Genomic DNA, 115,343 nt, shown 5'->3' with positions numbered 1-115,343 from the left:
CAGGCGCCATACTTTACACAGTGTGGGGGAAGAGGCGGTGCGCAGAACACGCACCGCAAATTAAGCAATAATTATGATTTTGGTTTCAGGTCAATCACTTGAAGCAAACGCTCTGGCACACCAGCCCAAACCATCGGACGACCGTTCGGGTGCTTCTCGTTCCACCAGCCAGTGAAGCGGCTTGTGTTGTACTGGAACATATCAGCACTGGACATCACAGGAATGGTCACCTGATTCTCGGCAATGATAGCCTGAATCTGATGTGCCATTTCTTTCTGCTTGTTTTTGTCAGCCGTCTTGTAGAAACCGTCCAGCAGCTTGTCTAGCTCGGCATTCTTGAAGAAGTGCATGGCAAAACGCGGGTTTCCTTCGCCCTGCAGGCGGGAGTTATAACCACTGTTCCAGTACAGATGCGGATCCGCACCGTGGAAGTAGTTGGTGTAGGCTACATCGTAAGTCCCTTTGATCATGCCTTCGTTATACACAGCGAAGTCAGGGGTACGTGCGTTGGCCTTGATACCGGCTTCCTGCAGCTGTTCAACCGCCAGTTGCACTGTGTTGTTGAAGTCGGTCCAGCCGTTCGGAGATTGCACATCCAGCTCAATCTTCTTACCGCTTGGCGTTTCAACGAAACCATCGCCATCGATGTCTTTAAAGCCGGCTTTTTTCAGCAGGGCTTTTGAGTTCTCAAGGTTGTAGGTGTTGAAATCTTTGTACTTGTTGTAGACCGCATTGTCAGACCAGGCTTTGAAACCGTCACCCAGACCAGACGCATAGTGGTTTGGAGTGCCGCTGCCATAGAAGGCAATATCGATAATGGTCTGACGGTCAATGGCCATTGAGAACGCGCGGCGGAAGTCTACATTGTTGATAGCTTCATTGTTACCGGCTTTCGGTGACTTGAAGTTCAGCATGAAGGCTTGGGTACCAGACGCCGGATACCAGTATTTGTGGTTCGGGTTAGAGGCCGCGTATGTGCTGTCGATGTCCGGAATGAACGAAGAGGTCCAGTCCAGCTCAGAGGCAATGACTTTGCTCAGCAGTTGGTCATTGTTGGCGATCTGAGGCATGCGGAGACAATCAATGTCCAGATTATCGTTATCCCAGTAGTGCGGGTTGCGGCACTGGATGTACAGCTGAGGAGTGAACGTGTCGATTTCAGTAAACGGACCTGTGCCGACCGGGTTCTCGTTGGCAAAGGTTTCTGGCTCTTTTACCTTGCTCCAGATGTGCTCAGGTACGATAGAAACGAAAGACATTTCATAAGGCACGTTGGAGTTGGCTTCAGTCAGATCGAAAGTGATCTTGTTGCCGTCAACATTTACTGCTTTTACCCACTTGATGATACCGCGCTGGTCGAGCGCCGGGTGCTCTTTCAGCAGCTCATAGGTGAATGCGACATCGTTGGCTGTAAAGGGAGTTCCGTCAGACCATTTCACGCCGTCACGAATCACAAAAGTGACTTGCAGCAGGTCGTCAGACATATAGAAATCTTTCGCCAGACGCATCACCGGCTCGTTACTGTGCATCTGGTTGAAAATCACCAGTTGTTCATAGACGAAATCAGTGGTGGTACGCAGGTTGGTTTGCAGATATGGATTGAAGTTACGTACCAGAGTCGGATAAAAATCGGGCACGATGGTCAGCTCACTGCGCTCAGCACTCATCGCAGGAGAAGCCATGGCTGCGGCAGCCGCAGTCAGGATGGCAAGTGTTACCTTTGTTTTCTTTATGTTGGCAAGCATAGCTGTTCCTTACTCTTTGCTTTGTAGGGTTTACATTTCACTTAGGTTCCCCTCCATCTGTGGTGGGGCTGGTAATCCACTCTGGACCGGTTGAGTAAAGCGACCTGGTTCAGATGGCCTGTGGACACTCAGTGCCCTAAGGAAACGACTTCAGGCGTGAATCGTCAATTACATTGCACGTTAAAAACGTCAAAAACGCCTGGCTTGCTGTCAAAAACGTAAAAATCACCCGCGATTCTACCGAAAAAGGCTAGCCGTCTCACCCTGAAAACGAATTGATAACTATCCTCATGTAAGTGCTTACTATCCTAATATTTCATTTTTATTAATGGTTTATATTTTATCTCCTGAATGAATATCACTGGCTTTGAACGTAAAAGCCCTTATTTTCAAACGGAAATTTTTTGTGAAGATTTTGTTGTGATTGGCATCTCATATCATGAAATTTATCATTAGGTGCCCCTGTTATGACGGGGTTCCGGTGATTTTTCCATCATCACCTGGTGGCTGTTTGCACGTTATGTTGGGGGGAAACCAAGCTTATTTTTCGTTACGAGAATTAACTGGCGGGGGGATTCCGGGGTCAGGACAGTGGCAGGAGCGCGCTCTGAAAAAACGCGCATTCCGTTATGAGTGGGTGAACGGCTAGTGGCGTGGCGTACTGATGGCGACAGGAAATGTCTTTCCATGCCTGCGTGCCGCAGAGTGACACAAACCCGGCTCCAGTCAGACACGGTTATTTGAGCCCGCAGATGGCTGTCATTCACCCACCAGCGGGACCCTGTGGGGCTAGCGGCTCATTGCTCGGGACAAAGCGGATATCAACTCACTGGCTGATCATACGCTGAAGGCGGTTGCGCAGTTCAAGGATTGCCTCCCTGTCCGGGCTTGCTTTGGTACAGCGTTCCAGCACAAAATCCAGCGTGTTGAGAACGGTGCGCCAGCGCGGTGTTTTCGGCAGGGTTTCCAGCTGTAAATATTTATCCAGGGTGCGTGTTTGCAGCGTGCTCCTGTCGAGGTATACGCGCCACAGGCCACTTTCTTCTGCCAGATCAAACTTGGTTTTTCCGGTGGAGGCTTCCCAGAACTGCAGGCAGTCTTTCATCACATCCACCAGCATCTGCCTCAACTGATCGGCTTTATCCGGCTGAGCGTGATCCAGCCGGTCTGCCAGCTGGCTGAACTCGCCGCCCATGTCGCGTAAACGCTGCAGGCTGTGCTTGTCGCCATCTGTCGCGAAACCGGACAGCACATCTACGGCATTTTCCAGTAACGCAATGCGTTGTACTGAGCTGGGCCCCTGGCTGTCAAAGATAAACATCTGGCTGAGCCCGGACTCGGCGGGCAACTGGATAAGATCGGTCGCCAGAGTCTGCTTGCCATCCTGAATCCGATAGCTCAGTTCACCGCTGTAATGGCGGTTCTGTTCAATATCCTCTGGCAGCTGGGTCAGCAGCAGATCCTGAATCGACAAGCGTTCCAGCTGCTCCGGCGCGCGCTGAAAGAGTTGGCCGGCGGCATTATTGGCATAACGGATGCGGCCGTCTTCGCGGGTGCACAATATGGCCTCGCTGGTGGATTCCAGCAGACCCAGCAGGCGGGTCTGGGTATCCAGCAGGGCCAGCTGCACTTGTTCGCGGTGGCGGATTTCCTGCTGCAGCCATTGGTTTTCAGTACGCTGCCTTTCAGTCTGGGCGGCTTGCAGGTGGGCCCGGATCCGGGCGGTCAGCTCGTCTTTATTAAAGGGTTTGCTCAGGTAGTCGTTGGCACCGAATTCGAAGCCTTTTACTCTGTCGCGCACTTGCCCTAATGCAGACAGCATGATGACCGGCAGTTCCGTCAAACTGTAGCGGGTACGCAATTGCTGGCACACTTCATAGCCGCTCATGCCCGGCATCATGACATCAAGCAGCACCAGTGACGGTTGATGCTCTTCCATCAGACGGAGGGCTTGCTGACCGTTTTCCGCGGTGATCACCCGATAGCCGGCAATGCGTAAAAAGCTGGTGACAACCTGCAAGTTAACCGGTTCATCGTCGACCACCAGCAAGAGCTCACCATCAGGATTATCGGGCAAGTCATCAATATTGACCGGATTGATATCCTGGCGAGGAGCCTGGAAATGGCCGTGCTGCGGTGTGCAGAACTGGCTGCGGTTAATGTCCTCTTTGGTGGCCAGCGGCAGGGTGAAGCTGAAGGTCGTCCCTATCATGGGCTGGCTGCTGACATACAGGCTGCCGCCCATCAGCTCAATCAGCTGCCGGCTGATGGACAGTCCCAGTCCGGCTCCTTGACGGTAGTTCGCCGAGCCGGTGTTGGCCTGCACCAGGGGTTCAAAAATGTGTTCAAGCTGTTCGGCGGGTATACCCTGGCCGGTATCGACCACCTGGATGCGGACCTGACTTTCCAGCACAGTGGCGGACAGAATAATTTTACCCTCTGAGGTGTACTTAATGGCGTTGCCCACCAGGTTGTACAGTATCTGTTCCAGACGTTGTTCGTCCGCAATCACCAGAGGTAAATCAGGCTGGATCTGATTGATGATCCGCACCGGCTTGCCATCGAGCAGGTGTGCCGACAGTTCAAGCACTAAACGGTTGGCCGCGGCAAGATCGACTGCATGGGGCTGGATATCGAGATCGCCATAGCGCATTTTGTGGTAGTCGAGCAAATCGTCGACCAGCCTGGTCAGGCGCTGACCACTGCTGATGATCATGTCCAGCTGACGTTGCTGATCCGGCTGGATCGGCCCGTTGGCACCGGCCAGCATGGCTTCGGCAATGCCGACCATACCGTGCAGCGGGGTGCGCAGTTCATGGGAGGTGGTGGCAAGAAATTCGTCTTTGAGCTTGTCTGCGGCCTGCAGCTCGTCGTTCTGTTGCTGGATCACGGCCAGGTTGTGTTCCAGCTCGGTATTCTGCTCGCGGATCAGGGTGATTTTTTCACGAATGGAGCGTTGCATTCGGGCAAAGCTGATCGCCAGACGACCAATTTCATCACGGCGATCGGTCGAGGTGATCTTTTGATCCAGATCGCCGGCTGAGACCTGCTCGGCGGCCCAGGTCAAGCGCAGCAGCGGGGCGGTGATGTAATTGGACAGCCAATGCGCCGTTATGGTCACCAGTATGACTGCCGCCAAAATGGCAAGGAGAAAAAATTCCTCCAGCTGGTGGATACGGGAGAAAGCCTCCTGCTCAGGCAGCTCAACCACCAGGGCCCACTTGTTGCCGAGCACATCAATCGGTGCGTACGCACTCAGCACCGGAATATTGTTGAAGTTCAGTAAGCTGCCGACCCCGGCTTTACCTGCCAGAGCGTGATCTATACCGGCACTGGCCAGCTCTGCCGGTAAGTCACCGTCGTTGGGCAGGCGCAGGTTATGATCCTGGCCGATGAGCAGCGTCTGGACGTACTGATTGGCCTCACTGCTGCTGGACATGACGTCGGCAATAGTGCGGTTGCTCAGTTTAAAGAAAGCGTAACTGTGCAGGTAGCCGTGCTGAATGATAGGGGCGGCGAACCAGGCGGTCGCTTCCCTGTTATCACCATCGGCGGCAAAATCGGTAAAGGCGATAGGCATCTGCTCTGGCTCGCGCTCACCGAGGTCTCTGTGGCTGTTACGGGATTGCCGCTCTCTGAACTGAGCCGTCAGGGTTTTGATATTGCTGTAAGTCTGGCTGAGTGCCGGGTATTGCGCGCTGCCGGCCCCTAAACGGGCTGCAAACAAATCCGGGCTGCGAGAGGTGTACACCACATTACCATCGAGATCCACCAGCAGAAGGTCACTGAAATCAGAGCGTTTCAGATATTCCTCGTAAGCCCAGTGGTAGCGCTTGTAGATCAGGCGATACCTTTCCTGAACGATGAAATCAGGAGAGGTGTTATCCACTTCACTGGATGGTGGCCGGGAGATCAGGGTATGGCTGAAGTACTCGCCGTTACTGGAGCCTTTACTGAGGCGGTTGATGTCTCCTAACTGACGGAAAGCGCCGACTATGCCGTAAAAGCGCCCGCCACTGGCGTTGGCCAGCTCAGAGCGAACAAAGCTCTGTATTTCCGATTCTTTCGCGGTAAAAAAGGCACTGAGCTGTTGGCGTTTGTTGTCGCGCAATGAAGCCAGGTGGCTGGTACTCTGTTCCGCCAGATCCCGGGTGTGTGAATGCAGGAAAAACAAAGAAGACAGGGTGAGCGGGATCAGGCTCAGCAGCAGGAAAGCCAGCATCAGAGTATGCTGGAGACGTTTAAAACGGGTGGTATTTTGCATGTCCGGCTGACCTTTGATCTGTTGATACAAATCTGTCTGTGATGCTATCAAAAGCGCTCACTGGCATTTTTGCCAAAACGAAACCCGCCGTTGTGACGGTGAACAGGCTGTTTACGCGGGCTTTTGCAGCTGAATAACCGTTTATACTGAGTTTTTTTACACAATCAAGGAAGTCATGGATGAAGCGTGTGCTACGACACAATTTTGACGGAACTGACGGGTTTTAGCGGCAAAGGCAAGGCGTTTATTGCCTGCCATCAGCAAAGACGGCAGGCAAAGTGGCTTATTTTTTCGCGTGATAAATGGAGAATTTATTGTTTTTGGCGCGAATCTCATAGCCGCCCAGGCAACGTTCCAGCAAAGGCGGATATTGGAGAAAATTATTGGCCACTATCACCAGCTCCCCGTTGGCTGTGAGGTGAGCCGGAGACTGCTCGATAAACTGCTCAGTAGCGGCATAGAAGGTTTTCAAACCGGCATGGAAGGGCGGATTGCTGATGAGAAAGTCGTATTGCTCCGGCAGCGAATGATAGACATCGGTGGCAATAAATCCCCCTTCCAGGTGGTTAACGCGGAAGGTCTCTCTGGCAGAGGCAATGGCCAGGGCGCTGATATCTGCCAGATCCAGTGTGATGTCCGGAAAACGGGTTTTCATCACCGCACCTATGACGCCGGCGCCGCAGCCAAAATCCAGCACGCGTCCGGACAGATCCGGCAGGTTGTCAACCAGAAGGCGGGAGCCCTGATCAAACTCGCCCAGGCTGAACACCCCCGGCAGTGAGCGGATAGTCAGCGTCTGCTCACCGATAGTCAGGGTGTAATTGCGGAACCAGTCATCAAGCTTGAATTCGGGTGCCTGATGCTGACAGCGCCCCCAGTAAAAGCTGCAGCGACGAGCCGTGTCATATTTGTTGAGCGGGCCGTACGGGGCAAACATTTTCTCGGCACTGCGCACACCACTGCGGTTTTCACCCACAATGCAGATTTCGGTTTCCGGTCCGCAATGCGCCAGCAGCATCGCCAGCAGGTAGTCGGCTTCGGCTTTGGCTTTCGGCCAGTAGAGCAGGATCATGTCGACACCCTGCACATCGCTGGCTGACAATTCCGCGCCAAAATGGCTGCTGATCTTGCCGGAACGGCTCAGGCTGAGATGCTGGCCGTAGTGGGTAGTGAAGACCTGAACACTGCTGGCGACGGCCGCCAGTTCTATCGGATAGAGGTCGTCCAGTTCTCCGGCTACCAGCACATGGCGATCGGTAAAAAAGTCGAGTTGACGGGCAACTACCTGGCTGGCAGCACTGTAGGTCGATGCATTGGAAGACATGAGAGCCTCTGTGGTGATTCTGATTCCGGGCGCGAATTGTTCCACAATTCCGGCCGTATGGAAAGGCAGCCGTTTGTTTGGCTGCCCGGCGTGGATCAGTGGGTGTCCTGATGGTCGAGAAAGTCTTTGAATTCGACTTCATAGAGTTTAAACAAGACTAAGGTGACTGCGAAAATGATCGGCCCGTAAATCAGGCCAATCAGACCAAACAGATGCAAGCCCCCCAGAATAGAGAAGAAGATCAGCAAGGTATTCATGCCTGAGTTGCCCTGCATCAGCAGCGGACGAAGGAAGTTGTCGATAGAGCCGACCACAATAATCCCCCAGGCGATCAGAAACACAGCCCACTGCCATTGATCGACAAGCAGCAGGTACAAAGAAGCCGGTAGCCAGATCAGTGCCGTACCGAACACAGGAATAAAAGAAGCAAACGCCATCATCGATCCCCAGAACAGTCCCGGGAAACCGGCTAACCACATCGCAAAGCCGCCGGCGATACCTTGTGCCAGCGCTGTCAGAAACGATCCCATGACGGCGGATTTCGCCACCTGTTCGACTTCCGTCAGTAAGGCATCTTCCTGACTGCGGGTTAAGGGCAGCACATGGCGCAGGGTGGCCACGATTTTGTCGTGGTCACGTAACAGAAAGAAGAGCACAAACAACATCAGCAGAAAGCTGAGCACAAAGTTAGTGGCATCGCCCAGCAATTTGGCACTGATATTAAGCAGTTGCGTTCCCAGCTTAGAGGCAGCAGAAGCCAGCTTCTGCACGATTGACTGTACGTCCAGGCTTTCAAAAGGAGACCATTTATTAATGGTATGCAGCACAGTTTGGGCATAAGGGTGCGACAGCACTTCCTTGGGACCGCCCGCTGTCAGCCAGGCGTAGCTGTCTTTGGAAAAGGCGGAGCCTTGCTGAACAATGGAGGCGAAGACGACCAGCACAGGGATCACCAGGATAAAGGTCAGTATAGTGCAGGATAAAATGGCAGAGCGGTTTGGCCGGCCAAAGCGTTTTTCAATTCTGGCATGCAGCGGATAGAACAGCAGGGAAATGATAAAGGCCATCACGATCGGGCCGAGGTATGGCTCAATCAAGCGGTAACTGGCATAGGTGGCCACTGCCAGCGCAGCCATGAGCATCCAGTGTCTTGACTGGGCTTGAAAAGGTTTTGGCACGGGATTGTCCTTCAGCAGTTTGCAATCTGTTTATCATTGCATCCGGTTGAGGCGCTGGCAATGCCATCAGTGAGTATTTCTGTGATATTACAGTGACATCTGTCCGGAACAAAAGGATGGCCATTCTGTAATAACGGGCAGGGCAAACAAAAGGGCAGGATGTCTCCTGCCCTTGCAAAATCAGATTAAGATGCGCGCCTTACTGGGCTTCTTGTGCCAGGGTTGCAAAAGCGTATTCTGCCGCTTCCAGCGTGGCGTCGATTTCTTTCTCGCCGTGTGCCAGCGAGGTAAAGCAGGCTTCGAATGCCGAAGGTGCCAGGTACACGCCCTTTTGCAGCATCAGATTGAAGAAACGCTTGAATCGCTCTACATCACAGCGGGCAACATCCTGGTAGCTGTGCACATTTTGCTGATCGGTAAAGAAGAAACCGAACATAGCACCGACCTGATTAGTCACCAGCGGGATGCCGTATTTGTCGGCCAGCGCCTGAAAACCTTCGGCCAGGCGCTGGGTGGTTTGCGCCAGACGTCTCTCATTGCCTTCCTGAGTCAGTACCGTCAGGCAGGCATAACCGGCAGCCATGGCAACCGGGTTACCCGACAGCGTACCGGCCTGATACACAGGGCCGGTCGGTGCAATATACTGCATGACCTCGCGGCGGCCGCCGAATGCGCCGACAGGCATACCGCCGCCAATGATTTTGCCCAGAGTCGTCAGATCCGGTTTGACGTCGTAGTAAGCCTGAGCACCGCCGTGAGCCACACGGAAACCTGTCATCACTTCGTCCAGGATCAGCAGGGCACCGAATTCGTCACAGATCTCACGCAGCCCTTGCAGGAAGCCCGGTACAGGGGGAATACAGTTCATGTTGCCAGCCACAGGTTCCACTATGATGCAGGCAATTTGCTCCGGATGTTCAGCAAAGGCTTCACGCACTGATTCCAGGCTGTTGAAGGTACAGGTCAGGGTATGTTTGGCAAAATCTGCCGGCACACCCGGTGAGCTTGGCTGGCCTAAGGTCAGGGCACCGGAACCGGCTTTGACCAGCAGGCAGTCAGCGTGGCCATGGTAACAGCCTTCGAATTTGATGATTTTGTCGCGGCCGGTGAAACCACGGGCCAGACGAATCGCGCTCATGGTAGCTTCGGTGCCAGAGCTGACCATACGTACCATTTCCATGGACGGCACCAGTTTGGACACCAGCTCTGCCATGGTGATTTCCATCTCGGTCGGTGCACCGAAGCTCAGCCCCTGACGGGCGGCATCGATCACGGCATCACGGATGGCAACATGGTTGTGGCCAAGGATCATCGGTCCCCAGGAGCCGACATAGTCGATGTAAGCTCTGCCATCGGCATCAAAAATATAGGCACCGTCGGCACGCTCAATAAACAGCGGATCGCCGCCCACGCCAGCAAATGCGCGGACCGGAGAGTTGACCCCGCCAGGAATGGTGTGTTGTGCTTTGGCAAATAATTCAGCCGATTTGCTCATGGTTATTTCCTGTAATCCTTTGGTGATAAGGGCGCTATTGTACGTAAATGCGAATTCAATGGCGAGAGGGCATTTTTATTGAGCCGCCCACTTATACGACGCGTTTGTGGTCAATACTTGAACGCAGCAGTCAGGTATTAGATAATCGTCGTAAAGGTCAGTTGACCAACATGAAGATGAATTGAGAGGTTGCTAATGAGCGATGCCAGTTTCCCGCTGAACTTTTCGGATGTTGCAGCGAATAAGGTGAAAGCGCTGATAGCGGAAGAGGAAAACCCTGAGCTGAAATTGCGTGTGTATATCACAGGTGGTGGCTGCAGTGGCTTCCAGTATGGTTTCACCTTTGACGAAAAAGTGAATGACGGCGACACCACCATAGAGAACAGCGGCGTCACCCTGGTGGTTGACCCTATGAGTCTGCAGTATCTCATTGGCGGTACGGTTGATTATACCGAAGGACTGGAAGGTTCCCGTTTCTTTGTGAGCAACCCGAATGCCACCACCACTTGTGGCTGCGGTGCCTCCTTCAGCGTGTAAAGAGCCGTTATATGCGATGCAAAAAAAAAAAGCCGTCACTCGGGGTGACGGCTTTTTTATGTGCCATTTTTAGCTGAACATCAGCTTCTGGACGGCATTAAGCTGGCATTGCTATTGGTGGCCAGCAACTGGCGCAGCTGAGTGAGCTGCGCCAAACGTTCACTGGCCTGCTGCTTGAAGGCGGCTTTGTCTTTACCTTTCAGCGAGTCTGACTGAGGCAGAGACACAGTTCTGGGGTTCTTGTGTACACCGTTGACCAGAAATTCATAGTGCAGGTGCGCCCCCGTAACCCGGCCGCTGCTGCCCAGTTTACCTATCGTTTGCCCCTGTTTAACCCGCTGGCCGGTTTTCACCAGGCGTTTGCTCAGGTGCAGGTATTTGGTGACATAGGTGGAACTGTGGCGGATAAAGACGTAATTACCGTTGAACTGGTTGTAGGCCGATTTCATCACCACACCGTCACCGGCCGACCAGATAGGTGTTCCCACCGGGGCCACGTAATCGGTGCCGCGGTGCGCTTTCACCTGGCCGGTCACCGGGTGCAGACGGCGGGGGTTAAAGTTGGAGCTGACGTAGCGGAAGTTCACCGGTGAGCGCAGGAAGGCTTTTTGCATCGCCCGGCCATCCGGATCGTAATATTTGCCATCCTGGCTGTTTCGGACCGCAGTGAAGGTCTGACCCAGGTTGGAGAAGGTGGCAGCAAGAATGTTGCCGCGGCCTATGGGTTCGCCTTCGACATAGCGTTCTTCAAACAAAACAGAAAAAGTATCGCCTTCGCGGATATCCAGAGCAAAGTCGATATCCCAGCCAAAAATACCGGCAATTTCCATGATCTGGTTCGGCGTCAGACCGGCATCCGCCGCGGCGTTCCAGAAGCTGGAGGTGATCACTGCCTGGGCAAAATTGAGCTGAGTATCGACCTTCTTCACTTCGGTTCTGGAGTGGAAGGTGTCGCCTTTGCGGGTGATATAGAGGGTTTCTGTGGCATTGATCGGCTGAATGAGCTGAATCAGATCTTTGTTGTCATCAAGCCCGAAGCGTAGCTTGTCGCCGGGACGCAATGTGATCAGGGATTGGGTACCCTCATCGGCATTGATCAGGCGATAGAGTGTGGCTGGGCTGAGGCCGACTTTATCAAATACCAGCGCCAGGCTTTCACCCGGTTTGATCACATGCTCTGTCCAGGTCAGCGGAGGCGGTAACAAGGGTGGAGCGACGCCGGTTGCCTGCAACTGAGGCCCGTCGACCTTGATGTCGAGCGGATAGAGTTTGCCGATTTCAAACTTTTGCTCAGGCTTCTCCATCTCCTCTGCGCCCGGCAGCAGGATCAGCAGTACAGTCACCGCACTGATAATGGTGATGAGAATCTGATGTATCCTTGGCAAACGGGAAAATTTTGATATTAGCATTTGATAATTATTTTGATGTTTTTTGCGCATAAGAGAAAAATAAGACAAGGCTAAGTCTAACTGGTTTCAAAAAACATCGCTATTCAAGTAATATTGCCCTTTATCATATTTATGCCAATTTTGTGGGAGTGAACAGGAATGGCCAGCATTGAGCATGCGTTAGCGGAAATTAAGCGCGGGGTCGACGAACTGATCCCGGAAGAAGAGTTGATTGCCAAACTGAAGGAAAATCGTCCTCTGCGAATTAAACTGGGGGCGGATCCGACAGCGCCGGACATTCATCTGGGCCACACTGTCATCCTCAATAAACTGCGTACCTTCCAGGAGCTGGGCCACGAGGTCACTTTCCTGATTGGCGATTTCACCGGAATGGTGGGTGATCCTACCGGTAAGAACACCACGCGTCCTCCCCTGACCCGCGAAGATGTACTGCGCAATGCCGAAACCTATAAAGAGCAGGTATTCAAGATCCTCGACCCGGCCAAAACGAAGATTGAGTTCAACTCCTCCTGGCTGTCGGAGCTGGGTGCTGAAGGCATGATCCGCCTGGCGGCCAGCCAGACGGTTGCCCGCATGCTGGAACGTGACGACTTCAAAAAGCGCTATAACGAAGGCCGTCCGATTGCCATTCATGAATTCATGTACCCCTTGCTGCAGGGCTACGACTCGGTGGCAATGAACACCGATGTTGAGCTGGGCGGAACGGATCAGAAGTTCAACCTGCTGATGGGCCGTGAGCTGCAAAAAGCGGAAGGTCAGAAGCCGCAGGTAGTGCTGACCATGCCACTGCTGGTGGGTCTGGACGGCGTGAAGAAGATGTCCAAATCGGCCCATAACTACATTGGTGTGGCTGAAGCCCCGACCGAAATGTTCGGTAAGATCATGTCGATTTCTGATGATCTGATGTGGAACTACTATGAACTGCTGTCCTTCCGTCCGCTGGAAGAGATTGAGCAGCTCAAGCAGGAAATTGCCGATGGCCGTAATCCGCGCGATGTGAAAATTCTGCTGGCGAAGGAGATCATTGCCCGCTTCCACTCTGAAGCGGACGCTGATGCCGCCGAGCAGGATTTCATCAACCGTTTCCAGAAAGGGGCGATGCCGGATGAAATGCCTGAGTTCGAATTTGCAGCCGGTGTGGCAATCGCCAACCTGCTGAAAGATGCCGATCTGGTCAATTCAACCTCTGACGCACTGCGGATGATCCGCCAGGGCGCGGTGAAAATCAACGGTGAAAAAGTGGACGATAGCAAGCTTGAGCTAAGTGCAGGTACGGCTGTGTATCAGGTCGGTAAGCGCAAGTTTGCCCGTATTACCCTGAAATAACAGCGTGTCATAGCATGAGAGAAGGCGCCATTACGGCGCCTTTTTTGTCTCTTCAGGCCAGAGACGGCACAGGCGCGCCGGTCACTACCGGCTGGGGGTGCAGGAGTGCCGCCACCCGCTGGCCCAGATGGGCCGCGGTTTTCAGGTCGGCGTCACTGAGCTGCCCGGTCGGGGTGTGACCACTGGCACCCAACTGGCGGCCCATCGGATTGATGCTTTTGTCGTCATAGCCATTGGGCATATCCATACCGACCCACAACATGCCATGCTGCATCGCCAGCACGAAGAGGTAGTTCAGGGTACTGTCCTGCTCGCCGCCCAGACTGCCGCCGACGGTAAACCCGGCGGCCAGCTTGTTGCGCCAGCCTTGCCCGCTCCAGCTGTCGCTGCTGGCATCGGCAAATGCTTTGAACTGAGCGGCGGGGCCGCCCATATAGGTCGGGCTGCCGAAGAAAATGGCATCGGCCTGCTGCAGGCTGGCAAACAGATCCGGATCGCTGAAGCGGCCGTTCTGAATATCTTCACCGGTAATGCGGTAGCGCATCACCTGAATGCCGGGCTGGGTTTTGGCACCCTGCGCGATCGCCTCGGCCATGAGATGGGTTGCGCCAGAGCCGGAATAGTAAACCAGTGCAATTGTTTTCATTCGGTGTTCCTTCATTGTTCTTGGTGGGCGGCCAAGCGCATTTGAATGGCCGCCAGATATTCGTTGAACTGAAAAGTCTGATACAGGCGGCTGCAGCTGTAGGTCAGTTTGATACTGTGATCGTCCGACAGGGTGGCGACTTTGCTGAACCAGCCCACCCAGTCCGGCACAATGTCGCTTGGCTGCGACTGGCCCGGGAACGGACGATCCCGCGCGGAGCAGAAAGCCGCGATATACGCCTGCCAGTAGCAGGCCAGTGCCAGCCGGCGATCCGGCAGGAAAGGCATGAGCTGCAGCAAGGCATCAAACCCGGTGACCCCGTGCAGCAGGGTAAAGTCCCCGCTTGCCAGATAAGCGCGAATAGTGAGGCGGGCAATATCCGATTCGGTGAGATCATCAGGCACAGCAGCGATGGACGGATAGGCTGCGTGATGAACCACTTCATTAACGCGATCAACAATGATGCCGGGCTGAAACACATAGTCTCTGAAAGCCTCGCATGCCTGCTCGAGTTGAGTCTCAGCCTGATACTGATCGGTGAAGTGCAGTTCACCTAAAGCCTGATATTCACTGGCCCAGTAGGCAAGTGAAAGGGCAATTTCATCGTGATTGTCAGCTTCCAGCGCGTAACTGAGGCGAATCAAGCCGTGAAAGGCGCTGGCAGCAAGGCCGGGCAGCAGGACAGGGAGCCATTCGCGCAGTACCGTATCTGTGTCCTGAAGAGCGATCTGCTGACGAAACTGCTGGTGAAAGGCCGGAAAACTGTCGCGATCCGCCAGTGCTGGTGTTGCGTGCCGGGGTGGGATCGTCTGACGGATCGGCCGTAAATTCGGCGTATATGCCTGATAAAAATGCTGCAGTTGTAGCGGGCTGGCACCGCAACGTGCCAGAGCGACCAATGCCATGGGTAAATGATTCGACAGCTCAGGTCCGTAGATGGGGTCAAATTGCAATCCCTTGTCAATCAAAGCCAGACATTCGGCGTGAATGGGCGCATGCATTGTCAGATCTCCTGTCCTGAGGGGTTATAGGGAATAATCATTGCGCAGTAATGGATCGTCACTCAGATACTGGGTGAATTCCCATTCAATACCGTCCCTGTCATAAAAGTAGATCCGCTGGCGCCAGGGGTGAGTGGTTTCCAGCTCATTTTCCCGGTATCCCGCGCTGAGCAGCCGCTCACGGACCTGCACAACATCATCAACTACCAGACCGATATGGTTGATCCCCAGATCCCGGTAGGGCGTGCGATCGATCTGATCGCGATCCACCACTTGCTGCAGGGCCAGATACGTGTCGTCTGTGCCAATATGACACCAGCGATGCGTGGGCTGTTGTCCCAGATGACGAACGGTAAATTCCGGGATCGCGGTTTGCAAAAAGCGGATCGTGTTGTCCAGATCACGGACTGTGACATTGGCGTGTTCAACGTAGGGCACCATATGACCTCCTGTCGGATGTTGTGTTTTTGTTAGTAAGGTATTTTGTTTACATATTAGTTTGAAATCCAATTAAGTAAAGTTTTTTGTTTACTTACATCGACGGAAACTTTCGTCCGACTGTGTTTGGGTATAGCATCAAAGTAAGCACATTCAGGAGAAGTTCATGCAGGAGCTGGTGCAGGAATTGTCGCCACTGATCGAGCAATACGGTTACATAGTGCTGGCGCTGGCGATTGCCATTGAAGGACTGGGGGTACCGGCTCCCGGCCAGTCCCTGCTGATTGTGGCCAGTTATCTTGCCGCGAGCGGTGCGCTTTCTTTGCCGTCGGTCTTGCTGGTGGCAGGAGCGGCCAGCTGGCTGGGAAACACGGCAGGCTATGTGCTGGGATCTATGCTGGCCCGGTTTGTTGAGCGGCGAGGATGGACAAAGCCGGCATCTTTAATCAAAGTGCATGCTTTTATTGATAAATATGGCGTGATTGGCTTGATCCTGAGCCGTTTTCTGGAAGGGATGAAACAAGTCATCTGTTTAGGCTGCGGCCTGGCACAGATGCCCTGGCCCCTTTTTCTGACAGGCAACACTCTGGCGGTGGGGATCTGGCTGCTGGTGTTCGGTTATGGCCCGGCCTATTTTTATGACGAGATCGGGCAGGCTGGATTGTTTTTCCAGCGTCATCAGTATGCTTTGTGGGTACTGGCGGTGATTGCAGGGCTGGCGTTGCTGCTGAAATTATTTCGCAAGCGCCGCCCGACAAGTTAATTTTACTGACTGCTTCGCAGTGAGAAGGTTGGCAGCGACAGGTGCCAGCGAATGGCCGCCAGCCGGATAGACAGGGTCGTGGCAATACCACACAGACTGGCGGCTGCTGTTTCCAGCCCAAAGTGCAGCCCTACTGTGTGGACTATACCGCCCAGAATACAGGCGGTGGCATACACTTCGGTTCTTAATACCATGGGGACTTCACGGGCCAGTACGTCACGGATCACCCCGCCGCCACAGCCGGTGATCACGCCCATGATCACGGCCACCATAGGGGAAGCGCCAAAACGCAGCGCTTTTTCGACACCGATGGCGACGAAGACCGCCAGACCAATGGCATCGGCCACCGGCAGGAAATACCAGGGCATTTTACGCGGGTTCTGGATCGCCAGCATCGCCAGCAGGCAGGTTGCAAAAATCACCCACAGGTAATTGGTGTCGGTGATCCAGAACACAGGTGTCGCGCCCAGGGCCATATCGCGGATAGTGCCGCCGCCGATGGCAGTGACACAGGCCAGCACCACAACACCGAAGGGGTCCATCCTTAACCGTCCGGCAAGTAAAATACCTGAGATGGCAAAAACAGCGGTGCCAAACATATCAAGAGAGTAAATCAGCATAGGATTCCTGCACACAACCAGTGATTAAAAACCGCGCCACCCTGATCAAGATGTCGCGGTAAAAAGCGGCTGAGATTGTACGGCGAAATGTAACGCGCACAACCGATAACTTTGTCTTTGTGAGCTTATTCACATCCTATTGCGGGTGAGATTCGCGCACTTCATCCAGTTGCTTACAAATTTCCTGGGCGGCCAGCAATGCTCTGGGGGTAGGCCGGTTGAGCCAGTCCGCCTGAGTCTGATACAGATGCTGATCCCGAACCGCAGATAACTGTTCGCGCCAGGGCAGCCAGAGATTGAAGGCGTTGGCATCGGGGCCTGCACTGCCGTGGGTGGTGAAAATGGCTTCCGGGCGGCGGATTATCACTTGCTCTTTCGACACCTGCGGGTACGCCACTGGACTGTCGGCGAAGATATTTTCGCCGCCGCAGAGCGCAAACACCTGGCTGGGCCAGTTATCGCCGGACATGCTCATGAGCGGCGAGATGCCCAGCTGGTAAAAATAGCGTACCGGCTTTTTATGCCCGTATTGCTGATTCAGCTGCGCCATGGTCTGACGGAAATCCGAGGCAGCCTGATTGGCTGTGGTTGGATCATCGGCAAAAGTGCCGAGCGTTTCCAGGCTGTCGGCAATCGCATCAAGTGTCGCAGGATGGGAGTAAAAGATCCGGATGCCCAGCTGTTCCAGTTTTGCCATTTCTCTGGGCGGATTGCCGCCTTGCCAGGCCAGCACCAGATCTGGCTTCAAGGCCAGAATGCGTTCCAGCTTGATACCCCGGTAATTCGCGACCCGCTCCAGCGCCAGAGCTTGCGGCGGGTAGTCGCTGTAATCACTGGCGGCGATAAGCTTGCTGCCCAGTCCCGCGGCATAGGCCAGCTCAGTGGTGTGCGGCGCAAGACTGATAATACGCTGAGGTTTGCTGTCAGTGGCCTGGGCTTTTTTGGTCTGCGCGTCTTCAGTCTGTGCTGCTTTGCCATCTACTGTCGTGACAACCAATGTCAAAGGCATCAGCAGGGTAATAACCAAGGGTCTGAACAGATTCACAACAGACTTCCCATCAGAAACATACACACACTTTGCAGCGCCACCCAGGCCCATAACCGCTGTTGCAGCAGACGATCTATTTGCGATAAATGCAGGGCGGCAGGGGCGATGCGGCCACCGAGTCGCGGGCGTTCCAGCTTGCTGCTATCGTAGATAGCCGGGCCCCCTAGGGCCAGCTGCAGCTTATGGCCGGTGGCGGTGAGCAGCCAGCCCGGTCCGGGCAATTGCCAGTTTTCACCTTGTTCACGCAAGCCGCGAAAAGCGTCACGGCTGTTCTTGCCGACGCTGATAGCCACGGCGAGCAGACGCAGGGGGACAATATCCAGTGTGGCCAGAATACGTACTGCAGGCAGGCCAAAATACTGATATTGCTTGCGGCTGGGAGACCAGCAACGGGCCAGACTGACGGCCAGGCGGTACAGAATGGCACCAAAACCGCCTGCCACCGCGTACCAGAACAGCACGGCAGCAACCTGGCGGCCATAACTGAGCAACTGGGTTTCGGCGCAGGCTTTGCCCAGGCCAAGCAGTGACAGAGTGTCAGTGTTTCGGTTGAGGGCGACAGAGAGCTGTGCTTTGCAGCTGGCCTTATCTTCCCGGCTGTAGGCCTGAATGAAATGCTGGCTGAAGCGGCGGCTGTCACGCCAGCCAAGCGCGATCCACAGCAGCACCAGATGAAACAGGCTGTCTATCCACACCAGCTGATAGAAGGCAATCAATAGGATCAGAATGGTCATCCACATCAGTGACCAGGCCAGGGCACCGGATAATATCCGCTGGCGCGGTGTATCTGTGGCTTTGTTCACCCGGGCCGCCAGCTGAATGGCAATCTGTTGCCAGATCAGCAAAGGATGGATACTGGCCGGAATGGGCAGCAGCCAGTGTAATGCCAGCGCTCCCCACATCGCCAGCAGGGTTGGATGTTGACTGAGGAGCACAAGCAAATCGTCCATCAGCGGTTAAGCAGCTCCGCCATTTTAACCACCATGGCGGAAGAGCTTTTCGCCGCCAGCGGCAGGAACTCTTCGAAACTCATCGGTGATTCTTTATCGGCCACGTCTGAGATAGCACGTACCACCACAAAAGGTACCTTGAACTGATGGCAGGCCTGGGCAATTGCCGCGGCTTCCATTTCAACCGCGACCACCTGAGGGAAATGGGTGCGGATGCGTTGCTGTTGTTCAGCGCTGCACACGAAGGCATCACCGGTACAAATCAAACCGCGGACCGCATGGGTGGTGTCATCAAGCTGAGTCAGCGCCTGCTCGGCGATCTGCATCAGTTTATCGTCCGACAGGAAAGCGGCAGGTTGCTGCGCCATCTGGCCCATCTGGTAACCAAAGGCGGTGACATCGGCATCGTGATAGCGCACTTCGGTAGAGATAACCACATCACCGACATTCAGGCTGCTGTCAAATCCACCGGCTGAACCTGTATTGACGACCAGGTCCGGTTCGAAAATTTCCAGTAAAATGGCAGTTCCCACGGCGGCCGCGACTTTACCGATACCGGATTGAAGTAAGACTACTTCTGCACCATTGAGGGTGCCGGTATAAAAGGTGCAGCCGCCTTTTTGCAGGGTGGTACAGTTGTCGAGCTGGTTTTTCAGGATCACGACTTCCTGTTCCATTGCCCCAATAATGCCGATTTTCATTGATGTTATCTCTTTCTTAAAGTGAACCTTACTGTGATTGGTTGCGATTGTAACAATGCCAGACAGCGTGGGAAAGCCTAAACAAAAGGCGACAGAAGCAAAGGAGAGCTGAAAGAAAAAAGCGAGCGGGGGAGAGCCGCTCGCTTGGCCAGGCCTGCTGGTTTTATTCATCAACAGACCGTTTGGCGTAACAGACCTGACTGGCCGGGATCACACACCGAGGAAGTCCAGGATACCATCGGCGGCGCGACGGCCTTCATCGATGGCGGTGACCACCAGATCCGAGCCGCGTACCGCGTCACCGCCGGCAAAGATTTTGCTGTTGGTGGTCTGGAAGGCGTGATCGCCGCTGGTTTGAATGCGGCCCCACTGATCCAGTGCGACATCAAAGGTGTCCAGCCAGGGCATGGCATGGGGCTGGAAACCAAAGGCCATGATCACTGCATCGGCTTCCAGCACATGCTCGCTGCCCGCGACAGGTTCAGGACGGCGGCGACCGGCTTCATCGGGCTCGCCCAGCGCGGTTTGCACCACTTTCACCCCGGTGACCTGGCCGTTGCCGTTGACGACCACACCCAAAGGCTGAAGGTTGAACATGAAGTTCACCCCTTCCTCGCGGGCATTTTTCACCTCACGGCGTGAACCCGGCATGTTGGCTTCATCACGGCGATAGGCACAGATAACATCGCTGGCCTGCTGACGGATAGAGGTACGGACGCAGTCCATCGCGGTGTCACCGCCGCCCAGCACCACTACACGTTTACCTGCCATGTCGATATACTCAGGGGCATTGTCTTCCAGATTCATCACCTTGTAAGTGTTGGAAATCAGGAAAGGCAGCGCATCGTAGACGCCTTCGGCATCTTCATTTTCCAGCCCGGCGCGCATGTTCTTATAGGTCCCGACGCCGAGGAAAACCGCGTCATACTCGTCGATCAGATCCTGAAGCTGGACATCCGTACCGACTTCAGTATTGAGGCGGAACTCAACCCCCATTTCGGTAAAGATCCGGCGACGGTTGATCATCACCTCTTTTTCCAGTTTGAACGACGGGATACCGAAGGTCAGCAGGCCGCCAATTTCCGGGTAACGGTCAAATACCACAGGTTTAACGCCGTTACGGACCAGAATGTCGGCGCAGGACAGGCCGGCAGGGCCGGCACCGATAATGGCGACTTTCTTGTCAGTCCATTCAACGCCGGACATGTCCGGTTTCCAGCCCATTTCAAAGGCTTTGTCGGTGATGTATTTCTCAACATTACCGATAGTCACTGCCCCGAAATCATCATTGAGCGTACAGGAGCCTTCACACAGCCGGTCCTGAGGACACACCCGGCCACAGACTTCCGGCAGGGTGTTGGTCTGGTGAGCGAGATCAGCCGCTTCGAGAATCCGGCCTTCATTGGCCAGGCTCAGCCATTGCGGGATGTAGTTGTGTACCGGACACTTCCATTCACAATAGGGGTTGCCGCAGTCCAGGCAGCGGTCAGCCTGAGCGCTGGCCTGCTGCTGAGTAAAAGGTTCGTAGATTTCGACGAACTCAATTTTACGGACTTCAATCGGCTTCTTCGGCGGATCGACACGTTCAACATCGATAAATTGGTAAATGTTCTGGCTCATTGGATTCCCTCCCTTATTGTGCCTGAACGCGGAGTTCAGCAGCTGAACGGCTTTGGTGACCCAGCAGAGTGTTCACGTCTGCCGACTTCGGTTTAGCCAGGAAGAATTTCGGGATCCACTGATCAAAGTTGGCCAGAATTTCCTGTGCACGGCTTGAGCCGGTTTCTTCCAGATGGCGGTCGATCAGACCGCGCAGGTGTTCCTGATGAATCGTTAGCTCCTGCAATGGCAGCGCCTCGATCAATTCAGGGTTCACCCGGCCGGCGAAATCGCCGACTTCATCCAGAATGTAGGCAAAGCCGCCTGTCATACCTGCGCCAAAGTTGACGCCTGTGTGGCCAAGAATCGCCACGATGCCGCCTGTCATGTACTCACAGGCATTGTCACCGGCGCCTTCGACCACGGCAATAGTGCCTGAGTTACGAACCGCAAAGCGCTCACCGGCACAACCGGCGGCAAACAGCTTGCCGCCAGTGGCGCCGTACAGGCAGGTGTTACCTATGATGGTGGATTCATGCGATTTGAACGCTGATCCGACAGGTGGCCGGATCGTAATCACACCGCCTGTCATGCCTTTGCCGACATAGTCGTTGGCATCACCGGTCAGGTACAGGTTCAGGCCACCGGCATTCCATACGCCGAATGACTGTCCTGCCGTACCCGACAGGTGCACATTAATGGGGTTAGCCGCCATGCCCTGATTGCCGTAGCGCAGCGCAATTTCACCCGACAGGCGGGCACCGAAGGAGCGGTCTGTGTTGCGGATATCCAGATAAATATCGGCGCCACTCTGTGCTTCCACGGCTGGCAGTGCTTCGTCGACCAGTTTCTGGTTCAGTACACCGGTATCGAACGGTGTGTTCGGCTCACTGCAGTACAGGGTTTTGCCTTCAGCGGGCGTTGGCGCATGCAGCAGACCACTGAGGTCCAGCTTGTTTTGCTTGGCCGTAAAGCCGTTGACCATTTCCAGCAGATCGGTGCGTCCGATCAGGTCGGTCAGCTTCTCAACGCCCAGTTTAGCCAGCAGGGTGCGCACTTCTTCACCCAGGCCGACAAAGTAGTTCATTACCTGCTCAGGCAAGCCTTTGAAGAAGTCGCGGCGCAGGGTGTCATCCTGAGTCGCCACACCGGTTGCACAGTTGTTGAGGTGGCAGATCCGCAGGTATTTACAACCCAGTGCCACCATAGGTGCGGTCCCGAAACCGAAGCTTTCTGCCCCCAGAATGGCGGCTTTGACCACGTCCAGTCCGGTTTTCAGACCGCCATCCACCTGCAGGCGGATCTTATGGCGCAGGCCATTGGCCACCAGTGCCTGCTGCGTTTCCGCCAGGCCCAGCTCCCAAGGGCTGCCGGCGTATTTCACCGAGGTCAGCGGGCTGGCACCTGTTCCGCCGTCATAGCCTGAGACGGTGATCAGATCGGCATAGGCTTTAGCCACACCGGTGGCGATAGTGCCGACGCCGGGTTCTGATACCAGCTTGACCGAGACCAGGGCTTTCGGGTTGACTTGTTTGAGATCGAAAATCAGCTGTGCCAGATCCTCAATCGAATAAATATCATGGTGCGGCGGCGGTGAAATCAGGGTGACGCCCGGCACGGCATAACGCAGTTTGGCGATTTCAGTGGTGACTTTATGGCCGGGCAACTGGCCCCCTTCACCGGGTTTTGCCCCTTGCGCCACTTTGATTTGCAGCACATCAGCATTGACCAGATAGTGAGGGGTAACCCCGAAGCGACCGGATGCGACCTGCTTGATCCGGGAGTTGCGCTCGGTGCCGAAGCGACGTGGATCCTCGCCCCCTTCACCTGAATTGGAGAAACCACCGAGACGGTTCATGGCAATCGCCAGGGCTTCATGGGCTTCCGGACTCAGGGCGCCGATAGACATGGCGGCTGAGTCGAAGCGCTTGTACAGTTCGGTGGCGGCTTCTACGTTGGCGACGTCAATCGGGTTGGCCGATTCTTTCAGTTTCAGCAAGTCACGCAGCGTCGCTGCCGGCCGTTCGTTCACCACTTTGGCAAAGGCGAGATAATCTGCGTACTCACCGGATTTAACGGCTTTTTGCAGCGTGGTGACCACATCCGGATTGTAAGCGTGGAACTCGCCACCGTGGACAAATTTCAGCAGGCCACCGTGATCGATTTGCTTGCGCTTCACAAACGCTTTACGCGACAGGTTGAACAAGTCTTGCTGGAAGTCATCAAAGTTAGCGCCTTCGATACGGCTCGAGACGCCCTTGAAGCACAATTCCACCACATCCGAATGCAGACCAACGGCTTCAAACAGCTGCGAGCAGCGGTAAGAGGCGACGGTGGAAATCCCCATTTTCGACATGATCTTATACAGACCTTTGTCGATACCGTTACGGAAGTTCAGCATCACCTCGCGGTAAGGCTTGTTGATGGCACCGCTGTCAATTTGCTGTGCCAGTGACTCGTAAGCCAGATACGGATAAACCGCTGTGGCGCCAAAGCCCAGCAATACAGCGAACTGGTGCGGGTCACGGGCGGTTGCGGTTTCCACTATGATGTTGGCATCGCAACGCAGGTTGGCGGTTACCAGACGTGCCTGCACTGCACCCACGGCCATCGCGGCCGGGATCGGCAGTTTGTCGGCACTGATACCACGGTCAGACAGCACGACAAGTACAGTTCCGCCACGGACCAGGCGTTCCACCTGATCGCAAAGATCAACCAGAGCCTGCTTGAGATCTTTCTCGTTCGGATCGAAGTTAATGTCGATAATGCTGTTACGGTAGTGCTGGTTGTCCAGACCCAACAGCTGCACCATGTCAGAGTACAGCAGAATCGGTGACTTGAACGCCACACGGTGAGCATGACCGTCGGTTTCGTTGAACACGTTCATTTCACGACCGATACAGGTGGCCAGCGACATCACGTGTTTTTCACGTAACGGATCGATAGGCGGGTTGGTGACCTGCGCGAACATCTGACGGAAATAGTCAGACACCAGACGTTCTTTGGAAGACAGCACAGCCATTGGGGCATCATCACCCATAGAGCCGGTGGCTTCCTGACCGTTTTCACCGATCACCCGCATGACCTGATCCAGCTCTTCACGGTTCACCGCAAAGAGTTTCTGGTAAGTGTTCAGCTCTTCCGGCGACATTTCCCGGCTGCCGACCTGATCATCACCCATCTCTTCAAAAGGCACCAGGCGGCGAACATGGGTATCCAGCCACTCTTTATAAGGGTGGCGTTCCATCAGGTCGTTATCAATGTCGGCGGAATGCCAGATTTTGCCCAGTTTGGTATCTATGACCAGCAGTTCGCCGGGACCGACCCGGCCTTTTTGCGCCACTTCGTCCGGCGCGTAATCCCAGATCCCCACTTCTGATGCCAGGGTGATCAGTTTGTCTTTAGTGATGACAAAACGCGCAGGGCGCAGACCGTTGCGGTCGAGGTTACAGGCGGCATAGCGGCCGTCTGACATCACGATCCCGGCCGGGCCGTCCCACGGCTCCATGTGCATGGAGTTAAAGTCGTAGAAGGCACGCAGTTTCGGATCCATATCCGGGTGGTTTTGCCATGCCGGCGGCACCAGCATGCGCATGGCACGGAACAAGTCCATGCCACCGGCCAGGAACAGTTCCAGCATATTGTCCAGGCTGGAGGAGTCAGAACCGGTTTCGTTAACAAAGGGCGCGGCTGTTGCCAGATCCGGCAGCAGCGGGGAGGCGAACTTATACGCCCGGGCCCGAGCCCACTGACGGTTACCGGCTATGGTGTTGATTTCACCATTATGGGCCAGGTAACGGAATGGCTGAGCCAGTGGCCAGCGGGGTTGTGTATTTGTCGAAAACCGCTGGTGGAACAAACAGATAGAGGATTCCAGACGTAAGTCACCCAAGTCTTTATAAAACTTAGGCAGATCGGCGGGCATACACAGGCCTTTGTAGACAGTGACCTGGGTCGACAGGCTACAGATGTAGAAATCAGGATCGTCCTGAATGCGTTGCTCGATACGGCGACGGGCAATATAAAGGCGGCGATCCACATCCCGTGGCTTCCAGCCAGCAGGTGCATTAATGAATACCTGAGCGATAGCCGGCAGGGAGGCCTTTGCGATTGGCCCCAGCACTTGCGGGTTGATCGGCACATCACGCCAGCCGGCAATAGACAGGGTTTCTTTGCTTAATTCTTCCTGGATGATCGTGCGGGCTTTTTCAGCCAGGACAGGATCCTGACTCAGAAACAGCATACCAACGGCGTACTCACGGGCCAGCGTCCAGCCAAGCTCTTTGGCAACCAGCTGATAAAAACCGTCCGGCTTTTTCATTAACAGGCCGCAGCCATCACCGGTTTTGCCATCAGCAGCGATGCCGCCTCGGTGTGTCATACGATCCAAGGCCGATATTGCGGTACGGACCAACTTGTGGCTGGCTTCGCCTTCTGTATGGGCGATCAGACCGAAACCACAGTTATCTTTTTCCAGCTTTGGGTCATACAGTGTCATTGCAACTCTCCCTTGCGCCTGCTCCATTGAGCAGGGTTACTGCATAATTATGACAATCTCCCTGATTGTCACTCTCGCGTCCAGCGGACTTTCAAACTAACGGCAAATTACAAAAAGGTCAAATTTTCTTTAATTCTGGTCATAAATTCTGGATTATTCAAAGTCAACTATTTATCTGTATGATTTATAGCGTCTTATTATTTTTTTGAAATATTTTGTTTACAATTGAAAGTGTCAGAAATGAGACTTTTTTGCGATAAAACGAAGTGATTTTTATTTGCAGGCAAAGTCAGTGTTAAAAAGGATAAAACACTGATTAATTTTAAATAAAAAAGCCAGCTCCTGGGAGCTGGCTTTAAATTTTAGTATAAAATCCAGATCAATCAGGATTCTGATAGCATAAGTGAATGGTCTTTCGCTTCTAACTTAGAATCACCCATCAGGTAAGCATCAATTTCACGGGCACATTCACGGCCTTCATTGATGCATCGCACCACAAGTGACTGCCCGGTCCGCATATCACCCGCAGCAAATACGCCTGGCTGGTTTGTTGCAAATCCCTGGGTTGCGACATTACCGCGATCATCGAGCCCGATATTGAGCTGGGCCAGTACACCCTGAGGTTCCGGATGCAGGAAACCCATGGCTAAAAAGGCCAGGTCACACGGAATGATGCGCTCAGATCCCGGGACTTCTTCAAAGCCAGGACGCTCGTCGGGCTTGGCTTCGTTCCAGCTGATGTCGGCAATACGCAGTGCCGTGACCTGACCGTCTTCATTGCCGATGAATTCTTTGGTCAGGATATTCCAGTGGCGCTCACACCCTTCTTCATGGGACGTGGAGGTGCGCATGATCATCGGATACGCCGGCCAAGGCTGGTTAACCGGACGTTTCTCAGGCGGCATCGGCATGATTTCGACCTGAGTGATGCTGGCAGCACCGTGACGGTTAGATGTACCGACACAGTCAGAGCCGGTATCACCGCCGCCGATAACCACCACATGCTTACCTGCAGCATGAATCTCTGCTGTTTTCAGATCCATATTGTTGGCGCGGCGGTTATTCTGGCTCAGAAACTCCATCGCAAAATGGACACCTTTCAGCTCCCGGCCTGGGATCGGCAGGTTACGAGGCACAGTAGAACCGCCGGTCAGCAGTACTACATCGTGCTGTTTACGCAGCTCACGGGCATCAATATCCACACCTATGTGGGCATTGACGACAAACTTGATACCTGCCTGTTCCATCAGGGCCAGTTTTCGGTCAATCACGCTCATGCTGAGTTTGAAATCCGGAATCCCAAAGCGCAGCAGGCCGCCTATTTTCTCGTCGCGCTCGTACACTGTGACTGTGTGGCCGGCACTGTTAAGCTGTTCGGCGGCTGCCAGTCCTGACGGGCCGGAGCCGATAATCGCCACGCTTTTGCCTGTGCGGCTGCGCGGGGTTTTCGGCTTGGCGTAGCCTTCACGGTATGCTGTTTCAACGATGGTTTTCTCTATGTTACAGATGGTGATCGGATCTTGGTTGATCCCCAGTACGCATGAGCTCTCACACGGAGCAGGGCACACCCGCCCTGTGAATTCCGGGAAATTATTGGTCGAGCTCAGGATATGCCAGGCTTCTTCCCAGCTGTCCCGGTACACCGCATCGTTAAACTCAGGAATGATATTGCCGATCGGGCAGCCGTTGTGACAGAAAGGCACGCCGCAATCCATGCAACGTGAAGCCTGTGTGCCAATTTTGCTGCCGAACTCGTCATTGAGGACGAATTCTTTGTTGTCCTGAATACGCACTTCAGGGGCAATTTTTGACGGCAGTTCACGGCCGTGCTCGAGAAATCCGGTTGCCTTACCCATGGCTCACCTCCAGTGCTTCCTTGTTCTGTGCTTCTGCCGCTGCTTTACGTTTTTGCAGCACGGCTTTGTAGTCGCGTGGCATGACTTTGACGATGTGCTTGAGGTTTTCCTCCAGATTGCTGAGGAAGGTTTCAGCCACCGAACTGCCGGTCAGTTGCTGGTGACGGCTCACCATGTCTTTCAGCAGGGCAATGTCTTCGCTGTCCAATGGATCCAGATCCACCAGCTCAGGGTTGAGTTTGCCTGCAAAATCGTTGAACTGATCCCAGACATAGGCGACACCGCCGCTCATACCTGCCGCGAAGTTACGACCGGTCTGACCGAGAATAATCGCCACGCCGCCTGTCATGTATTCGCAGCCGTGGTCACCCACACCTTCGACCACTACGCGGGCCCCTGAGTTACGGACACAGAAACGTTCGCCGGCTTTACCGCGGATGAAAGATTCACCCGATGTGGCGCCGTAGAAGCACACGTTGCCGACTATGATGTTGTCTTCGGCAATCAGATCAGACTTGGCATCCGGGTAGAGCACCAGCTGACCGCCTGACAGGCCTTTGCCCCAGTAGTCGTTGGCATCGCCTTCAACCTCAAAGGTTACACCTTTGGCCAGGAAAGCCCCCAGACTCTGGCCGGCAGAGCCTTTGAATTTCACCTGCATCGGCTGCGGCAGGCCCTGGTCTTTGTAGACTTTGGAGATCTCGTTCGACAGCATAGTGCCGACGCTGCGATCTATGTTGGTGATCGGGAATTCAGCACTGACCGCTTCACCGCGCTCCAGCGCAGGCTGGGCCGCAGCAATCAGCTGGCGATCCAGCACGGCTTCCAGATGGTGGTTCTGGCTGCACTGGTTGTAGACACCGTCGGCCTCACGGGCCGGTTCAATGTGCAGCACAGGGCTGAGATCCAGGTTTTTGTATTTCCAGTGACCTATGTTGTCGCGGATTTTCAGACGCTGTGACTGACCGACCATCTCATCGATGGTACGGAAGCCCAGCTCTGCCATAATTTCGCGCAGGCCTTCGGCCATGTACTGGAAGAAGGTCACCACGTCTTCGACGCGGCCGTCGAAACGTTCACGCAGGGTCTTGTTCTGAGTCGCAATCCCCACCGGACAGGTGTTTTTATGACACTTACGCATCATGATGCAACCTTCCACCACCAGAGCTGCGGTGGCCACGCCCCATTCTTCGGCACCCAGCAGGGTGGCGACAGCCAGGTCACGCGGGGTTTTCATCTGGCCGTCACTTTGCACCACGATACGGTTACGCAGGCCGTTTTTCAGCAGTGTCTGGTGTGTTTCTGCCAGACCCAGCTCCCACGGCAGGCCCGTATGGCGGATCGAGGAAATCGGAGAGGCACCTGTACCGCCGTCGAAACCGGCGATCAGTACCACGTCAGCTTTGGCTTTGGCGACACCTGACGCTATGGTGCCGACACCGGCTTCAGACACCAGTTTGACGTTGACGCGGCTCTTGCGGTTGGCGTTTTTCAGATCATAAATCAGCTGCGCCAGATCCTCGATAGAGTAAATATCGTGGTGCGGCGGCGGCGAGATCAGACCGACACCCGGGGTGGAGTGACGCGTCGCACCGATCCAGTCGTCCACTTTGTCACCCGGCAGCTGGCCCCCTTCGCCTGGCTTGGCACCCTGTGCCATCTTAATTTGCAGCTCATCGGCATTGGTCAGGTAATAGGAGGTCACCCCGAAGCGGCCTGACGCGACCTGCTTGATGGCAGAGCGTTCCCAGTCGCCGTTTTCTTTTTTCTCGAAACGGGCCGGGTCTTCACCGCCTTCACCCGAGTTCGACTTGGCGCCGATACGGTTCATGGCGACAGCCAGTGTGGAGTGTGCTTCATGCGAAATAGAACCGAAGCTCATTGCACCTGTGGCAAAGCGCTTGAGGATATTTTCGGCCGGTTCTACTTCATCCAGCGGGATGCTGCGGCTGGTATCAACAGCAAACTGAAGCTGACTGCGCAGAGTGGCGGCATGGTCGCCCTGACTGTCGACAGCATGGCAGTATTGCTTGAACTGACTGTAGTCTTTGCCGCGGGTGGACTGCTGCAGCAGAGAAATCGTGGTCGGGTTAAACAGGTGCTTTTCACCACGCTGTTTCCACTGATAAACACCGCCGACATCCAGCATCTGCAATGGGATATCACGCAGCGGGTAACCGATGCGGTGGCGGATCAACACTTCTTTGGCTATGTCGTCCAGGGTCAGTCCCTGAATACGCGAGACAGTCCCGGTGAAATATTTGTCGACCACGGCTTTGCTGATCCCCAGCGCCTCAAAGATTTGGGCACCGTGGTAGGACTGCAGGGTCGAGATCCCCATTTTGGAGAAGATCTTCAGCAGGCCGCCGTTAACGGCTTTGCGGAAATTGCTGAAGTATTTGTCAACACTGGTGGCTTTATCCAGCTTGTTACGTTGCTGCAGCGAAACAATGGTTTCAGTCACTATGTACGGGTTGACCGCATTGGCACCGTAGCCGATCAGGGTGGCGAAATGGTGTGTTTCGCGGGCGTCGGCCGTTTCAACCACCAGATCGCACTTGGCACGCAGCCCTTTGCGGATCAAATGATGGTGTACCGCACCGACAGCCAGCATGGCCGGAATATGGGCATGCTGTGAGTTCACTGCACGGTCACTGAGGATCAGGATGGAGTAGCTGTCATTGACCGCATCTTCGGCGTGCTGGCACAGATGGTTCAGTGCTTGTTCCAGCTTGCCTGCTTCATCACTGGCCTTAAAGACGATATCCAGGGTTTTGGCCTGCAGGTGGGGCTTGTCGATGGCGCGCAGTTTTTCCAGCTCGGCATCGCTCAGTACCGGAGAGTTGAGCTCCAGTTTCTGGCAGTGCGACGGGCCTTCACTCAGCAGGTTCTGATCTTCACCCAAATAGGTGTTCAGTGACATCACCATGCGTTCACGGATCGGGTCGATCGGTGGGTTGGTCACCTGAGCAAACAGCTGCTTGAAGTAATGAGACAGATGCTGCGACTGGTGTGACAGAATAGCCAGTGGCCAGTCCGCGCCCATGGATCCCAGCGGCTCTTTACCGTCGCCGGCCATTGGCAGGATGATCTCGTTGACTTCTTCATTGCTGATGCCAAAAGCCTGTTGCTGATGCAGCAGCTTCTCGGCTTCAGGCTGGCTATGGCTGTAATCGGCGTCAGGCAGATCGCTGAGGTGAAGCAGGTTGTTCTTCACCCAGTCTTCATAAGGTTTGGCTGAGGCAATGCTGTCTTTGACTTCGTCATCAGAGACGATACGGCCTTGCTCAAGATCCGCGACAAAGATACGGCCGGGCTGTAAACGGCCACGGAAATGGACATTTTCAGGGGCGATATCAACCACACCGGATTCAGAGGCCATGACCAGGAAATCATCTTTGGTCACTGTATAGCGAGACGGACGCAGGCCATTACGGTCCAGGGTGGCACCCACTTGCACGCCGTCAGTGAAACAGACAGATGCCGGGCCATCCCAGGGTTCCATCAGGTTGGCGTGATACTGGTAGAACGCACGACGTTTGGGATCCATCGCCGGATTTTCCTGCCAGGCTTCCGGGATCAGCATCATCAGCGCATGGGGCAGGCTGCGGCCAGACAGCACCAGTAACTCCAGGGCCATATCAAAGTTGGCCGAGTCAGATGCCCCTTCCTGACAGATAGGCAGCAGCATGTTCAGCTCTTCTGTACTGAACAGATCTGATTGCAGCAAAGCTTCGCGGGCTTTCATCCAGTTCAGGTTACCGCGCACCGTGTTGATTTCACCGTTATGGGCGATGTAACGGAAAGGCTGCGCCAGACGCCATCTCGGGAAGGTGTTGGTGGAAAACCGCGAGTGCACCAGTGCCAGCGCACTGACCATGGCCGGGTTTTGCAGATCGAGAAAATACTGCGGAACCTGCTCTGTCGTGAGCTGGCCTTTGTACACCAATGTCTTGCTGGAGAAGGCGTTAATGTAGAAATCGTCACCAATGTTGGTCACGCTTTCCAGACAGACACGAACCGTGTAGTTACGCAGGACATACAGCTTGCGCTCCAGTTCTTCCTGCGGCATGTCGCTGCCGCCGGTAACGAAGGCGTGTTCAAATTGCGGCTCGGTGCTGAGAGGATCGGCACCAATCATGCTGTTATCTGTGGGCAGCACACGGTATCCCAGTACGCTCAGACCCAGGCGCTGGGCGTTGCGGGCCAGAATGTCGCGGCACTGTTCACGTTTGTTTTCGTCTTTCGGAAACAGGATGACACCGACGCCATACTGCTCAAAGGCAGGCAGTGTCAGGCCAATTTTCTGACATTCCTGCAACAGGAATTCATGGGGTTTTTGCAGCAGGATACCGGCACCGTCACCACTGCAGGGATCGCAACCCTGACCGCCCCTGTGTTCCATACGGGCCAGCATGTCCAGTGCCTGAGTGATGACCTGGTGGGACTTACGGTTCTTGAGATGGGCAACAAAGCCGATACCACAGGCATCGTGCTCCATTTCAGGGACATAAAGCCCCTGACCATTCAACACTTGATCTGTCATAACTACATCCTTCCAGTGTAGAGCAGACGGTTCCTCCGTCTGCGGTTCCCTATTTATTTTTATATATACCTGCATGTCTTGGTCAGGCGGGCATCTTGCCCGTTACTGGCCGCAGGAGGGCTGCCTTATCTGAAGGGAGGCAGCCAGTCTCAGTGGTACGGGCCAAGCCAGCACGCTAAAGACATGAAAGCCATCCTGGCGGATGGCAATCTGGTTATATAATGCACACAATGAAAATATATTACAGATCTGTTGGCTGAATTACTATCACTAAATCCGACTTTAGTTGTAGTACCAGCTAAAACCCTGGCCTGATTAGTTAAAATTATGACTAAAAATTCACGAATGGCTAATGTTGATGAATTGTTACGCAAAGTGGCGGGGTGAGGAGATTTTTTGATGGGAAACTTTCAGTTGTATTTGTGGTTATTTTATTTCAGATTGTGTTCTTAGCATGATGGGACGTGATTTGGATTCCGCACTAGCAGATTGCTCTGCCCTGATGAATGTAATCAGTGTCGAATCCTTGACGCTCTGGAGTGTCAAACATCACTTTTTGGCATTTTAAAAATCCGCGACATGCAGCAGCTTCTTGCAACTGTGTTAAATTGGCGGTTGAGTATTGCAGAGCCAAGATGGCCTACACGGAACCGCCAGGGAAGACTGCGGGGAGAAGAAACAGCATGCAGAAAGTGAACATGATGGCGTTTGCTATCCTTGCCTGTACCGCTTTACCGGTATGGGGGATAGCTGAAGAAGGGCTGAATATGTCAGTCATAGGTATGACATTTCTGTTGGTGGCTGTTTTAACTTCACTGGCGGCCTGGATAGTGCATCATTTGGGCAGTCTGGCCTTTCGGCGTCTTCATGCCACCATTTCCCGGCTGCCCATCGCAGCGGCCATTGTCCGCAGTAAAGATGGCGAGCTGTTTTATGCCAATGCCAGCTGCCGGGAACTCTTGGGGGTCAGTAAAGTGGAGAACCGCTTCTACTACCCGGAAGGTATTGGCGCCCGGATGATGGCGGATGTGCTGCGCCCCTTACAGCCGGGGACCGGGTTCGAGAACGTAGAAGAAACACTGCAGCTTGGCAATTCGACCATCAGGGTGCTGATTTCCGGACAACTGCTCAGCTATCGCTGGCAATCAGCCTGGTTGCTGTTTTTTGTCGCGCCAACCAGCAGCCAGGCTAACCCTTATGTTCAGATTGAACAGCGCGTTTTCCAGCGCGTCCTGAACTCACTGTCAGAGCTGGTGTATTTTCAGGATAAGGCCGGCAATATCATAGGCACCAATACCGCCTTTGATCGTTTCTGGCGCGGCCGCCGGGAAGAGGGGCTGATACAGGGCGATCCGACCGGCATCGGCGAGACGCCTGTGATTCATACCTGGACCACGGCGCCGGATGGTGCCAGCCGGTTGCTGGAAACCAATAAAACCGTGATGACAGACGAAGACGGTCTGATCATTGGCACCCTCAGTATCAGCCATGACGTGACCGACTGGCACGAGATGCAGGAAAGCCTCAAGCAGGAAATAGAGAAACGGGAAGTCACGGAGCAGATCCTGGCTCAGCGTAACACCCTGCTCAACTCCATTCTCAATGCCAGTCAGGATCCTATCGGCCTGTACAATGAGCACGGCGTCTATGTTGGCTGTAATGAACCTTTTGCCAAAGTGCTGGGGTTCAGTGCCAAAGAGTTGATCGGCAAGACAGCCCGCAATGTGATTGATCCTGAGATGCTGCAGGAGTTTTATCAGACTGATATCAAAGTGCTGAGAGACGGCCTGACCGTGAAGACGGATGCCTATGTCATTCTCGAAACCGGTGAGCCGGTCTGGTATGAAATTGTGAAATCCCCGTATCGCGATCCGACCGACGGCTCAGCCGGCGTGTTGCTGATAGCCAGGGATGTGACAGAGCGTAAGCAGGCTGAGCAGCAGCTGGCCGACGCCATCATGGAACTGCAGGAGCTCAGTTTTGTCGACAGCCTGACCAAAGTGGCCAATCGCCGCAGCTTCGATGAACAACTGCGCAAGCTCTGGCACAGCCATATGCGTGAGCAACAGCCTCTGACATTAATTCTTTGTGATATCGACAGTTTTAAAGCTTACAACGATAATTACGGCCACCAGCAGGGCGATCACGCGTTGCAGGAAGTGGCCCAGGTGTTCGATAGCGTGATCCGCCGGGAAACCGATGAAGTCGCCCGTTATGGCGGCGAGGAGTTTGCCTTCCTGCTGCCGAATACGCCTTTGGCGGGGGGGCAAACCGTGGCAGGCAAAATCCACAATAAACTGGCTGAGAAAGCCATTCCTCACGGCTTTTCAGACATCAGCGAAATGCTGACTGTCAGCCTGGGTGTGGCCACCATGACTCCCATGCCGAATCAGGATTATGGCGAGTTGATTGCAATGGCAGACAAAGCGCTTTACAAAGCAAAAGCCGACGGGCGGAATACCACCCGCCTGATGGCTGAATCCGATGAGTTTTAATGCTGCCTGAGGGCAGCATTTTGTTGTAGCAGGAATCACAATGAAACAAATAAAAATGTTGGCGCAGTTCTATGTCGACCTGTTGGTGAAGCTTGGCATAGTACGCTTCAGCCTGCTGTTGGCGTTAGCTCTGGTGGCATTGGCTGTGGTGGTACAGGTGGGGGTCACTCTGGCACTGCAGGGCGAAGTACTGGATATTGATATCGTCCGCTCTGTTTTTTTTGGTCTGCTGATCACCCCCTGGGCGGTTTATTTTCTGTCTGTGGTGGTGGATCAGCTTGAAGATTCCCGCCAGCGGTTGTCCAAGCTGGTGACCAAGCTGGAAGAAATGCGCTCACGGGATCTGACCCTGAACAAGCAGCTGAAAGATAACATTACTGAGCTGAACCAGCAGATAGAAGTGCGGATCAAGGCTGAAGAAGAGCGCCGGATTGCGATGCAGGATCTGGAGAACGAGGTGGCACAGCGTGAAAGCGCCCAGCTTGAACTGGCAGAGCAAAGTGCCTTGCTGAAGTCCTTTCTCGATGCGTCGCCGGATCTCATTTATTACCGTAACGAAAAGAACGAATTTTCCGGCTGTAACCGGGCGATGGCCGAGTTGACCGGCAGAACGGAACAGGAGCTGGTCGGGCTGACTCCCTGGGATGTGTACAGTGAAGAGGTGGCGGTCAAGATAGTGGAAACCGATCAGCAGGTTTTCACCCAAAATATCTCGCTGACCTACGAGCAGTGGCTGGAATACCCCGATGGCCGCAAAGCCATTTTTGAGTTGCGTAAAGTGCCTTTTTACAGCCGCGATGGCCGCCGGCTTGGCCTGATGGGATTTGGCCGTGACATTACTGAACGCAAGCAATACCAGGAAGCCCAGGAGAAAGCCAGCCGCGATAAAACCGCGTTTATCTCGACCATCAGCCATGAATTACGGACGCCGCTGAACGGGATCGTCGGACTGAGCCGGATGCTGCTGGAAGGCCCGCTCAATGATCAGCAGCGCGGCTACATGCGTACTATCTATGTCAGCGCCATTACTCTGGGCAATATCTTCAATGACATTATCGACATGGACAAGTCGGATCGCCGTCGTCTGGAGTTGTTGCCAACGCCGCTGGATTTCGATGCCTTTATCGAGGAGATGGGCAACATTTCCGGCCTGATGGCCGAGCAGAAGGGCCTGCGATTCGACCTGGAGCAACTGACGGATTTACCGCCCTATATTCAGGTCGACGGGACGCGGCTGCGCCAGGTGCTGTGGAATCTGATCAGCAACGCGACCAAGTTCACCAAGGAAGGCGGGGTCATTCTGTCTGTGAGCAGCGAACTGCTGGACAACCAGCAGGCGGAAATCACCTTTGAGATCGAAGACAGCGGGATCGGCATTCCTGAGTCTGAGCTGGATAAAGTCTTCGCCATGTATTATCAGGTGAAACAGGGTCAGGATAATCTGCACGCCGTCGGCACCGGCATTGGCCTGGCAGTATCGCGCCAGCTGGTGAACATGATGGGCGGAGATATTGAGGTCAGCTCCGAAGTCGGGGAAGGCAGTACGTTCACCGTCACTATTTGTGTCCCTGTGCTTGAGCAGATTGTCGAGGATGAAGAGCTGCCCGAATTGGCACAGCGTTCACTGCGCATTTTCATGGTGGAAGACATCGAGCTGAATATCACGGTTGCCAAGGCCTTGCTGGAAGGCCTGGGGCATCAGGTTACCGTGGCAATGCGAGGGGATGAGGCGCTGGAGATGTTCACACCGGCTCAGTACGATTTGGTGCTGCTGGATATTCAGTTACCGGATATGACAGGTTTTGAAATCGCCAAAGTTCTGCGTGCGCGTTATCGCCAGCTGCCGCCCCTGGTAGCGCTGACGGCCAATGTCATTAAAGACAAGCACGAATATCTGGATCAGGGCATGGATGATGCCATCAGTAAGCCGCTCAGCGTCAAGGCGATTAACACTGTGATTCAGGCTTTGATACATCAGGGTGCCAGCCAGACGGAAGGCCAGGAGGTTGTGATAGCTGACGAGAGCAGTCTGAGCGAAGATACGCTGAGCAAACTGCTGGATTTGGAGATGCTGGACTCCTATGTCGATATTGTCGGTGCCCAGCCTGTGTATGATTCACTGGAGATGTTCGAAAAAATGATGCCTGAGTATCTGGCGATTCTGGATTCGAATATGACGGCGAAAGATAAGGACGGCATTAAGTTTGAAGCGCACAAGATCAAGGGAGCTGCGGGGTCTATCGGCCTGAAGCGTATTCAGCAGGTGGCCCAGAAAGCGCAGTCGCCTGAATTGCCGGCCTGGTGGGAAAATATCGAAGACTGGGTTGATGAAATCAAAACGAGTTATCAGGCCGATCTGAAGGTGCTGAAAACCTGGCTAGCCAGTAAAGAGGCCTGAACAGGCTGAGAGCAAACCATGAAAAAAGCGTCGCAACAGCGACGCTTTTTGGTATTGCGGACAAGCTAGTGTCTGGTCTTAGTTTTCTTCGATATCACCACAGAAACGGTAGCCTTCACCATGGATAGTGGCGATGATTTCCGGGGTGTCGGACACTGATTCAAAATGCTTACGAATACGGCGGATAGTGACGTCAACTGTGCGGTCATGCGGCTTCAGATCACGGCCGGTCATCTTTTTCAGCAGTTCGGCACGGGTCTGGATTTTGCCCGGGTTTTCGCAAAAATGCAGCAGGGCACGGAATTCAGAGCGCGGCAGCTTGAACTGATCACCGCTCGGGCTCACCAGAGAACGGCTGTTCAGCTCCAGAGACCAGCCATTGAACTCATAGCGTTCAACCAGGCGGCGATCTTCTGAAGCCAGCCCCTGGCTCATTGCGCGGGTTAACAGGTTACGGGCACGAATGGTCAGCTCTCTTGGATTGAAAGGTTTAGTGATGTAATCATCCGCACCAATTTCCAGACCAAGGATCTTATCCACTTCGTTGTCACGTCCGGTCAGGAACATCAACGCCATATCGCCTTGCTCACGCAATTCACGGGCAAGCAGCAGACCATTTTTACCTGGCAGATTAATATCCATGATCACAAGATGAACATGATGTTCAGACAGTATCTTGTGCATTTCTGCACCGTCGCTGGCTTCTAAAACCATATACCCTTCTGCTTCAAAGATGCTTTTCAGGGTGTTACGGGTTACGTGCTCGTCTTCTACAATCAGAATGTGAGGGGTTTGCATTGGCAGTACCTAATTACTCAAAACGGAATCTGGTCTAACAGAGAATATTTCAATTCTATAAAAATAATTCGCTTACAGGCAAAGTAACAGAACAGTTGCAGTTTGCACCCGTCTTTTCAACTACCTGCTGGTACGCCATCCTCATTTTTCAGCGGCCCAACGGACAACTTGCTGAAAAACCCGAACTTGCGGGACTGGCTACAATTTCCCTTGGATGCAGACGATTGTATGCATTTAACAGCGTACTAACAATATGATTTTATTGTATTGCGCTCAGTTTTTTCGATTTTACCGTGCCATACTAGCGTATTGGAAACACTATCTTATTGTTATAGCTCAAACAATTTGTTGTTTCATCAATGAAATAAGGCTGTTAAAGATAACAGTCTGATTGGCTGACCGGGCAGGGGGAACAGACACATGTCGCAAGATGACCGTCACTCTGATGATAATCAGCTGCAAGACGGGAATGCAGAACGGCAGGCAACATGGCTCAGCTATCAGCAGATCATTTTCCGTGCGTCTGAGACACCTGACTACTCAAACTTCGCTATTTTAACCGCTTTTAACCCTGAAAGTATTGTGCTCAGTTGTAAGGAAAATCGTCAGCGGCAGCAGCGTCTGGAAGCTGAACTGTCTGCTTTGGGATATGCTTACCTGAGGCTTGATTGCAGTGCGCCGGACGGGCGCTGGCATGAGCCGAGTCTGGCGGTGTGTACCGGGTTAAGTCAGGCTTGTGAGCTGGCGGCGAAGTGGCGGCAAAATGCAATTTACTGGGTATCACAGCAGCAGCTGTACCTGGTGCCCGTTATGCTTAAGCATCAGGGTTTTTCTCAGACTGCACTGGGGAAATGGCCCGCTTATCTTCATATTCAAGGATTAGAGTAAGGAGTTCTACGATGAAAGACCTACTGCCGGATTTGTGTGATCACTACGAGGATGAAGTACGTTGGTTGCCGCTGGCACATCGCGATTTTGGTGGGAAATCTGTGTTTTATGGCGAAGTGGTGACACTGCGCTGCTTTGAAGATAACAGCCTGGTGAGGGATATTCTCAACGAAGACGGCACCGGCAAGGTGCTGGTGATTGATGGTCACGGTTCGTTAAACAAAGCCTTGTTAGGTGATCAGCTGGCTCTGCTGGCGATTAAGAATAAGTGGGAAGGTATAGTGGTTAACGGCGCAGTGCGTGATGTCGTCGCGCTGAGTGAGATGGCGCTGGGGGTCAAAGCCATTGCGGTATGTCCGTTTAAAACCGAGAAACGCCAGACCGGGGACAGGAATGTCACCCTGACCGTCGCCCATACGCTGGTTTATCCCGGGGATATTCTGTACGCGGATCCCAATGGGATCTTGCTCAGTAAAGAGCCGCTGGATTTGTCTGTGCTCTGACTGTCTGCCTGCTGTTTGCTCAAAACCGAAAGCCAATACCGAGCTGATACACCTGCTCTAACGCTTCATAATCCATGGTGGCATGCAGGTTTACTTTCTCATTCAGCTCGTATTGACTGCTGAGTTCGACACCCAGCCGGGTGTTTTCTTCTACCCGTTCAGACGTCAGCGCACTGCGCAGGCTGATTTTGGGGCTGAAGTGGTACTTTACGCCCGATAATAAGCCGCGTGTTGCCGCCTGTTGCTGGTTGCCGCTTTTAAGGCGGGTACTGACATACACCTGGGTAGACCGGGTCAGGGCATAGGCATAACCGCTGTCTATCTGCCAGAGGTCAAATTGCTCGGCGCTGCGCGACTGAGAATTGAGAAACCACCCAGCCGGAGCTGAAACAGGCTCAGTTGCCAGCTCCGTCTCGGTGGCCAGCGCTGGCCACGCCAGACAGAATAAGAGCAACAAGCACCAGTGTTTCATCCTCAGCCATCCCTGTAAGAGCAATTTCCTTTTTCAGTGTCAATTAATCCTAGGCCAGAAATATTTCACAAAGTGCGTGTTTCGTCGCACATCACTGATTTACATCTCAGATTGCGGCAAAGATCAAACTACGAGTGCTTTTGCGCTCTTACCAGCCGGTGTTTTTCTTTGTACGGAAAGACATCTTCAAACCGCCCTTGCTCAATGTTTGACTGTAAGTGCTGCCAGTAGCCGGGATCAAACAGATCGCTGTGCAGCTCATCAAACAGTTTTCGCACTTTGGGATTGATCAGCAGGAAAGTACGAAATTCTTCAGGGAAAACATCATTGGTGCCCACGCTGTACCAGGGCTCGGCTGACAGTTCATCTTCCGGGTACCGGGGCGGCGGAATACGGCGGAAGTTAATTTCGGTCATGTAGCTGATTTCATCATAGTCATAGAAGACCACGCGTTTATGGCGTGTCACACCGAAGTTTTTGAACAGCATGTCACCCGGGAAAATATTGGCGGCTGCCAGTTGTTTGATGGCTTTGCCGTATTCATCCACAGCGTGGCGCAGATCGTCATCATTGGCTTGTTCAATATACAGGTTGAAAGGGATCATCCTGCGTTCTATATAGAGGTGCTTTATCATGATTTCCTTGTCAGTCACGATAAGGCTCGACGGTGCTTCACGCTGTAATTCTTCCAGTAACTCAGGACTGAATCGGCTGCGGTCAAAACTGAAGTTGCGGTACTCCTGGGTATCCGCCATCCGGCCGACCCTGTCATGCTCTTTAACCAGCTGGTATTTCTCTTTGACTGTGGCCCGGTTCATTTCTTTCTGAGGGGCGAACTTGTCTTTGATCACTTTAAAAACGAACCCGTAGGAAGGAAGGGTAAAGACGCTCATCACCATGCCTTTGATACCCGGCGCCAGGTCGAACTTGTCGTCGGAATGTTCAAGGTGATGGAGAAATTCCCGGTACAGCTCTGTTTTTCCGTGCTTCTGGCAACCTATGGCGGTGTAGAGTTCGGCATGGGTTTTGTTAGGCAGCAGCTCACTGAGGAAACGCACCAGTGCGGCAGGTGCCGGAGCGTACACCATGAAATAGGAACGCGCGAAGCCAAAGACGATACTGACATCATCAACATGACACAGGCAGGCGTCCACATGCAGCTGGCGGTTTTCTGTGGTCAGCACAGGTAATACCAGAGGGATCTGGGTGTTGTCTTCGAGCAACAGCCGGCCAATCAGATAAGCGGCTTTATTGCGGTAAAAAGGTTCTTTGATCAGCTCAAGCCGGGCTTTTTGCATCGCTGCGGTGCCAAACTCATTGTTGAGCCTGGCCACTATCAGGGCAATGTCCCGGTTTTTATCTTCCCAGCTCAGCGTGAAAGGGGTTTCATCCATCATGCGTTCAAACAGATAATGCGGCCCGTTCTCAGACTGGTACAAACGGGTTAACGCCGTTGGATAAGGCGCAATGCGCCCGGCCTGAGAACTGTGCACAAACAGTTTGTCGCGGTTGATATCGCGATGCTCGAAAATTCGGCAATAGACGGAATTAAAGAAGCTTTCTGCAATGTCATAGCGAGGGTAATCCAGCAGCAGATCTTCATAGGAGGATTTGACGGCGGTCAGAAACTCGCGGTTTGCGTATTGCCTGCCGAGCATAATCTGGATCTGGCGGCTGACCAGTTCCACATGATGGTCGTAAAAGCTGATCCTCTGTTTCAGGGCCTGGTGGACTGACATCCAATCCTGATTTTCAAATCTGTCCTGCGCACCGGCTGTGACATCCAGAAACCGGCCGTACATGGCATCAAAGCCTTGGAGTATGGTATGTGCAACAAGCTGTTCCATTGCTGCTGTCATGCCGGATCCCTCCGAAATATTATTGTAATCATTGTTATCCTCCAGGCGGTCTTCCAGCATGGCCTGTGAGTGATCTCTCTGGTTCTGAGGGTGCGTCGAGTGTCCTGAACCAGAACATTGTTGGGCTTGAACGGGTTAGTTGCTTCCGGTCTTGCTTGAGAAAGCAACGCATCCCTACGAGTTACTATGCTATGTCAATGAGTTAACTGCAATTGCAGAAATGCGATTTCCTCTAATTTTATGCGACTAATCTATTCTTGGCGGGAATAATGAATTGGCAGAGACAAAAACTGTATTCCGGGAAAGTAAGAAATAAATCACTAGTCAGTGTTGACTCATACCTGGGGATCAGGTAAACGTAACAACACGCACACAACATTAGCAATAATATAAAAACATGGCACTTAACCTTATCGGCACCACCACCATTATTATTACCGGCACAAACAGTGTTGGGGCGGGCTGATACGCGCAAGATTTCAAAAAAAAGCCCGCACCTTACAGTGCGGGCTTTTTTTTCACCATGATTTTTCAGATTCAATGGCAATATTCACTGGCCACAAACAATAACAGCCAGGAAGCGGTTGCCGACAAGTCAAAATTAACGGAAGTGGAGTAGGGAATGCGAGTGCTTAAGTTTGGCGGTTCATCTTTAGCGGATGCCGACCGGTTTCTCAGGGCGGCGGATATCATCGCCAGTAATGCCCATCAGGGTGAAGTCTCAGTGGTGCTGTCAGCACCGGGCAAAGTGACCAACAAACTGGTGTCAGTCATTGATACCACAGTCGCGACGGGCGATGCTGAACTGCAGCTCAGCGATCTGGAAAACACCTTTAACAGCCTGTTTGATGGCATTGAGCAGCATTTACCTGCGTTTGAGCGTTCAGCCGTGGATGCCAAACTCGCCAGCTCGCTGGGGCAACTGAAGCAACTGGTCCACGGGATGAAATTGCTGGGACAGTGCCCTGACAATATCTACGCCCGCGTCATCAGTAAAGGTGAGCGCCTGTCGATCGTGGCCATGAAAGCGGTGCTGGAAGCCAAGGGACACAAAGCCGATCTGATTGATCCTGTTGCTTCGTTAGTGGCGCATGGCGATTACCTGGAAGGGCATGTTGATATTGAGATCTCAACCGACAACTTCCGCCGTCATCCGCTGGCCGAGGGATATATCCATATCATGCCCGGGTTTACAGCCGGTAATGAGAAAGGTGAGCTGGTTATTTTAGGCCGTAACGGTTCGGATTACTCAGCCGCCGTACTGGCAGCCTGTCTGCGTGCTGAATGCTGTGAAATCTGGACCGATGTCGATGGCGTCTATAACTGTGATCCGCGTCTGGTGCCGGATGCCCGTTTGCTGAAATCGCTCAGTTATCAGGAAGCGATGGAGTTGTCCTACTTCGGTGCTTCGGTACTGCATCCCAAAACCATTGCCCCCATCGCGCAATTTCACATTCCCTGCCTGATCAAAAACAGTTTTAACCCGCAGGGTGCCGGCACACTGATCGGCCAGGATACAGGTGAAGACAAGCTGGCGATCAAAGGTATTACCACGCTCAAAAACCTGACCATGGTGAATGTGTCCGGTCCTGGTATGAAAGGCATGGTGGGTATGGCGGCCCGCGTGTTCGGGGCAATGTCAGCAGCAGGGGTGTCAATTGTTCTGATCACCCAGTCCTCGTCTGAATACAGCATCAGTTTTTGTATCGAAAGTGATGATCAGCAAGCGGCTGAGCAGGCGCTGCGTAATAATTTTGAGCTGGAGCTGAAAGAAGGCCTGCTAGAGCCGGTAGAGTTCATTGACGACTCAGCAATCGTGACCCTGGTCGGGGACGGTATGCGCACTTCCCGTGGTGTGGCGTCCCGCTTCTTTACCTCGCTGGCCGAAGTGAACGTCAATATTATCGCGATTGCGCAGGGCTCTTCTGAAAGGGCAATTTCCGCTGTGATTCCGGCCAACAAAGTGTCGGAAGCGGTGAAAGCCTGTCATGAGAACCTGTTCAACAGTAAACACTTCCTGGATGTGTTCGTGGTCGGTGTCGGTGGTGTCGGCGGTGAATTGGTGGATCAGATCCAGCGCCAGCAAGAGAAACTGGCTGAAAACGGGATTGTCATTCGTGTCTGTGGTTTGTCGAACAGCAAAGGCATGCTGCTGGACAATAATGGCCTGCCGCTGGAAAACTGGCGCGATGCGATTGGCCAGGCAAGCGGCGGTTTCAATCTGGCGAGCCTGATCCAGCTGGTGCAGCGCAATCACATCATCAACCCTGTGATTATTGATTGCACCTCAGACGAAGCCATTGCCGAGCAGTATGTGGACTTCCTGGCCGCCGGTTTCCACGTTATCACGCCCAACAAGAAAGCCAATACGGCCAGCATGGCTTATTATCACCAGCTGCGTCAGGCTGCGCGCGTGACCCGCCGTCGTTTCATGTATGACACCACTGTCGGTGCCGGTCTGCCAGTGATTGAAAACCTGCAGAACCTGATGGCTGCCGGTGATGAGCTGGAGCGTTTCGCCGGTATTTTGTCTGGCTCGCTGTCTTTTATCTTCGGTAAGCTGGACGAAGGCATGAGCCTGAGTGAAGCAACGACTGTGGCCCGCAATAACGGTTTTACTGAACCGGATCCCCGTGATGATCTGTCCGGGATGGATGTGGCGCGCAAACTCCTGATCCTGGCCCGTGAGGCCGGTTACGCCCTTGAGCTGAGCGATGTGGTGGTTGAGCCGGCCTTGCCGCCGGGCTTTGATCAAAGTGGCGATGTCGAGGCCTTCATGCAGCGTCTGCCGCAGGCCGATGCTTATTTCAGTGAATGGTCAGCCAAAGCGGCCGCAGAAGGCAAAGTACTGCGCTACATCGGTGAAATCGACAACGGTAAATGCAAAGTGAAAGTGGCTGCCGTTGATCAGGATGATCCTATGTTTAAAATCAAGGACGGCGAGAATGCCCTGGCCTTCTACAGCCGTTACTATCAACCCATTCCTCTGGTCCTGCGCGGATACGGTGCCGGTACCGAGGTCACAGCGGCAGGGGTTTTCGCGGATCTGATGCGTACCGTCGGCTGGAAACTGGGAGTGTAACAATGAGTGTGACTGTTTACGCACCGGCATCAATTGGTAATGTCAGTGTCGGTTTTGATGTTCTGGGGGCGGCAGTGTCGCCCGTTGATGGCACCCTGCTGGGGGATAAAGTGACAGTGGCCACTGGTACAGAGCCCTTTTCACTGCGATGTGAAGGTGACTTTGTCGCTAAGCTGCCGGCTGAGCCGCAAGAGAACATCGTTTATCACTGCTGGCAGGTGTTTGCCCGTGAGCTGGATAAGAAAAGCGTCAGCCTGAAACCTGTGTCGATGACACTGGCGAAGAATATGCCTATTGGTTCCGGCCTGGGTTCCAGTGCCTGCTCAATTGTGGCCGCTCTGGATGCCCTGAACCGCTTTCATGATAACCCGCTGACAGAGACAGAACTGCTGGCGCTGATGGGAGAAATGGAAGGCCAGATTTCAGGCAGTGTGCATTACGATAACGTGGCGCCCTGCTATCTTGGCGGGCTGCAATTTATGGTCGAGGAACTGGGGATCATCAGCCAGTCCGTGCCGAGCTTTGATAATTGGTACTGGGTTATGGCGTATCCCGGCATCAAAGTCTCGACCGCAGAAGCCCGGGCCATTTTGCCGGCTCAGTACCGCCGGCAGGATATGATTGCCCATGGCCGTTATCTGGGGGGCTTTATCCATGCCTGCCACAGTCAGCAGCCGCAACTGGCCGCCAAAATGATCAAAGACGTGGTGGCAGAACCCTACCGTGAAGGCTTGCTGCCGGGCTTTAAGGAAGCGCGCCAGTACGCGCTGGAAGCCGGCGCGTTAGCCAGTGGTATTTCAGGCTCAGGCCCGACCATGTTCAGTATCTGTGATGATCTGGAAGTCGCAGAGCGCATTGCCCGCTGGCTGCAGCAGCATTATGTCCAGAATGATGAAGGATTCGTCCATGTCTGTCGTCTCGACAGCCAGGGTTCAACAGAAATAGGAAGTGAGTATTAATCATGAAGTTGTATAACTTGAAAGATCATCAGGAAGAAGTATCTTTTGCCCAGGCAGTCCGCCAGGGGTTGGGCCGTAATCAGGGCCTGTTTTTTCCTGCCCGGCTGCCGGATTTAGGCGACATCGATGCGTTGCTGGAGCAGGATTTTGTTACCCGCAGCAGCCATATCCTGTCTGCTTTCATCGGTGATGAACTGGGCGCGGAAACCGTCCGGCAAATGGTCAGTAATGCCTTCCAGTTCCCGGCCCCGGTTGTACCGGTGAAAGATGCTGTTTATGCGCTGGAGTTGTTCCACGGCCCGACGCTGGCATTCAAAGACTTCGGTGGCCGCTTCATGGCCCAGTCGCTGGCGGCTGTGTCCGATGCCAATGGCAATATCACTATCCTTACCGCCACCTCAGGCGATACCGGTGCCGCTGTGGCCCATGCTTTCTACGGTATGGACAACATCAAGGTGGTGATCCTGTATCCGAAGGGCAAGATCAGTCCGCTGCAGGAAAAACTGTTCTGTACCCTGGGCGGTAATATCCACACTGTGGCGGTGAACGGTACTTTTGATGATTGCCAGTCGCTGGTCAAGCAAGCCTTTGATGATGCAGAGCTGCGTCAGGAAGTGGGCCTGAACTCAGCCAATTCCATCAACATCAGCCGTCTGATGGCGCAGATTTGCTACTACTTCGAAGCGGTAGCGCAACTGCCGAAAGCCGCTCGCGGCAATCTGGTGGTGTCTGTTCCCAGCGGTAACTTCGGCAACCTGACCGCCGGTCTGCTGGCCAAAGCGCTGGGCTTGCCGGTGAAGCGTTTCATCGCCGCCACCAATGTCAACGATACCGTGCCCCGCTATCTGCAGGATGGCAAGTGGGATCCTAAGGCCACAGTGCCGACCATTTCCAATGCCATGGATGTCAGCCAGCCAAACAACTGGCCGCGTATTGAAGAGCTGTGCCAGCAACAAGGCTGGGGCCTGAACGAGCTGGGCTACGGCGCGGTCAGCGACGAGCAGACCGCAGAGACACTGCGTAAGATGGATGCCGACGGCTACCTGTGTGAACCACACGGCGCCATTGCCTACCGTATACTCAATGAGCAGTTGCAAGCGGGCGAGACCGGCCTGTTCCTGTGTACTGCGCACCCTGCCAAGTTCAAGGAAGTGGTGGAAGATATCCTGCAAAAAGAGATAGATTTACCTGCACCACTTGCCAAACATGGCGCGATGGAGTTGCTGTCGGTTGAGCGAGATAATGATTTTGCTCAGTTAAAAGCCGTGCTGCAAGCCGTTCAGGACTGATACATTTCTGCGAGTCATACACTGATTGAGCCACCGTTATGGTGGCTCTTTTTGTCTGGTCCGTTTATTCGTCAACGGGATAAGATTATAATTTGATTATCATGTCCGACCGAGAGTAGCTGAGTGTGGAAAGCAAGACTGCCCGTTTTACCGTATTGATGGATCCCCGCAAAAAGCAGGCCTTTGAAAAGCTGTGTGCTTCCCAGGATCTGACACCGTCCCAGGTGGTCCGTCAGTTGATCCGTGAATATCTGGAAAAGCACGACATCAGTTATCTGGATGATGACGCCACGAAGAACCCCCAGGTGAAGTAGTCAGTAGGTGCTGTTGCTCTTTCATGTTCGATTGTGTTCAATTGTCAGCATGCAAGATCAACAGCGCCAGTTATTCATGGCTTTTTCTATTGAATTCTGTTGCCGATGAAACGTTAGGCTCATTATCGAGAGATATTACCATTTGTTGTCCGGGTAAATCTGTGTTGTCCATTTCACTGTGAAGTAATGCTGTTTTCAGCGCATCATTGAAAGTGTCGTAATGGTGCTGCTCTCCGATCTGAGCAATCAGTCCGGCTTTGCGTAATTTTGTTGATACCCGTTTATTAGTGTTGGCTAGCAGAACGGTGATTCCCCTTTTTTGCAGGTTTTGAATCACAGACTCCAATGTTTGTATGCCGGTAATGTCAATGAAAGGCACCCATTTCAAGCGGATGATCACTGTATCCGGGTCGGTATTGGTAATCGCAAGCGTCCGCTCAAATTGATCAACTGCACCAAAGAAAAATGGTCCCTCTACCGTAAAGACCAGTACACCTGGCGGGAGTTCGAGTACTCCTTGCTGCGACAATTCATTATGTAACTCCTTCCCTGTGACAGCTTTCACTTCAACACTGTTTGCCATCCTGCGCAGGAAATGAAAGGTTGCCAGCAATACACCTATGTTTACCGCCACCACTAAATCGGCAAAAACCGTTAACAGAAAGGTGATAAGCAAAATCGCAACATCCGCGGCTGGTGCACGGCGGATCATGTGAACGAAGTGATGAGCTTCACTCATGTTCCAGGCCACAACAAATAGGATGGCGGCCAATGCGGCCAGTGGAATGTAACTGGCCAGAGGGGCCAGTGCCAGCAGAATCAGGATCAGAGTCAGAGAGTGAATCATCCCCGCCATTGGGCCTGTGCCGCCATTGCGGATATTGGTGGCTGTACGGGCGATAGCACCGGTTGCTGCAAATCCACCGAGTAGTGGAGCGGCGATATTGGCGATTCCCTGTCCAACCAGCTCCTGATTGGAATCGTGGCGTGTATTCGTCATGCCGTCAGCCACCACAGCCGAGAGAAGTGATTCAATCGCACCCAGCATAGCAATAGTAAAAGCAGGGCCAATCAGCTCAATCACATGATCCCAGCTTATTAATGGAAAAGAGAATTGAGGCAGTCCTTGTGGGATCCCGCCGAATTGACTGCCAATGGTCGATATTCCATCGAACTGACAGACATATTGCAGGGCGGTGACTGCGAGTAATGATAAGAGTGGTCCTGGAATACGTTTTAAGCCCTGCACTTTGGGAGAAAAGAGTGTCACCAGAAGGGCTAATAAGGCCAACAGGGTGGTCATGACATGAAAATCTGGTAGCGCGACGACTAACTGGTAAAGCTTATCGTGGAAATGACGGGCGCTGACGTCGGGCAGGCCGAAAAAGTACTGCCATTGCCCTACCCAGATAACGACACCGATACCAGCCGTAAAACCTGTAATGACCGGAGCAGGAATAAACTTGATGATGCTCCCCAGCTTAGTTATTCCCAGAAAGAGCAGGATAATACCTGCCATCAGCGTGGCGACTTGAAGGCCGGCCACACCGTATTGTGCGGTGATTCCTGAAAGCACCACAATGAAAGCTCCGGTCGGGCCTGCAATCTGGACTCGGCTGCCACCAAAGGCTGAGACCAGAAAACCGGCGACGATTGCAGTGTAGATGCCTTGTTCTGGCTTTGCGCCGGATGCGATGGCAAAAGCCATTGCAAGAGGAAGAGCAACTATACCAACAATGACACCTGAAACGATGTTTCTTATCCAGTGCTGACGCTGGAATAATCCGGCTTGCAATGCCTCTTTGGCTGCGATCATATCCGATTCTGCCAGTAAAATAGCGTGATAATATAATGATAATTACATTATAATATGATGGCAATATCCTCCAGCATTGGCAAGACAGCGCTGGGCGAATATCTTTAAGTGATGACTTTTTTGAATGAGAGATAGCAGCGTATGAGCGATACCTTACCTCCTTGCCCGGAATGCAATTCGTCTTATGTCTATGAAGACAGCAACCTGTTGATCTGCCCTGAGTGTGGCCATGAGTGGATTCCGGGTGAAGTGACAGAAGATGTGGATGCACTGATAGTGAAAGACGCAAACGGCACTGTGTTGCAGGAAGGCGATTTCGTTACCCTGATCAAAGATCTCAAGGTAAAAGGGTCGTCGTCTGTTGCCAAAGTGGGGACGAAAGTGAAAATTAACCGTCTGGTGGATGGCGACCATAACATCGACTGTAAGATTGATGGCATCGGGGCCATGATGCTGAAATCTGAATTTGTGAAAAAAGCCTGATTCAGTCGGATCTGAAATGCAGTGACCACAACGCCGCAATCTGTGATTGCGGCGTTGTTCTATGGGCTTGTTACAAGCTGTCAGTGAAAGTACGGGCAATCACATCCCGCTGCTGCTCTGGTGTCAGCGAGTTGAAACGGACCGCGTAGCCAGACACCCGAATGGTCAGCTGCGGGTATTTTTCCGGATGCGCCACCGCATCTTCCAGGGTTTCACGTTTGAGTACATTCACGTTCAAATGCTGTCCGCCTTCAATGCGCGGCGCCTGTTCAACAGCTAATTCGCGGTACTCTAACGGGCCCAGTTCAGACAGGGCGATGTCCTGATCTTGCGCAAAGCCGTCAATGGCGCACAGGCAACGGGCTGTGCCACTGGCAGCGTCCAGCAGCCAGATGGAATTGAGCAGTTGAGGATTGGCCGCTTGGGTAATTTGAATGCCGGTGATCATGGCAGCTCCTTGGTTGTTTCTGAAATAGCAAAATGGTGTATCTGACAAAGTCGTCAGGGATAAGGTCATCCTACCGCGTCGGGCTTCCGGCCCTTTGATCTGCATCAATTAAGCCCTTTCAAGTCTATTGCGTGACGCTGCACAAATTGTGCGCAAAAATGCGCTCAACTGGCGCATCGGCGATAAAGCAGATTGCTGCTTTGGTCGCCTGAGGACTACAGATGCCGCTAAATCACTGTTAGAACAGGTCAGCGAACAAACTGACAAAGTTGGCATTGATCTTTCATTGTACAGACTGAACCTTCGATTATGAGGAAATACCCTATGAAAGCGAGTGCGATGCCAGCCCCCGGAATGAACTCAGTCAGCGGCTCACGCCTTCCTCAGGCCAACCGTCCTATTCAGGGGCGCGGCCACTGGCGCACCCCTGTTGGCCCGGTGTCCCGGCCCAAGTGATAGCTGTTGTCATTGCGATGCCCTGATCAGACAGGCAGAATGTCGGCTTACCTTGATTTCACCAGCAGGAGCCGACATGTCTGTTTCAGATTCCCCATCTTCATCTCTTTTTAACTGGAAACAGTTGCTGGAACAGGAACGGCAGCAAGCCTACTTTCAGCAGGCAGAGGCACAGGTTGCCGCAGAAAGGCAGGCGGGCAAAGTGATCTTCCCGGCGGAAGCCGATGTCTTTCGTGCTTTTGATGCCACTCCCTTTGACCAGGTCAAGGTGGTGATCCTGGGCCAGGATCCTTATCACGGCCCTGATCAGGCGCACGGGCTCAGCTTCTCGGTGCAACCCGGGGTCAAAGTCCCCCCGTCGCTTGCCAATATGTATAAAGAGCTGGCCACGGACATTGAAGGATTTACAGTGCCAGAGCATGGCTGCTTACAGCCCTGGGCAGAGCAGGGCGTACTCCTGCTCAATACTGTGCTGACGGTTGAGCAGGGCAAAGCGCATTCGCACAGTAAATATGGCTGGGAAATGTTTACCGACAGGGTCATTGCCAGTTTGAATCAGCACAGAGATGGCCTGGTGTTCCTGCTGTGGGGAGCGCATGCACAGAAGAAAGGAAAGCATATCGACAGAAATAAGCACTGCGTGCTGGAAGCGGCACATCCGTCACCTTTGTCGGCTTACCGGGGCTTTTTTGGCTGCCGCCATTTTTCTCAGGCAAACAAGTGGTTGCGACAAAGCCATAAAAGTGAGATTAACTGGCAACTTCCCGAACAAATGTAAGGCAACTTAGTCTGGATCAAACAGAATTCGCGATCCCGGTTTACACTTATAGCTGGGATGTTAATGTCCGGGAGGTCGAAATGCTATTGGACAGTATTCACACCGAACATGGTTATATCAACCGGTTGCTTAAGCTGTTAGGTACAAAATTAAAAGCTATCCAGGCGGGTCACGAAGTGAATTATCAGCTCATTCGTGACATAGTGACCTATCTGCAGAACCAGGCCGAGCACTGCCACCATCCTAAAGAAGATGTCATCTACCATTACTATCTCAGGCACTATGGTGAGGAGCAGGACATTTTGGATCTGGAGGCGGAACATATTGAACTGGCTAAACTGACCGCAGAGTTTGCCGAAACCGTCGATATGATTCTGATGGATGCCGTGATCCCGCTGGATGTCTTTGCGGAAAAACTGAATGCCTTTGTGGAGCGTCAGCGCCAGCATCTGGACACCGAAGAGAAGAAGGTGTTCCCGGTGATTTGTCAGCATTTTACCGATCAGGACTGGGCTGCCGTTGAAGAAGAATATCAGGACTGCCTGTGTGATCCCTTATTCGGCAAAGAGGTTTCTGCTCAGTACCGCGAGCTGGCAAACCGGCTGGAGCCAGAGCATTAACATCTGCGGCCACATAAAACAGCACCGGCCTTAGTGCCGGTGTTGGTCGTTTGTTACTAGCCTTAACCTAGTAATGGTAGTGCAAAACCCAGATTACAAATCTACCTCATCGGTAAACTCATGTAAGATATCAATATCCTGAAGTTCCTTTTTCAGTTTTTGCTTATCTTTGAGTGCTTCAATTTCCCGCCACTTGCGCTTAACAGGTTTACTGCGTGCATTGCGGCGAGGAAAATCGCTTTCAAGCATGTTGTCGAATCCAAAGCTATCCATATTGCACCTCTCTACCATCCTGAGTATTGCTCAGAGCAGGGGCATCTTGCCCTTTGATCATCAGTTAAATATCACAATACGGCACAGAATAAAATTGAACTATTTCGCATTTGTTATTTATTTGTGAAATTAGTTCAAACTGAGGCACTGGCAGCAATGGTTTGTCCAGTGGCTAAGAAAGTAATGCAGTGCTCAATTCTGCTTAGTGTGCGTTGATTTTTTACGACTAACTCCGCATCATCGCTCAGGTTTTGGGCCGCCGGGGGCAAAACGGGCTGAGACAGGCAAACAGTTCAGTATCCGGCAAGGCCAATTTGTATCAGCCTGTGCTGACAGATGCATTACAGTTGAATGAAGCGGTATTGCAAAGGCGTGCCGGGCAAATATACCTTTGAGCAAGCTAAGGGGTTGGTGTGACAAGTCAGATAAATTTCCTCAACGATCTGCTGTGGGGATCTGTATTGATTTACCTGCTGGTCGGGGTAGGGATCTATTTTACCTACTTGCTGGGTTTTATTCAGTTCCGGCATTTTGTCCATATGTTTAAAGTGATGAAAAACAGCCGCAAGTCGGATGCTGCCGGTATCTCTTCTTTTCAGGCATTGTGCACCAGTCTGGCCGCCCGGGTCGGGACGGGCAACATGGCCGGCGTCGCCGTGGCGCTTACCTTAGGCGGGCCGGGTGCCATTTTCTGGATGTGGCTGATTGCCATGTTAGGGATGGCGACAGCCTTTGCGGAAAGTGCGCTGGCCCAGCTTTACAAGACCCGGGATGATGACGGCAATTACCGGGGCGGTCCGGCGTACTACATGGAAAAAGGGCTGGGCATGCGCTGGATGGGGGTGGTGTTCTCCATCTTTCTGATCATTGCCTTCGGTCTGGTATTCAACGCGGTTCAGGCGAACTCCATTGCCAAAGCCATGAATGTGGCTTTTGGCTGGCAACCTGTGGTGGTCGGCATGGTGCTGGTGGCGCTGACCGGCTTTATCATATTCGGTGGCATGCGAACCATTGCCCGCACTGCAGAAATTCTGGTGCCCGTGATGGCGATTTGTTATCTGCTGCTGGCGCTGGTGGTGGTGGCGATGAATATCGAACAGGTCCCTTCGGTGATCGCCCTGATTTTCCGCAGTGCCTTTGGTCTGGAAGAGGCGGCCTCAGGTGCGCTGGGCTATACCATAGCTCAGGGTATGATCAATGGCCTCAAACGCGGGCTGTTTTCCAATGAAGCGGGCATGGGATCGGCGCCGAATGCGGCTGCCTCGGCCACGCCGTACCCGCCGCATCCGGCATCGCAAGGCTATGTGCAGATGTTGGGGGTCTTTACCGATACTATCGTTATCTGCTCGGCCACAGTGGCGATCATTCTGGTGTCTGGTGAGTATGTGCCTCATGGCGAAGTCACAGGCATAGAGCTGACGCAGCGGGCGCTGGCTTCTCAGGTGGGCGACTGGGGAGGGATCTTTATTGCCATCGCGATCTTCCTGTTTGCCTTTACCTCGCTGGTGGCCAATTACTCTTATGCCGAAACGAATCTGATTTTTCTCGAGCATAACCACAAAGCCGGACTGCTGATTTTTCGCGCTGTGGTTTTGGGCATGGTGATGTTCGGGGCGCTGGCCGAATTACCGACGGTATGGGCGATGGCGGATGTCTCTATGGGAATGATGGCCATTATCAACCTGATCGCCATTTTGCTGTTGTCGGGCACTGTGGTGAAACTGGCAAAAGACTATAACGCGCAATTGGCTCAGGGTAAGGTGCCAACGTTTGACAGCGCCCAGTACCCGGAATTGCATGCTCAGCTGGATGAAGATATCTGGACCAGCCGTCCAGATCGATAGGTGGTTCCTATGGCAAAGAAAGCGACAACCACGCGCGTTGTGCGTGGTTTTTTGATGGCGAAATGGTAATCTTGCCGACAGACACGCTTACAGGACATTAAAACATGCTGATAGTGGTTTCCCCTGCTAAAACCCTGGATTATGAATCTCCTCTGGCAACAAAGACTTATACTTTGCCTGAGCTGACCGATCACTCGATGGAGCTGATTGAGGTTTGCCGTCAGCTGACGCCTATGGACATTGCAAGCCTGATGAAGGTGAGCGATAAAATCGCCGGACTCAATGCGGCCCGTTTTGCCGACTGGCAGCCGGATTTTACGCCGGAAAACGCGCGTCAGGCGATTCTGGCCTTCAAAGGTGACGTGTATACCGGTCTGGAAGCCGAGAGCCTGAGCGAGGATGACTTCGCCTTTGCCCAGCAGCACCTGCGTATGCTGTCCGGTTTGTATGGTTTGTTGCGGCCGCTGGATCTGATGCAGCCGTACCGTCTTGAAATGGGTACTAAGCTGGCCAACGATCGCGGTAGCAACCTGTATCAGTTCTGGGGCAGTATCATCACCGACAAACTGAATGAGGCGCTTGCCGGGCAGGGGGATGACATCCTGATCAACCTGGCCTCCAATGAATACTTTAAAGCCGTGAAGCCGAAGTCTCTCAAAGGCAAAGTGATTACCCCGGTATTTAAAGACGGCAAAAATGGTCAGTACAAGGTGATCAGTTTCTACGCCAAAAAAGCCCGTGGCATGATGGCGCGTTATATCATTGATAACCGCCTGACGTCAGTGGAACAGCTGAAACAATTTGATGTGGCTGGCTATTACTTCGCACCGGAAGAATCGACGGCCGCCGAGCTGGTGTTTAAGCGCGAAGAGCAATAAAGCCTGAGCGTGATATCGGTGACAGAAAAAAGGCCGGATACTGTATCCGGCCCTTTTCTGTTTCAGTCTGCTGGTGCGGCTAAGATTACTTGGCTGCCGCCTTTTTCTTGACGGATTTCTTCTTGGCGTCTTTTTTCTTCGCGCCTTTCTTCTTGCCGTCTTTAACCTTTTTCTTCTTCACGGTCGCCGGCTTTTTGTGTTTCGGGCGCAGGCCTTCAATAAAGCGCTCCGGGATCTCTTCTTTCATATAGCGGCTGACACGCTCTATCATGCCCTGATCATGGGCTTCCACCAGCGAGATGGCGGTGCCTTTTTTACCGGCACGGGCAGTACGGCCGATACGGTGCAGATACACATCGGCCGTGCGCGGCATGTCGAAGTTGATGACATGGCTGACGTCCGGCAGGTCAATGCCCCGTGCCGCGACATCGGTGGCGATCAGGATATTGGTTTCACCTTCACGGAAACGACGAATGGCATTGTTACGGGTGGCTTGCGCCATTTCCCCCTGAATCCACACGCAGGCGATTTTCAGTGACGCCAGCTGATCGCGCAGCTCGGCCAGCCGCTCGCGGGTTTTGACAAAAATAATACTGCGCTCGGCCTGATCGCTGAGGATATTTTCCAGCAACGCCATCTTGTGCGCCATGTCGTCGCAGCGGTGGTATACCTGATGGATCTTTTTACGCTCACGGCGCGGCGGTTCCGCGTTCACTTCGACCGGCTCATTTAAGATCGTCTGGGAGAACTCACGCACCCCTTTGCCTTCCAGAGTGGCAGAGAACAGCAAGCTCTGACGGCGCCAGCGGCACTCTTCATGCAGGCGTTTTACAACGGCCCCGAAGCCCATGTCGAGCATGCGGTCTGCTTCGTCCAGGATCAGGCATTCGATGGCACGGCAATCGAATTTCTCGCCTTCGATGTATTCCATCAGACGGCCCGGTGTGGCGACCACTATGTCCTGGGTTTTACCCAGATACTCAGCGTGCTCGTCGTAAGAAATACCGCCTGTGATGGTGAAGATTTTCAGGTCAGTATGGGCCGCCAGGGCTTTGGCCTGATCAGCAACCTGAATGGCCAGCTCACGGGTTGGTGTCAGAATCAGCACGCGGGCCGGGCCGGGTTTACGGCGCGGAAAATCAAGCAGGTGCTGAATCATAGGCAATACAAATGCGGCTGTTTTTCCGGTACCCGTTGGTGCGGATGCCAGTACGTCACGGCCATCCAGGGCATGAGGGATAGCCTCAGACTGCACAACGGTTGGACGGGAATATCCCATATCTTCAATCGCTTGTAGCAGAGCGCCATCTAACTCTAATTCGGAAAAATCTCTCACCAGTCTTACTCCTAAGTAGCGGGCTGCCCGTATGGATCGCATCTCGGTGGGCAGTTTGCTGCTGTGATTCAGTTAAGGGGCGGCATTATAGTGTGATTTGATGCAAGTATCACCGATTAAAGCACAAAAACTTGGATTATCCCTGCCGCTCGCTGACCGGATCAGAGCTTGAGATAAAAGTCACGGGTCAGGGCCGCAAACTCAGCCGAGTACTGGCCTTGCTGATGGATGATCAGCGATGTTTCGTCACAGGCACCGTCCTGGGGCGAAAGCGCTATCAGCAGGCGGTGAACCGGTTTGGCGGCGGTGCTTTTCACCCGGCACAGCCGGCGGCAATGCAAATCATAGTCCGCCAGCATCGTCAGCAGTGCTTCCCCCTCGTAGACCGGCAGAATCAGGCTGGCCTGTCCTGCCGGCGCCAGCAGGTATTGCAGGCAGCTGAGCAGGTCTCGGTGGGAAAGGGTGTCTGTGTGCCGGGCGGTTGCCCGGCGCGGGCAGCTGGCCTGTTCACCGTGATTGAAGTAGGGCGGATTGCATAATATGGCCTGAAAGCGGCCTTTGGACTGAGAGCTGACCCATGCGCGGATGTCCTGATGCTCGGCCTGTAGTCGCGCGGACCAGGGTGAGGCCGAGAAATTTTTGCCGGCCGCCGCCACGGCAGCCGGGTCAATATCCAGCGCCAGAATATCGGCGCTGCCGGATGGTGTACGCTGCGCCGCCATTAAGGACAGCAAACCGCTGCCGCAGCCAATGTCGAGTATTGTCTGGCGACTGAGCTGGCTCTGACTGTCACGACAGCTTGACACCTGAGCCCATGCGCCTAACAACACCCCATCTGTGCTGACGGGCATGCCGCATCCGTGATCGTCAACGTGAAATTGTTTAAACGTAAAACCTTTATTCATCTAATGAATGTCCGAAAAGGCGGCCGAGAAAAATCAGTCCGCCATTATAGCGGTTATTCTTATCAAAGGTTGAATTGCGGCCCAACACTGTAAAGTTTGGCTGTATGGTGGTTTTATATTCTGTGTTGGATGTTTTGTGAGCAGTGTTTGTTTTAGTCTTTGCTTCTGATTTTTAATTTAAATTTGGCGTTTTATTGTGGTTTTTCGGTAAGTAATCCGAAGAAAGTGGTGTTTTTGGCTGCAAGGTTGTCACTGACATGCTTTTGCTTCATTATGCTGCCTCTTTTACTGGGTGTAGTGATATATCTCAGTAATGAGCCATTAATGCTAACACAACATAACAATAGACGAGTGGGAAGGTGCAGTTTGAATAACACACTCAAGGTTTCAGATATTTTTGCGATAGGTTTCATGACCTTTGCGTTTTTCCTGGGTGCCGGAAACATTATTTTCCCGCCACAGGCCGGCTTAAGTGCAGGTGATAACCTGCTGCCAGCAATGTTTGGCTTCCTGTCGACGGCAGTCGGCTTGCCGCTGATCGGTATCATAGCCGTGGCTGTTGCCGGTGGCGGCTGGAAAGGGCTGACCCGGGATCTGCCGCCTCAGCTGGCAACCCTGATGGCCGTTCTTATCTTCATTATCATCGGCCCTGCTTTTGCTGCGCCTCGTACCGGTCTTGTGGCCTACGAAATGGCAGTCAAACCTTTTATGGCTGATGGGGGACAAACCAGTCTGACCATTTTTTCTGTTGTCTTTTTTGGACTGGCGCTGTTCTTTGCATGGTCACGCGGCAGACTGATCGATTCCATCGGTAAGCTGCTCACCCCGGCGCTCTTTGCCGTGCTGGCTGTTCTGGCGGTGGCGGTATTCCTCAACCCGCAAAGCGAGATTCAGGCTGCTCAGGGTGATTACGTGAACATGGCGTTCACCAAAGGATTCCTGGAAGGTTACAACACCATGGATACCTTTGCGGCGCTGATGTTCGGCATGCTGATTGTTGATGTGATCCGCAACAAAGGCATCAAAGATGACAAAGCTACCTGCAAATATCTGATGATGGCCGGTGTGATTGCCGCCGCAGGCCTGGCGTTTGTGTATATTTCCCTGTTTTATCTCGGTGCCACCAGTGCGGCGGTTGCCGAAGGTGCGGCTAATGGCGGTGCGATTCTGGCGGGTTATGTCCTGGCGCTGTTTGGTCCTGTCGGTCAGTACATACTGTCGGCGATCGTGATGCTGGCCTGTCTGACCACGGCGATCGGCCTGATCAGTGCCTGCTCGGACTATTTCAGTTCGCTGACCCGCCTGTCCTATGAGACATGGGCGGTGATCCTGGCGGTGATTTGCGGCGTGGTGGCCAATGTCGGCCTGAACCAGCTGATCAGCCTGTCGGTGCCTGTGCTGTTTGCCCTGTACCCTGTGGCAGTGGCGCTGGTGATCCTGACCTTTGTCCGCCGCTGGCTGCCAAATCCGCGTCTGGCCTACCGTGTGGTGCTGCTGGTCTCGCTGATCTTCAGCCTGATTGATGCGGCCAAAGTGATCGGCCTGGATATGTCATTCCTGAGCTTCCTGCCGATGTTTGATTACGGTATGGCCTGGACAACCCCTACCTTGCTGGCACTGGTTGTGACCCGTTTCTTCCGGGCAGACATCCGCGAGCCGAAAGCGCAAACCGCTTAACCTGCCGATAATACTTTGTCTGACCTTAACGCCCCGGTTGTTACCGGGGCGTTTGTTTTTGCAGCCCACAACCTCATGCGGCGGATCAGGCACTGCGACTGAGCAGCGCTTTGATGGCTTTTCTGGCCTGGCTGGCCAGCCGGTGCGGGTCTAGCTGAGGAGCACCGTTTTTCACTACGGGCCGCCCATGCACAAAGGTATACCTGATATCAACAGGCTCGCCGCACAGTATCGGTGCCAGCAGCGGGCTGTGACAGCCGGAAAACCGTGGCGCCCGCAGATCGTAGATCACCAGATCCGCCGCGTAGCCGACCGCCAGTTTGCCGACCTTATCCAGCCCGAGCAGTCTGGCGCCGTCTTCCGTGCCCCATTTCAGCACGGTTTCCAGGCTCGTTGCTTCCGCACCCTGCTGGGCTCTGTGCAGTAACCAGGTCAGGTTGAGCTCCTGGATCATCGAACCGGACTCTGAAGACGCTGAACCGTCTACCCCTATGCTGACTGGCATCCCGGCCTGCGCCATGCGGATAACAGGGGCAATGCCGCTGCCGAGACGGCAATTGGAGGTCGGGCAGTGGGCAATCCCTGTCCTGCTGCCGGCCAGTGTCGCGATATCTCGCTCATTTGCCTGTACCAGGTGGGCAAACCAGACATCCTCGCCCAGCCAGTGGCAGCTTTCGGCATAGTCCACCGCACTCATCTGGTATGTCTGCTGTGCCTGAATCTCATCAAAGCTGACTTCCAGCAAGTGCGAGTGCATTTTCAGGCCATGACTGCGGGCAAACTCTGCCAGCAGCCGTAAATCGGCCGGTGAGGAAGAGTGCACCAGGCTGGTCGGCGCGACGACCAGCTTGCGCATCGCATCCCCGCCGGACTGGTGATAGCGCGAGCGGGACAGATCTAACCGGGCGAGGCACTGGGCGATGGATTCCGGTTCGACCGGGTTGCTGCGCATGCCCTTGTGGCTGCCCTGGCGGGTTGCGCCTCCCCGGCAGAGTACCAGCCGGATGCCGACATCGTCTGCGGCTTGCCATACCGCGGCTTCCAGCTCCGGGCTGGTCGTTGCATGGTAGAGATAATGGTGATCGGCGCAGGTCGTGGTGCCGGAACGCAGCAGTTCACTGAAGCCCAGACAGGCGGCGGCGTACATGATATCCGGCGTGATATGCGGCCAGAATCGGTATGGCACACTGGCCAGCCATTCGCCAAGCGGCTGATTCAGCCCGGCCGGGATCCCTTTGAGGATCGACTGCGCGATGTGGTGATGGGTGTTGACCAGCCCGGGATAAATCACACAGTCGCGGGCCTGGATGCAGGTCTCTCCCGGTAACTGGGCTAGTTGGCGGCCGATTTCAATGATGTAGCCCTGCTGGATACGAATATCGCTGGCCGCCGCATCATGGCAGAAAATGGCGGAAGCCCCTTTTATCAGATAGTTCATCGGTTCACTTTCCTCGTTTGAGCAATGTCCCGGGTAACCTCCCTGACCGCTTCTACTCTTTATTTCGTGAGTTGTTGCTTGGTTAGTTGCTGTTTGGTTAGTGGCTGATTGACAGAGGTTAGTTTAGTTGCCGTCAGCCTGTGCGCTGTCAGTATCGTAAAGCAATTCCTGCGCCAGTCTGCCGGGTGCGTGACCGCCTCGCCCTGATGGCGGGCGGCAGAGCAGAGCTGGGCGTTTTATGCACAGCAACAACGCATTGAATGCGGGATCTGCACCAGTGCAGTGCGCGGGCCAGGAGGAGAGCTGTGCGCTGCTGGCAGGGGGCTGGCTGGTGTCATCAGCGTTAACTCTTTGTAAATACAACGGTGTCTGCATTATTGCCTTGGTTTGTATACAGGCTGGCATGGTGTTTGCGTTAACCCTGCTGGTTGATTGTCAGCACCGGCTGACAGCAGCAAGGTTCAGTGTTGAGTAGAAGCGGTTAGGGAAAGATCCCGGGACATTGCTCAATGAGTGCGATGCACAGGGCGGCTCCACACTCTGTGTCATCGCTACTTTTCCCAGGTGCAATGGATGACACGGAGAAAGCAATGAAAACCACTTCACACACAGTAAGCCGTTTGAGTCTGGCTGCCGTTATGCTGGTATCGGCCCAGGCCGGCTATGCAATGGGTCAGGCTAAGGATCAGGCCATGGATAAGGTGACCTTTCAGCTCGACTGGCTGCCCGGGGGCGATAAAGCGCCGGTGTATGTCGGAGTCGAGCAGGGCTTTTTTGCCGAAGCCGGACTGGATGTCGCCATCCGTCAGGGGAAAGGCTCGACCGACGCCATCACCAAGCTGGCCACAGGTGCCGCCGATGTCGGCCTGTCTGATCTGGTGTCCCTGCTGGTCGCCAAAGCCAACGATGACGTGCCGGTGAAAGCGATTTATTCGGTATTCAGCAAAGCCCCTTATGCCTTTTATGTCCTGAGCGACAGCAAGGTCAAGTCGGTCCGGGATGTGGCCAATACCACGATTGCGACTTCACCTTTTACCTCGGCCAATGTGTTTCTGCCCTTGTTGCTGCGTAAAAACGGGATTGCCGAAGACAGTGTGACTGTACTGAAAGCGGATCCGGGCGCGCTCAACCCTATGCTGATCACCGGCAAGGCCGAAGTGATGATCTCCTGGATCACTGATACCGTGAAAAATCAGGCCCAGGCGGCGCAAGTGGGTAAACAGCTCACGGTTTTACCCTGGCATGACGCCGGCCTGGAGTTTTATTCTACCGCCGTGATTGCCAGCGATCGCTTTCTCAAAGCGCGTCCTGAGGTCGCCAAACGCTTTGTCGCCGCCTATGCCAAATCGGTGGCCTATACCTGGTCACACCCCGAGCAGAGTGCAGAGGATGTGCATGCCAGCGTGCCGGATGTCGATCCGCAACAGGCGGCAGATACCATCAAATCCATCAAGGGACTGGTTTACAACGAGATCAGCGCCCGGGACGGTATTGGCCATTTCACCCCCGCACGTCTGGCATCCACCTGGCAGTGGACGGCTCAGGCGCAGCAGCTGGAGCAAGCCGGCTTTGATCCTGAGTCCGCCATCAGCCGTGATTTTTTGCCGGAGGAATAAGCATGAACCCCTTTGTTTCATTCCGTCAGATCAGCCATGTTTATCGCTCAGGACGGCAATCTACCCAGGTGCTGGATAACGTCAGCTTTGATATTAACCGCCACGAATTTGTGGCGATAGTCGGGCCGTCGGGGTGCGGCAAGTCGACCTTGCTGCGTTTGCTGTCCGGTTTGCTGAGCCCGACCGAGGGCCAGGTGGAGGTTTTCGGCCGGGCAGTGCGTGAGCCCAGAGAAGACATCGGCATCGTCTTCCAGAAGCCCACCTTGCTGCCGTGGAAAAATGTGCTGGATAACACCCTGTTTCCGATTTACCACAAGTACGGTGGGGTCTCGAATAAAGACAGAAAATTTGCCCGCAGCCTGCTCAGGAAAGTCGGCCTGGCCGATTTTGCCGACAGCCGGCCGGATCAGTTGTCGGGCGGCATGCAGCAGCGGGTAGGCATCGCCAGGGCATTGCTGCTCGATCCCGATATCCTGATCATGGACGAACCTTTCTCGGCACTGGATGCCCTGACCCGGGAAGAAATGGGCTTTGAGCTGCTGAGGTTATGGGCGGAAAAGCCGAAAACTGTGCTGTTCATCACCCACTCGATTTCCGAGGCGGTGCTGCTGGCAGACAAGGTGCTGGTGATGGGGCCGAGACCGAGCACAGTGCTGGAAGAAATCCCCATCGAATTGCCCCGGCCCCGGACTCTGGATTCCATCAAGCACCCGCTTTTTGGTCTCTATACCGGCAAGATCCGCGAACACTTTTACCGTCCGGCTGAGTTACCGGAGACAGACAAAGATGTCGCGCCCGAACCTGCCCCCCGTATCCGGCCTGTGGCCTGAGGAGAGATGATGAAACGAGCCGTATCTGAGTGGCTGAAAGACAGCCTGCCTGTACTGGCGATGCTGGCTGTTTTGCCTGTGTGGGAGGGAGTGTGCCGCGTGTTTGCGATCCCCTCATTCATATTGCCGGCCCCTTCGGCCATAGTGACCGCATTTCTTGAGGTGCCGCTGGATCGCTGGCTGGATAACCTTTATGCCACGCTCAGGGTTGCGCTGCTGGGCTTTGCCATCTCGCTGCTGATCAGCATCCCGCTGGCAATTGTGATGGTGCGGTCGCCCTTTCTGACCAAAGCACTGTTTCCCTTATTGGTGGTGATCCAATCGACACCTGTGGTGGCCATTGCGCCGTTACTGATCGTGATTCTAGGCACCGGGGATGCGCCGCGACTGGCAATTACCTGTCTGATCACTTTCTTTCCGCTGGTGGTGTCAGCGACCACCGGGATGCTGGCTACTCCGCCTGAGCTGGTGGAACTGTCGAAATCGCTCAATGTTCCGACCCGCAAAACCATCTGGCAGATCCGCCTGCCCTATGCCATTCCGCATTTGTTCAGCGGTATCAAGGTTGCCATTACTCTGGCGGTGATAGGGGCAGTGATCGCCGAGTTTGTCGCCGCGGAAAAAGGGCTGGGGTACTTTGTCCAGTTCTCCACCTCTTACTTTAAGATCCCGCAGGCCTTCGCGGCTCTGGTGTTCCTGTCACTGGTCAGCATGGTGCTGTTCAAAGCCGTTCACTGGGTGCAGAAATACTGGTTTGCCTGGAGCTTACCCGCTGAAAAAGGAGTGTGATCCTGAACTTTATTCACGGAGTAGAAGCGGCGGACAGGGCACCCGCACCTGTCAGGCATTGCTCCAATAACGGGCGAAAGCCGACTATTGGAGAACAAGATGAAACAATCAGTTTATGTGCTGGATGAGCTTAATCTGGAATCGACTCTGGGCCAGCGTGGGCTGGAATCAGATCACGCCAGTATTCCTGTCATTGATCTCAGCGATTTTGATAACAGACGTCAAGTCATCACTGAGGCCCTGTGGCTGGCGGCCAGTGAGGTCGGTTTTTTCCAGATCAAAAATCATGGGATAGCGCTGCGCGACATTCAGCGCGCTTTTGCGATCAGTGAGCAGTTTTTCGCGCTCAGCACCGAAAAAAAGCAGGCTTACCCGCTGAAAGACGGCCTCAATGCCGGCTGGGAATTCAAAGCTCAGGTGCGGCCGTCAACAGGGACGGCCGATCAGAAAGAGTCGTACCAGATCACCTTACCGCACATGGCGGGCCTATGGCCTGAACCGGATGACGTGGCCGATTTTCAGTCCATTATGCTCGATTTTGAACGCCAGACCTGGCGGCTGGGGATGGATATCCTGTCCTGCTTTGCGGATAAGTTAGGGTTTGAGCGGGATTTCTTTGAACGGGTGCATCAGCCTGACTCTGAGCATTATCAGAGTACATTGCGGCTGCTGCATTACTTGCCGATGGCGGTATTACCGCAAGGTGACAACCACTGGCGTGCCGGCGCCCACACGGATTTCGACTGCCTGACGATGGTCTTTCAGCAGGCCAGTCAGGGCGGGTTGCAAGTCGCAGCCGGCAAAGATGCCCGGCATCAGCCCCTCTGGTGCAATGTGGTGCCGCAGGCGGATATTATCACCTGCAACATCGGTGACATGCTGATGCGCTGGAGTGATGATCAGCTCAAGTCGACCCTGCACCGGGTCAGAATGCCTTATCCGCAAGAGAATCAGCACTCCCGCTACAGCCTGGCTTTCTTCTGCCAGGCCAACAAGGATGTGGTGATTCAGGGGCCGCTCGGTAAGTATCCGCCCATTACGGCCGCTGACTACCTTAAGCTGAGGATTAACGCGAATTTTTCGGCAAAAACAGCAGAGTAAGCCAGACAACACTGCCGCCCGTATTATTGCGGGCGGCAGAGATCGGACTAGAGTGAATCGCCGTATTCGGTCAGTACCTGCTCGCACCATTGCTGGATGCGCTCATCACTGAGCTCGTACTGGCTGTCTTCATCCAGTGCCAGCCCGACAAACAGGCTCTTGTCTTCGGTCAGGGCTTTTGAGGCTTCAAAGTTGTAGCCTTGATTTGGCCAGTAGCCAACGAACTGGGCACCGGTCGGCAGCAGCTGATCGTGCAGCATGCCCATGGCGTCCAGGTACCATTCTGTGTAGCCTTCCTGATCGCCCAAGCCGAACAGGGCGACGGTTTTTCCTGTCAGTGTCAGGCCATCCAGTTGATTCCAGACCGCTTCCCAGTCTTCCTGCAGTTCACCAAAGTCCCAGGTCGAGATGCCCAGGATCAGCAGGTCATACTGGTTCATCTCGCTGAGCGAAGCTTCTTTGATGTTGTGCAGCTCAACCAGCTCGCCGCCGATGCAATCGCGGATTTTCTCCGCGGCCATTTCGGTATAGCAGGTGGTCGAGCCGTAAAACAGGCCGATTTTCATACTGATATTTCCTGGGGTGGCAACTAATTTGCGCTGATTTTACCCTGTCAGGCGTCCGGGTGCATCCCTCAAGCGAGCGCACCTAGTTACATTGCAGGAGAAATTCAGTACTATGCTGCAATATACTGTGTTTATATCCAGATGTTTTTGGGAGTGGCGCGACGTGGAAACCAATAACGATATTGCCCTGATCGAGCGCTTTTTAGATGCGATGTGGATGGAGCGGGGGCTGTCGGCCAACACCCTGTCTTCATACCGTAATGATTTAATGAAACTGCAGCAATGGCTGGAGTCTCGCCGTCAGTCGCTGTTGTCACTGCACTCCGGCGATCTGCAGGATTACCAGCAATGGTTGTTTGAGCAAGACTTCAAGCAGAGTTCCCGGGCCAGGATGACCTCGGCGCTGCGGCGGCTGTTTCAGTATTTTCACCGGGAAAAGCTCAGGGAAGACGATCCCAGTGCCATTTTGCACAGCCCCAGATTGCCGCAGCGGTTACCGAAGGACATTAGCGAAGAGCAGGTCAGTGCCCTGTTGGGCGCACCGGATGTTAATGATCCGCTCGAGCTGCGCGATAAAGCCATGCTCGAGCTGCTGTATGCAACGGGCCTGCGGGTCACTGAGCTGGTGAGCCTGCGGATGGATAACGTCAGTCTGCGCCAGGGCGTGGTCCGGGTCACGGGTAAAGGGGACAAAGAACGCCTGGTGCCTATGGGGGAAGAGGCGATGGAATGGATTGAAACCTTTCTGGTTCAGGGACGCCCGTACCTGTTGGGCGAGGTCAGTTCAGATGTTCTGTTTCCCAGCAAGCGTGCCCGTCAGATGACGCGTCAGACCTTCTGGCATCGCATTAAGCACTATGCGGTGCTGGCCGGGATTGATGCCGATACCTTGTCGCCGCACGTCATGCGCCATGCGTTTGCCACCCACCTGCTCAATTACGGCGCGGACCTCAGGGTCGTGCAAATGCTGTTAGGTCACAGTGATTTATCTACCACACAGATCTATACTCATGTGGCAACCGAGCGTCTGAAGCAGCTGCATCAGGAGCACCATCCGCGAGCCTGAAACCAGCAGTGATCTTTTGTGACACTCAGACCCGTGTTTACTGGGGCAGAGATCCCAATCATAACCCTGCAGAGCCACCGGATTATGAAATCACTTGCCTTTTGAGATTGAACTTTGAAAGATGGCCATACTCAAAGGGTCTGTATAGTATTCACAGGGACTAACCCTGAATTGCCAACGATTTGTTAAGGATGTTTTCATGCCATTTTCCCGCCGTCCCCTGCTTGTGGCACTGGCTGCGCTCACGGCTTTTTCTGCCAGTGCAGAACCTGATGCCCGTGCCATTGAAGCCACGTTGAATCCGCTGGGCCTGACTGCAGCGTCAGTGACGCCATCACCGCTCAAGGGTATGAACGAGGTGGTGACCGAGCGCGGTATTATTTATATGTCTGATGACGGTCAGTATTTTGTTGCCGGTCACCTGTATCAGTCAGTGGACGGTGAGCCTGTCAATCTGACTGAACAGAAAATGGCCTCGATCAACAAAGACAAGCTCAAAGGCATGGAAGGCGAAATGATCGTCTATCCGGCCAAAGAGGAAAAATACGTGGTGACTGTCTTTACCGATACCAGCTGTGGCTACTGCCGTAAACTGCACAGTGAAATGCAGGCCTACAACGATGCCGGTATCACTATCCGTTATCTGGCTTTCCCGCGCGGTGGCGAGCGCTCGCAGAATTTCGGCGAGATGAGTGCTATCTGGGCATCGAAAAACCGGGCGCAGGCCATGGATGACGCCAAGAAAGGCAAGCTGAATATTGAGCAAAGTCCGCATAATGACTCGCTGGTGATGAAGCATTATCAGCTGGGTGTGGCCATGGGCGTGACAGGTACGCCTGCGCTGGTACTGGAAGACGGGACTATGCTGCCTGGCTATCAACCGGCTAGCCGGCTGCTGCAATTTCTCAACAGCCGCAGTTAATTATTGCCTCTGCTGACCAACAGCCCGCAGTCCTGCGGGCTGTTGCGTTTTCAGCATCCGGCTGAGCCGTTTGAGTGATGTGGCGTGTGAGCCCGGTGCTGGATTGGCCTGTTCGGGTACCCGCCGCTGCGGTTTTTTGATATAACACCTTCTCATTTTCCCCATCTGCCAATCGCCATTAAGTAGTCTAATGAAAATCGAAATCAAGCGTCGTCCTGAAGCGGATACCTCAGGTTTTTCCTCTGAGATCCACCCTCTGCTGAAGCGTATTTATGCCAGCCGGGGGCTGCGCTCTGACACAGATCTGGAGCGGGGCGCCAAGGGGCTGCACAGTTATGACAAACTTAATGGTATTGATGCTGCCGTCAATTTGCTGATTGATGCATTGCGAGAACACAAGCGCATTATTGTGGTGGGCGACTTCGATGCCGATGGCGCCACCAGCTCAGCGCTCTCGGTTCTGGCGCTGCGCCAGTTAGGTTGCCGCAATGTCGATTATCTGGTGCCGAACCGTTTTGATGATGGCTATGGCCTGAGCCCGGAAGTAGCTGAACAGGCTGCTGCCCGTGGTGCGGAAATCATCATGACGGTGGATAACGGCGTCTCGTCGGTGGCCGGGGTTGCCGCGGCGAAAGAAAAAGGCATCCGGGTGCTGGTGACCGATCACCACTTGCCGGGGGATGTCCTGCCAGCCGCCGATGCTATCGTCAATCCGAATCTGCACAGCTGTGACTTTCCGTCCAAAGCCCTGTGCGGGGTGGGGGTGGCTTTTTATCTGATGCTGGCACTGCGGGCGGCGCTGCGTCAGCAGAACTGGTTTACCGAGCAGGGGATCCCGGAACCCAACTTAGCCGGGTTATTAGATTTGGTGGCCCTGGGCACAGTGGCTGACGTGGTCGCACTGGATGGTAATAACCGGATTCTGGTGCATCAGGGCCTGCAGCGCATTCGCGCCGGGCAATGCCGGCCGGGGATTCAGGCGCTGATCGAAGTAGCCAACCGTGACCCGTCCCGGCTGGTGGCCAGCGATCTGGGTTTCGCGCTGGGCCCGCGCATCAATGCTGCCGGCCGTCTGGATGATATGTCTTTTGGCGTTGAGCTGCTGTTGTGCGAGGACATTCAGTCGGCGCGGCGAATGGCGGTCGAGCTGGACGGCCTCAATCAGACACGCAAAGAAATTGAACAGGGCATGAAAGAAGAGGCGCTGGCGATTTGCGAGCGTTTAAAATTCAGCCAGAAAGACATGCCTTACGGGCTGGCGCTCTATCAGGCGGACTGGCACCAGGGGGTGATCGGCATTCTGGCGTCGCGGATCAAAGAGTTGTACCACCGCCCTGTGATTGCCTTTGCCGCGGCGGGCGAGGGCGAAATCAAAGGGTCCTGCCGATCGATACCCGGCCTGCATATGCGTGATGTGCTGGATCGGATCGATACCCGCAACCCGGGGATGATCCTCAAATTTGGCGGTCACGCCATGGCTGCGGGATTGACGCTCGCCGCCGATCAGTTTGCGGCATTCAGCAAAGCCTTCGATCAGGCGGTGCGGGATGAGCTGGACGAGTCTGCCCTGCGCGGTATCTTGCTGACCGACGGTGAGCTTGCAGCGCAGGAGATGACGATGGACACGGCCGAGCTGATACGCGGGGCCGGTCCCTGGGGGCAGCAGTTCCCGGAACCGAGCTTTGATGGCCGCTTCCGCTTGCTGCAGCAGCGTCTGGTCGGCAGCAAGCACCTGAAAATGATGCTGGAGCCTGTCGGTGGCGGCAGCATGATAGATGCCATTGCATTCAATATTGATGTCCGGCGCTGGCCGGATGCCTCGGTACAACAGGTCAACCTGGTGTATCGTCTCGATATCAATGAGTTTCGGGGTAATCGTAGCGTTCAGCTGATGGTTGAGTACCTCGAGGCGGTATAATCTGTGTATCGGTGAAGCGCCTGCTTCACCGTTTTTCTTTTGTCCGAAAATCCATGCTGTCAATATTGCGAGCGATATTTTGGATAAGTTTTGTGATCCTCTGTTTATTCCTGCCGCAATTCGCTAGAATCCTCCGGTTATGTCCGTTTCGGCGAAAAGGCTAAGAAGAGTGGCAATGTTCGAAGTTAATCCTATTAAAAACCGTCTTGAGGATGTGTCTGCACGGACCGACATCCTTAGGGGGTACCTTTGACTACGATGCTAAAAAAGAGCGTCTTGAAGAAGTCAACGCAGAATTAGAGCAACCTGATGTCTGGAATGAGCCAGAGCGTGCTCAGGCATTAGGTAAAGAGCGTGCAGCGCTGGAAGCTGTGGTGGAAACCATCGACCAGCTGGATCAGGGCGTCGAAGACGTCGAAGGTCTGCTTGAGCTGGCGATCGAAGAAAGCGATCAGGAAACCTTTGACGAGATCGGTCCTGAACTGGACGAGCTGGTCAACAAGCTGGAACAGCTGGAGTTCCGTCGTATGTTTGCCGGCGATCACGATAGCGCAGATTGCTATGTCGACCTGCAGGCCGGTTCCGGTGGCACAGAAGCCCAGGACTGGACGTCCATGATGCTGCGCATGTACCTGCGCTGGGCTGAGGCCAAGGGCTTCAAAACAGAAGTGATTGAAGTCTCTGAAGGTGATGTGGCCGGGCTGAAATCCGCCACGGTGAAGATCAGCGGTGAGTACGCTTACGGCTGGCTGCGCACTGAAACCGGTGTTCACCGTCTGGTGCGCAAGTCGCCGTTCGATTCAGGCGGCCGTCGTCATACGTCTTTTGCCTCGGCTTTCGTGTATCCGGAAGTGGATGACAATATTGCTGTAGATATTAATCCGTCTGATTTGCGGATTGATGTATACCGTGCCTCAGGCGCGGGTGGTCAGCACGTTAACACCACGGAATCTGCGGTACGTATTACCCACGTACCAACCAACACTGTGGTGCAGTGTCAGAATGACCGTTCTCAGCATAAGAACAAAGATCAGGCGATGAAACAGCTGAAAGCTAAGCTGTTTGAACTGGAAATGCAGAAGCAGAACGCTGAGAAACAGGCGAATGAAGATGCGAAGTCTGATATTGGCTGGGGTAGTCAAATCCGCTCTTACGTGCTGGATGATTCCCGAATCAAAGATCTGCGTACCGGTGTCGAGAACCGCAATACCCAGGCGGTGCTGGACGGAGACCTGGACCGCTTCATCGAAGCTAGTCTGAAATCCGGTCTTTAATACCGGCCCCGAACTGTTGTTAAGGTTAACCATGACTGAACAAGTACAAGACGAAAACAAACTGATTGCAGAGCGCCGCGCGAAACTGGAACACATTCGTCAGGATTGCAAAGCAAACGGCCACCCGAACGATTTCCGCCGCGATAGTCTGGCTGCTGATCTGCAGGCCACCTTTGGTGATAAAACCAAAGAAGAGCTGGAAGAAGCCAACAACATTGTGGCGATTGCCGGTCGTATCATGGCCAAGCGTGGCCCATTCCTGGCGATCCAGGATGTCTCCGGCCGTATTCAGGCTTATGCGTCCAAAGATGTACAGAAAGAGCTGAAGGAAAAATATTCAGGTCTCGACATTGGCGACATCATAGGTGTGAAAGGGGCTTTGCATAAGTCCGGCAAGGGCGATCTGTACGTCAACTTTGACGAATACCAGTTGCTGACGAAAGCGCTGCGTCCTTTGCCTGAAAAATTCCATGGTCTGACGGATCAGGAACAGCGTTACCGCCAGCGTTATGTGGATCTGATCGTTAACGAAGATTCACGCAATACTATGCTGATGCGATCCAAAGTGGTGAATGCAATTCGCCAGTTCATGACCACGAAAGGGTTCATGGAAGTGGAAACCCCTATGATGCACGTGATTCCTGGCGGTGCGACTGCGCGTCCGTTTATCACCCATCACAACGCGCTCGACATTGATATGTACCTGCGTGTTGCCCCTGAGCTGTACCTCAAGCGTCTGGTGGTCGGTGGTTTTGAGCGTGTATTCGAAATCAACCGTAACTTCCGTAACGAAGGTCTGTCGCCGCGCCATAACCCAGAATTCACTATGATGGAATTCTATATGGCGTATGCGGATTACCGTGATCTGATGGATCTGACCGAAGACATGCTGAGCTCTATTGCGCAGGACCTGTGCGGTACTACCGCCCTGCCTTATGGCGATGAAGTGATTGAATTCAAAGGTCCGTATCCGCGTCTGAGCATGCTGGACGCCATTAAACAATACAACCCGAATCATGACACCATTCAGACCCTGACCTATGAGCAGGTGCAGGATCGTGATCTGATGGTGGGTATCGCGAAATCGCTGCACATCCAGGTTGAACCTTTCTGGACCTGCGGTCAGTTGCTGGAAGAAATCTTTGGTGAAACGGCCGAGCCTAAACTGCTGCAGCCAACCTTCATCACTGAATATCCTGCTGATATTTCACCGCTGGCGCGCCGTAATGATGACAATCCGTTCATTACCGACCGTTTTGAGTTCTTCATTGGTGGCCGTGAAGTGGCCAACGGCTTCTCGGAGCTCAACGATGCAGAAGATCAGGACCAGCGCTTCAAAGCCCAGGTGGATGCCAAAGATGCCGGTGATGATGAAGCCATGTTCTACGACGCTGATTACATTACAGCGCTGGAACACGGTCTGCCACCGACGGCGGGTCAGGGGATTGGTATCGACCGTCTGGTGATGCTGTTTACCAACAGCCATACCATTCGTGACGTGATTCTGTTTCCGGCCATGCGGCCGCAAAACTGATGCGCTGAGACACAGCATCTCTCTAAGCCACTTCCGCAGAAGTGGCTTTTTTATGCCCGCAAAGCGACACCGGCGCGCGAAGTCGCGCAGCGGACTGAAAGGTAAATGCTATTTCAGCGATCTGGTAACATTTTTTGTTATCCGGTATGGATGAATTTATGAGTAAAGTGTCATAATTCAGGCTTTGTGGTGATGTGAACAACGTTAGGCTGATAAATGAAAAAAACGATCATTCCTGCTTTTGGCGCTTTGGTGCTCAGTGGTTGTGCAGCAATGGCACTGACTCAACCGCCGACCGACTTTGTCGGTTCGTTACCGGAAGAATGGAAACAAGAATTCACTAAGTTTAATGATTTACCTCCTGAGGGAGATCGGGGCGAAGTGCGTCAGTACCACTTTGACAGTGAGCGTTCACTGTTGACTATTATTCGCCAGTTACGCAGCACACAGTGGAACTGGCAGCTGGATGCGTCCAAAGTGAAGCCTGCCCTGGTGGACGTCGCCTGTGAGAATTTTGGTGATGCCATTGCCATGGGGCTGGGAGTGCGTTTTTGGTACACAGGTGCTGGCGGCTTTGTCAGCGAGCCTGTGACGCATGAAGCCTGTATGGCAAAGAAATCCTGATCTCCGGTTTTTAAACCTTATCCTCTTGAAGCCCTTCTGAAAATATCACCTGTTTGGCTTATTACAGGTGATATTTTTGTTATCTGGCGATCCTGTCTCTTATACTTGTTGAATACTGTTTTGCATTTTTATGATCAGAACCACTGCAGCAGTCTGGCTCTGAATGGCTCTGCTATCGGTGAAATGGGTGGGCGAATGGGAATGGATGCGCGCAAGGATATCTGGCACGGTGAACTGGTGTTGCTCGGGGGACACACTATCCCCTGGCTGAATGCGTTGAAGCAGGCCGGATGGATTTGTCATCATTGTCACGATCTGCGGGCAGCCGAAACCTTATTATTCGAGATCGGTCCTTGCCTGGGTGTCGTTGATCTGAGCCATGATGATTTTAGTCTGCAGGCGATTGCCAGTCTGGTAAACCGCCATAAGCAGGTACGATGGCTGGCACTGGTCAGAGACGAACAGCTCAGCATTGAATCTGTCTGCCAGTTTATCGTCAGTTTTTGTATCGATTATTTTACCTCGCCGATTCCTGAATCCCAGTTGCTGAAAACCTTAGGCCATCAGCGCGGTATGCTGACACTGGAACGAAAAGTCTGGCCAAAGCTCGGTCATTTCGGCCAGCAGGGACTGCAGGGCAATACCGCTGTCATGAAAAAGCTGCTGCAGCATGTCAAACGGCTGGCAGCGGCGGACATGCCGGTATTGATCCAGGGGGAGATAGGCACAGGCAAGGAAATGGTGGCTGAGGCCATTTTTCAGGCTTCGACCCGCGCCAAAGGGCGTTTTGTTACCATAAATTGCTCAAGTATCGGTCATAACTGGACAGTGAACGGTGCTGAGTCTGAGTGCTGCTTTGAGGCGACCAGAGACGGTGTGCTGTTTCTCAATGAAGTCACTTCATTACCGCACAATCGCCAGCAAGAGCTGGTTCAGTGGCTGCAGGACGGGCGATTTACCAAGGAAAATGGTGCTGAGGTCTGTGCAGAGCCCAGGCTGATCGCTGCCACACATTATCCGCTTGACACTTTAGTCAGTGAAGGGCGGCTGAGCAAAGCGCTTTTCTACCGGCTGAATGTACTGAGCCTGACGGTACCACCGCTGCGTGAGCGCGGAGACGACTTACTGATGCTGGCCGATGCCTTGTTACTCAAGTATGCCCGCCAGTATAACTGTGGGGTGAAAGCATTTTCTGACAATGCCAGACAGGCCATAGCCACTTACAGCTGGCCGGGCAATGTACAGGAACTGATTGGGCGCATAAAACGGGCAGTGCTGCTGACCGAGCAGAAGAATATTGAGGCCGATCATCTCGAACTGCCAAGGCAGGCCGATGATAAACAGAGCCTGAAAAAAATCCGGGAAGAGTCGGAACGCAGCGCCTTGTTAAGTGTGCTGGAGAATAACCGGGGGCAGATTTCAGCGGCGGCCCGTGAGCTTGGCGTATCCCGCGCCACTATGTACCGGCTGCTTAACAAACATGACTTGATCCCGCCACCGCGGGATCTGAGCCAGAATTCTTAACCATGTCAGGCCGTCTGTGTTGCCGGCAATGGAAACACTTTGTCGTAGGTCAGGTTATAGACGTAAGCGTAAATCAGATAGAAGATCACCAGGCCAATATCCATCACCAGCGCCTGCCATAAACCGATCTCCAGCCACCAGGCCATAATGGGCAGCGTCAGCCACAACAGACAGAGCTCAAAGCCCAGCGCATGCACAATTCGGTGCTTGGTGCTTTTGTGCACGCTGCCGGCGTACTTCAGCATGGCTTTATCAAACCACAGGTTATAGACATAGTTCCAGACGGTGGCAATAACTGAGAACACTATGCCCAACAGGCCAATTTTGGCCATGTCGAAGCCAAATCCCTGACTCAGTACCAGGGTGATGAGCACCAGCGCGATCAGTTCAAAGCCGACGGCGTGGCGAACCCTGTCCCAATGTGTACGCATACTCTTAACCTCTTAGTGGAAAACGTAACCGGGAGATATACTAAGTTAAATACAGATAGATAAAAGTTAGTTACCATCGTAATAACAGATGGGTTAAAGGGGTTAAGATGGACTTCTCTCTTGAACAGCTCAGGGCATTTGTCACTGCGGCAGAAACGGGATCGTTTTCGGCCGCAGCCCGTAAGCTGGGTAAAGCGCAGTCGGTTATCAGCACCGCCATCGCTAATCTGGAAACGGATTTCGATCTGGCACTGTTTGATCGCAGCGGTAAATGGCCGGTGCTGACGCCTAATGGTGAAGCCTTACTGATCAAAGCCAGACGGGTGCTGGCACAGTGCGGGGAGCTGCAAGTGGCTGCTGACAGTTTTCAGCAGGGGGTGGAACCCAAGTTGACCCTGGTGGTGGAATCCATGGCGATGATCCCGGCACTGGCCGATACCTTGCAGCAGTTTGAATCCGGCTTTCCGTTCGTTGAGGTGGAAATTCTGACTGTGGGTATGGGGGATGTGGTGAAACTGCTCAATGAAGGCCGGGCACAGCTGGCGCTGATGGTGCAGTTGTCTTTCCTGCATCCGGATATTGCGGTCCATGGCCTGGGACAGGTTGATGTCTGGTGTGTCGCGGCCAGCAATCATCCGCTGGCGGCACTGAAAACAGTGGACTGGCCGGATCTCAGACAATACCGGCAGGTACTACTGACTGGCCGCTATGGCCAGGACAGCGAAGAATGGCGGGTTTCCGATGCTATCTGGCGAACCGAGCATATTCTGTCTGCGCTGGAACTGGTTCAGCGGGGGATCGGCTGGACTGTATTGCCCGCCGACATGGTCAGAGACAGAGTGCAGGCCGGATATGTTGCCAGACTGGAGCCTGCGTTTGAGGCACAGGCGTGGAAGCAACCGATCGATCTGGCATGGAGCAGCCAGCATGCTTTGGGCCCGGCGGGCAGAGCGCTGCTGACGATGATGAAAACCATGAAGCTGTCCTGACCGAAACCGGAAAACTGAATGGCATCTGTACGGCGAAAGAGGAATACGCTGGTATTTCAGACTAAAGACAGGGATCTGTCTGGCTTGAGCTATTGCCTTGTGCATTCGGTGGAGTATTTCCCTTTTTATCGTCTGATGCAAAATAACTGCTTGTTTTTGATGCACTATCAGGCAAGAATAACACTCATATCACATCTTTCTATCTTATAACCAGGAGGAACACATAATGAGCACATTCAATACTAAATGTCTGCGTCCTGCTGGTGTTAAGGATCACACTTCCCATCAGCACTAAGATCATCGATCTTAGATACTTTTTACAGTAATACACTCTGTAAATGGGCCGCGGATACGTCTGTCGCGGCTAGTATGTTGTCAGCCTGAAAACGGTCGTATTTGCGTCCCTCCATTTTATCAACCTGGAGAGCACACTCATGCGCCAATCAGTCTATTTACGTTTTGCTGTTTTACTTATCCGTCTTGATTTACACCGTGAAGAAGAAGCATGGCGTCGCAAGCACCGACGGATGCAGGTTCATCTGCCGCATTTATCGCCACATATTCTCAAAGATATGGGTATCGACAAAGACCTGCGAGTGGATTCTGCCTTAGTCGGCCAGCGAGCCAGCCGTAAGACACGTCATCTGAGGCGAGCGTTTCGATGGCGAAGTCTGACGTAATCTCAGGCCTTACTCTGCGGAGTAAGGTCTGAAGAATACCGACAGCCCCCACTAAGGTGGGGGCTTTTTTTCAGCCTGGAAAAATAAAATAGTATTAAGGGCAAGGGTTCGAGTAGGTGATACCGACTTGTTCTAAGTCTGCCAGCACGTCAGCACTGAGTTCTACCGACAGGCTGTCGATGTTGGCTTCAAGCTGAGACAGGCTGGTTGCACCAATCAGGGTTGAGGCATTAAAAGGCTGCTGATTAACAAAGGCCAGGGCCATTTGCGCCGGATCCAGACCGTGTTTTCTTGCCACTTTGACATAGGCTTCCGTGGCGGCCACACCTTGCGGCGTGAAATAACGGACAAAGCGGTCAAACAGCGAACAGCGGGCACCGTCGGGTTTTTTACCATTGAGGTATTTGCCGCTCAGGGTACCGAAGGCCATCGGAGAGTAAGCCAGTAATTTGACCCCTTCGTAATGGCTGATTTCAGCCAGGCCCACTTCAAAGCTGCGGTTGAGCAGGTTATAGGGATTCTGAATAGTCACCACCCGCGGCAGATCATGTTTCTCTGCCAGGCGCAGGAAAGACATCACCCCCCATGGGGTCTCGTTAGACAAGCCGATGTAGCGAATTTTGCCTGCCCGCACCAGTTCGGCCAGCGCCTCAAGCGAGTCGGTCAGGGTGACACCTGTGTTGGTATCGGGATACGGGTAGTTGAGCTTGCCAAAGCAGTTGGTTTCTCGCTGAGGCCAGTGCAACTGATACAGATCGATATAGTCGGTTTGCAATCTTTCCAGACTGTTTTCAACCGCTTCGTGAATATTCCGCCAGTCGAGTGCCATGTTGTCACGGATATGGGGGACATTACGGGGACCGGCGACTTTGGTCGCCAGAATCACTTGGTCGCGTTTACCTGATTTTTTCAGCCAACTGCCGATATAGGCTTCGGTCAGTCCTTGTGTTTCAGCTTTCGGCGGTACCGGGTACATCTCAGCAGTATCAATCAGATTGATACCGCGCTCCAGAGCAAAATCGAGCTGGCTGTGTGCCTCGGCTTCAGTATTTTGCTCACCAAAGGTCATGGTGCCCAGGCCAATCTGGCTCACTTCAAGGTTTGAATGGGGGATCTTATGGTATTTCATTTGCCCTCCTTGGACCGCAAATTCTCTCTGACTATAACCTAGGAAAGGGTTACTGAGAAGCCGCAGTAAAATGAAGCAGTTATCTCATAGGCCGCACAGTCAAACCTTGCCGACAGGCGAATGTTCGCACATAGTTAATACAGTTCCCTTGAAAAGGTGTGATCATGAAACTGTCCCAATTCAAGCACTGGGTTAAGTCGCCCGGCGAAGAGGCCCCTAAATGCGTACTGACCAGCTATGCAGGTCGTGCAGACTATCTGATGGAAGTTGAGTATAAACATCACCTTGAACCATTAAAGGATGAAGATGACAACATGCTGCATTTTCAGACCATGGAGCAGGTGCGGGATTTTCTGCGGCCGCTTGGGATCAAGTCGATCACTTTAAGGACGATAGATCCTCATGATGAATTCTCACTGGATGGTAAACCTGAGTGTTGTCAGGATGACATGATCATTAATGTCTGATCGTCGGGTTGTCAGAGCATAAAGTGGCGTTTGAGCAGCTCGGCGGTGAACTGGGTTTTGAGATAAAAGCCCCGGGGCAAGGTTTTGATCGGATGGCCGTCTGCGCCGTAAGCATCGGTCTGCGCTCTGCTGTTGGCGGCTTTGGGCCTTAACTGCAGGACTTCGCCGTGGCGTGCCGTAATCTGCTCCACTTTTCCCAGTACTATCAGTTCCATCAGCTCTTCCCAGTCCTGGCGTAACCGGGCTTCTTCGTCGGCAGACGGGCTCCACAACAAAGGGGAGCCGACATGGCGTTCAGCAAGCGGAATTTCACGCTCCCCTTCAACGGGGATCCACAGGACCCGGGCGAGCTTGTGCCGGATATGGCTGTTTTCCCAGTTTACACCCTGCAAGCCAATCAGAGGGGCAACACAAACAAAGGTGGTTTCCAGTGGTTTTCCCTGATGACTGATGGGGATGGTTTTGAGTTCAATGCCCAAATTGGCGAAATCAGGAACGGGCTGGCTGCCTGCCGTTGCCCCCAGATGCCATTCCAGCAACTGGCCCACCCAGCCTTTATCCCGGCGTAAATCCGGTGGGGTGATTTGTCCTGCCTGCTCAGCCAGCTCGCCCAGCGTCAGGCCGGCCAGTGCCTGTGCCCGGTTGAAGAGTTCAGATTCTGAGGTAGGAGCGGGTTGTCTGGAGATCGTCATTGGGATGAATTACTTCTCGAAAACTTGGCCATGTATTTTAACACATTTGGCGCTTTGTGCAGGTGAATGACTGTCCGCTTGATCTGGCGGTTTGTGTTGGATCCTGGGATGAAGATATCCACAGGTAATTTTTTGAACAATGTGAATACTGTGTGAGCTGGACGAATCCACAGGGTTTTGTGCAGTATTTAGACGGCTTTGCGCTGGTTATTTAACCGTTAATTATTAAAGGGTGTGGATAAAGCCAAGGGTGGTTGATCTTTAACCAGTCGTAATGATCCTCAGACAAGGGGGTGAAGTTTACACTCTGTCTCAAACTGAATGGTTATATAAGCTTATGATTTTAAGGTGTTTGTAATTATTGCTGTGCTCGGGTGGCAATTGTTTGGATCCTGCTTTATTGTTGATTAAATGGACAATAAAAGAGCTTCTACACACAACTATCCACAGAAAGCGTGAATAAATGTGGGAGAGGTCTCATTTCTTTGTTTATAACCTCTGAATTCCTCTTAAGTTATCCATAAAGTGAGTGCTAGGTAGGAAAAAACAGTGATTGATGACAATGAATGTTTACCCTGAGGCTAATTCTGTGAAAAAATCACTGTTAATTGATATTTTTACTTGAGGTCGTCCAGTGATTGATGGCGATGGATATCGCCCTAATGTGGGGATAGTTATCTGTAACAGCCATGGCCAGGTATTTTGGGCTCGACGATATGGACAACACTCTTGGCAGTTTCCACAAGGCGGTATTGATGAAGGGGAAACCCCGGAACAGGCCATGTACCGTGAACTGTATGAGGAAGTGGGTCTCACCAGAAAAGACGTCAGGATTCTGGCATCCAGCCGCCATTGGCTGCGATACAAATTGCCTAAACGTCTGGTAAGGTGGGATTCCAAACCAGTTTGTATCGGACAAAAGCAAAAATGGTTTTTGCTGAGTCTGGAATGCGATGAGTCTAAGGTGAACATGCAGCGTGGCAGTACACCGGAGTTCGATGGCTGGCGTTGGGTCAGCTACTGGTATCCGGTTCGTCAGGTTGTGTCCTTTAAACGGGACGTTTATCGCCGGGCGCTGAAAGAGTTCGCGGCGATGGCGATGCCTTTCAAGGAGCGCAAGGAACGCAAGTTAAAACGTAAACACAAGCGGAGTTAACCTAGGGAAAGTAACGCTTATGCTGACCCAGCTAAGAGAAATTGTAGAGAAAGTGGCCAGTGCTCCGACATTAATCGAGGCGCTGGATCTGCTGGTCGTCAGTATTTGCCAGGCAATGAAGACTGAGTGCTGCTCAGTCTACATTGTTCATGAACACCGCAAGCAATATATGCTGATGGCGACCCAGGGCCTGACTAAGCCTTCTTACCAGGTCGGGCTTGGCTTTGATGAAGGGCTGGTCGGTCTGGTTGGCCGTCAGGCTGAACCTGTCAATGTGGCCGATGCGCGCCAGCACCCTAACTTCAAACATATCCCGGGCACCAACGAAGAAACCTTCCGCTCCTTTTTCGGCACCCCCATTATCCATCAGCGCAAAGTCCTTGGCGTATTGGTGATCCAGCAACGCGATATGCGTGAATTCACGGAAAGCGAAGAATCTTTTATGGTCACGCTGGCCGCACAGCTGGCGGTGATCCTGGCGCATGCCAAAGCACAGGGGATGTGGCCCGGTCATCGGGACGGACTGCATCTGACAGGTTCGGCGGCATCGACCGGGGTGGCCATAGCGAAAGCCTGGTGGGATGACAATCAGCCCCGGCTGGAAGCCGTATCACCGGCCTCCTGTCTGGACAGAGAGTTCGAACAGGAACGCCTGAGCATTGCTATTGAGATGGCGAGTAATGAGTTTCGCCGGTTGCGAAAACGCTTTGACAGCGAGCTGCACAAAGACACTCTGGCGATTTTTGATCTTTTCAGTCATTTGCTCAATGATCCCATGCTGCGTAAGGATCTGTTTGCCAAAGTTGCTGGTGGTGATCAGGCCGAATGGGCCGTCAGGCAGACAGTGGAGGCCTACTCGGTCCGCTTTGCCAATATGAAGGATGACTACCTGCGCGAACGGTCGCACGATATTCGCGAACTTGGCCAGCGGCTGCTGTTTTTCCTTCATAACGAAGAGGGGGTCGAGCACCAGTGGGATGCTCCGATCGTCCTGCTGACCCGCGAGCTGACGGCCGCCATGCTGGCCAGTATTCCGCGAGATAAACTGGCTGCTGTGGTGGCTCAGGAAGGTGCCGCCAACTCCCATGCGGCCATTCTTTCCCGGGCGCTGGGTATTCCTGCCATCATGGGCGTCGATTTTGTCCCGGAGAAAGTGCACAACGCTCTGGTGGTGGTCGACGGTTACCGCGGCGATCTGCTCATTGAACCCAACCGGCAGATTCTGGCCGAATACAAGCGGTTACTGAGAGAAGAAAATGAGCTGACGGCTCTGGTAGAACAAGATCTGGATAAAGCGGCGGAAACGGAAGATCAGGAAAGGATCTATCTGTATCTGAATGCCGGATTAAGTGCCGACACCAATATCGCGGTCAACAAAGGGGTTGATGGTGTCGGCCTGTACCGGACCGAAGTGCCATTTTTACTGCAGCGCAGTTTTCCGTCGGAAGAGGAACAGGCGGCTCAGTACCGCTCGATACTGGCCTCTTACCCGGGCAAATCTGTGGTAATGCGGACCCTGGACATAGGCGGCGATAAACCTTTGCCATACCTTACCATTGAAGAAGATAATCCTTTCCTTGGCTGGCGTGGTATCCGTTTTACCCTGGATCATCCTGAAATTTTCCTCATCCAGGTCAGGGCCATGCTCAAGGCCAGTATCGGCCTGGATAATATGGACATACTCTTGCCCATGATTTCCGGCATACCTGAGCTGGATGAATCCAAGGCATTGATTGAACGTGCTTTTAATGAAGTGTCTGTGTACGCTGCCAGCAAAGGACAAGTGCTCAAGCGACCCAGACTGGGCATCATGATCGAAGTCCCTTCGATTTTATATCAGCTGCCGGCCCTGAAAGGGCGGGTTGATTTTATTTCGGTAGGCAGCAACGACTTAACGCAATATTTATTAGCTGTCGACAGGAACAATTCTCGTGTGGCCAGTGTCTATGATACTTTCCATCCGGCAGTCATTCAGGCACTGAAGCACATTCAGGATACCAGCCACGCATTATCAATACCGGTCAGTGTGTGTGGCGAACTGGCCGGTGATCCTCTCGGCGCCTTACTCTTAGTTGGAATGGGATACCGCTCTTTAAGTATGAATACCCGCAACGTTGCCAAAATTAAATATGTCCTTCGTCATGCCAGTCTGGCCGATATGACGCAACTCGCCGATAAGGCGTTACAGGCGACCTTCGGTCATGATGTCAGGCAAATGGCAACAGAGTTTGTCGAACAACGCGGTATGGGTGGCTTTATCCGGGCGGGTAAATAAGCGATGCCGGATATCTTATGGCTGCTCCTGATGTGTATGGGGCTGGGAGCTGTAGTCGGTTTGATGGCGGGCTTACTGGGAATTGGCGGGGGATTATTAATTGTTCCCGCGTTAGTCTGGATGCTACCCCGGACCGGTATCGACCCCGCGTTAGTGATGCATATTGCGCTGGCGACATCGCTGGCCTGTATTGTGCTGACGTCCGGCTCTTCGGCGCGCAGCCATTTGCGGCTGGGGAATGTCGATGCCTCTTTGGTCAGGTTGCTCGCACCGGGTATGGTGCTGGGGGGCATTGCCGGGAGCGCTGTGGCTGAGTGGGTACCTGCGGATTGGCTGCCCAGGATATTTGCTGGTATTGTGCTTTTACTGGCGCTGCAAATGCTGCTGTCATTGAAAATCACCGGGCGTCATCCTATTCCGGGCCGGGTGGCAATTGCAACCAGTGGCAGTGTGATTGGCCTGGTGGCCAGTTTGGCGGGAATAGGTGGCGGCTCGCTGACCGTGCCTTATCTGAGCTGGTATGGCGTCGAAATGCGCCGCTCTATCGGGACCGCCGCTTTCTGCGGGTCTATTATTGCCCTGGCGGGTATGGCCGGATTTATTGTGGCGGGCAGTGGCGATGACAGCCTGCCGCCTTACAGTCTGGGTTATGTGTATCTGCCGGCACTGTTGGGGGTGGTTTGCACCTCTGTGCTGACCACCCGATATGGCGCGCGGATGGTCAGTCACTTACCGACCCCGACACTGAAAAAGATCTTTGCCATCTTTTTGTTATTTGTGGGTGGTAAAATGTTGTTTTAACTCGGGCCAGTCACGGGGACTGGCATGAGACTTTTCATTGTGGGCACATGCTGTACCGCCGTGAACTTCTTTATTGATTAACCACGAGTATGTTGAATGAGCCAAGGTTATCTGACTTTTCCAAACTTTGACCCAATCCTGTTTCAAATCGGCCCGCTGGCGATTCGCTGGTACGGCTTGATGTACCTGCTGGGTTTCGTCTTTGCGCTCTGGCTGGCAAATCGCCGTGCAGATAAGCCAAACAGCGGCTGGACTCGAGATCAAGTCAGCGACCTGCTGTTTGTGGGTTTCCTGGGGGTGGTCATCGGCGGCCGTGTGGGTTATGTCCTGTTTTACAACTTCGAAGTGTTCCTGGCCGATCCGCTTTACTTATTTAAAGTCTGGACCGGCGGCATGTCTTTCCACGGCGGCTTATTAGGTGTCATGACCGCAATGGTCTGGTATGCCCGCCGCAATAACCGGCGCTTCTTTGACGTGGCTGATTTTGTGGCTCCGTTAGTGCCATTTGGTCTGGGGGCTGGCCGGCTTGGGAATTTCATCAACGGCGAACTTTGGGGCCGGGTGACAGATGTTCCTTGGGGAATAGTCTTCCCGACAGGCGGGCCACTGCCTCGCCATCCTTCTCAGTTATATGAGTTTTTCCTGGAAGGCCTGGTATTGCTGATCATCCTGAATGTCTTTATCCGTAAACCTCGTCCGGCGGGGGCCGTATCCGGGCTTTTCCTGCTGGGTTACGGCTCGTTCAGGTTCCTGGTTGAATATTGTCGTGAACCCGACGCTCAGCTTGGCCTGTTTGCCGGCTGGATCAGCATGGGGCAGATTCTGTCTCTGCCTATGGTAATAGGCGGGGCACTGCTGATGGTATGGGCCTATAAGCGGGCCGGTCATCACCGTACCGCTTAACCGTCGTTTCAGGCAGCCCGTTGGCTGCCTGTTTTGCGATTATGGTATGCTTACCGGCAGATTTTCTCCCGCCATTTTGGGTTAACAGAGACAATGAAACAGTATTTAGATTTATGCCAGCGGATTATCGATGAAGGTGAGTGGGTTGCCAATGAACGGACAGGCAAGCGTTGCCTGACGCTGATTAACGCTGATCTGACTTATGATGTTGCCAACAATCAGTTTCCGCTGATCACCACGCGCAAAAGTTACTGGAAAGCGGCGATTGCCGAACTGCTCGGCTATCTGCGTGGCTATGACAGTGCAGCACAGTTTCGTGCGATCGGTTGTAACACATGGAATGCCAATGCTAATGACAATCCGGCATGGCTGAGTAACCCTCACCGCAAAGGTACCGACGACATGGGCCGTGTGTATGGCGTGCAGGGCAGAAGCTGGCGTAAGCCTGATGGCAGCACTCTGGACCAACTCCGGAAGATTGTCGATGATCTGAGCCGAGGCCTCGACGATCGCGGCGAGATACTGACGTTTTACAACCCGGGTGAATTTGAGATGGGCTGCCTGCGTCCGTGTATGCATACTCATACTTTTTCGCTGTTGGGGGACAGCCTGTATCTGACCAGCTACCAGCGTTCCTGTGATGTGCCGCTCGGGCTCAATTTTAATCAGATTCAGGTCTACACCTTGTTAGCACTGATGGCGCAAATTACAGGCCATAAAGCCGGTAAGGCTTACCACAAGATTGTCAACGCGCATATCTATGAAGATCAACTGGCGCTGATGCGCGATGTCCAGCTCAAGCGAGAGCCGTACCCATCGCCGCGGCTGGTGATTAACCCAGAGATTAAATCACTGGACGATCTGGAAACCTGGGTCACTATGGACGATTTCAGAGTTGAAGGTTATCAGCACCATGAGCCGATACAGTATCCGTTTTCAGTCTGATAAAAGATAAACCCAGAGCCTCACGAATGTGGGGCTTTTTTGTGTCCAGTCAATGGTGACACAGAGGTTAACAGCCAGGCTTATCGCCAGATAAAAAAATCCCTGCTCACTGTGAGCAGGGATTGTTAGCGTTCATCAGGTTGTTTATGCGGTTAAGGCCAGAATACCGCCCGGGATAATGATAAAGACCAGTCCCAGATAGGCTGCGGCTGTCGATTTGCTCTTCACGGCCAGCTCGCCCAGGTAAATGGCGCCTTTCAGCGGCAGTTCACGCAGGAACGGCAAGCCGAAGATCAGCAGGGTTGCCAGCACATTAAAGCACAGGTGCACCAGCGCAATTTGCAGGGCAAACACGGCATGGTCGCCGGAAATGGCGGTTGCAGCCAGCAGTGCGGTAATACAGGTGCCTATGTTGGCTCCCAGCGTAAACGGATACACATCGCGTACTTTCAGCACGCCGGTACCGACCAGGGGCACCATCAAACTGGTTGTCGTAGAGGACGACTGCACAAGTATGGTCACAATGGAGCCTGACACGATACCGTGTATTGGGCCACGGCCAATGGCACTTTTCAGGATGTCACGGGCGCGGCCGACCATCAGGCTGCGCATCAGCTTACCCATGACAGTAATCGCCAGGAAGATGAGCGCGATACCCAGTGCAATCATAATCACACCGCCCATGGTTCCCATTGATTCCAGCGGCGCTTTTACTGCATTCACTGCCGGTTTAGTCAGAGGCTTAATGAAGTCCAGTCCCTTCATACTCATGTCACCGGTCGACATCAGGGGGGAAACCAGCCAGGCCGAAATTTTTTGCAGCAGGCCAAACATCATTTCCAGTGGCAGGAAGATCAGCACGGCCAGCAGATTGAAGAAATCATGCACTGTGGCGGCAGAAAATGCGCGGCGGAATTCATCTTTACAGCGGGCATGGCCCAGGCTGACCAGTGTATTGGTCATAGTCGTGCCTATATTGGCACCCATTACCATAGGAATCGCAGTTTCAACCGGCAGCCCCCCGGCAACAAGACCCACTATGATAGAGGTAACCGTACTGGAGGATTGGATGAGAGAGGTGGCTACCAGACCGATCATCAGGCCTGCAATAGGGTGAGAGGCAAATTCAAACAGGGTTTTGGCTTGTTCTCCTACCGACCACTTAAAACCGCCGCTCACCAGTGAGACTGCGACCAGCAGCAGATAAAGCATGAAAACCAGGTTTGCCCAACGAACCCATCGCATGGAGCTTTGCATTGGCTCAGCTGTGGTGGCTTGGGTAGTCATATTCTGTTCTCCGTGACATTGTGATGTCATTTTGGTGTCAGTTTTTTGAATGTTGGCGCGATAGTAGAGAACGAATATTTCAGAAATATGACACAGAGAATCCTTTCTGACATACCTGCGTGTTTTGTGGTCAGGAGCAAAGAATGGGATCAGGATCTATCTTTTTATCTGTGGACTTAACGCTGTGATTTTTTTGATAAAACTTTTATTAGTATTGAAGAGAAGGATGTCGAAAAAAAACAGATAAAAAATTTGTCGGATGGGTTTTCAGTGTCATAGTGGTAGTGGCTTACTCTGGAAAGTGTGCTGTCACTGACCTGGGGTGATAGTTAGATACTGCGGGTATTACGGTGTATTACAGTCAATAGATCGGAATTTCCGAGCTATTGGCTCTAAACAAACGATTTCACAGAGATGTCAGTAGGCGTCTACACTGTTTCAACCGCACATCAATAAAAAAGTGTGATTTTACAGTGACTAGTAAGGAGCTGCGGTCAATGACCGATGTAATTCTGAAATTCTTTAAATTAGAATCTGCCGGTGGCATCTTGCTGATCGTCGCGGCGGCCCTGGCCATGATCATTGCCAATTCGCCTCTGCAATCAGTGTATGAGGGCGCATTACATACTTATATTGCAGGTTTATCGATAGAGCATTGGATCAACGATGGCCTGATGGCGATTTTCTTTCTGGTGATTGGCCTGGAAGTGAAACGTGAACTGATCGAAGGGGCACTGAATACCAAAGAGAAAGCGATTTTCCCTGCTATCGCGGCTTTGGGTGGTATGGTCGCACCGGCTTTAGTGTATGTGCTGTTCAACTATAGCGACCCTGTAGCGATTGGTGGCTGGGCTATTCCTGCTGCGACAGATATCGCGTTTGCGTTGGGTATTATGGCTCTGCTGGGTAATCGGGTGCCGGTTAGCCTGAAAGTCTTTTTGCTGGCATTAGCGATTATTGATGACCTGGGTGTCATTGTTATCATCGCCTTGTTCTACAGCAGTGATTTGTCTGCCATTGCGCTGGCCGTGGCGTTCGCAGCGACCGCTGTGCTCTTTATTATGCACGCACGCAATGTCACCAATCTGGTCTGGTATATCCTGGTCGGGCTGGTGCTCTGGTTCAGCGTACTTCAGTCCGGTGTGCATGCCACGCTGGCAGGTGTGGTGTTGGGCTTTGCCATCCCGCTTCAGGGCAAGGATAAGCAGGGCAAAGAAATCTCGCCGCTCAAGACGCTGGAGCATGGGTTACACCCGTATGTCGCGTATCTGATATTGCCGTTGTTCGCCTTTGCGAATGCGGGGATTTCGTTGGCAGGAGTGTCGGTTGAAGGTCTGACTGCGATGCTGCCGCTGGGGATTGCGCTGGGCCTGTTTGTTGGTAAGCCGCTGGGTATTTTTACCGCGAGTTATCTGGCAGTGAAAATGGGGATAGCGCGTTTGCCGGAAGGGACGGGTTTTGGTCAGATATTTGCGGTGTCTGTGCTGTGCGGTATCGGTTTTACTATGTCGATATTTATTTCAATGCTGGCATTCAGCGGTGCTGATCTCGAGCTGATTACTTACTCCAAGCTGGGTATCCTGATAGGTTCGACCACCGCAGCGGTTGTCGGCTATATACTGCTGCACCGTTCGCTTCCGGCCGCCAAGGCCGTTAAGGACAGTCAGACATCATCGTAATCCGGGACAGGGAGATGTTTATGAAAGCATTAATTGTACTGGTATTGGGCCTGAGTTCGGCCGGTGCCTCAGCGGCTGCGGCTGACTACAGTCACTGCCAGCAGCAGCTTGATAATGAGCTGTGCCAAGCCTATCTTACCGGCTTTGAGCAGGGGGTGAATCAGAGCCAGGAACGGCAGGAAGAGACCCCTGCCGGTTTTCTGGCCCGGGCACTGGAGCAGCGTGCGGGTGAGCGCTCCCGCCATTTGGTATCAGCGGAAACAGTGGCTGAAATACAGGCGCAATAATCTTTCCCGTCCCCGGACTCAGTGTCTTTTCGGATAAAAAACACATAGGATAGCCCCAGGCCGATAAGGTCTGGGGTTTTTTATTTGTTGAGTATTGAGGCCTACGACAGTGTCGCACCTGAATTACAATCACCTGTATTATTTCTGGATGGTCTGCAAGCAAGGGTCAGTGACCAAAGCGGCCGATGCGTTATTCCTTGCGCCGCAGACAGTGACGGGCCAGATAAGGGCGCTTGAGGAAAGACTGAACGGTAAGCTGACAAAAAGGGTCGGCCGTAACATTGAACCCACAGAGCTGGGACAGCTGGTCTTTAAGTACGCCGATAAAATGTTTGATCTCAGTTATGAGTTACTGGATATCGTGAATTATACCCAGCGCGAGAATCAGTTGCTGGAAGTCGGGGTCGCGGATGCGTTGTCAAAACGCCTGGTCAGTAAGATTTTGATGGCGGGTATCCCGGAAGATGAGCGTATTCATTTACGCTGCTACGAGTCGACGCATGAAATGCTGCTGGAGCAATTGTCTCAGCATAAGCTGGATATGATTTTGTCTGATTGTCCGGTGGATTCGACACAGAGCCCAGGGTTATTCAGTAAGAAACTGGGTGAGTCAGGCATGAGTTTTTTCTGTTCGGATACAGATAAATCACTCAGTTTTCCTGCCTGCCTCGAAGAGTATAAGTTGCTGGTACCGGGGCGCCGTACGGCAATGGGGCGCAAACTGCACCATTGGTTTGATCAGCAGGGCATCACGCCCAATATCTTGGGCGAGTTTGATGATGCGGCATTGATGAAAGCGTTCGGCGCGTTTCGTAAATCTATGTTTGTGGCGCCCTCGATTTATGCCGAAGAGATTGAACAGTCCCATACTGTACGCGAAGTGAAGCGAGTAAGAGCGATTCGGGAGGAATATTACGTTATTTTTGCCGAACGTATGATCATGCACCCTGCTGTAAAGAAAATTTGCGAAGCCGACTTCAGAAAATTGTTCAAATGACCGCCTTTTTCAGTGATAGAAGTCAATAGATAAATCACTGAAGTTCAAGCGGTGGAAAGATGGAAACCATAACGTTACATCACAGTGCTCCTCAGGCAGTGTCTTTGCTTAAGGCCATGGCTAATGAGCGGCGGCTGCTGATTTTATGCTACTTGCTGGAAGGAGAGTTGTCGGTTGGAACGATGAGTGACCGTCTGGAATTAAGCCAGTCGGCCTTGTCACAGCATCTTGCCTGGCTAAGGCGCGATGGCCTGGTGGCGACACGTAAAGAGTCGCAGACTGTGTTCTACAGGCTGAGAAGCCAGGAAGTGAAGTCGATGATCCAGCTGCTGCAGCAAATGTACTGTTAAGCACTTATTGCCTGTCTGAGACGAGGCGTTACAGTAAACAGCGGACATAAAAAAACCGGCCATAGCCGGTTTTTTTATTGCTGTAGCATCAATGCACTGAATTACAGAGCGTTGATTTTTGCAGACAGGCGCGCTTTATGACGAGCAGCCTTGTTTTTATGAACCAGGCCTTTAGTAGCCATACGGTCCATAACAGGTTGCATGTCAGCGAAGGCCTTAACGGCGGCTTCTTTATCGCCTGCTTCAATAGCAGCAACAACTTTTTTGAAGAAAGTGCGCATCATAGAACGACGGCTAGCGTTGTGCTGACGACGTTTTTCAGAAGTGATTGCACGTTTCTTAGCAGATTTGATATTTGCCAAGGGTGTAACTCCCAAATTCTTGGTATGGTGACAATTTAAGGCCGAGGAATATGCCTCTAAAACCGAACAATGTCAAATGATTTGTGCAAATAACAGCCGTGCCATTGAAATTGGCACTTGTGCATTAACACGGTTAATATGGCGGCAGATTCTACCAGCATTTGGCTCCGCAAGTCACCTTTCTGGGCCATCTTTTATGAGGTTTTTTTGTGAGTAAGCGTCTTTTGCGCTCCGGGCTGATTGTCAGCAGTATGACTTTTGTATCTCGTGTCATGGGTTTAGTGCGGGATGTCGTGGTAGCAAACCTGATGGGAGCCGGTGCGGCTGCCGATGTTTTTTTCTTTGCCAATAAGATCCCTAACTTCCTTCGCCGCCTGTTTGCCGAAGGGGCTTTCTCTCAAGCTTTCGTTCCCGTGCTGACAGAAGCCCATGCGGCGGGTGACAAAGACAAAACCCGTGAACTGATCGCCAGGGTATCCGGTACGCTGGGAGGCATAGTTACCCTGGTGACTCTTGCGGGCGTTTTGGGATCCGGGGCGATTACTGCCCTGTTTGGTGCCGGTTGGTTTCTTGACTGGCTCAATGACGGGCCGGCCGCGCCGAAATTTGAACTGGCGAGCCTGTTGCTGAAAATCACTTTTCCTTACCTGTGGTTTATCACCCTGGTCGCTTTGTCGGGTGCCATCCTCAATACCTTAGGGAAATTTGCCGTTTCTTCGTTTACCCCGGTATTTCTCAATATCTCCATTATTTTGTGTGCCTGGTGGGTCTCACCGAATCTGGAGCAGCCTGAAATCGGCCTGGCACTGGGCGTTTTTCTGGGCGGTTTAGTACAGTTTCTGTTTCAGTTGCCCTTTCTTTACCGGGAAGGGGTGCTGGTTCGTCCGCGCTGGGGATGGCACGATCCCGGCGTGGTGAAAATCCGCACCCTGATGATACCGGCCTTGTTCGGTGTGTCAGTGAGCCAGATTAACCTGCTGTTTGATACCTTCATCGCCAGCTTTCTGATGACGGGATCCATCAGCTGGCTGTATTACTCAGACCGGCTGCTTGAATTTCCTTTGGGTCTGTTTGGGATAGCCATTGCGACCGTTATCCTGCCGGCCTTGTCGCGTAAGCATGTGGATCAGAACCGGGAGCATTTTGCCCACACCATGGATTGGGGAGTCAGAATGGTACTTCTGCTCGGTTTGCCTGCTATGCTGGGGCTGATGGTGCTGGCGAAGCCTATGCTGATGGTGCTTTTCATGCGGGGGGAGTTTACGCCTAATGATGTCGAGCAGGCGGGCATGTCGCTGCTGGCTTACGCGTCAGGCCTGCTGAATTTTATGTTAATCAAAGTGCTGGCACCTGGTTACTATGCAAGACAAGACACCCGCACCCCGGTACGCTATGGCGTGATTGCTATGGTCACCAACATGGTCTTCAATGCGATTTTTGCCTATTTCTTAGGCTATGTTGGCCTGGCGCTGGCAACGGCCTTGTCGGCACTGGTCAACGCCGCACTCTTGTACCGCGGCCTGCACCGTGCCGGGGTGTACCGTATTTCACGTACTACGTTTGGATTTGTGCTCCGTTTGGTGATTGCCGGTGTGGCTATGGTGGGCGTGTTGCTATGGCTGTCGCCGGATATGGCGCACTGGCTGTCATTGAGCCTGGTTCAGCGCGTGTACTGGCTGACTGGCCTGATAGGTCTGGGGGCCGTGACTTACCTGTTATCACTGGCGGTGACTGGTGTCCGCTTGCACCACCTGCGCAGCGAAGGCTAAGGTGCGCGATACGGATTAGGGCCGGTACGGTATTGAGGCAAAAAAGTACATCTTACGGCGCACATGGTTTTAACCCTGTTGCGCTCTGGTATATAATCCGTCAGTTTTTGACTTTGGTAATGATTAGCTGCAGATGGAATTGATCCGAGGAATTCATAATATCCGGCCCGGTCACCACGGCTGTGTTCTGACAATTGGCAACTTTGACGGGGTCCATCAGGGCCATCTGGCCGTGCTGCGTCAGGTACTGGAGCAAGCCCGGCGGTTAGGGGTTCCTTCGACTGTGATGAGCTTTGAGCCTCAGCCCATGGAGCTCTTTGCCAAAGACAAGGCGCCGGCAAGGCTGACCCGCTTTCGCGACAAGTATCAGCAACTCAGCCATGCAGGCATTGAGCGCCTGTTGTGTGTCAATTTCAACGCCCGCTTTGCCGATATGGCACCGGAAGATTTCGTCCGTCGCTTGTTGGTGGAACAATTGGGTGTTAAGTTTCTGGTTGTTGGTGACGACTTTCGCTTCGGTAAAGGCCGCAGCGGCGATTTTGCCATGCTGGAAGCCGCCGGGCGTGAATTCGGCTTTGAGGTTGTCAGTACCCAGAGTTACTGTGTGGATACTCAGCGCGTGAGCAGTACGGCAATCCGCGAAGCACTGGCCAGTGATGATCTGGCCTCAGCAGAAGCCATGCTGGGCCGTCCATACAGTATTACCGGCCGGGTGTCACATGGTCAGAAGCTGGGCCGGACCATAGGCTTCCCGACGGCCAATGTGCCGCTGAAACGCCGGGTGTCACCGGTTTCCGGTGTGTACGCCGTTGAAGTGCTGGGGGTGGCGCAACAGCCATTGCCCGGGGTGGCGAATATCGGCCGCCGGCCGACAGTGAACGGCGAGCGCCAGCAACTGGAAGTCCATTTATTTGATTATCAGTCTGATATTTATGGTTGTCAGATTGAAGTGGTGCTACACCACAAATTACGAGATGAAATTAAATTCGCCTCCTTTGATGCGCTGAAAGCGCAAATCGAGCGTGATGCCCAGACTGCGCGGGTGTGGCTGTCTGAGCATCGTCAACATGTCCAACTTCGCCCAAGTAACGGAATTGAGAATCAATGAGCGACTATAAAGATACCCTGAACCTGCCTGAAACAGGGTTTCCGATGCGAGGCAACCTGGCGCAACGCGAGCCTGCAATGCTTAAGCGTTGGTATGACGAGGATCTCTACGGTGAAATCCGTAAAGCCAAGAAAGGTAAAAAATCTTTCGTACTGCATGACGGCCCTCCATATGCCAATGGTGATATTCATATTGGTCACGCACTGAACAAGATTCTCAAAGACATTATTATCAAGTCAAAGTCGATGTCCGGCTTTGACGCGCCTTACGTACCGGGCTGGGATTGCCACGGTCTGCCGATCGAGCTGATGGTAGAGAAAAAAGTCGGTAAACCCGGTCACAAAGTCTCGGCTGCCGAGTTCCGCGAAAAATGCCGGGCGTATGCAGCCGGTCAGGTTGAAGGCCAGAAAGAAAGTTTTATCCGCCTCGGGGTACTGGGTGAGTGGGACAAGCCGTACCGCACTATGGATTTTGCTACCGAAGCCAACATCATTCGTGCCTTGGGCAAAATTGCCGATAACGGCCACCTGCTGAAAGGTTTCAAACCTGTTCACTGGTGTACCGACTGCGGTTCAGCGCTGGCTGAAGCCGAAGTGGAATACAAAAACAAGGTCTCGCCGTCCATCGACGTTAAATTCAAAGCCGTTGATGAAGCTGAAGTTTTAAGCAAGTTTAATCTGGCCAGTGATCATCAGGGGCAGGGGGATGTGTCCATTGTGATCTGGACCACCACGCCCTGGACACTGCCGGCCAACCGTGCGGTAGCAGTCCGTGACGATCTGGAATATGTCCTGATCCAGGTGGAAGGCGAGCAGCCTCAACGTCTGATCGTGGCCGCTGAGCTGGCAAAAGATGTGATGGATCGTGCCGGTATCGAGCATTTCCACAATCTGGGCTTCTGTAAAGGTATCGAGCTGGATCTGCTGCGCTTTAACCATCCGTTCTACAGCTTTGACGTGCCTGTGATTCTGGGTGATCACGTGACCACCGAATCCGGTACCGGTTGCGTACACACAGCGCCAGGTCACGGTCAGGAAGACTTTGTGGTCGGTCAGAAGTACGGTCTGGAAGTGGCAAACCCGGTCGGCAGTAATGGTGTATACCTGCCGGATACCGAGCTGTTTGCCGGTCAGCACGTCTTCAAAGCCAACGATGCAGTTGTCGAGACGCTGAAAGAACACGGTGCCTTGCTGCATCATCACTCTTATGAGCACAGCTATCCGCATTGCTGGCGTCACAAGACCCCAATCATCTTCCGTGCCACCCCGCAGTGGTTTATTTCCATGGATCAGAACGGTCTGCGTGCCAAAGCGCTGGAAGAAATCAAAGGTGTTCAGTGGATGCCTGAGTGGGGCCAGAGTCGTATCGAGAGCATGGTCGAAGGTCGCCCTGAGTGGTGTATCTCACGTCAGCGCACCTGGGGCGTACCGATTGCACTGTTCGTCCATAAAGAAACGCAGGAACTGCATCCGGACAGCCTGGCACTGATTGAAAAAGTGGCTCAGCTGGTGGAAGAAAAAGGCATCCAGGCGTGGTGGGATCTCAATCCTGCCGAGATCATGGGTGAAGCCGATGCTGAGCAATACGAAAAAGTGCTCGATACCCTGGATGTCTGGTTCGACTCCGGTGTCACCCACTATGCCGTGGTTGATAACCGCGAAGAGTTCAATGGCAATGCGGCCGATCTTTATCTGGAAGGTTCTGACCAGCATCGTGGCTGGTTCCAGTCTTCGCTGATTTCATCGGTGGCGATGAAAAACAAGGCCCCTTACCGCCAGGTGCTGACCCACGGTTTCGTGGTTGATGGCCAGGGCCGTAAGATGTCGAAATCTATCGGTAACGTGGTAGCGCCAAAAGATGTTACCAACAAGCTGGGCGCTGATATCCTGCGTCTGTGGGTCGCATCGACTGACTACACAGGTGAAGTGGCGGTGTCAGATGAAATCCTCAAGCGCAGCGCTGATGCTTACCGTCGTATCCGTAACACGGCGCGTTTCCTGCTGGCTAACCTGAGCGGTTTCAACCCGGCCACCGACTGTGTGCCGGCCGAAGAGATGGTCGCGCTGGATCGCTGGGCGGTCGCGCAAGCGAAAGCGGCACAGGATGAAATCATCAAAGCGTACGATGAATACAACCTGCACACAGTGACCCAACGCCTGATGCACTTCTGTTCGATCGAAATGGGCTCTTTCTATCTCGATGTGATCAAAGATCGCCAGTATACGGCCAAACGCGGCGGCCATGCCCAGCGCAGCTGCCAGACGGCTTTGTACTACATTGTTGAGGCTCTGGTTCGCTGGATGGCGCCAATCATGTCTTTCACTGCCGATGAAATCTGGAATGAGATGCCGGGCGAGCGTGACACCTTTGTCTTTACCGGCGAGTGGTTTGACGGCCTGTTTGCGCTGTCTGACAATGAGGCATTCAGCAATGAATTCTGGACTGAGATCCAGGCAGTTCGCGGCGCTGTAAACAAACTGCTGGAAGAAGCGCGTAACGAAAAACGCCTTGGCGGTGCGCTGCAGGCCGAGGTGACGCTGTATGCCGAACCTGAGCTGGCAGCCAAGCTCAGCCGCCTGGAAAATGAGCTGCGTTTTGTGCTGCTGACCTCCAAAGCCCAGGTGGCTTTGGCCGACAATAAGCCGGCAGAAGCGAAACCGACTGAGGTGGCTGGCCTGTCGGTGCTGGTGACAGCATCGGAAGCGGCCAAGTGTGACCGCTGCTGGCACCATGTGGCCGATGTCGGCACCATTGCCGGCCATGAAGAAATTTGTGGCCGCTGTGTGACCAACATCGACGGTCAGGGTGAAGAGCGCAAGTTTGCCTGATGAGTAATTTACCTGCTTTGAAGCAATCCGGAATTCGCTGGCTGTGGCTGGCGGTTCTGGTCTTTGCCATCGATATCGGTACTAAGCTGCTGGTGATGGACACCATGGGTTACGGTTGGCCTAACCGCATTGAAGTCTTGCCCTTCTTTAATCTGCTGTATGTGCACAACTACGGTGCGGCCTTCAGTTTTCTCAGTGATGCCAGCGGCTGGCAGCGATGGCTGTTTACCGCCATCGCCTTAGGGGTGACTGCGTTACTCATGGTCTGGATGCGGCGCACGCCAGCCAGCCACACTATGGTCAACTCTGCCTATGCGCTGATCATAGGTGGCGCACTCGGCAACCTGTTTGACCGCCTGTACCATGGTTTCGTGGTGGATTTTCTCGATTTCTATATCGGGCAGCACCACTGGCCGGCGTTTAATATTGCCGACTCGGCAATCTGCGTTGGCGCGGGTCTTATTATTCTGGAAGGCTTACTGACCGGAAAGACAAAGACCAAAACCAGCCAGTAAGGCGTTCAGGCTCACGGACCAGGCGCTGCTCGTTGCGATGGGCGGCGCTTTATTGTAAAAAGCGGTGGATTTATCCGGTAAGCCTGGTACCCAGGCCTGCCGTACCACTCAGTAATTCGTAATCAGGATGTATGTATGTCGGTCATCACGCACAACAGTGAAGTTTTAATGCACTTTTCCATCAAGCTGGAAGACGGCTCGGTCGCTGAGTCTACTCAGTCGATGGGGAAACCGGCTAAGTTTCGTATGGGCGATGGCAGTCTGACGGACAATTTTGAACGCTGCCTGCTTGGCCTGGCGCAGGGCGAGAAAAACCAGTTTGTGCTTGAGCCGGAAGATGCGTTCGGTATGCCGAATCCTGACAATATCCATCATGTTGATTTAACCCGCTTTGGCTCTGATGCTCCGGCAGAAGTTGGCGCTATCATTGCATTCAGCGGCCCGGACGGGCAGGATATCCCTGGTGTGATTACCGCTGTGGTCGGTGATTCTGTCACTGTTGATTTCAATCATCCGCTGGCCGGCCAGCGGGTGACCTTTGATGTTGAAGTGGTCAGCATCGAAGGGTAAACCCATTTTCGCTCCCGGCCCTATTGAGATCAGGAGTGGAAGGATCAAGGTAAAGAGTCCTCAGATATGAAAATCTTACTTGCTAACCCTCGTGGTTTCTGTGCCGGTGTTGATCGGGCAATCAGTATCGTTGAGCGTGCGCTGGAGCTGTATCAGCCGCCTATTTACGTGCGCCATGAGGTGGTTCACAACCGGTTTGTGGTTGAGGGACTGAAACAGCGTGGGGCAGTCTTTGTCGAAGAGCTGAGCGAAGTGCCGGATGACAATATTGTTATTTTCTCTGCTCACGGGGTGTCTCAGGCCGTTCGCAATGAAGCCAAAGCGCGTAAGTTAACCGTGTTTGATGCGACATGTCCTCTGGTCACCAAAGTCCATATGGAAGTGGCCCGCGCCAGTCGCCGTGATATGGAAGTGGTGCTGATCGGCCATGCCGGTCACCCTGAAGTCGAAGGGACTATGGGCCAGTATGCCAGCGACACAGGCGGTATGTACCTGGTTGAAACCCCGGCCGATGTTGACAAACTGAAAGCTGTGGTGAGAGATCCGGGCAACCTGCACTACGTCAGCCAGACGACTTTGTCGGTGGACGAAACCGCAGAGGTCATTGATCGCTTGCGTCAGGTCTTCCCGGATATTCAGGGGCCACGTAAAGATGACATCTGTTATGCAACCCAGAATCGCCAGGATGCCGTGCGTGAAATGGCCGCCAGCGTCGATGTGATGATAGTGGTGGGGTCAAAAAATTCCTCAAACTCCAATCGCCTGCGTGAATTAGCAGAAAAGTTGGGTACCCCAAGCTATCTGACTGACTGTGCCGAAGATGTCGATGCCAACTGGCTGACCGGCAAAGCGAGTGTGGGCGTGACAGCGGGTGCCTCTGCGCCGGAAGCGCTGGTCAACCAGATTATCGCCCGAATTCAGGCACTGGCCGGTGGCGAAGTGGAAGAGCTGAGCGGCCGCGAAGAAAATATGTTTTTTGAAGTGCCGCGGGAATTGCAGGTCAAAAATGTAGGCTAAGCAGTCCGTTGCAGGATTATTTCTGGAACCCCGGTCATACCGGGGTTTTTTTTCACCGTTATACAGGCTAGATTAATGGGCTGTTTATCTTTCATGGTCTTGGTGTGTTGGCCGGTTAATCTGACCCTGAAAGATAAACAGACCTTCATCTGCTGAATGTTTTAAGGAGAAACAGCTATGGTCAGAATCGCGATTGCCGGTGCGGCAGGGCGAATGGGACGCCAGTTACTGAAAGCGACAGCACAGTCTGAACAGGCACAAGTGGGTGCAGCGACTGAGCGTCCTCAGAGCAGCCTGATCGGCGTTGATGCCGGCGAACTGGCGGGTATTGGCAAGCTGGAAGTGGCTGTGGTCGATGATATTGAAAAAGCGGTCAATGATTTTGATGTGCTGATTGATTTCACTGCGCCAGTTGCAACACTGGCGAATCTGGCGCTGTGTCAGCGCCATAATAAGAAAATTGTTATTGGGACAACCGGCTTTAGTGAGGAAGAAAAAGCCCGGATCGATGCCGCCGCCAGCCAGATCGCTGTTGTCATGGCCCCCAACTACAGCGTAGGCGTCAACCTGACGTTCAAGCTGCTGGAGAAAGCGGCCAAGATCATGGGGGATTACTGTGATATCGAAATCATAGAAGCCCACCACAGACATAAAGTCGATGCGCCATCCGGCACGGCGCTGGGCATGGGCGAGGCGATTGCCGGCGCGATGGGGAAAAAACTGAGCGATGTTGCTGTCTACGCCCGTGAAGGGATCACCGGTGAGCGCAGCCGCGATGAAATCGGCTTCGCGACAATTCGCGCCGGTGACATCATTGGTGAACACACGGCTATGTTTGCTGATATTGGCGAGCGGGTCGAAATCACTCACAAAGCAACAGACCGTATGACATTTGCCAACGGTGCCGTCCGTGCGGCGGTCTGGCTGGATAAGCAACCGGCGGGTTTTTATACCATGCAGGATGTGCTTGGCCTGAACGATCTGTAAACCTCTTCTGTTACACTGCAGCCGGTTCCGGCTGCAGTGTTCTGCTCAGTTCTCTGTTTTTAGTCTCCTCCGTTTTGCATAAATCATCAAATTGAACGAGAAAGCATTCTTGTTGCTCTCTTCGGTGTAAATCCAAGGGTTTACTTGCTGTTTTGTGTGCTTATTGCATCTGATGCCTTCCTGTGCGGTAAAAAAAGGTGTTATGTCACCTGGTTTCTGTGGTTTAGCTGCCTGATAATTTGTGGTGCGCGTTTGGTTGGCTTAGCAAACGGTTGCCTGAACATGCAGCCCGCAAGGCCGATGGAAAAAGGCAGGAAAAGATATGCTTTCTCTGGTTTGGCAGCTTAATGGGCTGGAGTGGTCGATATTTAAAATTTAATTTCCCCCCGTTGTTGACAGTTTGGGCATGGATCACTAGAATGCGCGCAATTTGTCAAAATTCGGCTTGACTGGGGTTTTGACTTTCTATGGAATGGGTAAATGCAATTTTATCTGTTTTATTTGCGTTTTTATGAAGATTGGAGGTTGTCTTGAACAAATCGGCGCTGTTAGTCCTTGAAGACGGGACTGTGTTCCACGGCGTATCCATCGGTGCAGATGGTTCGGCCGTTGGTGAAGTTGTTTTCAATACCTCGATGACGGGGTACCAGGAAATTCTCACTGACCCCTCTTACTCTCAACAGATTGTCACTCTTACTTATCCCCACATTGGCAATACCGGAACCAATTCCGAAGACGAAGAATCTACTGCAATCCACGCGCAAGGCCTGGTAATTCGTGACCTCCCTCTTATCGCTTCAAATTTCCGCTCCCAGCAGACACTGTCTGATTATCTGAAATCTCAAAACATTGTTGGTATCGCTGATATTGACACCCGTAAGCTGACCCGTCTGCTGCGTGAGAAAGGCGCGCAGAATGGTTGCATCATGGCGGGTGACAATCTCGATGCGGCGCTGGCGCTGGAAAAAGCCCAAGCATTCCCGGGTCTGAAAGGGATGGATCTGGCGAAGGTCGTGTCGACCAAAGAAAGCTACAGCTGGGCGCAGGGTTCCTGGACGCTGGAAGGCGGGCTGCCGGAAGCCAAAGAGGCCGGCGAGTTACCTTACCATGTGGTGGCGTATGACTTCGGTGCCAAGCGTAATATCCTGCGCATGCTGGTTGACCGTGGTTGCCGCCTGACTGTCGTTCCGGCAGAAACCTCAGCGGAAGAAGTGCTGGCAATGAATCCGGATGGCGTTTTCCTGTCAAATGGCCCCGGCGACCCGGAGCCTTGTACTTACGCGATTGAAGCGACGAAAACATTTCTGGACAAAGGCCTGCCGGTGTTTGGCATCTGCCTGGGGCACCAGATCCTGGCGCTGGCAAGCGGTGCCAAGACAGTGAAAATGAAATTTGGTCACCACGGTGCCAACCACCCGGTCAAAGATCTGGACCGCAATGTTGTGATGATCACCAGCCAGAACCACGGTTTTGCGGCTGATGAAGACACACTGCCAGATAACCTGCGTGCCACCCACAAGTCGCTGTTCGATGGCTCCCTGCAGGGTATCCACCGTACCGACAAGCCGGCTTTCAGCTTCCAGGGTCACCCTGAAGCCAGCCCGGGTCCGCACGATGCGGCACCACTTTTTGACCACTTTATCGACCTGATTAAACAGCACAGCGCCTAAGCCGGAGTAGTAAACGATGCCAAAACGTACTGACATACAAAGTGTTCTGATTCTGGGTGCCGGTCCTATCGTGATTGGCCAGGCGTGTGAGTTCGACTATTCGGGTGCTCAAGCGTGTAAAGCGCTGCGTGAGGAAGGTTACCGCGTTATCCTGGTGAACTCGAACCCGGCCACTATCATGACCGATCCGGAAATGGCGGATGCGACTTATATCGAGCCTATCCACTGGGAAGTTGTACGCAAGATCATTGAAAAAGAGCGTCCTGATGCCGTCCTGCCGACTATGGGCGGCCAGACTGCACTGAACTGTGCGCTGGATCTGGAGCGCTACGGCGTTCTGGCCGAATTCGGCGTAGAAATGATTGGTGCAACGGCTGATGCGATCGACAAAGCCGAAGACCGCTCGCGCTTTGATAAAGCCATGAAATCGATTGGCCTGGAGTGCCCGCGCGCCGATACCGCCAAAACCATGGAAGAAGCCTACAAAGTTCTCGATATGGTCGGCTTCCCCTGTATCATCCGTCCGTCTTTCACCATGGGTGGGACAGGCGGCGGTATCGCCTATAACAAAGAAGAATTTGAAGAAATCTGTCGTCGTGGTCTGGACTTATCACCGACCAATGAACTGCTGATTGACGAGTCACTGATTGGCTGGAAAGAGTACGAGATGGAAGTGGTTCGTGATAAGAACGACAACTGCATCATCGTCTGTGCCATTGAAAACTTCGACCCAATGGGTATTCACACCGGTGACTCCATCACAGTCGCGCCTGCCCAGACGCTGACGGACAAAGAATATCAGCTGATGCGTAATGCGTCGCTGGCGGTACTGCGCGAAATCGGTGTGGAAACCGGTGGTTCAAACGTCCAGTTCGGTATCAACCCGAAAGATGGCCGCATGGTTATCATTGAGATGAACCCGCGTGTTTCCCGCTCGTCGGCCCTGGCTTCGAAAGCGACCGGCTTCCCGATTGCCAAAGTGGCCGCCAAGCTGGCGATAGGTTTCACGCTGGATGAGCTGATGAACGACATCACGGGTGGTGCAACACCGGCCTCGTTCGAGCCAACCATAGACTACGTTGTTACTAAGATCCCACGCTTCAACTTTGAAAAGTTCGCCGGTGCCAACGATCGTCTGACGACTCAGATGAAGTCTGTCGGTGAAGTGATGGCCATCGGCCGTAACCAGCAGGAATCACTGCAAAAAGCCCTGCGTGGCCTGGAAGTGGGTGCCAACGGCTTTGATGAAATGGTGGATCTGGACGATCCTGAAGCGCTGACTAAGATTCGCCACGAGCTGAAAGAAGCCGGTGCTGAGCGTATCTGGTACATTGCCGATGCCTTCCGTGCCGGACTGTCTGTGGATGGTGTCTTTAACCTGACCAATGTCGACCGCTGGTTCCTGGTGCAGATCGAAGAGATCGTCCAAATGGAAGCCAAGGTCAAAGAAGACGGCTTCGCGGGTCTGACCGGCGATTTCCTGCGTAAGCTGAAGCGCAAAGGTTTCTCGGATGCCCGACTGGCTAAGCTGCTGGGTGTGGCTGAGCTGGAAATCCGCAAAGAACGTGACCGTCACGATATCCACCCTGTTTACAAGCGTGTTGATACCTGTGCGGCTGAGTTCTCTTCAGACACCGCTTACATGTACTCGTCTTATGACGAAGAGTGTGAAGCCAACCCGACCGATCGTGACAAGATCATGGTGCTGGGTGGCGGCCCGAACCGTATCGGTCAGGGTATCGAATTCGATTACTGCTGTGTACATGCATCTCTGGCGCTGCGCGAAGACGGTTACGAAACCATTATGGTGAACTGTAACCCTGAGACAGTCTCCACCGACTATGACACCTCGGATCGTCTGTATTTCGAACCGGTTACACTGGAAGACGTGCTGGCCATTGTGCGCGTCGAGAAGCCTAAAGGTGTTATCGTTCAGTACGGTGGCCAGACGCCGCTGAAACTGGCGCGTGCACTGGAAGCGGCCGGTGTGCCGATTATTGGTACCAGCCCTGATGCAATTGACCGCGCTGAAGACCGTGAACGTTTCCAGGCCGCTGTTGAGCGCCTGGGCCTGAAGCAGCCGGAAAATGCGACAGTCACAGCAATGGAACAGGCTGTTGAAAAATCGAAAGAAATCGGTTTCCCGCTGGTGGTACGTCCTTCGTATGTACTGGGCGGTCGTGCGATGGAAATCGTGTATGACGAAAATGACCTGCGCCGTTATTTCAACGAAGCGGTCAGCGTATCGAACGAGTCGCCTGTGCTGCTGGATCGCTTCCTGGACGATGCCACGGAAGTGGATGTGGATGCCATCTGCGACGGCGAGCGTGTGGTGATTGGCGGTATCATGGAGCATATCGAGCAAGCGGGTGTTCACTCAGGTGACTCAGCCTGTTCGCTGCCAGCTTATACTCTGAGCCAGGAAATTCAGGATGAAATGCGCCGTCAGGTTGAGAAGCTGGCGTTTGAGCTCGGTGTTCGCGGTCTGATGAATACCCAGTTTGCGGTCAAAGACAACGAAGTGTACCTGATTGAAGTTAACCCGCGTGCCGCGCGGACAGTTCCTTTTGTCTCCAAAGCAACGGGTGCCCCACTGGCGAAAATCGCCGCACGTGTGATGGCCGGTCAGACACTGGAACAGCAAGGTTTCACCAAGGAAATCATTCCTCCTTACTACTCAGTGAAGGAAGTGGTGCTGCCTTTCAACAAGTTCCCGGGTGTTGACCCGCTGCTTGGCCCTGAAATGCGCTCAACCGGCGAAGTGATGGGTGTGGGTGATACGTTCGCTGAAGCCTTCGCCAAAGCTGAGCTGGGCTGCGGCAAAGAGCACAGCCGTGAAAATGCCGGCCGCGCACTGCTGTCTGTCCGTAATAACGACAAACGCCGTGTGGTCGACCTGGCCGCTAAGCTGGTGAAGCTGGGTTACGAGCTGGATGCGACCCACGGTACTGCGGTGATTCTGGGCGAAGCGGGTATTAACCCACGTCTGGTGAACAAGGTGCATGAAGGCCGTCCTCATATTCTTGACCGTATCAAGAACAACGAGTACAGCTATATCATCAACACCGCAGAAGGCCGCCAGGCGATTGAAGATTCTAAAGTGTTGCGCCGCGGTGCTTTGCTGGAGAAGGTGAATTACACCACGACCCTGAACGCAGCCTTTGCCACCTGTATGGCGCTGACTGCGGATGACCGCAATAAGGTGACCTCAGTACAAGAGCTTCACGCAAGAATGAACAAGGCCTAACAGCCCGCTGACAAAGCAACAAAAAGCCCGTCGTTGTGGAACGACGGGCTTTTTTTCGTGCTATTTTTTTGCGCGCGATGATGACGCCAGTTCGCGGCTCAAGCCTGAATCCGGTTAAAACGACTCATACAGATCTGTATATAACTGACGTTCGAACCTGAAAATCTCCGGCGTGACAGCCGGGGCGTCCTCGGTTTTTTCTGGTGGCAGATAGTTAGTGACAAACTGAACAAATAATAAGGGTTTGCCGGATTTGGCTGTCATCACGCCGGCTAAATTGAACGTGCCGTAGAGCGAGCCTGATTTCGCGGCCAGCTGATTTTTCAGCGGCTCATGCCGGATACTCTGGCGGTAACGCAGGGTGCCCGTTGCGCCAGAAACGGGCAAATCAGCCAGCAGGTTCAGGCTGTCATTATGCTGGTAGATGTAAGTCATCACTTTCATCATGTCGCTGGCCATGATGCGGTTGTCCCGGGATAAGCCAGAACCGTCGGCCAGCACCGCCCGGCTCAGATCGATACCGGTATGCTCAGCGATGATCTGCTTGATTGCTTCGGTACCATTGTGAAAACTGCCCGGTTGATTGTAGAAGCGCTGCCCCAGCGTTTTGGCAAGGTTATCGGCAATCAGGTTGTCAGAATCTTCCAGCATAACTTTTAGTAATACCGGCAAAGGTGCTGAGCTGTGGCTGGTGATCAGCTGGCCTGTCTGAGTGTCATCGCGCAGGATTTCGCCATCAAAAGCTATGCCTCTTCTGTCGAGCTCTTGCAATAGCACCTCGCGGACATAGGCCTCGGTATCCACGACTGCAAAATTCAGCGGCAAGGGCTTATCCCGCTGCGGCAGGCAGCCGCTGAGCTGGTAATGGTTGCCGGGCCGGGTTTGCAGCTCCAAAGCGCAGAAGGTGGATTTTTGCTGTGCTTTGCTGACGACTTTGGCAAGACTGGTGGCACTGATGGGCTGATGGGCCGGGATATGAAGCCGGGTGGACTGGCCCAGTGGCAGGTCACTGTATAAGGCCGCCTGAACACAGTTGTGTTCCAGTGTGATACTGCTGGACGGGGCACTGTAACAGACGCCAAGGCTATCCCAGGGCCAGCCGGATGCCTGCTCGTAGCCGGTAAACTGGCTGCCGTTGAGGTAGATATTCCCTTTGATGCGATGGACACCTTTTTGTTTCAAAGTGTGCAGCATGGCAGCAAGATCGCCACGAGATAGCGTCGGATCGCCACTGAAACGGATAATATAGTGCTCTTTGTTCTGCTCCAGCCGAGTGCTGAAACGAAAGTTCTGCTCCAGGTACAGCCTGGCTGCTAAGGCTGTCAGCAGTTTCTGAGTGCTGGCGGGAGCCTGCAATTGTTCAGCGCGCTGGCTGAAAATGGTGTTGCCTGTTGCCGGGTCAGTAATAATGAGAGCCAGATCATGCCCTGAGGGCAGTGATGCCATCGCGGGATCAGGAGAAAATTCGGCAAATGCCGAATGCGATAACACGAGTGCAGCGAAAAATAAGCCAACTTTGTTTTTCATAATGGTGACGAGCCGTTGTAAACCTGACTGGCAATCATAGGGGGTAAGCGAGCGGGGTGGCAACGAAAGTTCGTTAATATCCTGTCAGATATATTTTCCTGTCCCTAAGACCAGCACACTTGTGCATCAGGGAGCTCAGGTAAGACGATTTCTGGCGGCCGCACGCAGCACGCAGATGCAGTTGGTGCAGGGCAGAAAGCGACGGAATATGAGGGATAGACAGCGGCTGAAACGCAAGCCGTAGACAGAGGTTGCATCCGGGGCCGTGTATTAGGTATCTTGTTAGGCAGAAAAGCCGTTTCTTCTATTCATGCGTTAGCCCAGACTTGTGCTGGGCTGGCTTTTTTTTTGTCCGAAAAGCAATCCTGCTTTTCTGGCGTTTCGAGGTAGATTACTTTATGGAAAAGATCCCAATGACAGTCCGCGGCGAAAAGCAGCTGCGTCAAGAGCTGGACGCCTTGATGAAACGTCGTCCACAGATTACAGAGGCCATTGCTGAAGCTCGTGAGCTGGGTGACCTGAAAGAGAATGCGGAGTATCACGCGGCCCGAGAGGAGCAGGGGATCTGTGAAGCACAGATTCGCGATATTGAGTATAAGTTATCTGTGGCGCAGGTTATTGATGTCACCAAGATGACAAATCACGGAAAAGTGATTTTTGGTTCAACAGTGACTTTGCTGGATGTGAATACTGACGGTGAAGTGACCTACTGCATCGTAGGGGATGATGAAGCTGACATTAAGAAAGGTCTGATTTCGGTTAACTCGCCAATTGCACGCGGTTTGATTGGTAAACAGGAAGGCGATGAAGTCAGTATTGCCACTCCTGGTGGCCGGAAAGAGTTTGAGATCGAAAAAGTCGAGTACGTTTAATGGTCAGGGCCGGGTGCTTTATTGTTAAGAAATGTAACAGCAACCGGGCCTTGATAAAGTAAAAAAGGCCGCGTTGGCGGCCTTTTTTATTTGCGGGGAAGCTCGATTTTCCGGTCTTCCGACTGACGGTACAGCACCAGGATATTACCGATAACCTGTACCTTTTCTGCCTGAGTTTCACGAACGATGGCATCGACAATCAATAGCTTGGTTTCGCGTTCTTCAGCCGCAACCTTCACCTTGATCAGTTCATGGTGGTTCAGGGCCAGCTCGATTTCTGACAGCACGGCTTCAGTCAGGCCGTTGGCGCCCATCAGGACGACAGGCTTGAGGCTGTGAGCAAGGCCTTTCAGGTATTGCTTCTGTTTGGTGCTTAGATTCATGGTGACTCAATATCTATAACAAGGGTTGAAAACAGGGTATTCTAACGCCATCTAGTCAATATGACTAACGTTGTTTCGTTACGCTGGTGTTCCTGCCAACTCTGGGCCACAGTAAAAGTAGTACTGCTGAACCAGAACGGGAACCATCGGCTGTTGGGTTGATTCGCATTGGGTAATGCATGAGTAAAAAGAAACATTCTGCCAGTTCTGGACGCTGGCTGAAGGAACATTTTGATGATAAGTATGTCATGGAAGCCCAGAAAAAGGGTTACCGTTCCCGAGCCATTTTCAAACTGGAGGAAATCCAGAGCAAAGATAAGTTATTAAAACCAGGGATGACAGTTGTCGATCTGGGTGCTGCACCCGGGGGCTGGTCTCAGTATGCGGCCAGTGTTGTTGGCGATTCAGGGCAAGTGATTGCCTGTGATATTCTGCCAATGGATTCCCTGCCAGGTGTGAGCTTTTTACAGGGCGACTTCCGTGAAGAAGCTGTGCTGGATGCATTACTTGAGCGAATTCAGCCAGATATGGTTGATGTTGTTTTGTCTGACATGGCGCCGAACATGAGCGGTAATCTGGCGTCAGATCAGCCTAGAGCAATGTATCTTGTTGAACTAGCATTAGATATGTGCAGGCAGGTGCTTGCGCCCAATGGAAGTTTTGCGGTAAAAGTTTTCCAGGGCGAAGGCTTCGATCAGTATCTGGCCGAGGTGCGCAGCATGTTCAAGGCAGTTAAAATCCGTAAACCAGACTCCTCCAGGGATCGCTCCCGTGAAGTCTATATTGTGGCTACAGGTTATAAACTGTAGTACCCTACATTCATCTTTAAAGTTATCGCGAGGTTAACACCTTGAGTGACATGGCAAAAAACTTGATTTTGTGGTTAGTCATCGCCGTGGTGCTGATGTCTGTTTTTCAGAGCTTCGGTCCGGGAGATAGTGCTGGCCGTCAAGTCGACTATACGACTTTTGTCCGGGAAATCGGTCAGGATCAGATTAGGGAAGTACGGTTCAGTGATCGTGAAATTACGGTATTTAAGCGTGATAACACCCGTTATGTGACTTACTTGCCTGTCCTGAATGATCAGAAACTGCTGGACGATCTGATTAATGCCAACGTAAAAGTAGTTGGGACACCACCGGAAGAGCCGAGCTTACTGGCTTCTATCTTCATATCCTGGTTCCCGATGCTGTTACTGATCGGGGTCTGGATTTTCTTTATGCGCCAGATGCAGGGCGGAGGTGGCAAAGGTGCCATGTCGTTCGGCAAGTCTAAAGCACGCATGATGAGTGAAGATCAGATTAAAACAACGTTCAACGACGTTGCCGGCTGTGATGAAGCCAAAGAAGACGTGAAAGAGCTGGTGGATTACCTGCGTGATCCCAGCCGCTTCCAGAAACTGGGTGGTAAAATCCCAACCGGTGTGCTGATGGTAGGTCCTCCTGGTACGGGTAAAACCTTACTGGCCAAAGCCATCGCCGGTGAAGCGAAAGTCCCATTCTTTACGATCTCTGGTTCTGACTTCGTCGAAATGTTTGTCGGTGTGGGTGCATCCCGTGTCCGTGACATGTTTGAGCAGGCTAAGAAAGCGGCGCCTTGTATTATTTTCATCGATGAAATTGATGCTGTAGGTCGTCAGCGTGGTGCGGGCGTTGGTGGTGGTCACGATGAACGTGAGCAGACACTTAACCAGATGCTGGTGGAAATGGATGGTTTCGAAGGTCACGAAGGTATTATCGTGATTGCAGCGACCAACCGACCAGATGTTCTGGACCCGGCTCTGTTGCGTCCGGGTCGTTTTGACCGTCAGGTTGTTGTCGGTCTGCCCGATGTGCGTGGCCGTGAGCAAATCCTGAAAGTGCACATGCGCAAGGTACCACTGGATGGGGATGTTGAACCATCACTGATTGCCCGTGGTACGCCAGGCTTCTCTGGTGCTGATTTGGCCAACCTGGTGAATGAAGCGGCGCTGTTTGCTGCCCGTGGCAACAAACGTACCGTGTCTATGGTGGAATTCGAACTGGCGAAAGACAAGATCATGATGGGCGCTGAGCGTAAATCTATGGTGATGTCTGAAGAGCAGAAAGAATCGACGGCTTATCACGAAGCGGGCCACGCCATTATTGGCCGACTGGTTCCGGATCATGACCCGGTTTATAAAGTGTCCATTATCCCTCGGGGTCGTGCACTGGGTGTGACCATGTACCTGCCGGAGCAGGATCGTGTCAGCCACTCCAAAGAGTATCTGGAGTCGATGATTTCCAGCCTGTACGGCGGCCGACTGGCAGAAGAGCTGATCTACGGGGTAGAAAAAGTCTCTACCGGTGCGTCAAACGATATTGAGCGTGCTACTGATATTGCCCGTAAAATGGTCACTCAGTGGGGCTTCTCGGATAAACTGGGTCCTCTGCTGTACGCAGAAGACGAAGGTGAAGTATTCCTGGGGCGTTCAGTAACTAAGACAAAACACATGTCTGATGATACTGCACGTACTATTGATACTGAAGTCCGTGCCATTATCGACCGTAACTATGAGCGCGCTCGTGAAATTCTGGCAAATAACATGGACATTCTTCACTCAATGAAAGATGCGTTGATGAAGTATGAAACCATAGATGCGGGTCAGCTTGACGACCTGATGGAGCGTAAACCTGAGATTCGCGCACCAAAAGGCTGGGGTGACAAAGACGACACCCTGAAAGCGGAAGCGCCTGAGTCACAAGATAAAGCCAGTGATGCGGCAAGCGACAAGCCGGCTGAGAAGCCAGAGCAGGTGCAGCCACACCACAGCGAAGAAAATGATAAACCGCAGGCCTGATTGCCTGGCGGTGAATATAAAACCCCGGGGAAACTCGGGGTTTTTTGTTTCTGCTGTGTCAGCTATTCTCAGTTGTTAAGAAACAAGTGAGCCTCGGTATAGTACGAGCGCTCCCCCCAGTCAGGAGTAATGGGCCTTGTTACTGAAAAGCAAAGAAAAAATCTTAGATCTTTCTTACCCTCATGCCATGGGAATCCTCAACTTCACCCCGGATTCATTTTCAGATGGCGGTAAATTCAATCAGTTGGACGACGCCTTAAGGCATGTTGAAGACATGCTGGCCGTCGGCACCAGTATCATTGATATTGGCGGTGAATCGACGCGACCCGGTGCGGCCGATGTGTCAGTCGCGGAAGAACTCGACCGGGTTGTGCCTGTTGTGGAAGCCATTGCCCGGCGATTTGATTGCTGGATCTCAGTGGATACCAGCAAAGCGCAAGTGATGACTGAAACCGTCAAGGCCGGGGCCGATTTAATTAATGATATTCGCGCACTGCTTGAACCGGGCGCGATGGAAGCCGCTGCGACTGCCGGCGTCCCTATTTGTTTAATGCATATGCAGGGCCAACCGCGTACAATGCAGCATCAGCCGCATTATGATGACCTGCTGTCAGATGTGAATACGTTTCTCTCGGAGCGCATTCGAGCCTGTGAAAAAGCCGGTATTCGTCGTGATCAACTGTTGCTGGATCCTGGGTACGGTTTTGGTAAAACCCTGGAACACAATTATCAGTTGCTGGCACATCTGGACCAATTCCATCAGTTTGGCTTACCGCTGCTGGTCGGCATGTCCAGAAAATCGATGATTTGTAAATTACTGAATAAAACACCTGCGGAAGCACTGGCAGGGAGCCTGGCCTGCGCTGCTATTGCAGCGATGAAAGGCGCTCAGATTATCCGTGTTCATGACACCCGTGAAACACAGGATGTACTGGCTGTCTGCCGTATGACGCTTGAACAGGAAAATAAAGCGCTAGGAGCGAAGATTAATGGCTGAACGTAAATATTTCGGCACCGATGGTGTCCGTGGCCGTGTTGGCCAGTCACCCATCACCCCTGAGTTTGTCTTGAAACTGGGCTGGGCGGCGGGCCGCGTGCTGTCACAGCAGGGCACCAAAAAAGTCATTATTGGTAAAGACACGCGTATTTCCGGTTATATGCTGGAATCTGCCCTGGAAGCCGGACTGGCCGCCGCAGGTTTGCAGGCCGCCTTTACCGGGCCAATGCCGACCCCTGCCGTGGCCTATCTGACTCGGACATTTCGCGCTGAAGCAGGCATTGTGATTTCGGCTTCTCATAACCCTTATTATGACAACGGTATCAAGTTCTTCTCCTCTGAGGGGACCAAACTGCCTGACGCTGTAGAAGCGGCGATCGAAGCAGAAATGGATAAAGAACTGGTGTGTGTCGAATCTGCCAGTCTCGGCAAAGCCTATCGGATTAACGATGCGGCCGGCCGTTACATCGAATTTTGCAAGGGAACGTTTCCATCTCATTTGAGCCTGGAAGGCTACAAGGTTGTTGTCGACTGCGCCCACGGTGCCACTTACCACATAGCACCGAACGTGTTTCGCGAGTTGGGTGCGGAAGTGATCACTCTGGGCTGCGAACCAAACGGTATCAATATCAATGCCGAGGTCGGGGCGACGGATGTGCGCGCCTTGCAGGCTAAAGTCCTGCAGGAAAAAGCGGATTTCGGTATTGCGCTGGACGGTGATGGTGACAGGGTGATCATGGTTGATGAAGACGGTAACAAGGTCGACGGTGACCAGATTGCGTATATCATTGCCCGTGATGCATTGCGTCGCGGTGAACTGAAAGGGGGCGTCGTAGGGACATTAATGACAAACCTGGGGATGGAACTGGCGTTGAAAAACCTGGGGATCCCGTTTGTTCGTGCTCAGGTCGGCGATCGCTATGTAATGGAAGAGCTGGTTAAAAACCAGTGGACTATAGGCGCGGAAAACTCTGGCCATGTCATCGTGCTGGACAAAGTGACCACAGGTGATGGCATAGTGGCGGGCCTGCAGGTCATGGCCTCGATTGTCAGCAGTAAACTGTCACTCAAAGCCTTGTGTGAGGGACTGACAATGTTCCCGCAAGTGCTCGAGAATGTCCGTTTCTCTGGTGATTCCAACCCATTGGAATCCGAGGCGGTACTGACAGCAAAAGCAGCCGCAGAAGCGAAACTCGGTGAGCGTGGCCGCGTATTATTGCGTAAATCTGGTACTGAGCCGCTCATTCGTGTCATGGTTGAGGGTGAAGACGGTGCGCTGGTGAGTGATTCGGCCTTGTCGATTGCTGCAGCTGTGAAAGAGTGCTGTTAACAGCTTGCCTTGAAAGGGATTCCGGTTTGCCAGTCTGTAACCGGAATCCTTATCTGAAAACTGTCTATTTATTACCCAAGCGATTCATCAATCACTACATTCTGAGAAAAATCGCTTGTCACTCCTGTCGGCATTCGCTAGTATTCCCTCGCTCCTGACAAAGGGGTGCGCTGGCACTGCTGTTGCAAAGCCGGCACAACACTATGGAACATAGGTGGAACCCATGTACGAAATTCTACTTGTGATTTATCTGTTGGCTGCGCTTGGTGTAATTGGCCTGGTTCTGGTTCAACAGGGTAAAGGCGCAGATATGGGAGCCTCATTCGGGGCTGGTGCATCAGGAACGTTGTTCGGTGCCAGCGGCTCTAGTAACTTTTTGACCCGAATGACTGCAATTTTTGCAACTGTATTTTTTGTGATCAGCTTGGTTCTGGGCAATTTAAGCGCAAAACAAGCGGATGCAACAAGTGGCTGGGAAAACTTAAGTGCCCCAGCACAGCAAGAACAAGCTGTTGATACCACTGAGCAAGCGCCTGTAAATAGCGATATTCCTCAGTAATCAACAGATTTGCCGAGATGGTGAAATTGGTAGACACGCTAGCATGAGGTGCTAGTGCCGTAAGGTGTAGGGGTTCAAGTCCCCTTCTCGGCACCATTGTTTCCGTTACTTGAAAGAGTAACCTCTGAGGGATATAATCGCTCTCAGAATTACGGACGCGGGGTGGAGCAGCTTGGTAGCTCGTCGGGCTCATAACCCGAAGGTCGTCGGTTCAAATCCGGCCCCCGCAACCAACTTGGACGAAGGTTTGAGTTATTTTCTCAGGCCATCGATGGATTGCCGCCCAGATTAAACCGGCACCATAACCGAGTTTTGAAAGACGACGATTCCCGGAACAGAATCGATTTCGTTTTTCTGCTATAACCTTTAGAGGTTGTAGCTATCAGGGTCCAGAGATAATAAACCCCGTAATTCGGGGTTTTTTATTATCTGAAACATGACCATTCAGGTATCTACTGGGCTTTAATGCCCTTTTTTTGTTTCCAGGGGGTTGTCTTGACCGCTTTAGAGATGCAACTAACTGAACTACTGGAAGCACCAGTTACTGCCTTGGGCTATGAACTGGTGGGTCTGGAGTTTATTCGTGCGGGTGAACATTCCACATTGCGTGTGTTCATTGACCACGAAAACGGTATCACAGTCGATGATTGTGCCGATGTGAGCCGTCAGATCAGTGCAGTAATGGATGTTGAAGATCCTATTACTGTTGCTTATAACCTGGAGGTTTCTTCCCCGGGTCTGGATCGTCCGCTGTTCAGAGCGGCACATTATGAGCAGTTTATTGGCCACGAGGTCAGCCTGGTCCTGAAAATGGCGATGAACAATCGTCGTAAGTGGAAAGGTGACATAGTTGCCGTTGACGGTGAGCTGGTCACGTTGAACGTGAAAGGCGATGAAGAAACCTTTGCGCTTAGCAATATTGCCAAAGCCAACCTGGTTCCAAAATTCTAACCGCTAAATTGGGGCATTAGAAATGAACAAAGAAATCTTGGCTGTCGTTGAAGCGGTATCCAACGAGAAAGCTGTTCCTCGTGAGCGTATCTTCGAAGCATTGGAGATCGCACTGGCAACAGCTACAAAGAAAAAGTACGAAGCTGAAATTGACGTGCGTGTTGCGATTGATCGTAAAACGGGCGACTTCGATACTTACCGTCGCTGGAAAGCCGTGGACGAAGTAACGGCGCCAACTCTGGAAATTACTCTGGAAGCCGCGCAGTATGACGATGAAACTGTTGAGCTGGGTGACTATGTTGAAGAGCAGATCGATTCTGTGACTTTTGACCGCATCACTACGCAAACGGCCAAACAGGTTATCGTACAGAAAGTGCGTGAAGCTGAGCGTGCGCAGATCGTTGAACAGTTTATCGATAATGAAGGTGAGCTGATCACTGGCGTGGTGAAGAAAGTAAACCGCGATGCCATTATTGTTGATCTGGGTAACAATGCTGAAGCTGTGATTCTGCGTGAAGATCAGCTGCCACGTGAAAACTTCCGTCCGGGTGACCGCGTACGTGGTCTGCTGTATGCTGTGCGCCCGGAAGCGCGTGGTTTCCAGTTGTTCATGACTCGTTCTAAGCCTGAAATGCTGTCTGAATTGTTCCGCATCGAAGTGCCGGAAATCGGTGAAGAGATGATCGAACTGATGGGCGCTGCCCGTGATCCTGGCTCACGTGCCAAGATTGCAGTGAAAACCAATGACAAACGTATCGACCCTGTCGGCGCTTGTGTTGGTATGCGTGGTGCGCGTGTTCAGGCGGTATCCGGTGAGCTGGGTGGTGAACGTATCGATATCGTACTGTGGGACGAAAACGCCGCTCAGTACGTTATCAATGCCATGGCACCGGCTGAGGTGAGCTCTATCATCGTTGATGAAGACAACCACACCATGGATATCGCGGTTGAGAAAGACAATCTGGCGCAGGCCATCGGTCGTAGCGGTCAGAACGTTCGACTGGCATCTGTCCTGACAGGCTGGGAACTGAATGTGATGACTGTGGAAGATCTGCAGAAAAAACACCAGGCCGAAGCGCAGGCGTCGATTGATCTGTTTGTTAAATACCTGGAAATCGATGAAGAGTTCTCGATTGTTCTGGTTGAAGAAGGCTTTACCAGCCTGGAAGAAGTAGCCTATGTACCTGTTCAGGAATTAATGTCAATTGACGGCCTGGACGAAGATACGGTTAACGAATTGCGTAACCGTGCGAAAGAAGCACTGACCACTATTGCCCTTGCGCAGGAAGAGTCTTTGGATGGGGTTGAGCCTGCCGAAGACCTGCTGAGCCTGGATGGTATGGAACGCGAACTGGCGTTCAAACTGGCCGCTAAAGGTATCTGTACGCTGGAAGATCTGGCTGACCAAGGTACTGATGACCTACTGGACATCGAAGGCCTGAATGAAACCAGCGCGGGTGAATTGATCATGGCTGCCCGTAATATCTGCTGGTTCAGCGACGAAGCATAATTAATTAGCAAGGGAGGAGCAGCATGTCAGAGGTTTCAATTAAGGCACTTGCCGAAGAAATCGGTACCCCGATTGATCGTTTGCTTCAACAGTTTGCCGATGCTGGTATCAGCAAAAAAGCTGAAGACAGTGTCAACCAACAGGAAAAAGAGTCTCTGTTGAGCCACCTGAAGAAAGAACACGGTGGCAACACTGACGAGGCACCGACCCGCCTGACTCTGCAACGCAAGACCCGCAGCACGCTGAGTGTATCGGGTACAGGCGGAAAGAGTAAAAACATTCAAGTAGAGGTGCGTAAAAAGCGCACCTATGTCAAGCGTTCAGCCCTTGAAGAAGAGCAGCGTGCTGAAGAAGCGCGCAAGGCTGAAGAGGAAGCCAAGCGTGCTGCAGAAGAAGCAGCAAAACGCGAAGCGGAAGAGCGGGCTAAACGTGAAGCTGAAGAAAAAGCTCAGCGTGAAGCGGAAGCAAAACGCTTAGCAGAAGAGAAAGCCCAGCAGTCAGAGAAACAAGCCAATCGTGATGCGGTGGATGCCAATCCACGTCAGGCAGAAGAGAAAGCGAAACGCGCTGCTGAGCAACAGGCTAAAAAAGAAGCTGAAGAACTGCAACGCCGCCGGGAAGAGGAAGCCAAGCGTAAAGCCGAGGAAGACAGTCAGCGTCAGCTAGAAGAGGCACGCAAAATGGCAGAAATCAATGAAAAGAACTGGTCGAAAAAGGACCAGGAAACAGGTGCTATGGAACAATCAGACTACCACACGACTACCTCCACCTATGCCCGTGCGGCGGAAGATGAACAAGACCGCCGCGAGGAAGAATCTCGCCGCCGTGCTAAGAAGAAAAAAGCCGCCAGCGGTCCTAAGGGTGATGAGCCGCGTGAGCGTGCAATGCCCCAACGTGGCGGCCGTAACCAGCGTGGCCGCGGCAAACAGCAAATGAGCAAGCCTACGTCAATGCGTCATGGCTTCGATAAAACAGCCACTGTTGCTAAAGCCGATGTTGTTATCGGTGAAACCATTGTGGTTGCTGAACTGGCTAACAAGATGGCGGTGAAAGCGGCTGAAGTTATCAAAGTGATGATGAAGCTTGGCGCTATGGCCACGATCAACCAGGTTATCGATCAGGAAACCGCACAGCTGGTTGCTGAAGAAATGGGCCACAAGGTTATCCTGCGTAAAGAGAACGAGCTGGAAGAGGCCGTACTGTCTGATCGCGACGAGAATCTGGCTGTTGTCCCTCGTGCTCCGGTTGTGACTATCATGGGTCACGTTGACCACGGTAAAACATCTACCCTGGATTACATCCGTAAAGCGCACGTTGCGGCAGGCGAAGCCGGTGGTATTACCCAGCACATTGGTGCATACCACGTTGAAACCGATAACGGTATGATCACCTTCCTGGATACCCCTGGACACGCCGCGTTTACCGCTATGCGTGCCCGTGGTGCACAGGCGACGGATATTGTTGTCCTGGTGGTTGCCGCAGACGATGGCGTGATGCCACAGACGATTGAAGCTATCCAGCACGCGAAAGCGGCAGGT

92 protein-coding genes, 2 tRNA genes, 1 pseudogene and 1 other annotated feature (1 of these 96 only partly in view) are annotated in these 115,343 nt (G+C 53.1%); of the genes and pseudogenes, 61 read left to right on the top strand and 34 right to left on the bottom strand.

Features of this window, described 5'->3' with window-relative positions; all coding sequences use genetic code 11:
- Nucleotides 1-71: 71 nt before the first annotated feature.
- From H511_RS0115670 to hemL, 5 genes are all read right to left on the bottom strand, one after another.
- On the bottom strand, nt 72-1,745 hold the full coding sequence (locus H511_RS0115670) for an ABC transporter substrate-binding protein (RefSeq protein ID WP_027253155.1): 1,674 nt from the start codon (nt 1,743-1,745) through the stop codon (nt 72-74).
- An 826-nt stretch (nt 1,746-2,571) separates the two neighbouring features.
- Complete coding sequence (locus H511_RS0115660; RefSeq protein WP_027253154.1) at nt 2,572-6,009, bottom strand: hybrid sensor histidine kinase/response regulator; 3,438 nt, start codon at nt 6,007-6,009, stop codon at nt 2,572-2,574.
- Nucleotides 6,010-6,292: 283 nt separating this feature from the next.
- Nucleotides 6,293-7,333, bottom strand: coding sequence for a 16S rRNA (guanine(1207)-N(2))-methyltransferase RsmC (gene rsmC, locus H511_RS0115655; protein WP_027253153.1), 1,041 nt, complete (start codon nt 7,331-7,333; stop codon nt 6,293-6,295).
- Nucleotides 7,334-7,428: 95 nt separating this feature from the next.
- Nucleotides 7,429-8,511, bottom strand: a complete 1,083-nt coding sequence (locus H511_RS0115650) for an AI-2E family transporter (protein ID WP_027253152.1) — start codon at nt 8,509-8,511, stop codon at nt 7,429-7,431.
- Between the two features lie 199 nt (nt 8,512-8,710).
- Complete coding sequence (gene hemL, locus H511_RS0115645) at nt 8,711-10,006, bottom strand: glutamate-1-semialdehyde 2,1-aminomutase (protein WP_027253151.1); 1,296 nt, start codon at nt 10,004-10,006, stop codon at nt 8,711-8,713.
- Nucleotides 10,007-10,201: 195 nt separating this feature from the next.
- Between hemL and erpA the strand changes: the two genes are divergently transcribed.
- A complete protein-coding gene (gene erpA / locus H511_RS0115640) occupies nt 10,202-10,543 on the top strand; it encodes an iron-sulfur cluster insertion protein ErpA (protein ID WP_027253150.1) in 342 nt (113 codons plus the stop codon).
- Between the two features lie 80 nt (nt 10,544-10,623).
- Here the strand turns inward: erpA and H511_RS0115635 are convergent, their stop codons facing one another.
- Nucleotides 10,624-11,952, bottom strand: coding sequence for a peptidoglycan DD-metalloendopeptidase family protein (locus H511_RS0115635; RefSeq protein WP_027253149.1), 1,329 nt, complete (start codon nt 11,950-11,952; stop codon nt 10,624-10,626).
- A gap of 138 nt (nt 11,953-12,090) precedes the next feature.
- On the opposite strand from H511_RS0115635, the gene tyrS reads away from it, so the two are divergent.
- Nucleotides 12,091-13,278, top strand: coding sequence for a tyrosine--tRNA ligase (tyrS, locus tag H511_RS0115630; RefSeq protein WP_027253148.1), 1,188 nt, complete (start codon nt 12,091-12,093; stop codon nt 13,276-13,278).
- A 52-nt stretch (nt 13,279-13,330) separates the two neighbouring features.
- Here tyrS and H511_RS23615 read toward each other — a convergent pair whose 3' ends face one another.
- The 3 genes from H511_RS23615 to H511_RS0115615 are packed head-to-tail and all read right to left on the bottom strand — an operon-like array spanning nt 13,331 to nt 15,366.
- The gene (locus H511_RS23615) at nt 13,331-13,924 is read right to left on the bottom strand and encodes a flavodoxin family protein (protein ID WP_051288249.1); all 594 of its coding nucleotides are present in this window, start codon (nt 13,922-13,924) and stop codon (nt 13,331-13,333) included.
- Nucleotides 13,925-13,935: 11 nt separating this feature from the next.
- Nucleotides 13,936-14,925, bottom strand: coding sequence for a questin oxidase family protein (locus H511_RS0115620; RefSeq protein ID WP_027253147.1), 990 nt, complete (start codon nt 14,923-14,925; stop codon nt 13,936-13,938).
- A gap of 24 nt (nt 14,926-14,949) precedes the next feature.
- Nucleotides 14,950-15,366, bottom strand: a complete 417-nt coding sequence (locus tag H511_RS0115615) for a VOC family protein (protein WP_027253146.1) — start codon at nt 15,364-15,366, stop codon at nt 14,950-14,952.
- Nucleotides 15,367-15,529: 163 nt separating this feature from the next.
- Here H511_RS0115615 and H511_RS0115610 point away from each other — a divergent pair, with 163 nt between their 5' ends.
- Nucleotides 15,530-16,126, top strand: coding sequence for a DedA family protein (locus H511_RS0115610; RefSeq protein WP_036759734.1), 597 nt, complete (start codon nt 15,530-15,532; stop codon nt 16,124-16,126).
- 2 nt (nt 16,127-16,128) lie between these two features.
- On the opposite strand, the gene H511_RS0115605 is transcribed toward H511_RS0115610, so the two are convergent.
- The 8 genes from H511_RS0115605 to gltB (H511_RS0115570) form a co-directional block, all read right to left on the bottom strand.
- Nucleotides 16,129-16,746, bottom strand: coding sequence for a TRIC cation channel family protein (locus H511_RS0115605; protein ID WP_027253144.1), 618 nt, complete (start codon nt 16,744-16,746; stop codon nt 16,129-16,131).
- Between the two features lie 136 nt (nt 16,747-16,882).
- Nucleotides 16,883-17,791, bottom strand: coding sequence for a vitamin B12 ABC transporter substrate-binding protein BtuF (gene btuF, locus H511_RS23610; RefSeq protein ID WP_248616608.1), 909 nt, complete (start codon nt 17,789-17,791; stop codon nt 16,883-16,885).
- Nucleotides 17,788-18,744 carry a cobalamin biosynthesis family protein gene (locus tag H511_RS0115595; protein WP_027253143.1) on the bottom strand — a complete coding sequence of 319 codons (957 nt, stop codon included), beginning with the start codon at nt 18,742-18,744 and terminating at the stop codon, nt 17,788-17,790. The genes btuF and H511_RS0115595 overlap by 4 nt, the downstream gene beginning before the upstream one ends.
- A complete protein-coding gene (gene mtnN, locus H511_RS0115590; protein ID WP_027253142.1) occupies nt 18,744-19,445 on the bottom strand; it encodes a 5'-methylthioadenosine/S-adenosylhomocysteine nucleosidase in 702 nt (233 codons plus the stop codon). The genes H511_RS0115595 and mtnN overlap by 1 nt, the downstream gene beginning before the upstream one ends.
- Before the next feature lie 210 nt (nt 19,446-19,655).
- The gene (locus H511_RS0115585; RefSeq protein WP_027253141.1) at nt 19,656-21,065 is read right to left on the bottom strand and encodes an FAD-dependent oxidoreductase; all 1,410 of its coding nucleotides are present in this window, start codon (nt 21,063-21,065) and stop codon (nt 19,656-19,658) included.
- Nucleotides 21,066-21,078: 13 nt separating this feature from the next.
- Nucleotides 21,079-25,542, bottom strand: coding sequence for a glutamate synthase large subunit (gene gltB / locus H511_RS0115580; protein ID WP_027253140.1), 4,464 nt, complete (start codon nt 25,540-25,542; stop codon nt 21,079-21,081).
- Nucleotides 25,543-25,925: 383 nt separating this feature from the next.
- Nucleotides 25,926-27,398 carry a glutamate synthase subunit beta gene (locus tag H511_RS0115575; protein WP_027253139.1) on the bottom strand — a complete coding sequence of 491 codons (1,473 nt, stop codon included), beginning with the start codon at nt 27,396-27,398 and terminating at the stop codon, nt 25,926-25,928.
- On the bottom strand, nt 27,391-31,944 hold the full coding sequence (gene gltB / locus H511_RS0115570; protein ID WP_027253138.1) for a glutamate synthase large subunit: 4,554 nt from the start codon (nt 31,942-31,944) through the stop codon (nt 27,391-27,393). The genes H511_RS0115575 and gltB (H511_RS0115570) overlap by 8 nt, the downstream gene beginning before the upstream one ends.
- Before the next feature lie 683 nt (nt 31,945-32,627).
- On the opposite strand from gltB (H511_RS0115570), the gene H511_RS0115565 reads away from it, so the two are divergent.
- Both H511_RS0115565 and arcB read left to right on the top strand, forming a co-directional pair.
- Entirely contained in the window at nt 32,628-34,439 is a 1,812-nt protein-coding gene (locus tag H511_RS0115565; RefSeq protein WP_051288247.1) for a GGDEF domain-containing protein, read from the top strand.
- A 40-nt stretch (nt 34,440-34,479) separates the two neighbouring features.
- A complete protein-coding gene (arcB, locus tag H511_RS0115560; RefSeq protein WP_027253136.1) occupies nt 34,480-36,837 on the top strand; it encodes an aerobic respiration two-component sensor histidine kinase ArcB in 2,358 nt (785 codons plus the stop codon).
- 78 nt (nt 36,838-36,915) lie between these two features.
- Here arcB and arcA read toward each other — a convergent pair whose 3' ends face one another.
- Complete coding sequence (arcA, locus tag H511_RS0115555; RefSeq protein ID WP_027253135.1) at nt 36,916-37,635, bottom strand: two-component system response regulator ArcA; 720 nt, start codon at nt 37,633-37,635, stop codon at nt 36,916-36,918.
- A gap of 420 nt (nt 37,636-38,055) precedes the next feature.
- Here arcA and H511_RS23605 point away from each other — a divergent pair, with 420 nt between their 5' ends.
- Together H511_RS23605 and H511_RS0115545 are read left to right on the top strand one after the other, a co-directional pair.
- Nucleotides 38,056-38,523 (top strand): DUF3293 domain-containing protein, encoded by a 468-nt coding sequence (locus tag H511_RS23605; RefSeq protein ID WP_051288245.1) that lies wholly within the window; start codon nt 38,056-38,058, stop codon nt 38,521-38,523.
- 11 nt (nt 38,524-38,534) lie between these two features.
- Nucleotides 38,535-39,026, top strand: a complete 492-nt coding sequence (locus tag H511_RS0115545) for a putative 4-hydroxy-4-methyl-2-oxoglutarate aldolase (protein WP_027253134.1) — start codon at nt 38,535-38,537, stop codon at nt 39,024-39,026.
- Between the two features lie 19 nt (nt 39,027-39,045).
- On the opposite strand, the gene H511_RS0115540 is transcribed toward H511_RS0115545, so the two are convergent.
- On the bottom strand, nt 39,046-39,498 hold the full coding sequence (locus H511_RS0115540; protein ID WP_027253133.1) for a hypothetical protein: 453 nt from the start codon (nt 39,496-39,498) through the stop codon (nt 39,046-39,048).
- 128 nt (nt 39,499-39,626) lie between these two features.
- Nucleotides 39,627-41,357, bottom strand: coding sequence for a bifunctional isocitrate dehydrogenase kinase/phosphatase (gene aceK, locus H511_RS0115535; protein ID WP_027253132.1), 1,731 nt, complete (start codon nt 41,355-41,357; stop codon nt 39,627-39,629).
- A gap of 404 nt (nt 41,358-41,761) precedes the next feature.
- Nucleotides 41,762-41,877, top strand: a sequence feature (Thr leader region).
- Between the two features lie 102 nt (nt 41,878-41,979).
- Between aceK and thrA the strand changes: the two genes are divergently transcribed.
- The 4 genes from thrA to H511_RS0115515 all read left to right on the top strand — a co-directional run bounded on the left by thrA (nt 41,980) and on the right by H511_RS0115515 (nt 47,001).
- Complete coding sequence (gene thrA, locus H511_RS0115530; RefSeq protein WP_027253131.1) at nt 41,980-44,439, top strand: bifunctional aspartate kinase/homoserine dehydrogenase I; 2,460 nt, start codon at nt 41,980-41,982, stop codon at nt 44,437-44,439.
- A gap of 2 nt (nt 44,440-44,441) precedes the next feature.
- Nucleotides 44,442-45,398 (top strand): homoserine kinase, encoded by a 957-nt coding sequence (gene thrB / locus H511_RS0115525; RefSeq protein ID WP_027253130.1) that lies wholly within the window; start codon nt 44,442-44,444, stop codon nt 45,396-45,398.
- Nucleotides 45,399-45,400: 2 nt separating this feature from the next.
- Nucleotides 45,401-46,687 (top strand): threonine synthase, encoded by a 1,287-nt coding sequence (gene thrC, locus H511_RS0115520; RefSeq protein WP_027253129.1) that lies wholly within the window; start codon nt 45,401-45,403, stop codon nt 46,685-46,687.
- Between the two features lie 125 nt (nt 46,688-46,812).
- Entirely contained in the window at nt 46,813-47,001 is a 189-nt protein-coding gene (locus H511_RS0115515) for a CopG family transcriptional regulator (RefSeq protein ID WP_027253128.1), read from the top strand.
- Nucleotides 47,002-47,158: 157 nt separating this feature from the next.
- Here the strand turns inward: H511_RS0115515 and H511_RS23600 are convergent.
- Nucleotides 47,159-48,817 (bottom strand): annotated as a pseudogene (locus H511_RS23600) (SulP family inorganic anion transporter); the annotation flags it as partial.
- Between the two features lie 141 nt (nt 48,818-48,958).
- Here H511_RS23600 and H511_RS0115505 point away from each other — a divergent pair.
- The gene (locus H511_RS0115505; protein WP_027253127.1) at nt 48,959-49,300 is read left to right on the top strand and encodes a zinc ribbon domain-containing protein YjdM; all 342 of its coding nucleotides are present in this window, start codon (nt 48,959-48,961) and stop codon (nt 49,298-49,300) included.
- A 70-nt stretch (nt 49,301-49,370) separates the two neighbouring features.
- Here the strand turns inward: H511_RS0115505 and grcA are convergent, their stop codons facing one another.
- A complete protein-coding gene (gene grcA, locus H511_RS0115500; RefSeq protein ID WP_027253126.1) occupies nt 49,371-49,748 on the bottom strand; it encodes an autonomous glycyl radical cofactor GrcA in 378 nt (125 codons plus the stop codon).
- A gap of 324 nt (nt 49,749-50,072) precedes the next feature.
- Here grcA and H511_RS25125 point away from each other — a divergent pair, with 324 nt between their 5' ends.
- From H511_RS25125 to H511_RS0115490, 3 genes are all read left to right on the top strand, one after another.
- Nucleotides 50,073-50,204, top strand: coding sequence for a hypothetical protein (locus H511_RS25125; protein ID WP_255557852.1), 132 nt, complete (start codon nt 50,073-50,075; stop codon nt 50,202-50,204).
- Nucleotides 50,205-50,280: 76 nt separating this feature from the next.
- The gene (gene ung / locus H511_RS0115495) at nt 50,281-50,982 is read left to right on the top strand and encodes a uracil-DNA glycosylase (RefSeq protein WP_051288243.1); all 702 of its coding nucleotides are present in this window, start codon (nt 50,281-50,283) and stop codon (nt 50,980-50,982) included.
- A gap of 80 nt (nt 50,983-51,062) precedes the next feature.
- Nucleotides 51,063-51,602 (top strand): hemerythrin domain-containing protein, encoded by a 540-nt coding sequence (locus H511_RS0115490; RefSeq protein WP_027253124.1) that lies wholly within the window; start codon nt 51,063-51,065, stop codon nt 51,600-51,602.
- A 93-nt stretch (nt 51,603-51,695) separates the two neighbouring features.
- Here H511_RS0115490 and H511_RS0115485 read toward each other — a convergent pair whose 3' ends face one another.
- On the bottom strand, nt 51,696-51,875 hold the full coding sequence (locus H511_RS0115485; protein ID WP_027253123.1) for a DUF3545 family protein: 180 nt from the start codon (nt 51,873-51,875) through the stop codon (nt 51,696-51,698).
- A 413-nt stretch (nt 51,876-52,288) separates the two neighbouring features.
- Here H511_RS0115485 and H511_RS0115480 point away from each other — a divergent pair, with 413 nt between their 5' ends.
- Nucleotides 52,289-53,719, top strand: coding sequence for an alanine/glycine:cation symporter family protein (locus H511_RS0115480; protein ID WP_027253122.1), 1,431 nt, complete (start codon nt 52,289-52,291; stop codon nt 53,717-53,719).
- Between the two features lie 104 nt (nt 53,720-53,823).
- Nucleotides 53,824-54,597, top strand: coding sequence for a peroxide stress protein YaaA (gene yaaA / locus H511_RS0115475; RefSeq protein WP_027253121.1), 774 nt, complete (start codon nt 53,824-53,826; stop codon nt 54,595-54,597).
- A gap of 85 nt (nt 54,598-54,682) precedes the next feature.
- On the opposite strand, the gene srmB is transcribed toward yaaA, so the two are convergent.
- Nucleotides 54,683-55,933 carry an ATP-dependent RNA helicase SrmB gene (srmB, locus tag H511_RS0115470; RefSeq protein ID WP_027253120.1) on the bottom strand — a complete coding sequence of 417 codons (1,251 nt, stop codon included), beginning with the start codon at nt 55,931-55,933 and terminating at the stop codon, nt 54,683-54,685.
- Between the two features lie 161 nt (nt 55,934-56,094).
- Nucleotides 56,095-56,838 carry a tRNA1(Val) (adenine(37)-N6)-methyltransferase gene (locus H511_RS0115465; RefSeq protein WP_027253119.1) on the bottom strand — a complete coding sequence of 248 codons (744 nt, stop codon included), beginning with the start codon at nt 56,836-56,838 and terminating at the stop codon, nt 56,095-56,097.
- 366 nt (nt 56,839-57,204) lie between these two features.
- Between H511_RS0115465 and brnQ the strand changes: the two genes are divergently transcribed.
- The gene (gene brnQ / locus H511_RS0115460) at nt 57,205-58,515 is read left to right on the top strand and encodes a branched-chain amino acid transport system II carrier protein (RefSeq protein WP_027253118.1); all 1,311 of its coding nucleotides are present in this window, start codon (nt 57,205-57,207) and stop codon (nt 58,513-58,515) included.
- An 85-nt stretch (nt 58,516-58,600) separates the two neighbouring features.
- Here brnQ and H511_RS0115455 read toward each other — a convergent pair whose 3' ends face one another.
- Nucleotides 58,601-59,953 carry an amidohydrolase family protein gene (locus H511_RS0115455; protein ID WP_027253117.1) on the bottom strand — a complete coding sequence of 451 codons (1,353 nt, stop codon included), beginning with the start codon at nt 59,951-59,953 and terminating at the stop codon, nt 58,601-58,603.
- Between the two features lie 590 nt (nt 59,954-60,543).
- Here H511_RS0115455 and H511_RS0115445 point away from each other — a divergent pair.
- The 4 genes from H511_RS0115445 (at nt 60,544) to H511_RS0115430 (ending at nt 64,289) form a co-directional block, all read left to right on the top strand.
- A complete protein-coding gene (locus H511_RS0115445; protein WP_027253115.1) occupies nt 60,544-61,569 on the top strand; it encodes an ABC transporter substrate-binding protein in 1,026 nt (341 codons plus the stop codon).
- A gap of 2 nt (nt 61,570-61,571) precedes the next feature.
- Nucleotides 61,572-62,399, top strand: a complete 828-nt coding sequence (locus tag H511_RS23595) for an ABC transporter ATP-binding protein (RefSeq protein WP_051288242.1) — start codon at nt 61,572-61,574, stop codon at nt 62,397-62,399.
- 9 nt (nt 62,400-62,408) lie between these two features.
- The gene (locus H511_RS0115435; protein WP_027253114.1) at nt 62,409-63,188 is read left to right on the top strand and encodes an ABC transporter permease; all 780 of its coding nucleotides are present in this window, start codon (nt 62,409-62,411) and stop codon (nt 63,186-63,188) included.
- Between the two features lie 99 nt (nt 63,189-63,287).
- Nucleotides 63,288-64,289 carry an isopenicillin N synthase family dioxygenase gene (locus tag H511_RS0115430; RefSeq protein WP_027253113.1) on the top strand — a complete coding sequence of 334 codons (1,002 nt, stop codon included), beginning with the start codon at nt 63,288-63,290 and terminating at the stop codon, nt 64,287-64,289.
- Between the two features lie 47 nt (nt 64,290-64,336).
- On the opposite strand, the gene fldB is transcribed toward H511_RS0115430, so the two are convergent.
- Nucleotides 64,337-64,855: a flavodoxin FldB gene (gene fldB / locus H511_RS0115425; protein WP_027253112.1), complete on the bottom strand. Its 519-nt coding sequence runs from the start codon at nt 64,853-64,855 to the stop codon at nt 64,337-64,339.
- A gap of 211 nt (nt 64,856-65,066) precedes the next feature.
- Between fldB and xerD the strand changes: the two genes are divergently transcribed.
- The 7 genes from xerD to H511_RS0115390 all read left to right on the top strand — a co-directional run bounded on the left by xerD (nt 65,067) and on the right by H511_RS0115390 (nt 73,717).
- Nucleotides 65,067-65,921: a site-specific tyrosine recombinase XerD gene (gene xerD, locus H511_RS0115420; protein ID WP_051288270.1), complete on the top strand. Its 855-nt coding sequence runs from the start codon at nt 65,067-65,069 to the stop codon at nt 65,919-65,921.
- A 199-nt stretch (nt 65,922-66,120) separates the two neighbouring features.
- Entirely contained in the window at nt 66,121-66,843 is a 723-nt protein-coding gene (dsbC, locus tag H511_RS0115415; protein ID WP_027253110.1) for a bifunctional protein-disulfide isomerase/oxidoreductase DsbC, read from the top strand.
- A gap of 190 nt (nt 66,844-67,033) precedes the next feature.
- On the top strand, nt 67,034-68,761 hold the full coding sequence (gene recJ / locus H511_RS0115410) for a single-stranded-DNA-specific exonuclease RecJ (protein ID WP_036759731.1): 1,728 nt from the start codon (nt 67,034-67,036) through the stop codon (nt 68,759-68,761).
- 175 nt (nt 68,762-68,936) lie between these two features.
- Nucleotides 68,937-70,035, top strand: a protein-coding gene (prfB, locus tag H511_RS0115405) for a peptide chain release factor 2 (protein WP_155804900.1) whose coding sequence is annotated in 2 segments (ribosomal slippage) — nt 68,937-69,011 and nt 69,013-70,035 — 1,098 coding nt in all. Because the reading frame shifts where the segments join, the coding sequence is not laid out codon by codon here.
- Nucleotides 70,036-70,066: 31 nt separating this feature from the next.
- Nucleotides 70,067-71,569, top strand: a complete 1,503-nt coding sequence (gene lysS, locus H511_RS0115400; RefSeq protein ID WP_027253107.1) for a lysine--tRNA ligase — start codon at nt 70,067-70,069, stop codon at nt 71,567-71,569.
- 216 nt (nt 71,570-71,785) lie between these two features.
- Entirely contained in the window at nt 71,786-72,193 is a 408-nt protein-coding gene (locus H511_RS0115395) for a lipoprotein (protein WP_027253106.1), read from the top strand.
- 195 nt (nt 72,194-72,388) lie between these two features.
- Nucleotides 72,389-73,717, top strand: a complete 1,329-nt coding sequence (locus H511_RS0115390; RefSeq protein ID WP_027253105.1) for a sigma-54-dependent transcriptional regulator — start codon at nt 72,389-72,391, stop codon at nt 73,715-73,717.
- Between the two features lie 5 nt (nt 73,718-73,722).
- On the opposite strand, the gene H511_RS0115385 is transcribed toward H511_RS0115390, so the two are convergent.
- Nucleotides 73,723-74,148 (bottom strand): PACE efflux transporter, encoded by a 426-nt coding sequence (locus tag H511_RS0115385; protein WP_027253104.1) that lies wholly within the window; start codon nt 74,146-74,148, stop codon nt 73,723-73,725.
- 107 nt (nt 74,149-74,255) lie between these two features.
- Between H511_RS0115385 and H511_RS0115380 the strand changes: the two genes are divergently transcribed.
- Together H511_RS0115380 and H511_RS0115375 are read left to right on the top strand one after the other, a co-directional pair.
- Complete coding sequence (locus tag H511_RS0115380) at nt 74,256-75,137, top strand: LysR family transcriptional regulator (RefSeq protein WP_027253103.1); 882 nt, start codon at nt 74,256-74,258, stop codon at nt 75,135-75,137.
- Between the two features lie 434 nt (nt 75,138-75,571).
- The gene (locus tag H511_RS0115375; RefSeq protein WP_027253102.1) at nt 75,572-75,817 is read left to right on the top strand and encodes a hypothetical protein; all 246 of its coding nucleotides are present in this window, start codon (nt 75,572-75,574) and stop codon (nt 75,815-75,817) included.
- A gap of 94 nt (nt 75,818-75,911) precedes the next feature.
- On the opposite strand, the gene H511_RS0115370 is transcribed toward H511_RS0115375, so the two are convergent.
- A complete protein-coding gene (locus H511_RS0115370; RefSeq protein WP_027253101.1) occupies nt 75,912-76,946 on the bottom strand; it encodes an NADP(H)-dependent aldo-keto reductase in 1,035 nt (344 codons plus the stop codon).
- A gap of 164 nt (nt 76,947-77,110) precedes the next feature.
- On the opposite strand from H511_RS0115370, the gene H511_RS0115365 reads away from it, so the two are divergent.
- Entirely contained in the window at nt 77,111-77,413 is a 303-nt protein-coding gene (locus H511_RS0115365) for a DUF6482 family protein (protein ID WP_027253100.1), read from the top strand.
- 11 nt (nt 77,414-77,424) lie between these two features.
- On the opposite strand, the gene mutH is transcribed toward H511_RS0115365, so the two are convergent.
- Nucleotides 77,425-78,105 carry a DNA mismatch repair endonuclease MutH gene (gene mutH / locus H511_RS0115360; protein ID WP_027253099.1) on the bottom strand — a complete coding sequence of 227 codons (681 nt, stop codon included), beginning with the start codon at nt 78,103-78,105 and terminating at the stop codon, nt 77,425-77,427.
- Between the two features lie 634 nt (nt 78,106-78,739).
- On the opposite strand from mutH, the gene rppH reads away from it, so the two are divergent.
- The 5 genes from rppH (at nt 78,740) to H511_RS0115335 (ending at nt 84,185) form a co-directional block, all read left to right on the top strand.
- Nucleotides 78,740-79,261: an RNA pyrophosphohydrolase gene (rppH, locus tag H511_RS0115355; protein ID WP_027253098.1), complete on the top strand. Its 522-nt coding sequence runs from the start codon at nt 78,740-78,742 to the stop codon at nt 79,259-79,261.
- Nucleotides 79,262-79,280: 19 nt separating this feature from the next.
- Complete coding sequence (ptsP, locus tag H511_RS0115350; protein ID WP_027253097.1) at nt 79,281-81,536, top strand: phosphoenolpyruvate--protein phosphotransferase; 2,256 nt, start codon at nt 79,281-79,283, stop codon at nt 81,534-81,536.
- A 3-nt stretch (nt 81,537-81,539) separates the two neighbouring features.
- Complete coding sequence (locus H511_RS0115345) at nt 81,540-82,337, top strand: sulfite exporter TauE/SafE family protein (RefSeq protein ID WP_027253096.1); 798 nt, start codon at nt 81,540-81,542, stop codon at nt 82,335-82,337.
- Nucleotides 82,338-82,433: 96 nt separating this feature from the next.
- Nucleotides 82,434-83,240, top strand: coding sequence for a prolipoprotein diacylglyceryl transferase (gene lgt / locus H511_RS0115340; RefSeq protein WP_027253095.1), 807 nt, complete (start codon nt 82,434-82,436; stop codon nt 83,238-83,240).
- Between the two features lie 93 nt (nt 83,241-83,333).
- Nucleotides 83,334-84,185 (top strand): thymidylate synthase, encoded by an 852-nt coding sequence (locus H511_RS0115335; RefSeq protein WP_027253094.1) that lies wholly within the window; start codon nt 83,334-83,336, stop codon nt 84,183-84,185.
- A 144-nt stretch (nt 84,186-84,329) separates the two neighbouring features.
- Here H511_RS0115335 and H511_RS0115330 read toward each other — a convergent pair whose 3' ends face one another.
- Nucleotides 84,330-85,472, bottom strand: coding sequence for a Na/Pi symporter (locus H511_RS0115330; RefSeq protein WP_027253093.1), 1,143 nt, complete (start codon nt 85,470-85,472; stop codon nt 84,330-84,332).
- A gap of 497 nt (nt 85,473-85,969) precedes the next feature.
- Between H511_RS0115330 and nhaA the strand changes: the two genes are divergently transcribed.
- The 4 genes from nhaA to H511_RS0115310 all read left to right on the top strand — a co-directional run bounded on the left by nhaA (nt 85,970) and on the right by H511_RS0115310 (nt 88,785).
- Nucleotides 85,970-87,151 carry a Na+/H+ antiporter NhaA gene (gene nhaA / locus H511_RS0115325; RefSeq protein WP_027253092.1) on the top strand — a complete coding sequence of 394 codons (1,182 nt, stop codon included), beginning with the start codon at nt 85,970-85,972 and terminating at the stop codon, nt 87,149-87,151.
- A 20-nt stretch (nt 87,152-87,171) separates the two neighbouring features.
- The gene (locus H511_RS0115320) at nt 87,172-87,438 is read left to right on the top strand and encodes a hypothetical protein (protein ID WP_027253091.1); all 267 of its coding nucleotides are present in this window, start codon (nt 87,172-87,174) and stop codon (nt 87,436-87,438) included.
- A gap of 109 nt (nt 87,439-87,547) precedes the next feature.
- A complete protein-coding gene (gene nhaR / locus H511_RS0115315) occupies nt 87,548-88,435 on the top strand; it encodes a transcriptional activator NhaR (RefSeq protein WP_027253090.1) in 888 nt (295 codons plus the stop codon).
- A gap of 59 nt (nt 88,436-88,494) precedes the next feature.
- Nucleotides 88,495-88,785: an ArsR/SmtB family transcription factor gene (locus H511_RS0115310; RefSeq protein WP_027253089.1), complete on the top strand. Its 291-nt coding sequence runs from the start codon at nt 88,495-88,497 to the stop codon at nt 88,783-88,785.
- 101 nt (nt 88,786-88,886) lie between these two features.
- Here the strand turns inward: H511_RS0115310 and rpsT are convergent, their stop codons facing one another.
- Nucleotides 88,887-89,147, bottom strand: coding sequence for a 30S ribosomal protein S20 (rpsT, locus tag H511_RS0115305; protein WP_027253088.1), 261 nt, complete (start codon nt 89,145-89,147; stop codon nt 88,887-88,889).
- Between the two features lie 209 nt (nt 89,148-89,356).
- Between rpsT and murJ the strand changes: the two genes are divergently transcribed.
- From murJ to carB, 9 genes are all read left to right on the top strand, one after another.
- Nucleotides 89,357-90,916, top strand: coding sequence for a murein biosynthesis integral membrane protein MurJ (gene murJ, locus H511_RS0115300; RefSeq protein ID WP_027253087.1), 1,560 nt, complete (start codon nt 89,357-89,359; stop codon nt 90,914-90,916).
- A gap of 133 nt (nt 90,917-91,049) precedes the next feature.
- A complete protein-coding gene (gene ribF / locus H511_RS0115295) occupies nt 91,050-92,024 on the top strand; it encodes a bifunctional riboflavin kinase/FAD synthetase (RefSeq protein WP_027253086.1) in 975 nt (324 codons plus the stop codon).
- The gene (gene ileS, locus H511_RS0115290; protein ID WP_027253085.1) at nt 92,021-94,852 is read left to right on the top strand and encodes an isoleucine--tRNA ligase; all 2,832 of its coding nucleotides are present in this window, start codon (nt 92,021-92,023) and stop codon (nt 94,850-94,852) included. The genes ribF and ileS overlap by 4 nt, the downstream gene beginning before the upstream one ends.
- Nucleotides 94,852-95,367 (top strand): signal peptidase II, encoded by a 516-nt coding sequence (gene lspA / locus H511_RS0115285; protein ID WP_027253084.1) that lies wholly within the window; start codon nt 94,852-94,854, stop codon nt 95,365-95,367. Before ileS ends, lspA begins: the two co-directional genes overlap by 1 nt.
- A 135-nt stretch (nt 95,368-95,502) precedes the next feature.
- A complete protein-coding gene (gene fkpB, locus H511_RS0115280; protein WP_027253083.1) occupies nt 95,503-95,937 on the top strand; it encodes an FKBP-type peptidyl-prolyl cis-trans isomerase in 435 nt (144 codons plus the stop codon).
- 66 nt (nt 95,938-96,003) lie between these two features.
- Nucleotides 96,004-96,954: a 4-hydroxy-3-methylbut-2-enyl diphosphate reductase gene (ispH, locus tag H511_RS0115275; RefSeq protein WP_027253082.1), complete on the top strand. Its 951-nt coding sequence runs from the start codon at nt 96,004-96,006 to the stop codon at nt 96,952-96,954.
- A gap of 177 nt (nt 96,955-97,131) precedes the next feature.
- Nucleotides 97,132-97,941 carry a 4-hydroxy-tetrahydrodipicolinate reductase gene (dapB, locus tag H511_RS0115265; RefSeq protein WP_027253081.1) on the top strand — a complete coding sequence of 270 codons (810 nt, stop codon included), beginning with the start codon at nt 97,132-97,134 and terminating at the stop codon, nt 97,939-97,941.
- Between the two features lie 530 nt (nt 97,942-98,471).
- A complete protein-coding gene (gene carA, locus H511_RS0115260) occupies nt 98,472-99,611 on the top strand; it encodes a glutamine-hydrolyzing carbamoyl-phosphate synthase small subunit (protein WP_027253080.1) in 1,140 nt (379 codons plus the stop codon).
- A 16-nt stretch (nt 99,612-99,627) separates the two neighbouring features.
- Nucleotides 99,628-102,858 carry a carbamoyl-phosphate synthase large subunit gene (gene carB, locus H511_RS0115255; RefSeq protein ID WP_027253079.1) on the top strand — a complete coding sequence of 1,077 codons (3,231 nt, stop codon included), beginning with the start codon at nt 99,628-99,630 and terminating at the stop codon, nt 102,856-102,858.
- Between the two features lie 114 nt (nt 102,859-102,972).
- Here the strand turns inward: carB and dacB are convergent, their stop codons facing one another.
- Nucleotides 102,973-104,385 carry a serine-type D-Ala-D-Ala carboxypeptidase gene (gene dacB / locus H511_RS0115250; RefSeq protein WP_027253078.1) on the bottom strand — a complete coding sequence of 471 codons (1,413 nt, stop codon included), beginning with the start codon at nt 104,383-104,385 and terminating at the stop codon, nt 102,973-102,975.
- A 398-nt stretch (nt 104,386-104,783) separates the two neighbouring features.
- Between dacB and greA the strand changes: the two genes are divergently transcribed.
- Nucleotides 104,784-105,257 (top strand): transcription elongation factor GreA, encoded by a 474-nt coding sequence (greA, locus tag H511_RS0115245; protein ID WP_027253077.1) that lies wholly within the window; start codon nt 104,784-104,786, stop codon nt 105,255-105,257.
- An 86-nt stretch (nt 105,258-105,343) separates the two neighbouring features.
- Here the strand turns inward: greA and yhbY are convergent, their stop codons facing one another.
- Nucleotides 105,344-105,640 carry a ribosome assembly RNA-binding protein YhbY gene (yhbY, locus tag H511_RS0115240; RefSeq protein ID WP_027253076.1) on the bottom strand — a complete coding sequence of 99 codons (297 nt, stop codon included), beginning with the start codon at nt 105,638-105,640 and terminating at the stop codon, nt 105,344-105,346.
- 179 nt (nt 105,641-105,819) lie between these two features.
- Between yhbY and rlmE the strand changes: the two genes are divergently transcribed.
- The 10 genes from rlmE to infB form a co-directional block, all read left to right on the top strand.
- Nucleotides 105,820-106,449, top strand: coding sequence for a 23S rRNA (uridine(2552)-2'-O)-methyltransferase RlmE (gene rlmE, locus H511_RS0115235; RefSeq protein ID WP_027253075.1), 630 nt, complete (start codon nt 105,820-105,822; stop codon nt 106,447-106,449).
- 50 nt (nt 106,450-106,499) lie between these two features.
- Nucleotides 106,500-108,458 (top strand): ATP-dependent zinc metalloprotease FtsH, encoded by a 1,959-nt coding sequence (ftsH, locus tag H511_RS0115230; RefSeq protein ID WP_027253074.1) that lies wholly within the window; start codon nt 106,500-106,502, stop codon nt 108,456-108,458.
- A 136-nt stretch (nt 108,459-108,594) separates the two neighbouring features.
- Nucleotides 108,595-109,455, top strand: a complete 861-nt coding sequence (folP, locus tag H511_RS0115225; protein ID WP_027253073.1) for a dihydropteroate synthase — start codon at nt 108,595-108,597, stop codon at nt 109,453-109,455.
- Entirely contained in the window at nt 109,448-110,785 is a 1,338-nt protein-coding gene (gene glmM / locus H511_RS0115220) for a phosphoglucosamine mutase (protein ID WP_027253072.1), read from the top strand. Before folP ends, glmM begins: the two co-directional genes overlap by 8 nt.
- Nucleotides 110,786-111,008: 223 nt before the next feature.
- Nucleotides 111,009-111,344: a preprotein translocase subunit SecG gene (gene secG / locus H511_RS0115215; protein ID WP_027253071.1), complete on the top strand. Its 336-nt coding sequence runs from the start codon at nt 111,009-111,011 to the stop codon at nt 111,342-111,344.
- 11 nt (nt 111,345-111,355) lie between these two features.
- Nucleotides 111,356-111,440 (top strand) — tRNA-Leu (locus H511_RS0115210).
- A 60-nt stretch (nt 111,441-111,500) separates the two neighbouring features.
- A tRNA-Met gene (locus H511_RS0115205) sits at nt 111,501-111,577 on the top strand.
- Nucleotides 111,578-111,839: 262 nt separating this feature from the next.
- A complete protein-coding gene (rimP, locus tag H511_RS0115200; RefSeq protein ID WP_027253070.1) occupies nt 111,840-112,295 on the top strand; it encodes a ribosome maturation factor RimP in 456 nt (151 codons plus the stop codon).
- A 22-nt stretch (nt 112,296-112,317) separates the two neighbouring features.
- Nucleotides 112,318-113,805 (top strand): transcription termination factor NusA, encoded by a 1,488-nt coding sequence (nusA, locus tag H511_RS0115195; protein ID WP_027253069.1) that lies wholly within the window; start codon nt 112,318-112,320, stop codon nt 113,803-113,805.
- Nucleotides 113,806-113,828: 23 nt separating this feature from the next.
- Nucleotides 113,829-115,343, top strand: the 5' portion of a protein-coding gene (gene infB / locus H511_RS0115190; protein WP_027253068.1) for a translation initiation factor IF-2. The gene runs 1,203 nt beyond the window's last position; 1,515 of the gene's 2,718 nt are visible here — the first part of the coding sequence; its start codon is at nt 113,829-113,831; its stop codon lies off the right edge, out of view.

The organism is Photobacterium halotolerans DSM 18316 (genome assembly GCF_000425165.1).
GTDB lineage: Bacteria > Pseudomonadota > Gammaproteobacteria > Enterobacterales > Vibrionaceae > Photobacterium > Photobacterium halotolerans.
The sequence above is the reverse complement of the archived record's forward strand: the minus strand, read 5'-3'. Positions and strand labels throughout refer to the sequence as shown.

What these genes read in the sequence shown, in the direction of transcription:
- H511_RS0115490 (WP_027253124.1), top strand. Translation starts at nt 51,063, where the DNA reads ATGCTATTGGACAGTATTCACACCGAACATGGTTATATCAACCGGTTG.
- yhbY (WP_027253076.1), bottom strand. Translation starts at nt 105,640, where the DNA reads ATGAATCTAAGCACCAAACAGAAGCAATACCTGAAAGGCCTTGCTCAC.
- H511_RS0115670 (WP_027253155.1), bottom strand. Translation starts at nt 1,745, where the DNA reads ATGCTTGCCAACATAAAGAAAACAAAGGTAACACTTGCCATCCTGACT.
- H511_RS0115385 (WP_027253104.1), bottom strand. Translation starts at nt 74,148, where the DNA reads ATGCGTACACATTGGGACAGGGTTCGCCACGCCGTCGGCTTTGAACTG.
- dacB (WP_027253078.1), bottom strand. Translation starts at nt 104,385, where the DNA reads ATGAAAAACAAAGTTGGCTTATTTTTCGCTGCACTCGTGTTATCGCAT.
- H511_RS0115585 (WP_027253141.1), bottom strand. Translation starts at nt 21,065, where the DNA reads ATGAGCCAGAACATTTACCAATTTATCGATGTTGAACGTGTCGATCCG.
- H511_RS0115485 (WP_027253123.1), bottom strand. Translation starts at nt 51,875, where the DNA reads ATGGATAGCTTTGGATTCGACAACATGCTTGAAAGCGATTTTCCTCGC.
- H511_RS0115310 (WP_027253089.1), top strand. Translation starts at nt 88,495, where the DNA reads ATGGAAACCATAACGTTACATCACAGTGCTCCTCAGGCAGTGTCTTTG.
- dsbC (WP_027253110.1), top strand. Translation starts at nt 66,121, where the DNA reads ATGCCATTTTCCCGCCGTCCCCTGCTTGTGGCACTGGCTGCGCTCACG.
- thrB (WP_027253130.1), top strand. Translation starts at nt 44,442, where the DNA reads ATGAGTGTGACTGTTTACGCACCGGCATCAATTGGTAATGTCAGTGTC.
- H511_RS23605 (WP_051288245.1), top strand. Translation starts at nt 38,056, where the DNA reads ATGTCGCAAGATGACCGTCACTCTGATGATAATCAGCTGCAAGACGGG.
- H511_RS0115445 (WP_027253115.1), top strand. Translation starts at nt 60,544, where the DNA reads ATGAAAACCACTTCACACACAGTAAGCCGTTTGAGTCTGGCTGCCGTT.
- H511_RS0115320 (WP_027253091.1), top strand. Translation starts at nt 87,172, where the DNA reads ATGAAAGCATTAATTGTACTGGTATTGGGCCTGAGTTCGGCCGGTGCC.
- secG (WP_027253071.1), top strand. Translation starts at nt 111,009, where the DNA reads ATGTACGAAATTCTACTTGTGATTTATCTGTTGGCTGCGCTTGGTGTA.
- H511_RS0115465 (WP_027253119.1), bottom strand. Translation starts at nt 56,838, where the DNA reads ATGAATAAAGGTTTTACGTTTAAACAATTTCACGTTGACGATCACGGA.
- H511_RS0115365 (WP_027253100.1), top strand. Translation starts at nt 77,111, where the DNA reads ATGAAACTGTCCCAATTCAAGCACTGGGTTAAGTCGCCCGGCGAAGAG.
- mtnN (WP_027253142.1), bottom strand. Translation starts at nt 19,445, where the DNA reads ATGAAAATCGGCATTATTGGGGCAATGGAACAGGAAGTCGTGATCCTG.
- H511_RS0115430 (WP_027253113.1), top strand. Translation starts at nt 63,288, where the DNA reads ATGAAACAATCAGTTTATGTGCTGGATGAGCTTAATCTGGAATCGACT.
- H511_RS0115330 (WP_027253093.1), bottom strand. Translation starts at nt 85,472, where the DNA reads ATGACTACCCAAGCCACCACAGCTGAGCCAATGCAAAGCTCCATGCGA.
- gltB (WP_027253138.1), bottom strand. Translation starts at nt 31,944, where the DNA reads ATGACAGATCAAGTGTTGAATGGTCAGGGGCTTTATGTCCCTGAAATG.
- gltB (WP_027253140.1), bottom strand. Translation starts at nt 25,542, where the DNA reads ATGACACTGTATGACCCAAAGCTGGAAAAAGATAACTGTGGTTTCGGT.
- thrA (WP_027253131.1), top strand. Translation starts at nt 41,980, where the DNA reads ATGCGAGTGCTTAAGTTTGGCGGTTCATCTTTAGCGGATGCCGACCGG.
- H511_RS0115370 (WP_027253101.1), bottom strand. Translation starts at nt 76,946, where the DNA reads ATGAAATACCATAAGATCCCCCATTCAAACCTTGAAGTGAGCCAGATT.
- ptsP (WP_027253097.1), top strand. Translation starts at nt 79,281, where the DNA reads ATGCTGACCCAGCTAAGAGAAATTGTAGAGAAAGTGGCCAGTGCTCCG.
- ileS (WP_027253085.1), top strand. Translation starts at nt 92,021, where the DNA reads ATGAGCGACTATAAAGATACCCTGAACCTGCCTGAAACAGGGTTTCCG.
- H511_RS25125 (WP_255557852.1), top strand. Translation starts at nt 50,073, where the DNA reads ATGAAAGCGAGTGCGATGCCAGCCCCCGGAATGAACTCAGTCAGCGGC.
- lgt (WP_027253095.1), top strand. Translation starts at nt 82,434, where the DNA reads ATGAGCCAAGGTTATCTGACTTTTCCAAACTTTGACCCAATCCTGTTT.
- H511_RS0115540 (WP_027253133.1), bottom strand. Translation starts at nt 39,498, where the DNA reads ATGAAACACTGGTGCTTGTTGCTCTTATTCTGTCTGGCGTGGCCAGCG.
- recJ (WP_036759731.1), top strand. Translation starts at nt 67,034, where the DNA reads ATGAAAATCGAAATCAAGCGTCGTCCTGAAGCGGATACCTCAGGTTTT.
- ribF (WP_027253086.1), top strand. Translation starts at nt 91,050, where the DNA reads ATGGAATTGATCCGAGGAATTCATAATATCCGGCCCGGTCACCACGGC.
- xerD (WP_051288270.1), top strand. Translation starts at nt 65,067, where the DNA reads ATGTGGATGGAGCGGGGGCTGTCGGCCAACACCCTGTCTTCATACCGT.
- H511_RS0115345 (WP_027253096.1), top strand. Translation starts at nt 81,540, where the DNA reads ATGCCGGATATCTTATGGCTGCTCCTGATGTGTATGGGGCTGGGAGCT.
- lysS (WP_027253107.1), top strand. Translation starts at nt 70,067, where the DNA reads ATGACTGAACAAGTACAAGACGAAAACAAACTGATTGCAGAGCGCCGC.
- H511_RS0115435 (WP_027253114.1), top strand. Translation starts at nt 62,409, where the DNA reads ATGAAACGAGCCGTATCTGAGTGGCTGAAAGACAGCCTGCCTGTACTG.
- rlmE (WP_027253075.1), top strand. Translation starts at nt 105,820, where the DNA reads ATGAGTAAAAAGAAACATTCTGCCAGTTCTGGACGCTGGCTGAAGGAA.
- arcA (WP_027253135.1), bottom strand. Translation starts at nt 37,635, where the DNA reads ATGCAAACCCCTCACATTCTGATTGTAGAAGACGAGCACGTAACCCGT.
- erpA (WP_027253150.1), top strand. Translation starts at nt 10,202, where the DNA reads ATGAGCGATGCCAGTTTCCCGCTGAACTTTTCGGATGTTGCAGCGAAT.
- H511_RS23615 (WP_051288249.1), bottom strand. Translation starts at nt 13,924, where the DNA reads ATGAAAACAATTGCACTGGTTTACTATTCCGGCTCTGGCGCAACCCAT.
- H511_RS0115565 (WP_051288247.1), top strand. Translation starts at nt 32,628, where the DNA reads ATGCAGAAAGTGAACATGATGGCGTTTGCTATCCTTGCCTGTACCGCT.
- yaaA (WP_027253121.1), top strand. Translation starts at nt 53,824, where the DNA reads ATGCTGATAGTGGTTTCCCCTGCTAAAACCCTGGATTATGAATCTCCT.
- H511_RS0115615 (WP_027253146.1), bottom strand. Translation starts at nt 15,366, where the DNA reads ATGGTGCCCTACGTTGAACACGCCAATGTCACAGTCCGTGATCTGGAC.
- H511_RS0115395 (WP_027253106.1), top strand. Translation starts at nt 71,786, where the DNA reads ATGAAAAAAACGATCATTCCTGCTTTTGGCGCTTTGGTGCTCAGTGGT.
- H511_RS0115390 (WP_027253105.1), top strand. Translation starts at nt 72,389, where the DNA reads ATGGGAATGGATGCGCGCAAGGATATCTGGCACGGTGAACTGGTGTTG.
- H511_RS0115455 (WP_027253117.1), bottom strand. Translation starts at nt 59,953, where the DNA reads ATGAACTATCTGATAAAAGGGGCTTCCGCCATTTTCTGCCATGATGCG.
- ung (WP_051288243.1), top strand. Translation starts at nt 50,281, where the DNA reads ATGTCTGTTTCAGATTCCCCATCTTCATCTCTTTTTAACTGGAAACAG.
- grcA (WP_027253126.1), bottom strand. Translation starts at nt 49,748, where the DNA reads ATGATCACCGGCATTCAAATTACCCAAGCGGCCAATCCTCAACTGCTC.
- H511_RS0115620 (WP_027253147.1), bottom strand. Translation starts at nt 14,925, where the DNA reads ATGCATGCGCCCATTCACGCCGAATGTCTGGCTTTGATTGACAAGGGA.
- H511_RS0115545 (WP_027253134.1), top strand. Translation starts at nt 38,535, where the DNA reads ATGAAAGACCTACTGCCGGATTTGTGTGATCACTACGAGGATGAAGTA.
- nusA (WP_027253069.1), top strand. Translation starts at nt 112,318, where the DNA reads ATGAACAAAGAAATCTTGGCTGTCGTTGAAGCGGTATCCAACGAGAAA.
- lspA (WP_027253084.1), top strand. Translation starts at nt 94,852, where the DNA reads ATGAGTAATTTACCTGCTTTGAAGCAATCCGGAATTCGCTGGCTGTGG.
- H511_RS23595 (WP_051288242.1), top strand. Translation starts at nt 61,572, where the DNA reads ATGAACCCCTTTGTTTCATTCCGTCAGATCAGCCATGTTTATCGCTCA.
- H511_RS0115575 (WP_027253139.1), bottom strand. Translation starts at nt 27,398, where the DNA reads ATGGGTAAGGCAACCGGATTTCTCGAGCACGGCCGTGAACTGCCGTCA.
- nhaA (WP_027253092.1), top strand. Translation starts at nt 85,970, where the DNA reads ATGACCGATGTAATTCTGAAATTCTTTAAATTAGAATCTGCCGGTGGC.
- ftsH (WP_027253074.1), top strand. Translation starts at nt 106,500, where the DNA reads ATGGCAAAAAACTTGATTTTGTGGTTAGTCATCGCCGTGGTGCTGATG.
- H511_RS0115660 (WP_027253154.1), bottom strand. Translation starts at nt 6,009, where the DNA reads ATGCAAAATACCACCCGTTTTAAACGTCTCCAGCATACTCTGATGCTG.
- H511_RS0115380 (WP_027253103.1), top strand. Translation starts at nt 74,256, where the DNA reads ATGGACTTCTCTCTTGAACAGCTCAGGGCATTTGTCACTGCGGCAGAA.
- rsmC (WP_027253153.1), bottom strand. Translation starts at nt 7,333, where the DNA reads ATGTCTTCCAATGCATCGACCTACAGTGCTGCCAGCCAGGTAGTTGCC.
- H511_RS0115375 (WP_027253102.1), top strand. Translation starts at nt 75,572, where the DNA reads ATGCGCCAATCAGTCTATTTACGTTTTGCTGTTTTACTTATCCGTCTT.
- H511_RS0115610 (WP_036759734.1), top strand. Translation starts at nt 15,530, where the DNA reads ATGCAGGAGCTGGTGCAGGAATTGTCGCCACTGATCGAGCAATACGGT.
- aceK (WP_027253132.1), bottom strand. Translation starts at nt 41,357, where the DNA reads ATGACAGCAGCAATGGAACAGCTTGTTGCACATACCATACTCCAAGGC.
- thrC (WP_027253129.1), top strand. Translation starts at nt 45,401, where the DNA reads ATGAAGTTGTATAACTTGAAAGATCATCAGGAAGAAGTATCTTTTGCC.
- greA (WP_027253077.1), top strand. Translation starts at nt 104,784, where the DNA reads ATGGAAAAGATCCCAATGACAGTCCGCGGCGAAAAGCAGCTGCGTCAA.
- H511_RS0115505 (WP_027253127.1), top strand. Translation starts at nt 48,959, where the DNA reads ATGAGCGATACCTTACCTCCTTGCCCGGAATGCAATTCGTCTTATGTC.
- H511_RS0115605 (WP_027253144.1), bottom strand. Translation starts at nt 16,746, where the DNA reads ATGCTGATTTACTCTCTTGATATGTTTGGCACCGCTGTTTTTGCCATC.
- fldB (WP_027253112.1), bottom strand. Translation starts at nt 64,855, where the DNA reads ATGAAAATCGGCCTGTTTTACGGCTCGACCACCTGCTATACCGAAATG.
- H511_RS0115595 (WP_027253143.1), bottom strand. Translation starts at nt 18,744, where the DNA reads ATGGACGATTTGCTTGTGCTCCTCAGTCAACATCCAACCCTGCTGGCG.
- carB (WP_027253079.1), top strand. Translation starts at nt 99,628, where the DNA reads ATGCCAAAACGTACTGACATACAAAGTGTTCTGATTCTGGGTGCCGGT.
- ispH (WP_027253082.1), top strand. Translation starts at nt 96,004, where the DNA reads ATGAAAATCTTACTTGCTAACCCTCGTGGTTTCTGTGCCGGTGTTGAT.
- fkpB (WP_027253083.1), top strand. Translation starts at nt 95,503, where the DNA reads ATGTCGGTCATCACGCACAACAGTGAAGTTTTAATGCACTTTTCCATC.
- mutH (WP_027253099.1), bottom strand. Translation starts at nt 78,105, where the DNA reads ATGACGATCTCCAGACAACCCGCTCCTACCTCAGAATCTGAACTCTTC.
- H511_RS0115635 (WP_027253149.1), bottom strand. Translation starts at nt 11,952, where the DNA reads ATGCTAATATCAAAATTTTCCCGTTTGCCAAGGATACATCAGATTCTC.
- dapB (WP_027253081.1), top strand. Translation starts at nt 97,132, where the DNA reads ATGGTCAGAATCGCGATTGCCGGTGCGGCAGGGCGAATGGGACGCCAG.
- arcB (WP_027253136.1), top strand. Translation starts at nt 34,480, where the DNA reads ATGAAACAAATAAAAATGTTGGCGCAGTTCTATGTCGACCTGTTGGTG.
- tyrS (WP_027253148.1), top strand. Translation starts at nt 12,091, where the DNA reads ATGGCCAGCATTGAGCATGCGTTAGCGGAAATTAAGCGCGGGGTCGAC.
- H511_RS0115335 (WP_027253094.1), top strand. Translation starts at nt 83,334, where the DNA reads ATGAAACAGTATTTAGATTTATGCCAGCGGATTATCGATGAAGGTGAG.
- hemL (WP_027253151.1), bottom strand. Translation starts at nt 10,006, where the DNA reads ATGAGCAAATCGGCTGAATTATTTGCCAAAGCACAACACACCATTCCT.
- glmM (WP_027253072.1), top strand. Translation starts at nt 109,448, where the DNA reads ATGGCTGAACGTAAATATTTCGGCACCGATGGTGTCCGTGGCCGTGTT.